96 protein-coding genes and 1 pseudogene (1 of these 97 only partly in view) are annotated in these 114,425 nt (G+C 68.8%); 58 read left to right on the top strand and 39 right to left on the bottom strand.

Annotated elements, in window-relative coordinates; genetic code table 11:
- The 3 genes from ACP59X_RS06140 to ACP59X_RS06130 all read right to left on the bottom strand — a co-directional run.
- Positions 1–1,042: the beginning of a [protein-PII] uridylyltransferase family protein gene (locus tag ACP59X_RS06140; RefSeq protein WP_428566343.1), read on the bottom strand. 1,619 nt of this gene lie to the left of the window's left edge; the window shows 1,042 of its 2,661 coding nt (coding positions 1–1,042); it begins with the start codon at positions 1,040–1,042; its stop codon lies off the left edge, out of view.
- A gap of 102 nt (positions 1,043–1,144) precedes the next feature.
- Entirely contained in the window at positions 1,145–1,483 is a 339-nt protein-coding gene (locus tag ACP59X_RS06135) for a P-II family nitrogen regulator (RefSeq protein ID WP_428566341.1), read from the bottom strand.
- A 22-nt stretch (positions 1,484–1,505) separates the two neighbouring features.
- Positions 1,506–2,720 carry an ammonium transporter gene (locus tag ACP59X_RS06130; protein ID WP_428566338.1) on the bottom strand — a complete coding sequence of 405 codons (1,215 nt, stop codon included), beginning with the start codon at positions 2,718–2,720 and terminating at the stop codon, positions 1,506–1,508.
- 273 nt (positions 2,721–2,993) lie between these two features.
- Between ACP59X_RS06130 and ACP59X_RS06125 the strand changes: the two genes are divergently transcribed.
- The gene (locus ACP59X_RS06125) at positions 2,994–4,511 is read left to right on the top strand and encodes an ATP-binding response regulator (protein ID WP_428566335.1); all 1,518 of its coding nucleotides are present in this window, start codon (positions 2,994–2,996) and stop codon (positions 4,509–4,511) included.
- A complete protein-coding gene (locus ACP59X_RS06120; RefSeq protein WP_428566331.1) occupies positions 4,508–5,221 on the top strand; it encodes an FkbM family methyltransferase in 714 nt (237 codons plus the stop codon). Before ACP59X_RS06125 ends, ACP59X_RS06120 begins: the two co-directional genes overlap by 4 nt.
- Before the next feature lie 105 nt (positions 5,222–5,326).
- Here the strand turns inward: ACP59X_RS06120 and ACP59X_RS06115 are convergent, their stop codons facing one another.
- The 6 genes from ACP59X_RS06115 to ACP59X_RS06090 form a co-directional block, all read right to left on the bottom strand.
- On the bottom strand, positions 5,327–6,478 hold the full coding sequence (locus ACP59X_RS06115) for a glycosyltransferase family protein (RefSeq protein WP_428566328.1): 1,152 nt from the start codon (positions 6,476–6,478) through the stop codon (positions 5,327–5,329).
- Entirely contained in the window at positions 6,475–7,089 is a 615-nt protein-coding gene (locus ACP59X_RS06110; protein WP_428566325.1) for a histidine phosphatase family protein, read from the bottom strand. Before ACP59X_RS06110 ends, ACP59X_RS06115 begins: the two co-directional genes overlap by 4 nt.
- A 37-nt stretch (positions 7,090–7,126) precedes the next feature.
- A complete protein-coding gene (locus ACP59X_RS06105) occupies positions 7,127–11,113 on the bottom strand; it encodes a PAS domain-containing protein (protein ID WP_428566320.1) in 3,987 nt (1,328 codons plus the stop codon).
- A gap of 127 nt (positions 11,114–11,240) precedes the next feature.
- Positions 11,241–12,356: a glycosyltransferase family 4 protein gene (locus tag ACP59X_RS06100; RefSeq protein WP_428566317.1), complete on the bottom strand. Its 1,116-nt coding sequence runs from the start codon at positions 12,354–12,356 to the stop codon at positions 11,241–11,243.
- Complete coding sequence (locus ACP59X_RS06095) at positions 12,353–13,639, bottom strand: glycosyltransferase family 4 protein (protein WP_428566314.1); 1,287 nt, start codon at positions 13,637–13,639, stop codon at positions 12,353–12,355. The genes ACP59X_RS06100 and ACP59X_RS06095 overlap by 4 nt, the downstream gene beginning before the upstream one ends.
- Before the next feature lie 99 nt (positions 13,640–13,738).
- Positions 13,739–15,196: a dihydrolipoyl dehydrogenase family protein gene (locus tag ACP59X_RS06090; RefSeq protein ID WP_428566311.1), complete on the bottom strand. Its 1,458-nt coding sequence runs from the start codon at positions 15,194–15,196 to the stop codon at positions 13,739–13,741.
- A 113-nt stretch (positions 15,197–15,309) separates the two neighbouring features.
- Here ACP59X_RS06090 and ACP59X_RS06085 point away from each other — a divergent pair, with 113 nt between their 5' ends.
- The 4 genes from ACP59X_RS06085 (at position 15,310) to ACP59X_RS06070 (ending at position 21,199) form a co-directional block, all read left to right on the top strand.
- Positions 15,310–16,644, top strand: a complete 1,335-nt coding sequence (locus ACP59X_RS06085; RefSeq protein ID WP_428566308.1) for a dihydrolipoyl dehydrogenase family protein — start codon at positions 15,310–15,312, stop codon at positions 16,642–16,644.
- Positions 16,645–16,831: 187 nt separating this feature from the next.
- On the top strand, positions 16,832–17,608 hold the full coding sequence (locus ACP59X_RS06080; RefSeq protein ID WP_428566305.1) for an RNA methyltransferase: 777 nt from the start codon (positions 16,832–16,834) through the stop codon (positions 17,606–17,608).
- 19 nt (positions 17,609–17,627) lie between these two features.
- Positions 17,628–20,072: a mechanosensitive ion channel family protein gene (locus ACP59X_RS06075; RefSeq protein WP_428566302.1), complete on the top strand. Its 2,445-nt coding sequence runs from the start codon at positions 17,628–17,630 to the stop codon at positions 20,070–20,072.
- A complete protein-coding gene (locus ACP59X_RS06070) occupies positions 20,069–21,199 on the top strand; it encodes a DUF362 domain-containing protein (protein ID WP_428566298.1) in 1,131 nt (376 codons plus the stop codon). The genes ACP59X_RS06075 and ACP59X_RS06070 overlap by 4 nt, the downstream gene beginning before the upstream one ends.
- 290 nt (positions 21,200–21,489) lie before the next feature.
- Here the strand turns inward: ACP59X_RS06070 and ACP59X_RS06065 are convergent, their stop codons facing one another.
- The 3 genes from ACP59X_RS06065 to ACP59X_RS06055 form a co-directional block, all read right to left on the bottom strand.
- Positions 21,490–21,825 (bottom strand): hypothetical protein, encoded by a 336-nt coding sequence (locus tag ACP59X_RS06065; RefSeq protein ID WP_428566295.1) that lies wholly within the window; start codon positions 21,823–21,825, stop codon positions 21,490–21,492.
- 141 nt (positions 21,826–21,966) lie between these two features.
- On the bottom strand, positions 21,967–24,612 hold the full coding sequence (locus ACP59X_RS06060; protein ID WP_428566293.1) for a cytochrome c: 2,646 nt from the start codon (positions 24,610–24,612) through the stop codon (positions 21,967–21,969).
- 3 nt (positions 24,613–24,615) lie between these two features.
- Positions 24,616–25,665, bottom strand: a complete 1,050-nt coding sequence (locus ACP59X_RS06055) for a hypothetical protein (RefSeq protein WP_428566288.1) — start codon at positions 25,663–25,665, stop codon at positions 24,616–24,618.
- A gap of 313 nt (positions 25,666–25,978) precedes the next feature.
- On the opposite strand from ACP59X_RS06055, the gene ACP59X_RS06050 reads away from it, so the two are divergent.
- On the top strand, positions 25,979–26,161 hold the full coding sequence (locus tag ACP59X_RS06050) for a hypothetical protein (RefSeq protein ID WP_428566286.1): 183 nt from the start codon (positions 25,979–25,981) through the stop codon (positions 26,159–26,161).
- Complete coding sequence (locus ACP59X_RS06045; protein WP_428566283.1) at positions 26,154–26,873, top strand: ubiquinone/menaquinone biosynthesis methyltransferase; 720 nt, start codon at positions 26,154–26,156, stop codon at positions 26,871–26,873. The genes ACP59X_RS06050 and ACP59X_RS06045 overlap by 8 nt, the downstream gene beginning before the upstream one ends.
- Before the next feature lie 114 nt (positions 26,874–26,987).
- On the opposite strand, the gene ACP59X_RS06040 is transcribed toward ACP59X_RS06045, so the two are convergent.
- Positions 26,988–27,191, bottom strand: a complete 204-nt coding sequence (locus tag ACP59X_RS06040) for a DUF2065 domain-containing protein (protein ID WP_428566280.1) — start codon at positions 27,189–27,191, stop codon at positions 26,988–26,990.
- Between the two features lie 115 nt (positions 27,192–27,306).
- Between ACP59X_RS06040 and ACP59X_RS06035 the strand changes: the two genes are divergently transcribed.
- The 12 genes from ACP59X_RS06035 (at position 27,307) to ACP59X_RS05980 (ending at position 42,055) form a co-directional block, all read left to right on the top strand.
- Positions 27,307–28,620 carry a nucleotide sugar dehydrogenase gene (locus ACP59X_RS06035; RefSeq protein WP_428566277.1) on the top strand — a complete coding sequence of 438 codons (1,314 nt, stop codon included), beginning with the start codon at positions 27,307–27,309 and terminating at the stop codon, positions 28,618–28,620.
- 17 nt (positions 28,621–28,637) lie between these two features.
- Complete coding sequence (gene mqnB, locus ACP59X_RS06030) at positions 28,638–29,426, top strand: futalosine hydrolase (RefSeq protein ID WP_428566274.1); 789 nt, start codon at positions 28,638–28,640, stop codon at positions 29,424–29,426.
- A gap of 3 nt (positions 29,427–29,429) precedes the next feature.
- A complete protein-coding gene (locus ACP59X_RS06025; protein WP_428566270.1) occupies positions 29,430–30,296 on the top strand; it encodes an MqnA/MqnD/SBP family protein in 867 nt (288 codons plus the stop codon).
- Between the two features lie 10 nt (positions 30,297–30,306).
- Positions 30,307–31,275 carry a polyprenyl synthetase family protein gene (locus tag ACP59X_RS06020; RefSeq protein ID WP_428566266.1) on the top strand — a complete coding sequence of 323 codons (969 nt, stop codon included), beginning with the start codon at positions 30,307–30,309 and terminating at the stop codon, positions 31,273–31,275.
- 54 nt (positions 31,276–31,329) lie between these two features.
- Complete coding sequence (locus ACP59X_RS06015) at positions 31,330–34,326, top strand: AIR synthase-related protein (RefSeq protein ID WP_428566263.1); 2,997 nt, start codon at positions 31,330–31,332, stop codon at positions 34,324–34,326.
- A gap of 305 nt (positions 34,327–34,631) precedes the next feature.
- Positions 34,632–35,129: a cytochrome c family protein gene (locus tag ACP59X_RS06010; protein ID WP_428566259.1), complete on the top strand. Its 498-nt coding sequence runs from the start codon at positions 34,632–34,634 to the stop codon at positions 35,127–35,129.
- A gap of 10 nt (positions 35,130–35,139) precedes the next feature.
- The gene (locus ACP59X_RS06005) at positions 35,140–37,152 is read left to right on the top strand and encodes a methyl-accepting chemotaxis protein (RefSeq protein ID WP_428566256.1); all 2,013 of its coding nucleotides are present in this window, start codon (positions 35,140–35,142) and stop codon (positions 37,150–37,152) included.
- Positions 37,153–37,407: 255 nt separating this feature from the next.
- Complete coding sequence (gene rd / locus ACP59X_RS06000; protein ID WP_323428312.1) at positions 37,408–37,566, top strand: rubredoxin; 159 nt, start codon at positions 37,408–37,410, stop codon at positions 37,564–37,566.
- A gap of 51 nt (positions 37,567–37,617) precedes the next feature.
- Positions 37,618–38,823 carry an FprA family A-type flavoprotein gene (locus ACP59X_RS05995; RefSeq protein ID WP_428566252.1) on the top strand — a complete coding sequence of 402 codons (1,206 nt, stop codon included), beginning with the start codon at positions 37,618–37,620 and terminating at the stop codon, positions 38,821–38,823.
- Between the two features lie 113 nt (positions 38,824–38,936).
- The gene (locus tag ACP59X_RS05990) at positions 38,937–39,389 is read left to right on the top strand and encodes a PPC domain-containing DNA-binding protein (RefSeq protein ID WP_428566247.1); all 453 of its coding nucleotides are present in this window, start codon (positions 38,937–38,939) and stop codon (positions 39,387–39,389) included.
- Positions 39,390–39,593: 204 nt separating this feature from the next.
- Positions 39,594–40,433: a hypothetical protein gene (locus ACP59X_RS05985; protein ID WP_428566242.1), complete on the top strand. Its 840-nt coding sequence runs from the start codon at positions 39,594–39,596 to the stop codon at positions 40,431–40,433.
- Between the two features lie 413 nt (positions 40,434–40,846).
- Positions 40,847–42,055, top strand: coding sequence for an IS256 family transposase (locus ACP59X_RS05980; protein WP_428558936.1), 1,209 nt, complete (start codon positions 40,847–40,849; stop codon positions 42,053–42,055).
- Here ACP59X_RS05980 and ACP59X_RS05975 read toward each other — a convergent pair.
- The 7 genes and pseudogenes from ACP59X_RS05975 to ACP59X_RS05945 all read right to left on the bottom strand — a co-directional run bounded on the left by ACP59X_RS05975 (position 41,971) and on the right by ACP59X_RS05945 (position 46,351).
- Complete coding sequence (locus ACP59X_RS05975) at positions 41,971–42,609, bottom strand: polymorphic toxin type 44 domain-containing protein (protein ID WP_428566235.1); 639 nt, start codon at positions 42,607–42,609, stop codon at positions 41,971–41,973. The two genes, ACP59X_RS05980 and ACP59X_RS05975, sit on opposite strands and share 85 nt — an antisense overlap.
- Positions 42,610–42,805: 196 nt before the next feature.
- Positions 42,806–43,053: pseudogene (locus ACP59X_RS05970) on the bottom strand (HU family DNA-binding protein).
- A 33-nt stretch (positions 43,054–43,086) separates the two neighbouring features.
- Positions 43,087–44,115 (bottom strand): tetratricopeptide repeat protein, encoded by a 1,029-nt coding sequence (locus tag ACP59X_RS05965; protein WP_428566231.1) that lies wholly within the window; start codon positions 44,113–44,115, stop codon positions 43,087–43,089.
- 265 nt (positions 44,116–44,380) lie between these two features.
- Positions 44,381–44,656, bottom strand: a complete 276-nt coding sequence (locus ACP59X_RS05960; protein ID WP_428566229.1) for an HU family DNA-binding protein — start codon at positions 44,654–44,656, stop codon at positions 44,381–44,383.
- A gap of 118 nt (positions 44,657–44,774) precedes the next feature.
- The gene (locus ACP59X_RS05955) at positions 44,775–45,173 is read right to left on the bottom strand and encodes a Ros/MucR family transcriptional regulator (RefSeq protein WP_428566227.1); all 399 of its coding nucleotides are present in this window, start codon (positions 45,171–45,173) and stop codon (positions 44,775–44,777) included.
- Between the two features lie 371 nt (positions 45,174–45,544).
- The gene (locus ACP59X_RS05950) at positions 45,545–45,913 is read right to left on the bottom strand and encodes an Hsp20/alpha crystallin family protein (protein WP_428566223.1); all 369 of its coding nucleotides are present in this window, start codon (positions 45,911–45,913) and stop codon (positions 45,545–45,547) included.
- Between the two features lie 24 nt (positions 45,914–45,937).
- The gene (locus ACP59X_RS05945; RefSeq protein ID WP_428566219.1) at positions 45,938–46,351 is read right to left on the bottom strand and encodes an Hsp20/alpha crystallin family protein; all 414 of its coding nucleotides are present in this window, start codon (positions 46,349–46,351) and stop codon (positions 45,938–45,940) included.
- A gap of 254 nt (positions 46,352–46,605) precedes the next feature.
- Here ACP59X_RS05945 and htpG point away from each other — a divergent pair, with 254 nt between their 5' ends.
- The 4 genes from htpG to ACP59X_RS05925 all read left to right on the top strand — a co-directional run bounded on the left by htpG (position 46,606) and on the right by ACP59X_RS05925 (position 51,943).
- Positions 46,606–48,498, top strand: a complete 1,893-nt coding sequence (gene htpG / locus ACP59X_RS05940; protein ID WP_428566216.1) for a molecular chaperone HtpG — start codon at positions 46,606–46,608, stop codon at positions 48,496–48,498.
- Between the two features lie 802 nt (positions 48,499–49,300).
- Positions 49,301–50,749, top strand: coding sequence for a DNA-3-methyladenine glycosylase 2 (gene alkA, locus ACP59X_RS05935; protein ID WP_428566213.1), 1,449 nt, complete (start codon positions 49,301–49,303; stop codon positions 50,747–50,749).
- A complete protein-coding gene (locus tag ACP59X_RS05930) occupies positions 50,746–51,240 on the top strand; it encodes a methylated-DNA--[protein]-cysteine S-methyltransferase (protein ID WP_428566210.1) in 495 nt (164 codons plus the stop codon). Before alkA ends, ACP59X_RS05930 begins: the two co-directional genes overlap by 4 nt.
- 49 nt (positions 51,241–51,289) lie before the next feature.
- Positions 51,290–51,943 carry a DedA family protein gene (locus ACP59X_RS05925; RefSeq protein WP_428566206.1) on the top strand — a complete coding sequence of 218 codons (654 nt, stop codon included), beginning with the start codon at positions 51,290–51,292 and terminating at the stop codon, positions 51,941–51,943.
- 76 nt (positions 51,944–52,019) lie between these two features.
- Here the strand turns inward: ACP59X_RS05925 and ACP59X_RS05920 are convergent, their stop codons facing one another.
- Positions 52,020–52,736 carry a glycosyltransferase family 2 protein gene (locus ACP59X_RS05920; RefSeq protein ID WP_428566203.1) on the bottom strand — a complete coding sequence of 239 codons (717 nt, stop codon included), beginning with the start codon at positions 52,734–52,736 and terminating at the stop codon, positions 52,020–52,022.
- A gap of 15 nt (positions 52,737–52,751) precedes the next feature.
- A complete protein-coding gene (locus ACP59X_RS05915) occupies positions 52,752–55,649 on the bottom strand; it encodes an aldehyde ferredoxin oxidoreductase C-terminal domain-containing protein (protein ID WP_428566199.1) in 2,898 nt (965 codons plus the stop codon).
- A 134-nt stretch (positions 55,650–55,783) separates the two neighbouring features.
- On the opposite strand from ACP59X_RS05915, the gene ACP59X_RS05910 reads away from it, so the two are divergent.
- Positions 55,784–56,596, top strand: coding sequence for a hypothetical protein (locus tag ACP59X_RS05910; protein ID WP_428566195.1), 813 nt, complete (start codon positions 55,784–55,786; stop codon positions 56,594–56,596).
- 157 nt (positions 56,597–56,753) lie between these two features.
- Here the strand turns inward: ACP59X_RS05910 and ACP59X_RS05905 are convergent, their stop codons facing one another.
- From ACP59X_RS05905 to ACP59X_RS05895, 3 genes are all read right to left on the bottom strand, one after another.
- On the bottom strand, positions 56,754–57,752 hold the full coding sequence (locus ACP59X_RS05905; protein ID WP_428566192.1) for a methyltransferase: 999 nt from the start codon (positions 57,750–57,752) through the stop codon (positions 56,754–56,756).
- A 61-nt stretch (positions 57,753–57,813) separates the two neighbouring features.
- The gene (locus ACP59X_RS05900; RefSeq protein WP_428566189.1) at positions 57,814–58,947 is read right to left on the bottom strand and encodes a hybrid sensor histidine kinase/response regulator; all 1,134 of its coding nucleotides are present in this window, start codon (positions 58,945–58,947) and stop codon (positions 57,814–57,816) included.
- Positions 58,944–60,047 (bottom strand): HD domain-containing phosphohydrolase, encoded by a 1,104-nt coding sequence (locus ACP59X_RS05895; protein WP_428566185.1) that lies wholly within the window; start codon positions 60,045–60,047, stop codon positions 58,944–58,946. The genes ACP59X_RS05900 and ACP59X_RS05895 overlap by 4 nt, the downstream gene beginning before the upstream one ends.
- A 162-nt stretch (positions 60,048–60,209) precedes the next feature.
- On the opposite strand from ACP59X_RS05895, the gene ACP59X_RS05890 reads away from it, so the two are divergent.
- The 3 genes from ACP59X_RS05890 (at position 60,210) to ACP59X_RS05880 (ending at position 69,192) form a co-directional block, all read left to right on the top strand.
- Entirely contained in the window at positions 60,210–62,870 is a 2,661-nt protein-coding gene (locus ACP59X_RS05890) for an HAD-IC family P-type ATPase (RefSeq protein WP_428566182.1), read from the top strand.
- 93 nt (positions 62,871–62,963) lie between these two features.
- Complete coding sequence (locus ACP59X_RS05885; RefSeq protein ID WP_428566179.1) at positions 62,964–64,772, top strand: autotransporter assembly complex protein TamA; 1,809 nt, start codon at positions 62,964–62,966, stop codon at positions 64,770–64,772.
- On the top strand, positions 64,735–69,192 hold the full coding sequence (locus ACP59X_RS05880; RefSeq protein ID WP_428566176.1) for a translocation/assembly module TamB domain-containing protein: 4,458 nt from the start codon (positions 64,735–64,737) through the stop codon (positions 69,190–69,192). Before ACP59X_RS05885 ends, ACP59X_RS05880 begins: the two co-directional genes overlap by 38 nt.
- Before the next feature lie 424 nt (positions 69,193–69,616).
- Here the strand turns inward: ACP59X_RS05880 and ACP59X_RS05875 are convergent, their stop codons facing one another.
- A complete protein-coding gene (locus ACP59X_RS05875; RefSeq protein ID WP_428566172.1) occupies positions 69,617–70,081 on the bottom strand; it encodes a hypothetical protein in 465 nt (154 codons plus the stop codon).
- Between the two features lie 164 nt (positions 70,082–70,245).
- On the opposite strand from ACP59X_RS05875, the gene ACP59X_RS05870 reads away from it, so the two are divergent.
- The 7 genes from ACP59X_RS05870 to ACP59X_RS05840 all read left to right on the top strand — a co-directional run bounded on the left by ACP59X_RS05870 (position 70,246) and on the right by ACP59X_RS05840 (position 77,201).
- Positions 70,246–70,878, top strand: coding sequence for a hypothetical protein (locus ACP59X_RS05870; RefSeq protein ID WP_428566169.1), 633 nt, complete (start codon positions 70,246–70,248; stop codon positions 70,876–70,878).
- Between the two features lie 9 nt (positions 70,879–70,887).
- Entirely contained in the window at positions 70,888–71,382 is a 495-nt protein-coding gene (locus ACP59X_RS05865; RefSeq protein WP_428566167.1) for a hypothetical protein, read from the top strand.
- A 227-nt stretch (positions 71,383–71,609) separates the two neighbouring features.
- On the top strand, positions 71,610–72,593 hold the full coding sequence (gene gap / locus ACP59X_RS05860; RefSeq protein WP_428566162.1) for a type I glyceraldehyde-3-phosphate dehydrogenase: 984 nt from the start codon (positions 71,610–71,612) through the stop codon (positions 72,591–72,593).
- Between the two features lie 176 nt (positions 72,594–72,769).
- Positions 72,770–73,939 (top strand): response regulator, encoded by a 1,170-nt coding sequence (locus ACP59X_RS05855; RefSeq protein ID WP_428566158.1) that lies wholly within the window; start codon positions 72,770–72,772, stop codon positions 73,937–73,939.
- An 87-nt stretch (positions 73,940–74,026) separates the two neighbouring features.
- Positions 74,027–74,293, top strand: coding sequence for a hypothetical protein (locus ACP59X_RS05850; RefSeq protein WP_428566156.1), 267 nt, complete (start codon positions 74,027–74,029; stop codon positions 74,291–74,293).
- A 49-nt stretch (positions 74,294–74,342) separates the two neighbouring features.
- Positions 74,343–74,666, top strand: a complete 324-nt coding sequence (locus ACP59X_RS05845; protein WP_428566153.1) for a hypothetical protein — start codon at positions 74,343–74,345, stop codon at positions 74,664–74,666.
- A 543-nt stretch (positions 74,667–75,209) separates the two neighbouring features.
- Positions 75,210–77,201: a cellulose binding domain-containing protein gene (locus ACP59X_RS05840; RefSeq protein ID WP_428566150.1), complete on the top strand. Its 1,992-nt coding sequence runs from the start codon at positions 75,210–75,212 to the stop codon at positions 77,199–77,201.
- A gap of 150 nt (positions 77,202–77,351) precedes the next feature.
- On the opposite strand, the gene secF is transcribed toward ACP59X_RS05840, so the two are convergent.
- The 3 genes from secF to hflK all read right to left on the bottom strand — a co-directional run bounded on the left by secF (position 77,352) and on the right by hflK (position 80,709).
- Positions 77,352–78,449, bottom strand: a complete 1,098-nt coding sequence (secF, locus tag ACP59X_RS05835) for a protein translocase subunit SecF (RefSeq protein ID WP_428566148.1) — start codon at positions 78,447–78,449, stop codon at positions 77,352–77,354.
- Positions 78,450–78,736: 287 nt separating this feature from the next.
- Positions 78,737–79,585 carry a protease modulator HflC gene (hflC, locus tag ACP59X_RS05830; protein WP_428566145.1) on the bottom strand — a complete coding sequence of 283 codons (849 nt, stop codon included), beginning with the start codon at positions 79,583–79,585 and terminating at the stop codon, positions 78,737–78,739.
- Positions 79,582–80,709, bottom strand: coding sequence for an FtsH protease activity modulator HflK (gene hflK, locus ACP59X_RS05825; RefSeq protein ID WP_428566142.1), 1,128 nt, complete (start codon positions 80,707–80,709; stop codon positions 79,582–79,584). The genes hflC and hflK overlap by 4 nt, the downstream gene beginning before the upstream one ends.
- 83 nt (positions 80,710–80,792) lie before the next feature.
- Here hflK and ACP59X_RS05820 point away from each other — a divergent pair, with 83 nt between their 5' ends.
- The 7 genes from ACP59X_RS05820 (at position 80,793) to ACP59X_RS05790 (ending at position 89,321) form a co-directional block, all read left to right on the top strand.
- Positions 80,793–82,160, top strand: a complete 1,368-nt coding sequence (locus ACP59X_RS05820; protein WP_428566138.1) for a phosphomannomutase/phosphoglucomutase — start codon at positions 80,793–80,795, stop codon at positions 82,158–82,160.
- Between the two features lie 95 nt (positions 82,161–82,255).
- The gene (locus ACP59X_RS05815; protein ID WP_428566134.1) at positions 82,256–82,741 is read left to right on the top strand and encodes a hypothetical protein; all 486 of its coding nucleotides are present in this window, start codon (positions 82,256–82,258) and stop codon (positions 82,739–82,741) included.
- Positions 82,742–82,985: 244 nt separating this feature from the next.
- Complete coding sequence (locus ACP59X_RS05810) at positions 82,986–84,197, top strand: RCC1 domain-containing protein (RefSeq protein WP_428566131.1); 1,212 nt, start codon at positions 82,986–82,988, stop codon at positions 84,195–84,197.
- A 122-nt stretch (positions 84,198–84,319) separates the two neighbouring features.
- Positions 84,320–85,585 (top strand): efflux RND transporter periplasmic adaptor subunit, encoded by a 1,266-nt coding sequence (locus ACP59X_RS05805; protein WP_428566129.1) that lies wholly within the window; start codon positions 84,320–84,322, stop codon positions 85,583–85,585.
- A complete protein-coding gene (locus ACP59X_RS05800) occupies positions 85,582–86,289 on the top strand; it encodes an ABC transporter ATP-binding protein (protein ID WP_428566127.1) in 708 nt (235 codons plus the stop codon). Before ACP59X_RS05805 ends, ACP59X_RS05800 begins: the two co-directional genes overlap by 4 nt.
- Positions 86,264–87,529 carry an ABC transporter permease gene (locus ACP59X_RS05795; RefSeq protein ID WP_428566122.1) on the top strand — a complete coding sequence of 422 codons (1,266 nt, stop codon included), beginning with the start codon at positions 86,264–86,266 and terminating at the stop codon, positions 87,527–87,529. The genes ACP59X_RS05800 and ACP59X_RS05795 overlap by 26 nt, the downstream gene beginning before the upstream one ends.
- Positions 87,530–87,761: 232 nt before the next feature.
- Positions 87,762–89,321: a glycosyl hydrolase family 28-related protein gene (locus ACP59X_RS05790; protein WP_428566119.1), complete on the top strand. Its 1,560-nt coding sequence runs from the start codon at positions 87,762–87,764 to the stop codon at positions 89,319–89,321.
- A 79-nt stretch (positions 89,322–89,400) separates the two neighbouring features.
- Here the strand turns inward: ACP59X_RS05790 and ACP59X_RS05785 are convergent, their stop codons facing one another.
- The 7 genes from ACP59X_RS05785 to ACP59X_RS05755 all read right to left on the bottom strand — a co-directional run bounded on the left by ACP59X_RS05785 (position 89,401) and on the right by ACP59X_RS05755 (position 99,572).
- A complete protein-coding gene (locus ACP59X_RS05785) occupies positions 89,401–92,682 on the bottom strand; it encodes a DUF7948 domain-containing protein (RefSeq protein ID WP_428566116.1) in 3,282 nt (1,093 codons plus the stop codon).
- 576 nt (positions 92,683–93,258) lie between these two features.
- Entirely contained in the window at positions 93,259–94,482 is a 1,224-nt protein-coding gene (locus ACP59X_RS05780; RefSeq protein WP_428566114.1) for an aldo/keto reductase, read from the bottom strand.
- A gap of 116 nt (positions 94,483–94,598) precedes the next feature.
- Complete coding sequence (locus ACP59X_RS05775; RefSeq protein ID WP_428566110.1) at positions 94,599–96,329, bottom strand: 4Fe-4S binding protein; 1,731 nt, start codon at positions 96,327–96,329, stop codon at positions 94,599–94,601.
- Positions 96,330–96,333: 4 nt separating this feature from the next.
- The gene (locus ACP59X_RS05770) at positions 96,334–97,374 is read right to left on the bottom strand and encodes a DUF362 domain-containing protein (RefSeq protein ID WP_428566106.1); all 1,041 of its coding nucleotides are present in this window, start codon (positions 97,372–97,374) and stop codon (positions 96,334–96,336) included.
- A complete protein-coding gene (locus tag ACP59X_RS05765; protein WP_428566102.1) occupies positions 97,371–98,393 on the bottom strand; it encodes a DUF6599 family protein in 1,023 nt (340 codons plus the stop codon). The genes ACP59X_RS05770 and ACP59X_RS05765 overlap by 4 nt, the downstream gene beginning before the upstream one ends.
- A 19-nt stretch (positions 98,394–98,412) precedes the next feature.
- The gene (locus tag ACP59X_RS05760) at positions 98,413–99,033 is read right to left on the bottom strand and encodes a hypothetical protein (protein WP_428566099.1); all 621 of its coding nucleotides are present in this window, start codon (positions 99,031–99,033) and stop codon (positions 98,413–98,415) included.
- A 185-nt stretch (positions 99,034–99,218) separates the two neighbouring features.
- Positions 99,219–99,572, bottom strand: a complete 354-nt coding sequence (locus ACP59X_RS05755) for a hypothetical protein (RefSeq protein WP_428566096.1) — start codon at positions 99,570–99,572, stop codon at positions 99,219–99,221.
- 268 nt (positions 99,573–99,840) lie between these two features.
- On the opposite strand from ACP59X_RS05755, the gene ACP59X_RS05750 reads away from it, so the two are divergent.
- From ACP59X_RS05750 to ACP59X_RS05730, 5 genes are all read left to right on the top strand, one after another.
- Positions 99,841–101,118 (top strand): double-cubane-cluster-containing anaerobic reductase, encoded by a 1,278-nt coding sequence (locus tag ACP59X_RS05750; protein ID WP_428566091.1) that lies wholly within the window; start codon positions 99,841–99,843, stop codon positions 101,116–101,118.
- An 85-nt stretch (positions 101,119–101,203) separates the two neighbouring features.
- Positions 101,204–101,638 (top strand): hypothetical protein, encoded by a 435-nt coding sequence (locus tag ACP59X_RS05745; protein WP_428566088.1) that lies wholly within the window; start codon positions 101,204–101,206, stop codon positions 101,636–101,638.
- Between the two features lie 75 nt (positions 101,639–101,713).
- On the top strand, positions 101,714–102,094 hold the full coding sequence (locus ACP59X_RS05740; protein WP_428566084.1) for a RidA family protein: 381 nt from the start codon (positions 101,714–101,716) through the stop codon (positions 102,092–102,094).
- 110 nt (positions 102,095–102,204) lie between these two features.
- Positions 102,205–103,281: a TOBE domain-containing protein gene (locus ACP59X_RS05735; RefSeq protein WP_428566081.1), complete on the top strand. Its 1,077-nt coding sequence runs from the start codon at positions 102,205–102,207 to the stop codon at positions 103,279–103,281.
- A 5-nt stretch (positions 103,282–103,286) separates the two neighbouring features.
- On the top strand, positions 103,287–103,706 hold the full coding sequence (locus tag ACP59X_RS05730) for a universal stress protein (protein ID WP_428566078.1): 420 nt from the start codon (positions 103,287–103,289) through the stop codon (positions 103,704–103,706).
- Between the two features lie 55 nt (positions 103,707–103,761).
- Here the strand turns inward: ACP59X_RS05730 and ACP59X_RS05725 are convergent, their stop codons facing one another.
- The 3 genes from ACP59X_RS05725 to ACP59X_RS05715 form a co-directional block, all read right to left on the bottom strand.
- Entirely contained in the window at positions 103,762–105,228 is a 1,467-nt protein-coding gene (locus tag ACP59X_RS05725) for an ammonia-forming cytochrome c nitrite reductase subunit c552 (protein WP_428566073.1), read from the bottom strand.
- Positions 105,229–105,261: 33 nt separating this feature from the next.
- The gene (gene nrfH / locus ACP59X_RS05720; protein WP_428566069.1) at positions 105,262–105,723 is read right to left on the bottom strand and encodes a cytochrome c nitrite reductase small subunit; all 462 of its coding nucleotides are present in this window, start codon (positions 105,721–105,723) and stop codon (positions 105,262–105,264) included.
- A 439-nt stretch (positions 105,724–106,162) separates the two neighbouring features.
- The gene (locus tag ACP59X_RS05715; RefSeq protein ID WP_428566066.1) at positions 106,163–106,543 is read right to left on the bottom strand and encodes a VanZ family protein; all 381 of its coding nucleotides are present in this window, start codon (positions 106,541–106,543) and stop codon (positions 106,163–106,165) included.
- Between the two features lie 360 nt (positions 106,544–106,903).
- Between ACP59X_RS05715 and ACP59X_RS05710 the strand changes: the two genes are divergently transcribed.
- The 11 genes from ACP59X_RS05710 to ACP59X_RS05660 all read left to right on the top strand — a co-directional run bounded on the left by ACP59X_RS05710 (position 106,904) and on the right by ACP59X_RS05660 (position 114,250).
- Positions 106,904–107,338 (top strand): hypothetical protein, encoded by a 435-nt coding sequence (locus ACP59X_RS05710; RefSeq protein WP_428566063.1) that lies wholly within the window; start codon positions 106,904–106,906, stop codon positions 107,336–107,338.
- Positions 107,335–108,180: a P-loop NTPase gene (locus tag ACP59X_RS05705; protein WP_428566060.1), complete on the top strand. Its 846-nt coding sequence runs from the start codon at positions 107,335–107,337 to the stop codon at positions 108,178–108,180. Before ACP59X_RS05710 ends, ACP59X_RS05705 begins: the two co-directional genes overlap by 4 nt.
- A gap of 3 nt (positions 108,181–108,183) precedes the next feature.
- Positions 108,184–108,645 (top strand): iron-sulfur cluster assembly scaffold protein, encoded by a 462-nt coding sequence (locus tag ACP59X_RS05700; RefSeq protein WP_428566056.1) that lies wholly within the window; start codon positions 108,184–108,186, stop codon positions 108,643–108,645.
- Positions 108,646–108,740: 95 nt separating this feature from the next.
- Positions 108,741–109,073 (top strand): NifB/NifX family molybdenum-iron cluster-binding protein, encoded by a 333-nt coding sequence (locus tag ACP59X_RS05695; protein WP_428566053.1) that lies wholly within the window; start codon positions 108,741–108,743, stop codon positions 109,071–109,073.
- A 4-nt stretch (positions 109,074–109,077) separates the two neighbouring features.
- Positions 109,078–109,968, top strand: coding sequence for a nucleotide-binding protein (locus ACP59X_RS05690; RefSeq protein WP_428566050.1), 891 nt, complete (start codon positions 109,078–109,080; stop codon positions 109,966–109,968).
- Positions 109,961–110,851, top strand: coding sequence for an ATP-binding protein (locus ACP59X_RS05685; protein ID WP_428566047.1), 891 nt, complete (start codon positions 109,961–109,963; stop codon positions 110,849–110,851). Before ACP59X_RS05690 ends, ACP59X_RS05685 begins: the two co-directional genes overlap by 8 nt.
- Positions 110,852–110,862: 11 nt before the next feature.
- Entirely contained in the window at positions 110,863–111,243 is a 381-nt protein-coding gene (locus ACP59X_RS05680; protein ID WP_428566040.1) for a NifB/NifX family molybdenum-iron cluster-binding protein, read from the top strand.
- Positions 111,244–111,331: 88 nt separating this feature from the next.
- The gene (locus ACP59X_RS05675; protein ID WP_428566034.1) at positions 111,332–111,577 is read left to right on the top strand and encodes an FmdB family zinc ribbon protein; all 246 of its coding nucleotides are present in this window, start codon (positions 111,332–111,334) and stop codon (positions 111,575–111,577) included.
- A gap of 12 nt (positions 111,578–111,589) precedes the next feature.
- Entirely contained in the window at positions 111,590–111,949 is a 360-nt protein-coding gene (locus ACP59X_RS05670) for a response regulator (protein WP_428566031.1), read from the top strand.
- A 13-nt stretch (positions 111,950–111,962) separates the two neighbouring features.
- The gene (locus tag ACP59X_RS05665; protein WP_428566028.1) at positions 111,963–112,790 is read left to right on the top strand and encodes an MBL fold metallo-hydrolase; all 828 of its coding nucleotides are present in this window, start codon (positions 111,963–111,965) and stop codon (positions 112,788–112,790) included.
- Between the two features lie 71 nt (positions 112,791–112,861).
- The gene (locus ACP59X_RS05660) at positions 112,862–114,250 is read left to right on the top strand and encodes an MBL fold metallo-hydrolase (RefSeq protein WP_428566025.1); all 1,389 of its coding nucleotides are present in this window, start codon (positions 112,862–112,864) and stop codon (positions 114,248–114,250) included.
- Positions 114,251–114,425: the final 175 nt, after the last annotated feature.

Below are 114,425 nucleotides of genomic sequence, written 5' to 3'. Positions count from 1 at the left end.
AAACGGCCTCCATGGCCGCCACGTCGGACAACCCGGGCGCGAAGCGCAGGCCCTCGGGCGCGCGTTCCACGCCGGCGGCCACGGGCACGGCCGGGGCGGCCAGGTCCAGGGCGCCCAGCGCCCCGGCCAAAAGCGGCCAAGCCGACAGGCGCAGGGCCTTGATGTCGGCCATGCGCCGCAGCAACTGCGCCAGGAAGCGTTCCACCCCGGCCCGGTCGCCCCGCTGGCCAAAGCCCATGGCCTCGGCCAGGCGCTCCTGAAACTCGAAATAGAGCTTGTCGTTTTTGCGGCCGCACAGGCGGTGCAGGTGGCAGCGGGCCAGCATCACGAAGGAGACGTCCCGGGCCAGGGCGTCGAGCTCCTCGGCCAGCGTCCTGGCGTCGCCGTCGCGGCCGGCGTCCAGGGCCAGCAGCCAGCGGACCTGGTGGGCGTCGCGCAGCCCGCCCAGGCCGTTTTTGAGGTTGGGTTCGAGCATGGCCCCGGCGTCGCCGTAGGTCGCCTTGCGGCCCTCGTTGGCCGACTCCAGCCAGCGGACGAAGGCGGCGGCCCGCTCCGGGTAGACCTCCCGGCCAAGGGCGGCGGCCAGGCCCTCGCACACGGCGGGGTCGCCGGCCAGGAAGCGCAGGTCGAGAAAGGAGGCCAACACCTGGTGGTCGCCCCGAGCCAGGTCCAGGCATTCCCGGATGGCCCGCACGCCGTGGCCCAGGTCCACGCCCAGGTCCCACAGGGGAAAAAAGAGGAACCTGGCCAGCTCCGGGGCGTCCTCGGGGGCCTCGCCGCCGTAGACGACCAGGACGTCGATGTCCGAGGCCGGGCACAGCTCGCGCCGGCCGTAGCCGCCCACGGCCACCAGGGCGAAGGTGGCGGCGATGGGCGCCCCGGCCCGGTATTCGGCCAGGCGGTCGCGGAAATAGCGGTCGTAGACGTCGGACAGGGCGGACACATAGGAGACGTCCACCTGCCCGGCGGCCAGGGCCGTGTCGAGCAGGGCCTTGCCCTCGACGAGCAGGGCGGCGCTTGGGGGCCTGTCGGTTGCGGCCATGCCTTTTCTCCGGTGCGGCACGTAAAAACCGGGGAGAAGCGTAGGCGCTCCCCCCCGGTCCGGTGCGGTTTTCGCTGCGCCGGGAACGCGTCCCGGGAGCGGCTAGACGGCCGCGTTGCCGGTTTCGCCGGTGCGGATGCGGATGACCTCGTCGATGGTGGACACGAAGATCTTGCCGTCGCCGACTTCGCCGGTCTGGGCGGCGGCCTGGATGGTCTTGATGACCTCGGCGGCCACGCTGTCCTCGACAATGAGCTCCATTTTGACCTTGGGCACGAAATCGACCTGGTACTCGGCCCCGCGATAGACCTCGGTATGGCCGCGCTGGCGGCCGAAGCCCTTGACCTCGGACACGGTCATGCCCTTGATGCCGATGCCCGTGAGCTTTTCCTTGATCTCGTCCAGCTTGTAAGGCCGGGTGATGACTTCGATCTTCTTCATGGCGCGCTCCTTATCCCCTCTTTTAGAGCTGGTAGCCGACTTCGCTGTGCTGGCTGACGTCGAGGCCCTTGGTCTCGTCCTCTTGGCTTACCCGAATACCAACCATCAAGTCCACGACTTTAAAGAGGATCAGCGACATGACGAAGCAGAAGGCCCAGGTGGCGACCACGGAGACGAACTGGATCCACAACTGGCCGGGGTTGCCGTAGAACAGGCCGTCGGCGCCCAGTTCATTGACGGCCTTGGTGGCGAACAGGCCGGTGGCCAGGGCGCCGAAGGTGCCGCCCAGGCCATGGATGCCGACCACGTCCAGGGAATCGTCGTACTTGAACACGCCCTTGAGCAGCACGCCGCCGTAGCACAGGGCGCCGGCGACCAGGCCCATGAGGATGGCCGGCATGGGCTCGACGAAGCCCGCGGCCGGGGTGATGGCGACCAGGCCGGCCACGGCGCCGGAAGCCATGCCCAGCGTGGTGGGCTTGCCGCGGTGCAGCCACTCGACCACGATCCAGCTGAAGGCGGCGGCGGCGGCGGCCAGGTGGGTGGTGACGAAGGCCGAGGCGGCCAGGCCGTTGGCGGCCAGGGCGCTGCCGGCGTTGAAACCGAACCAGCCGAACCACAGCAAGCCCGCGCCGAGGATGGTCAGGGGCAGGTTGTGCGGGATAAAGGCCTGCTTGCCGTAGCCGTGACGCCGGCCGAGGTAGAGCGCGGCGGCCAGGGCCGAGGCGCCCGAGCTCATGTGCACCACCGCGCCGCCGGCGAAGTCCAGGGCGCCCATCTTGGCCATCCAGCCGCCACCCCAGACCCAGTGGGCCATGGGACAGTAGACCAGGAGCAGCCACAGGCAGGTGAAGAGCAGGAAGCCGGAAAATTTGATGCGCTCGGCAAAGGCGCCGGTGATCAGCGCCGGGGTGATGACGGCGAACATGCACTGGAAGATCATGAAGGCCAGGTGCGGGATGTTGTCCACGCCTTCCTTGGCCGCCTGGCCCACGCCCTTGAGGAAGACGAAGTCCAGGTTACCGATGACCCCGCCGATGTCCCCGCCGAAGGCCAGGGAGTAGCCGACGATGGCCCACAGGATGCTGACCGTGCCGAGCAGGATGTTGGAGTGCATGAGCGTACCGAGGATGTTCTTGCCCCGGACCATGCCGCCGTAAAACAGAGCCAGGCCCGGGGTCATGAGCATGACCAGGGCCGCCGAAATGAGCACGAAAGCGGTATCCGCCGCGTTCATGGTTCCCCTCTCTCTTGTAACGTTTTTGTCGAACAAACCCCAGCCGGCGTCGCGTCTCCACCCGCCCGTTCGGCGTGCCCCGCCCCCTTGCCAGGAGCGGAGCCGTTTTTCGCGGAGCGGCGCGACAGAAATTTTCCTAAAGCGAAGTTGACACTTTTGCAACAACAAAATCACTCCCGCCGTCCCGGCCCCGTTCCGCGCCGTGCCCCTGGCGAGACCGGCCGTCTTGGGGTAGGCTTGGGCCGCAAGCAGTACTCCCCTCGGAGCCGGGCCATGACCGACAAAAAAGCAAAAATCCTTGTTGTCGAGGACGATGGCGACGTGCGCCGGGCCGTGAGCCTGTGGCTGGCCGGCTCGGGCTACGCCGTCGTCGAGGCCGCCGACGGCCGGGAAGGGCTCGATGTGGCCCGCCGGGAAAAACCCGACGCCGTGCTCCTGGACCTGCGCCTGCCGGTCCTCGACGGCTTCGAGGTGCTGGCCGCCCTGGCCCGCGAAGGCGGCGAGCCGCCGCCGGTGATCGTCATCTCGGGCCAGGACGAGATCGCCGGCGTGATCCAGGCCTTCCGCATGGGCGCGGCCGACTACCTGCAAAAACCCATCGTCAGCTTCGACCTGCTGGGCCATGCCCTGGGGGCGGTGCTGGAGCGGCGGATGCTGTCGCAGGCGGTGCGCCTGGCCGAGATGCGCTATTTCAACCTGGTCCAAAACCTGCCGCTGCTGGTCTTCGTCCTGGACGCCTCGGGCAACCTGGCCTTCATCAACAAGTTCTGCCGCACGCTGCTGGGCTATTCCCGGGGCGAGGCCCTCACCGAACAGGACTGGCTGCTGACCCGGGTGCACCCCGACGACCGGCAGCGGGTCGAGGCCTTGTTGCGCCGCGGGTTCTCGCCCCGGGAGCGGGCCCGCACCGAGGAATGCCGGCTGCTGCACAAAAACGGAGCCACCATCCACGCCCTGCTGCGGGCCATCCCCTCGACCCGGCCCGGCAGCGACGGCGCGACGGCGGCCATCGAGGGCATCGTCGTGGACATCACCGACCGGGTGGAACTGGAACGCTTCGTGGTCCAGGAGGAAAAGCTCAAGACCCTGGGCGCCATCTCGGCCGAAGTGGCCCACGAGATCCGCAATCCGCTTTTTTCCATCGCCGGCTTCGCCCACCGCCTCCAGGCCAGGCTGCCCGAAAACCGCGAGGCGGCCATCATCCTGTCCGAGGCCCGGCGCCTGGAGGACATCCTCGACCGCATCAGCACCTACCTGCACCCGGTGGACCTGCGGCCGCGCCAATGCGCCTTAAACGCCATCGTGTCGGCGGCCGTGGATTTCCTGGCCCCGGAATTTTCCGCCCGGGGCCTGTCCGTGGCCGCCCGCCTGGCCACCGGCCTGCCGGACCTGCAACTCGACCCGGACCTGCTGACGCAAGTGGTCACGAGCCTGCTGCGCTACGCCGCCGGCCATCTGCCCGAGGACGGCCAGGTGCTTCTGACCTCCTCGCGCCACGCCCGGTTCGTCCATCTCGACGTGGCCTTCGCCGCTGCCGCGCCCGTCCCCGAACCGGAACTGGTCTTCCTCCCCTTCCTCGAGGGCGAGGAGCGCAGCGGGCTGCCGCTTTCCCACCGCATTGTCAAGAACATGGGCGGCGCCCTGACCTTTTCCCAGATCACCGGCGAAGCCGTCTTCACGGTGCAGTTCCCGCTGGGGCCGCTGACCGAGCCCCTGCCCCCGGTCGAGGACGCGGATTGGGACGGCGACGAGGACGAGCCCGGCCCGGCTCCGGGCGAGGGTACGGCGTGAGCAGCGAACGCCGCGCGGCCTGTGCGCCCGGCGCAGCCTGCCCGCGGGCCATCCCTGCCGCAAAGGGCCGGGGCGCGGGCCGCGAGGCCTGGCTCGAGCGGCTTGCCGCCCTGCCCCTGCCCCAGGCGCCGGTCATCGTGGACGGCGGGGCCAACAAGGGCAACGTGACCGCCCGGCTGCTCACCACCTTTCCCGGGGCGCGCGTCGAGGCCTTCGAGCCCCAGCCGCGCCTGGCCCGAAAACTGGCCAAACGCTTTGCCGGCGACGCCCGGGTGCGCGTCCACGCCCTGGCGCTTGGCGAGGCGCCGGCGACGCTCACGCTTTCGGTCATGAACCGCCCGACGCTGTCGTCGCTGCTGCCGCCCACGGGCATCCGCGACAAATACGCCGGCCAGGCGCTTTCGATTGCGCAAACGATCGACGTGCCGGTGGCGCGTTTAGACGCGGTTTTAGACAGGGCGGACGTGATCAAGCTGGATTTGCAGGGCTACGAATTGCCGGCGCTTCGCGGCGCGACAGTGCTGCTGGGGGGTGTGTCCGCCATTGTGGCCGAGACCGCGCGTACCCCGCTGTATGCCGGACAGGCGCTGTTGCCGGAGCTGGAAGCCTTTCTGGGGGAATTCGGATTCACCCTGGACGGGGTCTACGAATGCTTCCGGGACGGGGACGGGCGGATCGTGTCCGGGGATGCGCTATTTCGCCGGGCCTAGGGCTCATTGCGATTCCACTTTGAAAGCAAAACAGGCATTACATATATGCTTTTGATATGATTATATCTTTTGAAAACATAACTTCGGTATGTTTTCAATTTGGTATCAGGCGCCGGCCAGGGCGGCCAGGGCCACGGCCGTAGCCCGCGCCCCATCCAGATCGACCGCCGCCCGGGGCGGCTTGGGAGCACCCAGGGCGGCCAGCATCCGGCCGGCCAGGCGGCCCGGGGCGAGGTCGGGCGGATCAAGGACCCCAAGCAGGCCGTGATCGGCCAGGCGTGACGCCCGCAGCCGCTGCTCCCGGTTCTGGTCGAAGGGGAAAACCAGCCCCCGCGCCCCGGCGGCAAGCAGGCCCATGACCGTGTTGTAGCCGGCCAGGCTCAACGACAGGTCGCAGGCGGCCAGGATGTCGGCGAAATCCGGGGCGAATCGGCGCACCCGGGCGTCGGGCAGACCGGCGGCCGCTGCCGAAAGGGCCGCATAGGCCGCGTCCGGGCAGTACGGGCCGGAAAACACCCGCACCGCCGCTTCCCGCAGCCGGGGATCGGCCCGGCAGGCGCCAAGTGTCGCCGCGAGCAGCTGCGAGCCCACCTTGCCGCCGCCGGCGCTGGCCACGACCAGCGCTTTCTCCTCCTCGACGCCAAGCTCCCGGCGCACCGCCGCCACCGCCCGCGAGGGCCGCGGCCCGACGGCCACGTAGCCGGTGTAATGGACAGGCACCGCGATCTCGCCAGCCCGGGAAAACGTCTCGGACAGCGGAAAAAGGGCCGGGTCGGCATGGACGCACACGGCATCGAAAAAGCGGCCCAGCCGGTCGAGCACCCGGGCCTCGTAGGCGGCCTGGTCCTTTTTCTCGACCAAAATGTCGCGCACGCCGCTCACCACGCGCCCGCCGCGCGCCCGCACCGCCTCGATGGCCGGCACGAGCTCGAATTCAAAGGCCTTGCGGCCGAAGGGATAGAGCTCCACGAAAAAGACGTCCGGGGCAAAGGCGCCCAGGGCGGCCAGCAGCCGCTGCCGCCGGTCGGCCTTGGCCGCCTCCAGGGCGGCGCCGGACAGGGTAAGCGCGGCAAAATCCGCATCCATGGCCAACGGCGGCAACCGGGCCACGGCCACTCCCTCGGGCGCGGCCACGGGCGCGGGCGGCCCGCCGAGCACGAGCAGCCGCTCGTGGCCGGCCAGGGCGGAAACAATGGCCAGGGTGCGAAACAGATGCCCCATGCCCAGCACATGCTGGCAGTAGACGGCGACCTTCACGCGGCGTCCGGGGGCGGGGGCAGGGCCACGTCCAGGCCGTCCACGGCGAGCTGCCCGTCCAGGCAGACCAGGCGCTGGAGCCGGTTGGGGTCGAAGGCCGGGGCCTCGTCGGGCAGGTAGGCCCGGCCGAGCAGATGGTAGCACACGGCCTTGATCACGCCCTGGTGGGTCACGACCAGGACGGTCTTGGCGGCGCTCGCCCGGGCGGCGTCGGTCAGGGCGTGGACGGCGCGCAGGCGCACCTCGGTGCGGGATTCGCCCTCGGGCGGGGTGAAGCCCCAGCCGGCGGCCTCGGCCGCGCGCCGGTCGGCCTCGGGCACGTCGCGCCAGTATTTGCCCGTCCACAAGCCGAAATGCTGCTCGCGCAGCCGCTTGTCCAGGGTCACCGGCAGGCGCAGGCGCAGGTTCAAGATGCCGACCGTGGCCCGGCACCGGCCCAGGTCGCTGGCCAGAATGCGGGAAAAGCCCTGGCCGGCCAGCCGGCTCGCCAGCTCGGCCGCCGCCGCCTGGCCGGCCGGCGACAACTCGCTGTCCCATTGGCCCTGGATGCGCTTTTGCTCGTTCCAAAGCGTGGCGGCGTGCCGCGTCAGATAAAATACCGTGCGTGCCATGGCATCCCCGATCCGCGGCCGGCGTTGGCCCGCGACCTCACAGGCCCGAGGCCTGGTCCTCCAACCGTCGCAAATACGCGTCCATGCCGGCCACCACTTCCCGGCAGGCCTGGCGCAGCCCCGGCACCTGGCCCCGCACCCGGGCCACGTCACCCGCCGCGGCCGCGACCTCCATCTCCGCCGCAAGCATGCGCATGACCTTTGCCCCGAACATGGCCGCGTTGCCCTTGAGCGTATGGGCCACCCGCTCGCACACCCGCATGTCGCCTTCGCCGGCGGCCAGCTCCAGGGCGTTGACCTGCTCCGGCACCGAGGCCACGAATTCCCGCCCCACCCGGACCAGCAACCCCGTCTTGTCGCGGTAGAGCCGGAACAGGGCCGGCGCGTCGAAGGCCTTCTCCTCGCGGGCCGCGCCGTCGCCTGCCGGCAACCGGCCCCGATGGGCCAAAACCTCGCGCACGGCCAGGAAAAACCCGTCCACGTCAATGGGCTTGGTGATGTAGTCGTCGAGCCCGGCGGCCAGGAAACGCTCCCGCTCCTGATCCATGGCATAGGCCGAAAGGCCGATGACCGGCAGGTTGGGGTCGATGTTCATATGTCCGGCCCGGATGGCCCGGGTGGCGGTCAGGCCGTCCATGACCGGCATCTGGATATCCATGAGCACCACGTCCACGCGCTCGGCAGCCAGAAATTCCAGGGCGGCCCGGCCGTTTTCGGCCACCACCACCTCGTGCCCCCGGCTTTCCAGGAGGTCGGCGGCAAACAGGCGGTTGACCCGGTTGTCCTCGACTAGCAGGATGCGCAGCCGCGACGGGCTGGCCGAGCAGGCCGGGAAAGGCGTTTCCCCGATCTGGCGCGGCGCGGCCGCCTCCACTTCGAAGGGGCAGTCGAGCCAGAAGGTGCTGCCCCGGCCCGGGGTGCTGCGCAGGTGGACCTCGCCGCCCATGAGCCCGGCCAGGCGGCGGCAAATGGCCAACCCGAGCCCGGTTCCGGCCTGGCGCTTGGTCAGGCCGGTATCCACCTGGGTGAAGCTGTCGAAAATGGTTTCCTGCTGTTGCGGCGCAATGCCGACCCCGGTGTCGGCCACGGACAGCCGCAGCGTCACCCGCCCGCCCCCGGGCTCGGCCGACGGCGCCTCGCCCAGGCGTTCGGCCCGCAGGGTCACGCCGCCCTGCTCGGTGTACTTGACGGCGTTGTTGACGAGGTTGCGCAGCACCTGGCGCAGGCGCAGCCCGTCGCCCCGGATGGTGCGCGGCACCTCCGGCCCGATGGCCAGGACCAGGGCGAGCCTTTTTTCGTGGGCCAGCACCTCCTGCTCCTTGAGCACCGCTTCCAGGCAGCGTTCGAGGTCGAAGGTCTCGGCCTTGAGTTCCATGCGGCCGGCCTCGATCTTGGAATAGTCGAGGATGTCGTTGATAATGGATAAAAGCGCCGCCGCCGATTCCTCGACCACGGCCAGGCGTTCGCGCTGGCGGGTTTCGAGCCGGTCGCCGCGCATGAGCTGGACGTAGCCGAGCACGGCATTGAGGGGTGTGCGGATCTCGTGGCTCATGTTGGCCAAAAAGGCGCCCTTGGCCTGGCTGGCCGCCTCGGCCCGCTCCAGGGCGGCGGCCAGTTCCGCCTCGAGTTTGCGTCCGGCCGTGACGTCGCGCACGATTTCCACCACGCCGCTGATCTCGCCCTCCTCGTCCAGGAGCGGATAACTGAAAAGCTCCACCCAGCCGACCTGCTTGCCGGACTCGTTTTTGGGCACCACGCTCATGGCCAGCTTGCGGGTGGCCAGGGCCCGGATCGACGGGCAATCCTGGCAGGGCATGCCCAGCCCGTGGAACACGTCGTGGCATTTGCGCCCGACCATTTCCCCGCGGTCGGGATACATGGCGCGCAGGGCCCGGTTGGCCGAAAGGATGACCATGTCCGGGGAGAGCACGCACACGCCGTCGGCCACGGCGAGCAGGACGATATTGAGGAACTGCTCCAGCCCGCGCCAGCGGATCTCGGCCTTCTCCCGGGCGGCACCGAGTTTCTCGCGCTCGGCGGCGACCCGGACCAGGTCGGCCTCCAGGGTTTCGCGCACCTTGGCGGCGGCCACTTCCACGCGCCGCCGTTCGGTCACGTCCATGGCCACGCCGGCGATGCCCACGGCCGCCCCGGTCTCGGCGTCCCGGATGACGGCCTTGCGGATGCGCAGGCGACGCGGCCCGGCGGCGGTGCGGAAGCCGGCTTCGTAGACCTGCCGCCCCCCCTTGTCCAACAGGCGCTTGTCCTGGGCCTCGTAGTCTTCCGGCTCCAGGGGCGGCATCAGTTCCTCGAGCCGCTTGCCGTAAAGCTGCTCCCGGGACATGCCGACCAGATCCTCGAAAGCCGGGTTGCTGGCCGTATAGAGCCCCCGGGCATCCTTGGCGAACACGGGCAGCGGCAGGGAATCGAGCAGGGCCGTGGCCTTGGCCAGCCGGTTGCGCAACATCTGCTGGGCGCGCCTTCGGGCCGTGACGTCGCGGCCCTGGCAGATGTAGCCGACCGCCTTGCCGGCCTCGTCGAAAAAGGCCCGGCAGGACCAGCGCTGCCAGCGTTCCCGGCCGTCCGGGCGCAGGACCCGGTGCTCGAAGCTCGTGGCGGGGCGCGCCGGGCAAAGCGACCCCAGCCGCGCCTCCCGCCGGGCGGCGTCCTCGGGGGCGATGTCCGGCACGAACGGCAGGCCCAGGCACGCCTGGGGCGTCAGGCCGAAACAACGGGCATAGGCGGTGTTGGCGAAAACCAGGCGGCGGTCGGCATCCAGGCGGCAGAGGTAATCGGACTGGCTCTCCACGATGGCCCGGCAGCCGTCCTCCGGGGACTGTGGGCCACCGGCCGCCTCGCAGTCGGGCATCTCGACGCAGGCCCCCTCCAGGTAGCGCGGCGAGCCCACGCTGTCGCGCACGGCCCGGGCCTGGCAGGCGATCCGCCTGGCCGTGCCGTCCTGGCGGTAGACCATGGCCTCGAAGGACACGGGGTCGGGTTGGGCCAGGGCGCGGACCAGCAGTTCGCGCCGTTCGGGCGTGTCCAGGCGCAAGGGGTGGGAGGGATGGCGGGCCTGGCGCAGCAGGTCGGCCACATCCCGGAAGCCCAGGAACCTGGCCATGGTCTTGTTGGCGGCCAGGGGACGGCCCGACGAATCCAGGCGGAACAGCCCCTGGGCGGCGTTGTCGTAGAGGTCGCGAAACAGTTCCGCCCGCTCGCGAAGGGCCCCGCCCTCGCCCTCGGACAGGACTTGGGACAGGGCCTGGGCCACGTCGGTCCAGGTCAAAAGCCCCACGAGGTAGCCGGCGGCATCGGTGACGGCCAGCCTGCCGGCCCCGGCGCCGTCCATGCCCCGGATGGCCTCGGTCAGCGGCAGCTGGGGCGAGACGGCCACCACCGGCGCGCGCATGACCGACGCCACGGAAAGCTTGGCGATGCCGCGGCGGCCGGCCACGATCCCCACGGCGTCGCGGGCCGTGAACATGCCCCGGGGCCGGTCCCCGGCGGCCACCACCACGCCGCCCACGCCCAGGCGCTGCATGCGGGCCAGGACCTCGGCCAAGGGTTCGTCGGGCGCGGCCATGACCACGGCCCGGGCCATGACGCTGGCCACGGTGCGGCCGGTCAGCTCGTCGCAGGCCGCGGCCAGGCGGGCCACGTGAAACGGCGCCAGCACGCCCAGGGCCTTGCCCGTGGCATCCACCACGGCCAGCCGACGCGACGGCGCGGCCAGCATGTGGCGCAGGGCGGCCGGCAGGCAGTCGCCCTCCGGGCTGACGGCCACGGGGTCCATGACGTCCCGGGCGGCCAAATGGGCGGCCCGGTTCTGGTCGCGCGCCAGCACCCGGGTCAGGCCCCGGGTGGTGACCACCCCCTGGGGGCGACCGCCGTCGAGGACGAGCCCCTCGCCGGCGCCGGCATCGAGGAGCATGCGGGCGGCCGTGGCGGCGGTGGTCCACAGGCCGAACAGCAATGGCGCGGCGGGGAGAAGATCGCGCAGCGGCGTTTCATGGAGATTGGCCATGGTCCCTGCTCCAGGTCCTCCCGTCAGGCCGAATCACCCGGCCGGGAAGGCCGCGACAAGCAAACCGATACTTCAAGCGAATCGATACAATATACGCTTAAAACACCCGGTTCGGCCAGTCCCAATTTCAGGCCCGCCCGGCCAGCCGGCGCAGGACGGCGGCCACCGCGCCATAGTTGCGGCCACTGTCGTGCTCGGCCCGGACGTAGAGGCTGGCCGCCTCGCCCATGTCGCGCCGCCGGGCCTTGTCCACGAGCAGGGCGCGCAGAGCCTGGCGGTAGGCGCCGGCGTCGCCGGGCGGGGTCAGCAGGCCGGTGATGCCGGGCTCCACCACCTCGGGCACGCCGCCGTCGGCCAGGGCGACCACGGGCAACCCGGCGGCCTGGGCCTCCAGGTAGACCATGCCCAGCGACTCCCGGATGCCCGGAAAGGCGAACAGGTCCCCGGCGCCGTAGACCGCGCCGAGCGCCTCGCGGGCCACGAGCCCCAGGAACAGGTGCCGACCCGGCAGTTCCCGGGCGGCCAGGGCAGCCAACGGTTCGCGCATCGGGCCGTCGCCGGCCACGGCCAGGAAAAAGGCCAGCCCCTCCCGGGCCAGCGCCCCCAGGCAGCGAAACAGGTAGGCCAGGCTTTCGGATTTGACGTCGTCGCGGAACATGGCCGCCGTGACCACCACCGGCGCCTCGCCCACGCCCCAGGCCTGGCGCAGTTCGCGCCGGGCGGCCGCGTCGAAGGCGAAAAGGGCCGGGTCGATGCCCGGGCGCACGGGAATGATCCGCTCGCACGGCAACAGCCGCCCCAGGTTGGCCGCGTCCAGGCGCCGGTTGGTAAAAACCGCCCGGGCGGCGAGCAAGGCCCGGCGGTTGAGCTCGAAGCCCAGGCGCGTGGCCAACCGGCGCCGCGGCTTGGTGGAGTAGATGCCCTGGAAGATCACGTAGGGTATGCCGAGGGTCCGGGCGACGTACGGGCCGACCACATCCGGGGACTTGTAGTAGGTGTGGTAGGTGAGGAAGGCCGCCACCCCTTCCCGCCGGGCCGCCCCCAGGGCCTCGCGCCGGGCGGCCAGGGCGGCGAGCCACGACAACGGCCGGGCCGAGAGCCAGCGGGAGCGGAACCGGGTCGGCACCACCACCTCGAGGCCCTGTTCGGCCAAGGCGGCGGCCAGTTCACGGCCGATGGTCCGGTCACCCGAGGGCGCGGGGTGGTCCAGGGGCTTGAAAGGCGCGTACAGGGCGACCTTCACGGCGCGCCTTGCCTGGCGGCGGCGAAGCTGCCGGCCGGGGCGCCGGCATCGCGCCGAAAGATGTCGGCCAGGGCCTGGGTGTTGGCGGCGTTGTCGAAATCGCGGGCCACGGCCGCTTTCCCCGCCCGTACCAGCCGCTCCCGCAGGGGCGCGTCCTCGGCCAGGCGCCGGATGGCCGTAGCCAGGGCGGCCGGGTCGTCGGGCGGGCAGGTCAGCGCCGTCTCGCCGTCCCTGGCCAGCTCCGGCAGGGCCGAGACATTGGTCGCGGCCACGGGCACGCCCATGGCCATGGCCTCGACCAGGACGTTGGGCACGCCGTCGCGGTCGCCGTTTGGCAGCACCCGGCAGCCCAGGGCGAAGACGTGGGCTTGGCGGTACAGGCCCAGCACGGCCTCGTGGGGCAGCGCCCCGTGGAAGGTCACCCGGTCGGCCAGGCCCAGGGCGCGGGCTTGGGCTAAAAGGGCCGGCCGGTCCTCGCCCTCGCCGACCAGGTCGTAGCGAAAATCGAAGCCCTGGCGGGCCAGTTCCCCAAGGGCGCAAAGCACGGTGTCCAGGCCCTTTTTGGCCGTGAGCCTGGCCACGGTCAGCACACGCCAGGGCGGGCCGGCCGGGGCGTCGGCGCGGTCGCCGTCGAAAAGGCGCAGGTCGATGCCGTGATAGACGGCGTAGACGGGCGTGCCGTTGGGCGCAAGCTGTCGCAGGTAGGCGGCGTTGGCCTTGGTGCAGGTGACGACGAAGGCCGCCTGGCCGATCTTGGCGGCGAGCTTTCGCGGCGGCTGAGTCCAGACGTCCTTGGCGTGGCCGGTGAAGCTCACGGGCAGGCCACGCATGAGGCCGGCATACAGCGCGACCGAGGTCGGCGAATGGGCGAAATGGGCGTGGAGGTGGACGGCCTCGTGCGGCCCGAGCGCCCGGCGGCACAAAAAGCCGGCCTGGAGCAGGTGCTTGAGCGTGGCCGAGCGGCGCGTGCGCACGAGCTGGCCGAGCATGCGCCACACGGCCCGGGCGTAGCCGGCCGGGGCGTCCGCCGCCGCCCGGAGGTTCTCGTAGAGCAGCTCGCCCAGGGCCGGCAGGATGCGGTCGGGCAGGTACACCACGTCGGCCTTGATGCGGTAGACCGAAGCGTGGCGGGCGGCCTCGCGGGGGTCGCGCATGGACACGATGCGCACCCGCAAGCCCAGGGATTCCAGCAACTCGATCTCGTTGGAAATAAACGTCTCGGACAGGCGGGGATAGCCCTTGAGGACCATGACCAGCACCGGGGCTTTTTGCCGCTGCGTCATGCCCGCGCCCGCCTTCCCGTCCCTGCCGCGCCCCGGCCGCCGCCAGCGGCGCGACACGGGGCCACACGCGATGCCATGAAAAATTGCAACACACGGTCCTCATGCGCCCGCCGGGCCGCGCCCCCGGTAGCCCAAGGCCACACGCAAGACGCGCCGCACCAGCGGGGAAAACAGTTTTCGCGAAAGCGGCTGCCCGGCCGCCCGTTTCCCGATTTCGGCCAGGGTCGGATAAGGCAGCACCGCCCCGGCCAAAGTGCCCAGGCCGAGCCCGCCGGCCAGGGCCACGGCAAAGGGCGCGGCCAGCTCCCCGGCCGCCGGGCCGACGATGCCCACGCCCAGAAGCTTCCCGCGCCGGCCGAGCACCAGCTTGCACAGCCCTTCGGCCGCCCCTTCGGCCCGAGCCCGGTCGTTGCCAGCAAAGGGCTCGACCACCACTGCGACAAGCTCGCCGGCCGCCCGGGCCTCGGCCTCGGTCATGCCGACCACGGCCAACTGCGGTTCGGTGTAGATGCAGCGGGGCAAATGGCGATAGTCGGCCTTGCGCGGCAACCGCAGCACCGCCCCGGCCACCACCACCCCGCCTTCGTAACCGGCGGCGTGGGTAAAAAGGTGGCTGCCCGTGACGTCGCCGGCCCCGAAAATGTGCTCCCGCGACGTCCGCAGCCGGGCGTCCAGAACAAGGCCCTTTTTTGTATGGACAACCCCGGCCGCGTCAAGGCCCAGGCCGTCCAGGTTGGCCAGGCGCCCCTGGGCGGCGAGAAGGTGCGTGCCGAGGACCGCCTCGCGCCGGCCGTCGCGTTCGAAGGCCACCTCCCTGGTCCCGCCCGGCCCCGGGGCGACCGCAACCAGCCGTGCCCCCAGGCGCAGGTCCACCCCTTCGGCGGCGAGCCGTGCCGCCACCACCGCCGCCAGGTCCGGGTCCTCGCGGGACAGCAGGCGCGGGCTGCGCTGCACGAGCGTCACCCGCGCGCCCAGCCGTGCGAAGGCCTGCCCCATCTCCACGGCCACGGCCCCGCCGCCCAGAATGACGAGATGTTCGGGCAGGGCCTCCAGGGAAAAAATCTCGCGGTTGGTCAGATAGCCTGTTTCGGCCAGGCCCGGCACATCGGGGGCGGCCGCCCGGGAGCCCGTGGCGATGACGATGCGGTCGGCGTCGATGCGCCGGCCGTCGAGCTCGACCTCGTGGTCACCCACGAACCGGGCTTCGCCGAAACGGACGTCCGCGCCCAGGCGTTGGAAGCGTTCGGGCGCGTCGTGTTCCTGGATGCCGGCGATGACCGCCTCGATACGGCGGCGCACGGCGGCGAAATCCACCGGCGGCGCGGCCACGGCCGGCAGGCCGAATTCCCCGGCCCGGGCCAGCAGATGCCGGGCATGGGCCGTGGCCAGCAGCGCCTTGCTCGGCACGCAGCCGTAGTGCAGGCAGTCGCCGCCCAGCCGTCCCTCGCGTTCGATCAAGAGCGTCCTGGCGCCCAGTTGCGCCGCCCCGGAGGCGACCGTCAGCCCGGCCGCCCCGCCACCCAAAACCAACACGTCGTACCCATACCGCTTGGCCATGCCCGCCTCCGAATTCCCGGCTTTGCGCCCCTGTCCACGACACCGAAACCATGCTATGCCAGAAGCGTGAAAAAAAGCCAAAGTCCGGGCCTGGCCCCGGCAAGGGATAGGGCATGAAGCAGGCATACGATCTGGTGGTGCTGGGCGGCGGCCCGGCCTGCGGCCCGGCGGCGAGGCTTTGCCGCGAAGCCGGCTGGTCCGTGGCCGTGGTCGAGGCGGGGCTTCTGGGCGGGGTCTGCCCGCATACGGGCTGCAACCCCAAAAAGGTGCTCATGGCCGCGCCCGAAGCCATGCACGCCGCCGCCCGCCTGGCCGGCAAGGGGCTCACGGGCGGCCCGAGCGTCGATTGGCCGGCACTGGCGGCCTTCAAGCGCACCTTCACCGCGCCCATCGAAGCGCGCATCGAGGCCTATTACAAGGAACTCGGCGTCGCCGTCCTGCGCGGCCGGGGCGTGTTCACCGGCCCCCGCACGGTCCGGGTGGGGGAAAGCGAACTGACGGCCGGCAAGGTCCTCATCGCCGTGGGCGCCACCCCGCAAAGATTCACCTTCCCCGGGGCCGAACACCTGGCCACAAGCGACGCGTTTTTGGACCTGGAGGCCCTGCCCGAACGGATCGCCTTCATCGGCGGCGGGTTCATCGCCTTCGAACTGGCCCACATCGCGGCCGTGTGCGGCGCCCGGGCGACGATCCTCACCCACGGCGACAGGGCCCTTCGCCGCTTCGACCAGGACGCCGTCTCCCGGCTGGTCACGGCCACCCGCGCCCTGGGTATCGACGTGCGCCTCGACGCCCCGGTCGGCCGCATCCGCCGGGAAGCCGGCGGCCTCGTCGTCGAGACCCTCCAGGGCGCGGTGGCGGCCGACCTGGCGGTCAACGCCGCCGGCCGGCCGCCGCACCTGGCCGGGCTGGGCCTGGAGGCGGCCGGCGTCGCGGCCAACGCGCGCGGCATCGTGGTCAACGAATACCTCCAATGCCCGGGCAACCCCGATGTCTACGCCGCCGGCGACTGCCTGGACGCGCCCTATGCGCTGACCCCTACGGCGGACCTGGAAAGCCGGCTGGCCGGCGAAAACATGGTGTCCGGCAACACGGCGACCATCGACCGCACCGGCACGCCAAGCGTCCTTTTCACCCTGCCGCCCCTGGCCATGGCCGGCCTGACCGAGGACGAATGCCTCAAGCGGGGCATCGCCTATCGCAAGAAGGAAACCGACCTGGCCGACTCCTTTCCCTGGAAACGCCTGGGCGAGGCCACCGGCTACGCCAAGACCCTGGTCTCCCCCGAGGACGACCGCATCCTCGGCGCCCACATCCTGGGCCACGCCGGCGAGGAGGTCATCAACGTCGTGGCCCTGGCCATGCGCCAGCACATCCCGGCCGAGGCCCTGCGCCAGGGCATCTGGGCCTATCCCACGGCCGGCTACTACCTGCGCTACCTGTTCTAGTGGCGCGTCCACGAAGAGGGTTCGCGCCTGTCACCGCATGCCCACCGGGAATCATTTTTCCTGAGGGGAGGCGACACGGGGCGCCCGACGGGGCGGCGGGCTTGAAGCGCCGCCCCGCAGCCGCTACAAGCCCGGCCGGGGGTCGCCACCCGTGGCCGCCCCACTCCGTTTCCCCCGGCGGCCCACCATGCGCAACGCCCTGACCATCGTCCTTTTCCGGCCGAAATTTTCCGAAAACGTCGGCGCCGCCGCCCGGGCCTGCGCCAACATGGGCGTGTCGCGCCTGGTGCTGGTCGATCCGCCGGCCTTCGACATCGACCGGGCCCGGCCCATGGCCACGAGCAAGGGCGGGCTTTTGCTCGACGCCCTGACCATCGTGCCGACGCTTAAGCAGGCCGTGGCCGAGGCCCGGCTGGTGCTCGGCACCACGGCGCGCCTGGGCGGCTGGCGCACGGCCATCCTGAGCCCCGAGCAGGCGGCGGTCACCGCCCGGGACAGCCTGGCCGACGGCGGCGGCGTGGCCGTGGTCTTCGGCCCGGAGGACGCGGGGCTCACAAACCAGGAAACCCAGCTGTGCGCCCACCTGGTCAACATCCCCACCGCCGGCGAGGCCACCTCGCTCAACCTGGCCCAGGCCGTGCTCATCATCTGCTACGAGATTTTCAAGGCGACCCAGGGGGCGGCCGGCCCCGCCCCGGCCGGGCCCAGGCCCTCCCGGGCCGTCGGCCACGCCGAGCGCGAGGCCCTGTTCACCGCCCTGCGCCGAATGCTTCTCACCATCGACTGCATCAAGCCCGACAACCCGGACTACTGGATGCTGCCGGTGCGCCGGCTCATCGAGCGGGTGGGGCTCAAGCGCAAGGAATTCAACCTGCTGATGGGCATCTGCCGCCAGGTCGACTGGGCCGTGGCCACGGGCGGCAAGAAGCCGGCCGCGGGCGGCCCCCTGGACAGCCGGCCGTGATGTCCGTATCGGACGTAGCATGACGCCCGGGCGCGCCATCCTCCTCCCTTTCGTGCTCCTGCTCGTCCTGTGGGCGGGTGCCGCCCCGCTTGGCGCCGCCGACGACACCGACTGGCAACTCGTCCTCGAGACCCTGCGCAAGCAGGACCAGCTCGTCCACGAACGCCTCGAGGCCTTTCGCGCCCGCCACGCCGCCGACGCGGCCGACGAGGCCCTGGAAATGGACCGGCTGCTCCACGTCCGGGCCCGCCTGGCCCTGTGGCAGGCCACGGCCTCGGACCCCTGGGAGATCCGCGACGTCCTGGCCGGCTTCGCCCGGCTGCACCAGGACGTGGACCGCCTGGCCCAGCGGCCCCAGCAGGCCTGGGCCAGCCTGGAGCAGAGCGTGGCCATCCTCGACACCTACAAGGAACGGCTCACGGAAATCAGCCGCCAGGCCATTCCCGACCGTTTCCTCAAGGACATCGAGAACTCGCGGGATTCCATGGCCGCCCTGGGCCAGGCCATCGCCACCATGCGCGACGCCATCGCCACCCAGACCACCCCCCTGCGCGACCTGGCCGGCCAGATCGCCGGCGCCGAGGCCGAACTGAGCGCCTCCCTGGCCCCGGCCTGGAAACGCTACTATGCCACGGTGTTTCCCACCCCGTTCTCGCCTGTTTTCCTCCATGCCCTTTCCCAGGACCTGGAGGACTGGGACCTCTGGAGGGACCTCGGCTGGGACCTGATACAGACGCCGCACAACACGCGGTTGCTGTCCCGCGGCGCCCTGGCCTCGGCCGAACTGGCCCTGGCGGTCATGGCCCTATGCCTGGGGCTGCTGTGGTACCTGGCCCGCAAAGGCCTGTCGCCGGCGGCCCGTACGATCCTGCGCCGGGCCGCCGGCTGCCTGTCGGTGGGCGTTTTTTTCCTGGCCTTTTCCCTGCGCGCCCCGTTTTTCCTGTTTACGAGCCTCAGTTCCGTGGGGGAAATCGCACTCACCGCCGCTTTGGTCCTGCTGACGCGGCTGCATACACCAACCGCCAAGGGCTTCCGCCCGCCGGTGTTGTGGCCCACCTGGCGCCTGTTCGCCCTGGGGCTGCTGCTCGAGACCCTGCGCGTGCCCGAGCCGCTCATGACGCCGGTCCTGTGCGTCTTCTTCCTCGTCTCCGCCCTGGCCTTCAACCGGCGCCACGCGGCCACGTCGGCCAAACAGCGCCTGGACCGGGCCGTCACCCGGGCCATGACCCTGCTTTTGCCGTTGCTCGCGCTTTTGTCCCTGTGCGGCCTGCCGCAGACGGCCATCCTCGGCGTCTCGTCGCTGTTCTACATCGCCCTGGCCCTGCGCTACGCCAGCCTCACCACCGCCTTTCTGGGCGAAAAAACCGTCGAGCACCGCCACGGCCGGCCGCCGGTGCTGCTCGGCATCGCCGCCGGCGCGGGCTACCCGTTTTTCTTCCTGTGCTTCCTGTTCGCCTTCCTGTGGCTGCTTTCGACCCAATACGGCGGCGAAAACGTCTTTCTGGAACTGCTCACCACCGAGGCCCACGTGGAATCCGTGGGTATCAGCCTCAAGAAGCTGGCCATGTTCCTGGTCGGCTTCTACGCGGCCCAGGCCATGATCGCCCTGTCGGCCAATTTCATCGTCGAGGTGACCAGCCGCCGCCAAGCCGTGGAGCGCGGGGCCAAGGCCTCGCTTTTGACCATCAACACCTACGCCTGGTGGGGGCTCTACGTCCTTTTCGTCATGTCGGTGCTGGGGCTGTCGCTGACCAGCGTGGCCGTGGTGGCCGGCGGCCTGTCCGTGGGCATCGGCTTCGGCCTGCAGACCATGGTCAACAACTTCATCAGCGGCCTGATCCTGCTTTTCGGCCGCTCGGTCCAGGCCGGGGACACCATCCAACTCGGCGACGTCTGGGGCGTGGTCAAGGAGGTCAACATCCGCAACACCGAGGTGCTCACCCTGGACAACGCCACGGTGTTCGTGCCCAATTCGGAACTGATTTCCGGCAAGATCGTCAACTGGAGCCACAAGGACCCGAGCGTGCGCCGCGATATCGCCGTGGGCGTGGCTTACGGCTCGGACATCGCCAAGGTGCGCGAGCTGCTCCTGGCCGCCGCCGAAACCTGCCCGGCCGTGCTCGGCAATCCCGCCCCCCAGGTGCTCCACTGGGACTTCGGGGCCAGCACCCTGGATTTGCGCCTGCGCCTGTGGCTGGCCGACGTGTCCAGCGCCGTGACCAACATGTGCGCCATCCGCGAGGCCATCGACAGGCTGTTTCGCCAGGCCGGCATCGAAATCGCCTTTCCCCAGGCCGATGTGCACCTGCGTTCGGCCCCGGCCCTGGAGGAACTGCTGCGCAATCGGCAACCGGATGGCCACGACCGCCTGGCGGAGTTCAGCGACCGGCTCGCGGCCCTGGAACGACGCCTCGGTCCGGCGGCGCCCGCCGCCGACCACGAAAAAAAGGACATACCTTCATGACGGATGATCCCAGCCAAGCGCCCGCCAAGGTCTATTTCGCCGACCTGCGCGCCCGCGCCGCCAACAAGAACCGCACGGCGAAAATCAAGAAGCTCTTCGAGGCGGCCGGCTTCGCCGACACCGTGGCCAAGGGCGACCTCACGGCCATCAAGGTCCATTTCGGCGAGCGCGGCTGCGACACCCACATAAGCCCCGGCCATGCCCGCACCGTGGCGGAACTGATCAGGGCCCGGGGCGGCAAGCCCTTCGTCACCGACACCAACACCCTCTACTCCGGCAGCCGCCACAACGCCGTGGACCACCTGGCCACGGCCGTGGAGCACGGCTTCGACTACGCCGTGCTCGGCGCGCCGGTGGTCATCGCCGACGGCCTGGACAGCAGCAACGTCATCGAGGTGGAAATCGCCGGCAAGCATTTTACGAAGGTCAAGATCGCCGGCGACATCGTGCGCGCCGACGGGCTCGTGGTCCTGTCGCACTTCAAGGGCCACGAACTGGCCGGCTTTGGCGGGGCGGTCAAAAACCTGGCCATGGGCTGCGCCCCCCGGGCCGGCAAGCAGGACCAGCACTGCGTGCGCTTCGCCGTGGACCTCAAAAAATGCATCGGCTGCGGGCAGTGCGTGGCCGTGTGCCCGGTGGGCGCGGCGGCCCTGCACGGCAAGAAGGCCATCATCGACAAGACCCTGTGCATCGGCTGCGGCGAGTGCCTGACGGTGTGCCCGAAAAAGGCCATGCACATCGACTGGCACACGGAAATCGTGCCGTTCATGGAGCGCCTGGTGGAATACGCCCTGGGCGCGGTGACGGGCAAGGCCGGCAAGACGGCCTTTTTCAACTTCCTGACCAACGTCACCCCGGACTGCGACTGCGTGCCCTGGTCCGACGCGCCCATCGTGCCGGACATCGGCTTCCTGGCCTCGACGGACCCGGTGGCCCTGGATAGGGCCTGCCTGGACCTGGTCAACGAACAGGCCGCCTGCCCGGACTGCAAGCTCGAACACGGCCTCGCCTCGGGCGAGGACAAGTTCACCGCCCTGTGGAAATGGACGCGCGGCGACGTGACCTTCGTCCACGGCCAGGCCGTGGGCCTGGGCACGCCGCACTACGAACTGGTGCGCATCGAATAGGGGAAAAGGAAATAAAAGAATCGGGGCGCTGCCCCGAGCCCCGCCGGAGGGCATGATGCCCCCCGGACCCCCTCGAAGGGGGGAAGGGGGCGCGTTCGCCGGACCGGGAAGTGGGCGGGGATTGACCCGTTGCGGTAACCGGCAAGGCCGGACAGCTTCAAGGCCCGGGTGCCCGGCTGCGGCGGCATGACGCGTTGGCCGGATGCCGCGTCACGGCGTTGGTGACCGGGTGCGGCATCATGGCGCGGGCAGCCGAGTGCCGCCCAGGGCACTGTCGGCGGGCGCCGCGTCTATGGCGCGGGTGGGCGCGTGTTGGCCTTGATGCAGGCGCCGGTGGCCGAGGCGACCTTGCGCTGCATGTCCGGGGGCATGGCCCCGTTTTTGAGGATGTAGTCCACGGTCTGGGAATTGATCAGCGCCCCGGTCTGCTGCATGGCGCACTTGCAGATGGCGGCGGTCTGGGCCTTGCTGTAGCCCTTGCGCGCGAATTCCGCCTCCCGGCCCAGGCACTGCTGGGTCAGTTTCTCCGTCAGGTCCTTGCGCATCTGCGGCGTGACCTGCACCCCGGCCGCGCCGGCCAAGCCCGGCAGGCACAACACCACCGCCATTACGATCGCGTACCACATAACGCACTCCGCTCCCCCCACTGTCTCGCACCGCCATACCCCACCCCCTTCGGGGAGGTCCAGGAGGGGATCATCCCCTCCTAGCCGCCGGAGGCATCTTCCCTCCCATCCCCTCCCCTCCTCTCCTCTCCTCTCGCCCCCCTACTCCCGTTCCATGTTCGGGTGGTGGACGTCGCCGCCCTGCATCTCCACGGTGTGGCAGACGTCGCAGCGCTTGGCCGAGCCAATGACGCCCGGGAAGCCCATGTACTGCATGGCCGGGATGTTGTTGCCGTCCAGGCCGTAGCCGTTGGCGGCAACGAACGTGGCGTGGGGGCTGCCGTGGCAGGCCGCGCAGGGGATGTTGCCCGTGTCTTCCTTGCGGTTGCGGAAAAGCCCGGCCGCGTCCTTGGTCCAGGTGTTAAATGCCGTGGCCTGCTTGCCCGGCCGGGTGAAGTCCTTGTGGCAGGTCAGGCAGTCGGGCTCCTGCGTCCAGGCCGCCCGGGGCCGCACGTCGGCCACGGCCGCCACGCTTCGCGGCGAAAGCGGCGCCATGAGCCGGGCGGCGGCCGGCTTGCCGGCGGCCTTTTCGAAGGCCAAAAGCGACAGGGCGTGGTCTTCCATGTAGCCGTGGCAGCGCGCGCAGCCGATGCCGGCGGCGGCATGGTTGTCGCGCTGGGCCTGCGTCACGCCGTCCGGGGAGGTCGGGTGACAGTTGGAGCAGGCCGTTGCGTCCCCGCCGGCGAGGTAGGAGGTGTGGAAGCCGTGGACGGCGGCGGACAGGCTCAAAAGGCCCGGCAGCCCCTTACCGTCTATCCCGGCGTTGGGGCTGGCGCTTGGGTGGCAGCCCTGGCAGGCCACGGGCGCGCCGGCCTTGGCCCGCCCGGCCAGGTCCGTGCCGTTTCGCTTGTCGTGGACAGCGAGAATCCCCTGGGCCGTGCCGGCGGACACGCCGGTCACGCCGTCCACGGCGAAGGTGCCGCCGTGGCAGGTGAAGCAGCGCATTTCCGTGGAGGTCGGGGCAAGAGCCTTGGTCACGGCCAGGGTCTGGCCGGTCTTGGCGTCCTTGGCCGTGAGCGTGAACACGGGATAGGGATCGACCCCGCCCTTGTCCGGATAGGGGGTCACGGGGATGCCGGCGGCGCGGTAGAGCTTGTCGCCGGCGGCCATGGCCCCGTCCGGGCCAAGCCCGGTGAACGACACGTCGGCCTCGAGTTTTTTGCCGATGAGTTCCTTGGAATACTTCCAGAAGTCCGAGCGGGCCGCCGGGTGCTTGAAGCCTTCGGGGGCTTCGTAGGCCACGGTGACGTCCTGCATCACGACTTCGGGCATGACGTCGCGCTTGAGAAGCACGGCCGCCAGCGTGTTGCCGGGCACGCCCAGGGAAAACGAGCCGTCGCAACCGGCCGTGGCCACCACGCCCAGGGAGTTGAAGCCGATGAGCAGATAGGGCGCGCTGGCCGCGTCGAAGGGCGGCAGGGTCAGCTCCGTCGGCGTCACGTCCACGGGCTTTTGCGTCACGGGCTTTTGGCCGTTGATGTCCTGGGACACGTAGGCGGCCAGGGCGGCCTTTTCCTCGGCGCTGCCGAGAAAGGGCGGCATGTGGGTGAAAAGCTTGCCCTGGCCGGTCAGGTAGGCTTCCACTCCCGGGGCGCCGATGCGGGCGGTGTAGGCCCGGATGTCCTTGAACGGGCCAGCCACGCTGTGGCAGGCCAGGCACTGCATGGCGTAGAGTTCGCGGCCGGCCTCGAGGCCATTTTGGGCCGTGACCTGCTTGACCTTGGCAAAGCGCGCCCGGGGCAGGAAGGGGGCGTCGTAGGGCGCGGCCTGGCCGGGGCGGATGTCCGTGGACCAGATCTGGCCGTGGACCAGCCAGGGCTTGCGGGCGGCCTCGCGGATGGTCTCGAAGGTGCCGACGAGCCCCAGGCCGAGGACGAGCAGGATGACGGTCAGTGCCCGGCGCAGGGGCAGCGGCAGTCCGGTGACCAGGGCCATGGCCCCGGCGGCCAGGGCCACGAGCAGGAAGGGGTAGCTCGTGCGCCAGGCCGCGATCTCGCCCGAGCGGCGCAGCACGAAGTCCCGCACCGCCTCGGGCAGCACGCCCACGTACCACCAGCCGGCAAGCAGCAGCACCGGGGCGCAGGCCACCACCCAGCGGCAGGCGCTACGCAGCATGGCCTCCCGGGCCCGGGCGTCCGGGATGCCCAGCGCCGTGGCGATGCCGAACAGCCCGGCCAGCAGCAGGGCCAGGGCGGAGCGCAGCACCAGGGACGGCCAGAAGGTGGGGTTGAACAAGCCGTCCCAGAAGTCATGCGTCACCGGCCAGTCGCCCGGGGTGAGCATGAAGCCGATGATGCCGTTGACCGTGAAAAGCGACAGGAAGGCGAAGAGGAAATAGAGCCAGCCCACGCGCAGGTGGGTCTTCGCGTCCAGGCGTTCGAAGCCGTAGTAGTAGACGAGCAGGGCCGCGATCTCGCCGGCGAAAAACGCCCACTCCGTGGCCCAGCCCCAGGCGAAGGTGCGCACCAGGGTCAGCGTGGCCTGGGGGGAGAGGACGGAAATGGTCAGCCAGATGCCCACGCCCGAAAGCCCGCCGAAGACCATGGTCAAAAGCAGGAAGAAGCGGGTGTGGCGGTGCAGGTAGTCAAGCAGGGGCTTGGAGCCGAGCTTACGGGCCTTGCGTTCGGTCAGGACCAGGAACAGGCCGCCGCCCACGGCGAAATGGGCCACGTAGACGTGGAGCACGGCAATGACGATGATCCAGAAGCCGCCGCCGAAGGCGGACAATTGCCAGACGGGGTATTCCATGGCTTACGGCCTCCCCGCCTGGCGGCGGTAGCTGCCAACCGCCCAGGCCACGGCCGCCCCGACCACGGCGCAAGCGGCCAGGAACATGAAAAACGGGCCATACTGGGGCACGACGGGCAGGGAGGCCGGGGAATAGTCCGGGGCCAGGCTGGCGAGCCTTGCCAGCTCGCGCACCGTGACCATGGCGCAGGCCGTGGCCACGGCGAAAACGGCCGCCCCGCCGACCGAACCCTTGAGCCCCTGGATGAGCGCCGCGCCGGCCAGGCACACGCCGATGGCCAGCACGGCCGTGGCCAGGGCGTCGCCGCCCAGGAAGGCCCAATGCACCGCACGCGGCTGGGCGAACAGATACCACGGCCCGAGCACGAACTGGGCCATGGTCGCCCGGGTGAACCAGGCCAGGCCCAGGCGGGCGCGGTCGCCGGCCGCGACGTCGCCGCGCCGGGCCGCCTTGCGGTTGAGGACCGCCAGGAAAAGCCCGGCCACGGCCAGGGAAGCGGCCACGAAATGGAGCCAGCGGGGCAGGAAGGTGGCGTCGCCGAGATTGAGGATCGTGCCGCCCGGGTTGTCGAAATAGCCCATCCAGGCCGCCGGCCGCACGGCCAGGGAGGAGACGTTGACCAGGATCAGGCTTGCCGCCGCAAGCAGCCCGGCGGCCAGGGCCAGGGCCGGCTTCGAGGCCGAAAGGGCCAGGCGCGGCTGGGCGTTGTAGAGCAGCGCGTAGGCGATCATGACCACCAGGAAAAGCGACAGCCACCAGGTGGCCGTCAGCACGGCGGCGGTGTAGAGCTGCCGGCCGTAGAGCACCGAGGCGAACAACAGCGGCGGGATGGCCAGGTTGACGCCCACGGCCACGGCCGTGGGCAGCTTGCCGCCGAGGGAGACGGCCGCGCCCCGGTCCCGGCCGGGGGTGAACAAGGCGATGAGCACGCCGCCGAGGACGACGTTGACGGCCAGCAGGTGGGCCGCGAACGTCGGCAATAAAAAGAGTTCGAACAATCCCCAGGGCGCGGGCAGGGCCAGCCCGGGGGGCACGGCAAGGGGCGGGTGCATGGCGGACGGTCTCCTTGTTGCGGGAAGGCCCGGCGGTGCCGCCCGGGCCGTTGCCCGGCGACAGGTCATGGTTTTGGGATCGCCTATACATGAACAACATGTCAGAAACAATATAGGGCCGCCATGCCCCACTTCCCTCCTGGGAATTGCCCCGGCCGCCCCCTCGACGCCGCCGTCCGGCCATGCTAGAGGCGGCGCAAAAAAGGGGAGTGCCTCCCCTGGTTTTTCCCTTTTCCCGCCCGGCCCTTGCCCTTGGACGGTCCAAGGCCATTTCCCCAACCGGGCGGGTTTTTCTTTTCCGGAGGTTTTCGCCATGGACAAGCGGGAGAACCTGGCCTTGCAGGTGACCAAGGAAATCGTGGTCAAATTCGTGGAAACCGGGCGCATCTCGCCGGGCAACTTCACCGAGCATTTCGGCCCCATCTACGAAGAGGTGCTGCGCGTGATCACACGTGGTGAAACCGGCCCGGGCAAGGCGGGGCAGGGCAATGGCTGAGCTGCCCGTCCCCGGCGACTCGGGCCGCGTGGCCGGCATGTTCGGCCGGGTGGCCGGCCATTACGACCTGCTCAACCACCTGCTGTCGGCCGGGCTGGACATCGCCTGGCGCCGGGCCATGGTCCGAGGCCTGCTCGCCCCCGGGCTGCCGTCCGGGCCGGTGCTGGACCTGGCCGCCGGCACCCTGGACGTGTCGCTGCTGCTGTCGCGCCAGGGCCGGCGCCCCATCGTGGCCGTGGACCCCTGCCTGCCCATGCTGGCCCGGGGCCGGGCCAAGATCCCGGCCGGGCCGGGCGCGGCCATCCAGCCGGTGCTCGGCGACGGGCTGGCCCTGCCGCTGCCCGACGCCGCGGTCGCCGGCGCCACCATCGCGTTTGGCATCCGCAACATCCGGCCCCGGCCGGCCGCCTTCGCGGAGCTCGCCCGGGTGGTCAAACCCGGCGGGCGGCTGATGGTGCTGGAATTCGGCACGGGCAAGCGCCGGCTGTGGGGCGGGGCCTACAATTTCTACCTGCGAAACGTCCTGCCCAAAATCGGCAAGCTCGTTTCCGGCGACGACGAGGCCTACCGCTACCTGGCCGAAACGATCCGGGAGTTCCCCGACGAAGGCACCCTGGCCACGGAGATGCGCCAGGCCGGCTTTCGCGACGTGACCTACCGGGCCCTGACCGGGGGCATCGTGTTCCTGCACGCCGGGGTCAAGGCCCCGTAAGCCCGGCGCGCTCCGGACCTTGTGCGCCGGCCCTTGGGGGGAACCGCCTGCCGTTTCGCGGGAAACAGACGAGACTCCGTTATTGAAATAACACTGCCGTGTTTTTTCCGCGCCTCAGCCCGTGGCGCGCAGAATGAAGATGAGCGCCAGGCCGGCCAGCATGGCCGTCAGGCCCAGGGCCCGCAATTCGCGTGGCCGGCGCTCGGACAGGGCGCGCAGGACCTCGGGCATTTTTTCGGCCGCCAGGAAATACGGCAGCCCTTCGAGAATGAATGCCAGGCCCAGGGCCGTGAGGAAGATCTTCCAATCAAAGTGCATCCGCCAAGGATACGGCCTGCGCCGAGACATGTAAATACGCCCGTCTTGCCGGCCGGCCCGCTTTGCGCTATCGCCCGATCAGGGATTTCCCCTTTCCCCAAAAGGAGCTTTTCCATTGATCCAATTCGAGGATATCCGCGCCAAACGCGCGCCCGTGGCCGTCATCGGCCTCGGCTATGTCGGTCTGCCCCTGGCCGTGGCCCTGGCCCGGCACTTCGACGTGGTGGGCTTCGACATCAAACTTGAACGCGTCGAGGAACTGCAAAGCGGCCGCGACAGCACCCTGGAAGTCGCCCCGGCCGACCTGGCCGCCGTCGCCGTCCATTACACAGCCGATGTGGCCGACCTCGACCGGTGCAAGCTCTTCATCGTGGCCGTGCCCACGCCCATAAACGCCAACCGCGTGCCGGACCTCGGCCCCCTGGTCGGGGCCTCGCGGATGCTGGCCTCCCATATCGGCCCCGGCTGCGTGGTGGTCTACGAATCCACGGTCTATCCCGGGCTCACCGAGGAGGTCTGCCAGCCCCTTCTGGAAAAGGGCTCGGGGCTGTGCGCGGGCAAGGACTTCTTCCTCGGCTACTCCCCGGAGCGCATCAATCCCGGCGACAAGGTCCACACCCTGGAAACCGTGGTCAAAATCGTCTCCGGCCAGACGCCCGAGGTCAGCGACCTGCTGGCCGACCTCTACGGCACGGTGGTTGCGGCCGGCATCCACAAGGCCCCGTCCATCAAGGTGGCCGAGGCGGCCAAGGTCATCGAGAACACCCAGCGCGACATCAACATCGCGCTCATGAACGAGTTGTCGCTTATCTGCGAACGCCTGGACATCGACACCCTGGAAGTGCTGCGGGCCGCCGAGACCAAATGGAACTTCCTGCCCTTCCGCCCGGGCCTGGTCGGCGGCCACTGCATCGGCGTGGACCCCTACTACCTGCTGTACAAGGCCCAGAGCCTCAACCTGCACCCGCAGGTCATCCCGGCCGGCCGGCGCATCAACGACTCCATCGGCAAGCACATCGCCGAGGCCACGGTCAAGATGCTCATCCGCTCGGAGTGCCGGGCCTCGTGCGCCCGGGTCGGCGTGCTCGGGCTCACGTTCAAGGAAAACGTGCCGGACCTGCGCAACACCAAGGTCGTGGATATCGTGCGCGAGCTGTGCGAGTTCCGCATCCGGGTGCTGGTCCACGACCCCCTGGCCGACCCCGAGGAGGCCCGCGAGGAATACGGCCTGACGCTCGCCCCGCGCGAGGAGCTGTGCGACCTCGACGCGCTGATCGTGGCCGTGTCCCACGACGCCTTCAAGACGCTCACCCTGGCCGAACTGGGCACCTGGTTCCGGCCCAGCGCCGAGCCCATCCTGGTGGACGTCAAGGGCATCTACCCCCGCCCGGCCGCCGAGGCCGCCGGCTTCCGCTACTGGCGGCTCTAGCCGTTGGACAAATGCATATGGACGAACCGGCCACCCCGGCTGCCAGCCCCCAGAACGGGAAGTCCAGGAGGGACAGTGTCCCTCCTGGCCGCCGCAGGCATATTCTCTTCACCCTCGCCACGGCCAAGGAATACGCCGCCGCCTTCGGCCCCCTGGGCGCACCGGCCGCCCCGCCGCCGGGGCAGGGCGTGGCCTGGGGCCGGGGGGGCCGCGACTGCCTGCTGTGCCTGACCGGTGTCGGGCCGGTGGCCGCCGCCCTCACCGTGGGCCGGCTGCTCGGCCGGTTCGAGGGCGAAATCGCCGGGGTGGTCAACACCGGGATCGCCGGCGGCTACGACCTGGCCGCCACGCCCCTGTGCTCCCTGGTGGCCGCAACCGAGGAAACCCTGCCCGAATACGGCATCCGCACCGGCGCCGGCACGGACTGTGCCGGCCTGACCTTTCCCCAACTCGCCCCGGCCGGCATTCCGGTCTTCGACCGCCTGCCCCTGGACCCGGCCGCCGCCGCCACGGCCATGGGCCTGGCGCTGCCGCCGGAGGCTGCCCCCGGCCCGGCCGTGACCGTGGCCGGCGTCTCGGGCGACCCCGACCGGGCGGCCATCCTGTGGCGCAAATACCGGGCCCAAAGCGAATCCATGGAAGGCTTCGCCGTGGCCCTGGCCGCCGCCGCCGAAGGCCTGCCCTTTTTGGGGCTGCGCACCATTTCCAACCGAGTCGGCTGCCGGCCGCCCGAGGCCTGGGACCTGCCCGGGGCGCTGGCCGCCCTGGGCCGGGCCGTGGCCGGCCTTTTCGCCAAACGAGGTTAAGCCGTGCCCGACGTGCTCACCGTGGCCATCTCCCCCTGCCCCAACGACGTGGTCATTTTCGGGGCCTGGATCCTCGGCCTGGTCGGCCTGCCCGACACCCGGGCCGCCTTTGCCTTCGAGGACGTGGAAACCCTCAACGAGGCGGCCCTTGCCGGCGCCTACGACGTGGTCAAGGTCTCGGCGGCCATGGCCGCGCCCCTGGCCGAAACCTACGACGTCCTGCCCGCCGGCGCGGCCTTCGGCTTCGGCGCCGGCCCCAAGCTGGTGGTGGCCAAGGATTTCGCCGGCAACCCTCGCACGGTCGCCGTGCCGGGGCTGCGCACCACGGCGGCCACGCTGCTGCGCGCCGCCCTGGCCGAGGGCCACGGCCGGGCCGACCTGCCCCCGCCCGACGCGGCCTTCCTCCCCGTGCGCTACGACGCCATCGTGGAAGCAGTCCACCGCGGCCAGGCCCAGGCGGGGCTTCTCATCCACGAAACGGCGCTGGCCGCCGCCGGCCACGGCCTGCGCCTCCTCCTCGACCTGGGGGCATGGTGGCAGGGCCGCCTGCCGGCCTCGCCCGTGCCCCTGGGGGTGATCCTGGCCAAAAAGAGCCTGGGGCCTGCCCGCATCGCCGCCCTGGGCGAGGTGCTGCGGGCAAGCCTCGCCGCCGCCCGGGAAAAGCCGGGCGAGGTGGCGCCCCTGGCCAAGCTGCTGGCCCGCGAAAAGGACCAGGCCGTCATCGAGGCCCATATCGCGGCCTATGTCGGGGACCTGAGCGTCGACATGGGCGAAACCGGGCGCCTGGCCCTGGCCCAACTGGAAAAGCTGGCCCGAGGCGGCCGTTTCCCGGCCGCTCCCCCCTTGCCAGCCCGGGACGTTAGCTGTTAAACGCCTGCGGATGAGCGATTTCGCGGACATTTTATCTCGGGAAGTCCCGGCCATCAACGACTACCTGGAGGACAAGGCAGCCACCCTTGCCCCCCTGGTCCAGCCGGTGGTGCGCCATGTGCTGTTGGCCGGCGGCAAACGCCTGCGTCCGCTGCTCACCATCCTGGTGGCCCGCGCCCTGGGCTACCGGGGCGACGACGTCTATCCCCTGGCCTGTTCCCTGGAATTCCTGCATTCCGCAACGCTGTTGCACGACGACATCGTCGACGGCGCCACCTTGCGCCGGGGCCGCGAATCCGCCCACGTCCGCTTCGGCTCCACCCACACCATCCTGGCCGGCGATGTCCTTTTGGCCCTGGCCAACCGCACCGTGGCCGAATACGACAATCCGGAGCTGACCCGCATCCTCTCCGAAGCCCTGCTGCAGACCGCCACCGGCGAGATCCTCGAAATCGCCCACCTGCGCGACGTGGACCTGCCGCTGGAGACGTATCTTTCCATCATCACCGGCAAGACCGCCTACCTGCTGCAGGCGGCCTGCCAGTGCGGCGCGGTCCTGGCCGGCGCGAACAAGACGCTGTGCCAGGCCGCCCAAAGCCTCGGCGTCAACTGCGGCATCGCCTTCCAGCTCGTGGACGACGCCCTGGACTACACCTCGCCGGCGGCCGTGTCCGGCAAGCCCACCGGCGGCGACCTCAAGGAAGGCAAGGTCACCCTGCCGCTGATCCTCTACCTGGCCGAGCTGCCCTTCGACGCCCGCCGCCGCCTGGCCGAGGACTTCCGCCAGGACCAGCTTTCCGCCGAGGACATCGAATACTTGCGCGACAACATCGTCGCCGGCGGGCACGCCGAGAAAACCCGGGAGATGGCCGCCGCCTACCTGGAGAAGGCGCAGGCCGCCCTGGCCCACTTTCCGCCCTCGCCCGAGGCGGCGCTCATCGGCCAGGTGCTGGCGCCCATGCTCGCCCGGGACAAATAGGCCGGCCGCCGGCCGGCCGGCGCGCCGCGGACCCCTACCAGGATAGGAATCGCCATGCTCACTCGCCTCGCCGTGGGCCTTCGCCCAAGCGTAACGGACGTTGTCGGCCAGCGCGTAGCCGCCAAGATCAAAAACGAACTTCACCTGCCCGTGCGCTTCGTGCGCATCGTCAAGATTTTCACCATCGAGGGGCTGTGCGAGGACGAGGTGCGCACCATTGCCGCCTCCGGCGTGCTCCACGACCCCGTGGTCCAGGAGGCCTCGCTGTCTCCCCTGTCCCCGGGCGGCGCCGAGACGGACTGGGTGGTCGAAATCGCCTTCCGGCCCGGCGTGACCGACAACGAGGGCCGCACCGCCCGCGACACCGTGGCCCTGGCCCTTGGCCTCGACGAGGCCCGCCGCCGGGAACTGGCCGTCTACACCGCCAGCCAGTACCACATCGCCGGGCTGCCCGACGCGGCCGCCGCCGAGCGCGTGGCCGTGGACCTCCTCGGCAACGACCTGCTCCAGCGCCACGAGATCGCCTCGGGCGAGTCCTGGCGGGCCGCGCCCGGCTTTGCGCCCAAGGCGGCCAAGGTCACCGGCCAGGCCAGCTCCACGGTCGAAACCCCGGACCTGTTCAACATGCTCGAGGACCAGATGCTGGCCCTTGGGCGCAGCCGCACCCTGGCCCTGTCCCTGCCCGAGTGGTGGGCCATCCGCGAGTATTTCGGCCGGCCGGGCTTCAAGATGCGCCGGGTGGTCTGGGGGCTCATCCACAACCCCACGGACGTGGAGCTCGAATGCATCGCCCAGACCTGGTCCGAGCACTGCAAGCACAAGATCTTCAACGCCGTCATCGACTACCGCGACGAGGAAGCCGGCACGGACGAGGTCATCGAGAGCCTCTACAAGACCTATATCCAGGGCTCGACCCGGGACATCCGCCAGGCCCTGGGCAAGGACGATTTCTGCCTGTCGGTTTTTTCCGACAACGCCGGCGTGGTGCGCTTCACCGAAGACATGCACCTGTGCATCAAGGTCGAAACCCACAACAGCCCCTCGGCCCTGGACCCCTACGGCGGGGCGCTGACGGGCATCGTCGGCGTCAACCGCGACCCCATGGGCACGGGCATGGGCGCCAACCTGCTGTGCAACACCGACGTGTTCTGCTTCGCCTCGCCGTTTTGGGAAGGCCAACTGCCGCCGCGCCTGCTCCACCCCCGCCGGGTGCTCGAGGGCGTGCGCGAGGGCGTGGAGCACGGCGGCAACAAGTCCGGCGTGCCGACGGTCAACGGCTCCCTCGTCTTCGACGAACGGTTCCTGGGCAAGCCGCTGGTTTTCTGCGGCACGGTGGGCATGCTGCCGGCGACCCTTTGCGGCAAGCCGAGCTACGTAAAAAAGGCCCTGCCCGGCGACTACATCGTCATGGTCGGCGGCCGGGTGGGCAAGGACGGCATCCACGGCGCGACCTTTTCCTCCGAGGAGCTCCACGAGGGCTCCCCGGCCACGGCCGTGCAGATCGGCGACCCCATCACCCAGCGCCGCATGTACGACTTCCTCATGCGCGCCCGGGACCAGGGGCTCTATCACGCCATCACCGACAACGGCGCCGGCGGGCTGTCGAGTTCCGTCGGCGAAATGGCCCGGGACAGCGGCGGCTGCGAGCTGCACCTGGACCGGGTGCCGCTCAAGTACGACGGCCTGGCCCCCTGGGAGATCCTGACCTCCGAGGCCCAGGAGCGCATGACCGTGGCCGTGCCGCCCGAGCACATCCCGGCTTTCATGAAGCTTTCACGGGAAATGGGCGTCGAGTCCACGGAACTGGGGCTTTTCACCAATTCGGGCTACCTGCGCGTGCATTACGGCAACCGCACGGTGGCCTACATCGACATGGACTTCCTGCACGACGGCACGCCGCGCATGCGCCTGGCCGCCACCTGGAAGCGCCCGGCCATCGCCCGCACCGAGCCGACCCTGCCGGCCGGCGGGCACGGGGAGCTGCTTACGCGCATGCTCGCGCGCCTCAATATCTGCAGCAAGGAATACGTGGTGCGCCAGTACGACCACGAGGTCAAGGGCGGCTCGGCGGTCAAGCCCCTGTGCGGCGTGCGCCGCGACGGCCCGTCCGACGGCGGCGTGCTGCGCCCGGACCTCTCCCGGCCCGAGGGCGTGGCGCTTTCCCACGGCATCTGCCCGCGCTATTCCGACATCGACACCTACTGGATGATGGCCGCGGCCATCGACGAGGCCGTGCGCGGCGCCGTGGCCGTGGGCGCCGATCCCGCCCGCCTGGCCGGGGTGGACAACTTCTGCTGGTGCGACCCGGTGGAATCCGAAAAGACGCCCGACGGCCGCTACAAGCTGGCCCAGCTCGTGCGGGCCAACAAGGCCCTGGCCCACTTCTGCCTGGCCTTGCGGGTGCCGTGCGTGTCGGGCAAGGATTCCATGAAAAACGACTATTCCGGCGGCGGGGCCAAGATCTCCATCCCGCCCACGGTGCTTTTTTCCGTCATGGGTTTCGTGCCCGACGTGGCCCGGGTCGTGACGTCCGATTTCAAGGCCCCGGGCGACCTGGTCTACCTGCTCGGCGTGACGCGGGCCGAACTGGGCGCCTCGGAACTAGCCGGCGAACTGGGCTTCACCTCGCCCGACGTGCCGCAAGTCGACGCCGTGTCGGCCCGGGAGCGCTACCGCGGCCTCCACGCCGCCATCCGCCAGGGGCTTGTCAGCGCCTGCCACGACTGCTCCGACGGCGGCCTGGCCGTGGCCCTGGCCGAGATGGCCCTGGCCGGGCGCGCCGGCGCCGACCTGGACCTGGCCGCCGCCCCGGCCGCGCCGGGCCTTACCGACCTGGAGCTTCTGTACAGCGAATCCCAAAGCCGGCTGGTGGTCACGGTGGCGCCGCAGCACCGGGCCGCCTTCGAGGCCCTGTTCGCCGGCCAGGCGGTCGGGCTCCTCGGGGCCGTGACCGACGGCGACGTGCTCATCCTGCGCCGGGGCGACGCCATCCTGTGCGCCGAAACACCCGACGCCCTGGCCCAGGCCTTCAAGTCCACCCTCGACTGGTAATCCGCGCCGGGAGGAGCAGGCCCCCTCCCGGCCTCTCTCCGTCGGCCGGCAGTCGCCACGCGCCGGGCCGGCCGGCGGACCCTTCCCCGTTTCGCCGCCACGCCCCGAACCGAGCATTGGTACGGCCTGCCCTCCTGTTCGCAAACCAGAACGGCAAACCTATGCCGGGCGCGTCGCCACGTCGGCGCCCTGCCGGCAACACGGCGCGACTTCTCGCTTCCACGGGCGATCCCACCTTGATCGAGCCCTCGAAATAGGGTATTGGGAACGCCATTTCCCCCACCCCCAGCAGAGGAGCCGTGATCATGTCGGTCCGTCGGCGCTTGCTTGTGGCACCCCTTTTGGCCGCGGGCCTTTTGGCCTGCCCCCTCGGTTCCGTCCTGGCCCAGCAAACGGGGGTCGGCGCGGCCCCGCCTGCCGCCTATGTCGGCTCGGCGGCCTGCAAGGACTGCCACGCCAAGGAGTACGAATCGTACTCGAAGTACTCGAAGAAGGCCCATTCCTCCCAGTCGGTCAAGATCATGGCCCCCAAGCTCACCGCCGAGGAACTGACGGGCTGCTACGCCTGCCATACCACGGGCTACGGCCAGCCCGGCGGGTTCGTGAGTTTCGAGAAGACACCGGAGCTGGCCAATGCCGGCTGCGAGGTCTGCCACGGCCCGGGCGCGGCCCATGTCGATTCCGGCGGCGATCCGGCCCTGATCAAGTCGAAACTGGCCATGTCCGAGTGCGAGCGCTGCCACAACGCCGAGCGCGTGCGTAATTTCAACTTCAAGCCCATGCTCTTCGCCGGGGCACACTAGGAGGCCGCGTATGGGTGTCATTTCCCGCTCCCTTGGCCTCAAGGTGCTCCTGCTCGTCTCGGGCCTGACCATCCTGGCGTTCGCCGGGCTTTTTTTGGCCAATGCCCACTGGCAGCGCCAGGGCTCGGTGGCCCAGATCGACCGCGCGGCCCGGCGGGCCAGCGACATGCTGCGCATGGCCATCGAGGAGCCCATGCGCCTGGGCAAGAACGCCGAGACCACGTCCCAGTTCGCCAAGGTGGCCGCCGCCCACAAGGAAATCAAGGTCTACCTCACCGACTTCAAGGGCAATGTGACCTATTCCACGGACACCGGCGCCGTGCGCCGCGATTTTTCCGCCATCACCACCGACACCGACATCGCGAGCCTCGTGCGCAAGACCCTTTCCGGCGAATTCCACGGCGGCGACATCCTGCCCTGGGAGGGCAAGCCGGCCTTCATCGCCGTCAATTCCGTGGTCAACGAACCCGAGTGCCACCACTGCCACGGCGCCGCCAAACCCATTCTCGGCGCCATGGTCGTGGTCCAGGACATCACCCCGGAACTGGCGCGCCTGTCGGCCGACCAGTACAAAAGCGCCGGGCTGTCCCTGGCCGGCATGGTCGCCCTGCTGGCCGCCCTGCTCCTTTTCATGAAGTACTCGGTGGTGGGCCGGGTCCGGAAGCTGGCCGCCGTGTCCGACGCCATCAGCCGCGGCTCCCTGGACATCACCTTCAACGTGCCGGGCCAAGACGAAATCGCCGTGCTGGCCCAAAACCTCTCGGCCATGGTCGGCAACATCAAGGACCAGCTCGAATACAACCGGGGTATTTTAAACGGCGTCATCATCCCCATTTTCGTGGCCGACAGGGAGCGCCGCTTCGAGTTCGTCAACACGCCCCTGCAAAACATCCTCGGCAAGTCCGACGCCGAAATGCTCGGCCGCCTGGTGTCCGAGAGCTTCATCCGCGAGGACGGCCGTTCGGGCTGCGCCGCGGTGCTCGCCTCCGGGGAGTGCGCCAGCGGCTTCACCCGCTTCACCCGGGCCGACGGCCGGGTCTTTCCCCTGCACTACGAGATCTCGCCACTTAAAAACGCCGGCGGCGACGTGGTGGGCGTCATCGGCGTGCTCATCGACCTGACCCAGGAGGAAAAGGACAAGGACCATATCCGGTCCCAGCGGGCCAAGCTCCTGACCGTGGCCGACGAGGTCACGACCGTGGCCAGGGAGCTCTCCGACGCCTCCGACGCCCTGACCGCCCGCATGGAGGAGCTCACCGGCGGCGTGGAGAATACCGCCCGGGAGACCGAACGCGTGGCCACGGCCATGGAGGAGATGAACGCCACGGTGCTGGAAGTGGCCCAGAATGCCGGCGACACGGCCCAGGCCTCGGAATCGGCCACCCAGGCGGCCGTGGAAGGCGGCACCGAGGTGGCCAGAACCGTCGAGGAAACGCGCCAGGTTTCGGCCAAGACCGCCGACCTGGCCAAGTCCCTGGCCACGCTGGAAAGCCGGGCCGTGGGCATCGGCCAGGTGCTGTCCGTCATCGGCGACATCGCCGACCAGACCAACCTGCTGGCCTTAAACGCCGCCATCGAGGCCGCCCGGGCCGGCGAGGCCGGGCGGGGGTTCGCCGTGGTGGCCGACGAGGTCCGAAAGCTCGCCGAAAAGACCATGACGGCCACCAGCGAAGTGGCCACGGCCGTGACCGACATCCAGTCCAGCACCCGCCAGGTCGTGGCCGGCATGAACGACACCAAGTCCAAGGTGGAGATGACCGCCGACATGGCCGAACGCTCGGGCACCGTGCTTACGCGCATCGTCGAGCAATCCAACCGCATCGCCGACATGGTGCGCAACATCGCCGCGGCCTCGGAACAGCAGTCGGCCACCAGCGAAGAGGTCAACAGCAGCGTGAGCCACATCAACGAGCTGTCCAAGGACCTCACGCGGCGGATCGCCGAAGCCAACGGCCGCATCGGCGAAGTGCGCGCCATGGCCCACCAACTGGCCCAGCTCGTGGAACAATTCCGGGAAGCCTAGGGGGCTCGTGCAAACCGTTGCCTTGACAATTCGGTCCAAACTAAAAGATAGACTTGGGCAGGCGTGATCGGTAGGTTCGGTAGCGCGCACCAATCGCGACGCGCAAGCCGCCGGCATAAACCGGCGACATTCCCGGCAAGATCTTCCGTTTTCCGGGAACCTTCCCTTGTTGCCGCTCAGGCAAGGGCGCTAGGCGGACCCGGCGCTGAGGGCAAATAAGGACCGCACCCGACGCAACCTCTAAAGGAGCCTCCCATGGACAAATACGAATGCAGCATCTGCGGCTACGTGTATGACCCCGCCGCCGGCGACCCCGACAACGGCGTGGCCCCCGGCACCAAGTTCGAGGACATCCCCGAAGAATGGGTCTGCCCGGTCTGCGGCGCGCCCAAAAGCGAATTCAACAAAGCCTAAACCCAATCCCCTTTCGGCCGCGCCCCAAGCGGCGGCCTGCCGAGGAATCCCATGCGACCCGTGGAAATCTGCCAGGACGTCTATTGGGTGGGAGCCGTGGACTGGGAGTGTCGCAACTTCCATGGCTACATGACCGCCCCCACCGGGACGACCTACAATGCCTTCCTGATCAAGGACGAGAAAATCGCCCTGTTCGACTCCGTCAAGGCCGGCCACGGCGACGAGATGCTGTGCCGCGTCGCCCATGTCACCCCCCTGGACAAGGTCGACTACCTCATCGTCAACCACGTGGAGATGGACCACTCCGGCTCGCTGCCGGAACTCGTGGCCCGCACCAAGCCCGAGAAGATCCTGACCTCGCCCATGGGCGAGCGGGCCATGCGCGCCCATTTCGACTGCGCCGACTGGCCCATCGAAGTGGTCAAGACCGGCTCGTCGCTGTCGCTTGGCAAGCGCACCCTCCAGTTCCTGGAGACGCGCATGCTGCACTGGCCGGACAACATGGCCACGTTCATCCCCGAGGACGGCGTGCTCATCTCCTCCGACGCCTTCGGCCAGAACTGGGCCACCAGCGAACGCTTCGTCGACGAGGTGGACCGCTCCCGGCTCCAGAAAGAGCTGGACCGCTACTTCGCCAACATCGTCCTGCCCTTTAGCCCCATCGCCCAGAAGACCATCGAGACCATCGAATCCATGGGCCTCGATGTCCGCTTCATCTGCCCGGACCACGGCCTGCTGTTTCGCACCAAGGACGACGTGGCCTGGGTGGTGTCGCGCTACAAGGAACTGGCGGCCCAGAAACAGAAGAAAAAAGCCGTGCTGGTGTACGACACCATGTGGCACTCCACCGAGCGCATGGCCCATGCCATCGCCACGGGCCTGTCCGAGCACGGGGTGACCTTCAAGCTCATGAACCTGCACGTCTTCGACCACTCCGACGTCATGGAGGAGGTCTGGGACGCGGCGGCGGTGTTCGTGGGTTCGCCCACCCACAACAACGGCATGCTGCCCAAGGTGGCGGACATGCTGACCTACATGAAGGGCCTCAAGCCCAAGGGCAAGATCGGCGGCGCGTTCGGCTCCTATGGCTGGAGCGGCGAGGCTGTCAAGGACATCACCGGCGCCCTGGAGGCCATGGGCATGGACCTGCCCGTGGACGGGGTGCGCATCCTGTACGTGCCCACCCACGAACAGCTCAAAGCCTGCGTGGAGATGGGCCGGACCATCGGCAAGGCCATCGCCGACAAGCTCGGCTAGCCGCCCGGTTGGCCCGACGGAAAACCTTGCGGGGGAATCGGCCATGGCCGGTTCCCCCGTTTTGTTCGCCGATACCGGGAGACCGTTTCCCGGCTTCGGCCAGGAGGAGCCCCATGATCGTTTCCGAAGGCCGTATCGGCCGCGTGTTCGTCCTGCGTCTGGGCGACGGCGACCGCGTCCCGGACGCCATCGAGGATTTCGCCGCCAGCCGGGAGGTGCGCTCGGCCGTTGTTCTGGCCCTGGGCGGCCTGCAAGACGGCAAGCTGGTGGTCGGCCCCGAGGACGGGGCGGTGCTGCCGCCCAACCCCATGCTTGCGGCCATAGCCGGCGTGCACGAGGCCGCGGCCGTGGGCACGCTGTTCCCCACGGCGCCCGAGGGCAAACCGGCCCTGCACCTGCACGGCGTGCTCGGGCGCGGCGAGACGACCCGGGCCGGCTGCCTGCGCCCCGGGCTCGACGTCTGGAAGATCTTCGAGGTGGTGGTGATCGAGATCCTGGGCACGGACCTGGCCCGTTCCCACGACCCGGAGACGGGGTTTACCCTGCTCGGGCTGGCGCCGCTGTAAGGCCGCCCCGGATACGGCCCTGGCAAACAGCTCGGCAGGCAGGTGCCGGCCCGGGCCGGCGCTGTTGTTCACGTCGTCTCGGGGAAGGTATTTCCAAGCCGCGTATTGGGCTTGTGCCTGCCGGGGCTGTCTCCGTACCGGGACCGCGCCGGGCCGCAACGCGCCGTGAGGAGGTTTCCGACGGCACCTGACGCAACGGAAAATATGCGCATCGTTCGCCCCCTCCCGCACCCGGCGCCGCCCGGGGACAAGGCCGCCAGCCGCGCCCGCCGCCGCTGGCTGGCCAGGCGTCGCTGCCTGCGGGCGCTGCGGTCCACCATCGCCTTCATGGTGCTGGTGACGCCGTTTCTTTTCTTCGGGTATGTCTTGTGCTGTCGTATGCCGTTCGGCATCGGCAGCGCCTTGCCCAGCTGTCTCCTTCTCTATGAATGCTGGATGTTTTCGCGCAATTGCTTCATCTTTTTCCGATATCTGCTCATAACGCCTCTTGTTGCCGTCCTGCCCTTGCTCCTGAATATTTATTTCATCCTCCTGTATCCACCAGGACACAGTGCATCCATCAACGAGAAACTCTATTTCGAACTCTTTAAACGTGAGCGACTGGAAGTTGTCGCGCTGATCGAAAATGGAAAGATACGTGACCCGAGCAGCCTGCTTGGAGCCATGCATGTGCCACAACCATATACGCACACAGCCATGAAAAACGGCAAAGTCATATACAAAGTTAAAGAGGGGAAGGCTGCCGTCGTTTTCTCGACAGCCTGGAATCTTCTCTCCTTCGACCAAGGATTCTGCTACATTCCCGACAATATTCCATCACACTGGCTATACATGAACCGACTTGTGGAATATAAAGAAGTAGAGAAACTGTGGTACATCATATTTCCACAAGTGACTTACCTCCAACACATCCTGGACCCACCTCCTTTGCCAAGCCCACCACCCAACGTTACTCCACCCGAAAAGTTCTTATCCCGTCCCTCAAACACCGACCGGGATCAAAAGAACGCATGGGCGCGATTCAAGGGCCATTTTCATCGTTGACGTAAACGTTTCATCTCCTATTGAAGGATTTCGGCAATTCGACTTGGTGATCGCAACAAACTCTCCAGTTCTTCCTGCATAACTTTACTGTATAAGCCACGCATTTCCTCAAATCCTTCTCTCAAGCTCTTCTTATTTTGTTTTTCTAAGTATATCTCACGATAATACCGAAATCCATGCTTTATCATTTCCTGATCTTTCGGATCATCGCCATATGGGGCGCCTCCTAAAAAATCGAGCCCATGTTCTGCAACATAATTATTTGGGTAGCGTCCACGGAGGTGGTGTAAATTCTGAAGTCGTCCAGGCCGGGGGAGAGCCTCCGGCCCGGACGGAATGGGCGAGGTGGCCATCGGGTCAATTGGCTGTAAGGTGAAGTTACGACGCCGCACCTGCAACCAAAGGAGACCACGATGGCCGAGGACAGCATGGCATTAATCGAGCTGATGCAAAAGGCCGACGGCGGCGATTTTCTCCGCTCCCTGGCGGAAGCCGTCCTGCAGCTTCTCATGGAAGCCGATGTGGACGGCCTCATCGGGGCCAGCCGCCACGAGCGAAGCCCCGAGCGAGTCAGCTACCGCAACGGCTACCGTGACCGCAGCCTTGATACCCGCATCGGCTCCTTGCAACTGCGCATCCCCAAGCTGCGCCAGGGCAGCTACTTTCCGCCCTTCCTGGAGCCACGCAAGACCAGCGAACGCGCCTTGGTGGCCGTCATCCAGGAAGCCTGGATCGGCGGCATCTCCACGCGGCGCGTGGATGATCTGGTCCAGGCCATGGGCCTTTCCGGCATCTCCAAGTCCCAGGTGTCCAAGCTGTGCAAGGACATTGATGAACGGGTCCATGCCTTTCTTTCTCGGCCGCTGACCGGCGAATGGCCCTATTTGTGGCTGGACGCAACCTACCTCAAGCAGCGCGAAGGCGGCCGGGTGGTCAGCGTCGCCGCCATAATCGCCGTGGCGGCGAACACCGAAGGCCGCAGAGAAATCGTGGGACTGCACATCGGCCCCAGCGAGGCCGAGCCGTTCTGGTCTTTTTTCCTCAAAAGCCTTCTTCGTCGGGGACTTGGCGGCGTGAGGCTTGTCGTCTCCGACGCCCATGAAGGCCTCAAGGCCGCCATGGCCAAGACGTTCGGGGCCACGTGGCAACGCTGCCGGGTCCACTGGATGCGAAACGCCTTGGCCCGGGTTCCCAAGTCCCAGCACGCCATGGTCTCGGCCGCCCTGCGCCAGGCCTTTTTACAGCCGGATGCGGCCAACGCCAGCCAGACCTGGCGGCATGTCGCCGATCAGCTTCGTGGAAAATGGCCACGGCTCGCCAGCTTCATGGACGAAACCGAGCACGACGTGCTGGCCTACATGACCTTCCCGGCGCAGCATCGGGTCAAGCTGCACAGCACCAATCCGCTGGAAAGGCTCAATAAAGAAGTGAAGCGGCGGGCGGACGTAGTCGGCATCTTCCCCAACGAACAGTCCATCATCCGGCTCATCGGGGCCATCTTACTGGAGCAAAACGACGAGTGGCAGCTGCAAAGCCGCTACATGCAGGTCGAGGCCATGGCCGAACTCAACACCCAACCAAACGAGGCGCAGCCAGCCCAAATTCCACCAAGAGCAGCCTGACCGAGGGCCACCTCAAGCACACCAGAATTTACACCACGTTGACGGACGTGACCATTATTTGCGCTCTCAATCCCTTCTTTACTAATTTTTCGATATGCATTTGCAAGGATTTGTATCACCCCAGCTCCGCGCAAGGACGCTTCAGTGGAAAGACCGAAGGCCAAAGAAACCGCACCATAATTAAAATTCCCGAAGTCTTCATATATTATATTTCCCTTACCGTGCTTATAATCCATCTCCCCTCCTGGAGTGAGCCGTTCGATAAACCAAATCGGGCTATAGCTTATCCTCGCGCGTCGTATGTTTGCGTCAATATCCGCCTGCGGTGGCGCCACCGGTTTGGCAATTGGTCCTTCCCAGGCCGGCTGATACGGCTTTCCTAACTGACTATTCGTATAATAGTATTCGAGTTGCGCTCGTACTCCCGCCTCGTCCGCACCCCGAGCCTTTTTCACGACGGCGTAAACAAGCGAATTCTCCAACTCGGTTTCGGCGCGAAACAGAAAATTCTCCAGTTGCATTCTCGTGCGGAATTCCTCGGGGTCGAACGGCATGTGGTTTCTCCCGGTTGCGGTTGCAGACTTGCGCCTGTCTCCGCAATCCTATTGGTCCATGGATGTCTGCCACTGTCAACCACCATTCCGTGCCCGTCCCGGCTCCGCTTCCCCGCCAGTCGCTTGCAAACCCGACACAACGCAAAAAGGCCGTGGTCTCCCACGGCCTTTCACGTCGCCGCAACTGCGGCGAAAACTACTTCACGGTGTCTTTTCGGGTCTTGCCCGGGGTGAAGGGGACAGCCTTGGAAGCCGGGATGTCGAGGGCTTTCCCGGGACGGGGATCGCGACCGGTGTGGCGGCCCGGCCGGGAACCTCGAACGTACCGAAACCGGCCAGGGTCAGGGCCTCGCCGACAACCAGCGACTCCTGGATCGATGCCAGGACGGCCTCGAAGGCCTTGCCCGCCTCGGCCTTGGCGGCAATGCCGGCCTTGGCCTGGATCCTGGCGATGCGGTCAGTGACCCGGGGACGGGTTTAGCCTTGCGAACCGGTCAGGGATTCCATGTTTTTCCGGGCCGGTTCATACATCGGATCCAAGTGGAGGGCCTTGTTGAAAAAATGGATCGCGGCTTGCGGCTGCCTGTTTTTGTACGAGAGGATGCCAAGGCAGTTGTATACTTCTTTCGTGCCCGAATAGTGCTCAAGAATATTGAGGCAGGTGGCCTCGGCCTCCTTGTACTGCTCGCGGGCAAGCAACTGGTAGGCGGAATCGGTGAAATACTTCAACTCGTATTCCCGTTGCCGTACATGTCCCTTTTCCACTTTCCACGGGGAGCGGATGGATCGAAAATGGTTACAGTACCTGCAGGCATCGAGGGGCCAGCGCATGCGCCAGTGCCAGAAGTCATCCCGGGATGTCTTCAAATCGTAGAACATGTCCTTCGAATTGCGAAATGGCTCGGGAATGTTCGGATGGAGATGGGCAAACGCGCCCGGACCGCAGCGCCCCATCCGCCCATCCGCCAGAAGGCAGGTGCATTCCGCGTTGAAGCAATGCTTGTCGACCTCCAACGGGGAATCGACAAAATCCATTCTCCGAAAAACATTTTCAATGGGGAGGGGACGAACGTTAAGATGCGGATGCTGCGCATGCAGTCTGTCCAGCAGGCGGTGGATTTTCTCCATGCCGCCCAAAGACTTCACGATATTTGGGTATAGCGTAATCTTGAGGTCATGAAGCATGCAAAACAGCGGCTGATATTTGACTATTTCTGAATCGGATAGCCAAAAACCGTTGGTGGTGATGATCGTTATTTTGTTGTATCTGTTTTTCAGCTCATAGACAAATTTTGTAATATTGCTATGCAGGAACGGCTCGCCACCCATAACGGACAGCGTGTGAAATACGATCTTCCTCTTGATGAGTTCATCAAGCCAAACGAAATAGTCCTTCGCCTCGTACTCCTTGGCCGCCGAGAAGACAGAGTGATTGTTACACCAACGGCAACAATTGTTGCAGTGATCGACTGCATGCACTTCTATCCATTCCAATTGCCAAACCATGGCGCCCCCCGTATCAGACCTCGACGACTCCAGCTAGCACCCACGGACCCAAAAAGCAATCCACCCCGTGAAGTAACGACTGTTGCACCGTGCAGGGCAAACGTCCGCGGCGCTCTCTGCCGCGAGGCTTTCTCCGTCATCCGGCAGCTCCCTGCACGCCCACACCGTCAGGCAGCCACGCGTCGCCGCCCCGGAACAAGCCGGCACCACGCAAAAAGGCCGTGGTCTCCCACGGCCTTTCACGTCGCCTCAACTGCGGCGAAAACTACTTCACGGCGTCTTTCAGGGTCTTGCCCGGGGTGAAGCGGACGGCCTTGGAAGCCGGGATGTCGATGGCTTTCCCGGTACGGGGATCGCGACCGGTACGGGCGGCCCGCTCGGAAACCTTGAACGTGCCGAAACCGGTCAGGGTCAGGGCCTCGCCGGCAACCAGCGACTCCTGGATCGATTCCAGGACGGCCTCGAGAACCTTGCCCGCCTCGGCCTTGGTGGCAATGCCGGCGTTGGCCTGGATCTTGGCGATGATGTCAGTTTTAGCCATATGCGTGCGATCTCCTTATCATGTGATTGCCGGGCCGTTTCGCGACCAGGGAAGGCCGGCGTCCGGGACGCGGCTCCCGCTCCCGAATTGCGCCCCACGTATAACGAAATCCCCCGCCTTAGGCCACCACTTTTCCCTTCTTCTCCCACAGCCGCATATCCTTCATCTTTTTGCGGCGGTCGCGCTGCAACGACTTGCAAACCAGCGGCATCGATTTCTTGTAGCCGTGTTTCGCCTTGTACGTCTCTGGCGTCAGTCCGTGGCTGGCCAGATGCTTTTTGGTGATCACCTTAAACGCCTTGCCGCACTCCAGACAGGTGACGGTTTTTTCCTTGACCGCTTTCTTGGGATCCATGTCCACGGCCTGCTCCGTCTCCCCGGCCAGCTCGTCACCGCTGATCTCGCGGATGCCGGCGGCCAGGCGCCGCACCATGGAGGTGATCTCCTCGTCGGTCATGGTGCGCACCGAGGCCTGGGCCTTGACGATCTCCAAAGCACTTTTCAGATAATCTTCCATACCGTCTCCTTCGAAATAGCGTAGCCATAGTGAAAGACGATTCACCGTGAAGATTACTCCTGGATTTGTCAATAGCCCAACCCCAAATCCTTCCGCTCTATAACGCTCCCGCTCTGCACACTTCCCGCCCGGACAAGCCCACGCCGCCTATCATTACATAACTGAAATACTACTTTTCATCCATACACCCCAACCAAGCGCTTCCCACGCGGCTCCACCAGCCACAGACCCGTTTCATGCCAGTCTGCTGGAGGGGCATAGCCCTCTTTCAAAAATTTTATGAAAAAAAGCCGGAGAGAGAAGAGGAAAAAACCTTCTCTCTCCGGCCGAAAACAGCCGATACCGTGCCGTGACGTGGCCAGGCCTACCCGTCAACCGGCCTGGATCTCGATCTTGCGGGGCTGCACCCTCTCGTGGCGCGGCAGATAGAGTTCCAGCACACCGTCCTTGAGCGTCGCCCGGATGCGCTCCTTGTCCACGATGTGCGACACCGTGAAGCTGCGAAAATACTCGCCGCCGCCGAACTCCACATGGCCGAGCTTGCGGCCCTCGGGCAGGTTGTACTCGGCCCGTCCCGAGACCTTCAGCTCGTCCTCGTTGAGGTCGATGATCAGGCCGTCCTTGCCCACGCCCGGCATATCGACGTATATATAGAATCCGTCCTCGCGTTCGATGATATCCGTGGCCGGCTTGACCCGGGGCAGCCGGCGCTCGTCGGTCTTTTGCGCATTGTCCGTCATGTCCGTCCTCCTGCTGGGCGCCGCCTAGACGGCATCGATGGTGATCTTCTTGGGCCTGCTCTCCTCGGACTTGGGCAGGACCACTTCCAGCACGCCGTCGCGCATGTTGGCCGTCACCCGGTCGCGGGCCAGGGGCGCCTGGATGTTGACCACGCGCTGGAAAAAGCCCGTGGGCCGCTCCTGGCGATAGTACTTGCCTTTGACCGTCTTGCGTTCGCCCTTGATGACCAGGCTCGAATCCGTAAGCGTCAGGTCGATGTCCGCAATGTCCATGCCGGGAATTTCGCAGCTCACGTAAATGTTCGCGTCATCCTCGCCGATGTTGAGGGGAGGATAGGCCATGCTGCGCTGGCTGATGGCCATGGACGGCAACAAGGACTCGAACAGCCGATCCAAAGGCGTCCCTGGGCCGTAAAACGGACTCAGATCAATGACCATATTTGCACCTCCGCAAAAGGTTGTTCTTCACAGCCGAAAATAAACAACCCCGTGGGCCTGTCAATGGCCTGCGCCCAATTTTCGCGGCCCTCCCCGCTTCCCCGATCGGCCTTGACAAGCCTCGGCCCCTGTTTATTTTTTTGCCCATATTGCGACAGGGGCCCGCCCCCCAAAGGCCCGAACCCGCCGGCGCGGGAGCGAGCCTTTTTTTGGGCCGCCAAATCCGCCCCAATCCACGGAAAAAGGAGCCGTCCATGCCCGTCACTTCAGGAGAAACCCACGAATTTCGCGCCGAAATCGTCAAGCTCCTCGATATCATCACCCATTCCATCTACACCAATAAGGAAATCTTTCTGCGGGAGCTCGTGTCCAACGCCTCCGACGCCCTGGACAAGCTGCGCTTCGAAACGAGCAAGGGAACGGCCGTGGCCGACCCCGATACCCCGCTCGAAATCCGCATCACCACCGACAAGGACGCGGGCAAGCTCACCATCGCCGACACCGGCTGCGGCATGACCCGCGAGGAACTCATCGACAACCTCGGCACCATCGCCAAGTCCGGCACCGAGGCCTTCATGCGCTCCGTGGCCGACGACAAGGACGCCGCCTCGAGCCTCATCGGCCGCTTCGGCGTCGGCTTCTACTCGGTCTTCATGGTGGCCAAGCAGGTCACCGTCACCTCGCGCGCGGCCGCCCCCGAGGCCGCCCCGGCCCGCTGGGTCTCCGACGGTTCGGGCAGCTTCGCCGTGGAGGAAGCGCCCGCCGACACGCCGCGCGGCACCACCATCGACATCGAACTGCGCGACGAGGCCAAGGAATACGCCGACCCGGCCCGCATCAAGGACGTGCTGCGCAAGCACTCCAATTTCATCGCCTTCCCCATCCTGGTCGACGGCGAAAAGGCCAACACCATCCCGGCCCTGTGGCGCGAATCCAAGTTCTCCGTCACCCCGGAACAATACAAGGAATTCTATCAGTTCCTGACCTACGACAACGAGGAGCCCCTGGCCACCATCCACGTGAGCGTGGACGCGCCGGTGCAGTTCACGGCCCTGCTGTTCGTCCCGTCCAAGGGCCTGGGCCCCATGGCCTTCCGCGACGCCCTGCACCACGGCCTGGACCTCTACGTGCGCCGGGTGCTCATTTCCAAGGAAGTCAAGGAGCTCATCCCCGAATACCTGGGCTTCGTGCGCGGCGTGGTGGACACCGAGGACCTGCCGCTCAACCTCTCGCGCGAAACGCTCCAGGAAAACCTGGTCCTGCGCAAGATCCAGACCGTGCTCGTCAAGCAGATCCTGGAAAAACTCAAAAACTTGGCCAAGGAAAACCCGGACGCCTACGCCACCTTCTTCAAGGAACACGGCCAGGCCTTGAAGCTCGGCTACGGCGACTTCGCCAACCGCGAATCCTTCGCCGAACTCATGCGCTTCGATTCCTCGGCCATCGAACCCGATGCCAACTTCACCTCCCTTGCCGCCTACGTCGAACGGGCCAAGGAAGGCCAGAAGTCCATCTACTACCTGTCCGGCCCGTCCCGCGCCGCCCTGGACTTAAATCCCCACCTGGAAATCTTCCGGGCCAAGGGCCTCGAAGTCCTCTACCTCCACGAGCCCGTGGACGAGTTCATCATGGACACCATCGGCACCTACAAGGAGTTCAAGCTCAAATCCGCCGAACTGGCCGACCACGCGGAACTCGACGCCTTCCCCGGCGAGGCGCCCAAAACCGATACCCCGGAACTGACCCAGGAAGAGGCCGGATCGATCGACGACTTCCTCAAGAAGATCAAGGAACTCCTCGGCGACCGCATCACCGACGCGCGCCTGTCCACGCGGCTGACCCAAAGCCCGTCCTGCCTGGTCTCGCCCGACGACCACATGACCTCCAGCATGCAGAAAATCATGCGCCTGGTCTCCAAGGACACCTCCATCCCCAAGAAAACCCTGGAGATCAACCGCGACCACGCGCTGATCCGCAACCTGCTGTCCATCTACCGCCGCGACACCACCGATCCGTTCCTGGCCAAGGCCGTGGAACAACTCTTCGACTCGGCCCTGCTGCTCGACGGCTACCTGTCCGACCCGCACCAGATGGTCGCGCGCATCAATGACCTGCTGGCCGATGCCAGCGCGCTGCACGCGAAATAGGCGAAAGCGAGGGGGAGGGGAGGCGAGGGACAAAAGACGATAGTCAAGTGATGAAAGACGAAGACTGGGGCGCTGCCCCAGGCCCCGCCGGGGGGGATGATCCCCCCCGGACCCCCTCGCCGGGGCGAGCGTCACGACGGAGACAACGTCGGGCGGCGGGGCGTCGGTCGTTGTGGTCGCGCAATGGTCCCTGGCGGTGCAGGCCGCAAAGCCGGCCAGCTCGCCAGGGACCATTGCGCGACCACGGGCGCCAGCGGCGAAGCGCCGCAAGTGAAGAAAAAAACCGGTGTGTCCGGGACGAGCGCTGTAACCGCCGCAGAACAAGCTCAAGAGCCTTTCCAGAGGCTTCCAAAACAGAAATTCCACCCCCCTCGGCCCGCAGGGCCGACGGCTGGGCGAGGCGGGAATGGCGCCTTTCGAGCCGGGAGCGCAGCGACGGCATCGAAAGGCGCCATTCCCGCCTCGCATCTTCGTACCGCGCACGCCGGCACTCCCGGTGACCGCAGCCTCTCCCGCCCGCCACAGCCGACGGGGGGGCCTGGGGGGCGTCACGCCCCCCGTGGGGTGGTCCAGGAGGGGCAACGCCCTTCCTGGTGGGGTCCAGGGGCAACGCCCCTGGCCGCCGGAGGCATCTCCCCCTCCCACCCTCCCACCCTTCCACCCTCACACCCTCCCACCCTTCCACCCTCACACCCTCACACCCTCCCACCTTTCCACCCTCACACCGCTCTCCCCTCGCCGTCCCCATACCCTTGGCCGAAAACGGCTAGCGACCGGGCACCACCCCTTGTAGCATGCCGCCATGCTGCTCGACACCCACAGTTGCTACAGGGCCTTCGCGGCCAGGGACGCCCGTTTCGACGGCCGCTTTTTCACGGGCGTGACTTCCACGGGCGTGTATTGCCGGCCGGTGTGCCCGGCGAAGGTGCCGAAACCGGAAAACTGCCGTTTTTTCCCGAGTGCTGCCGCGGCCGAGGCGGCCGGGTTTCGGCCGTGCCTGGTCTGTCGGCCGGAGTGCGCGCCCGGGGAGGCGCCGTCCGAGGCGGGCGGGCGTCTAGCCGACGCGGCGGCCGGGCTTATTGCCGAAGGTGGGCTGGACGAGGCGGGACTGGGAGCGATCTGCGTCCGGCTGGGGGTAAGCGAACGCCATTTGCGCCGGGTGTTTCGGGAGCGTTTCGGTGTCACCCCGGTGGCCTATGCCCAGACGAGGCGGTTGTTGCTGGCCAAGGCGCTTTTGGCGGACACGCGCCTGTCCGTGACGGACGTGGCTTTTGCCAGCGGGTTTTCCAGCCTGCGCCGGTTCAACGCCCTGTTTCGCAACCGCTACCGGCTTGCGCCTTCGCAGTTGCGGCGACCGGGCGCGGACAGCGCCCTTGCGGACGCGGTGCCGGTCGTGGAACTGGGCTATCGGCCGCCCTACGACTGGGACGGCCTGCGGGCGTTTCTGGCCGCCCGGGCCGTGGACGGCGTGGAAGAGGCCGGGGACGGGGCGTATCGTCGCACGCTGCGGCTTTGGCGCAACGGGGCGCCCCATGCCGGCTGGCTCGCCGTCTCCCCGGCGGCCGGGAAAAATGCCCTGCGTGTCGCGGTTGCACCGGCACTCTTACCGGTGTTGCCGGCGGTCTTGGCGCGGGTTTCCCACCTCTTCGACCTGTCCTGCGATCCCTGGGCCGTGGCCGCGGGGCTTTCGGGCCTGGCCGACGGGCAGGAGGGCGTGCGCCTGCCGGGGACGGCCGAGGGCTTCGAAACGACGGTGCGGGCGATCCTGGGCCAACAGGTGACGGTGGCCGGGGCGCGGACCCTGGCCGGGCGGTTCGCGGCGGCCTTCGGCGCCCCCCTTTCCACGCCCTTTGCCGGGTTGACGACGCTTTTTCCCGACCCCGCCACCGTGGCGGCGCTTTCCGTGGAGGCCATCGCCACCCTTGGCGTCATCGCCTCGCGCGCCCGGGCGATCCTGGCCCTGGCCGAGGCCGTGCGGGACGGCAGGCTCACCCTGGCGCCCACGGCCGACCTCGCGGCCAGCCTCGACACCTTGCGGGCGCTGCCCGGTGTTGGCGAATGGACGGCGCAGTACGTGGCCATGCGGGCGCTCGGCTGGCCCGACGCCTTTCCGCATGGCGACGGCGGCCTCAAAAAGGCCCTGGGCGAAACCGACCCCAAACGCATCCTGCGCACGGCCGAGGCCTGGCGGCCGTGGCGGGCCTATGCCGTCATGCACCTGTGGCGCACCTTGTCCGGAGCACCGAAATGATGACCCTGCTGTGGCACCCGACGTCCCTTGGCGACATGCTGCTGGCGGCTGCGGGCGAAACGCTCGTCGGCGCCTGGTTCAGGGGCCAGAAACATTTTCCGCAGTCGCTGCCCGCCTCCGAGGATGCCCCGGCGGCGGCGGTCCTGGCCGAGGCGTCCGGCCAGCTCGACGCCTATCTGGCCGGCCGGCGCACGGCCTTCGACCTGGCCCTGGCGCCGCGCGGCACGGCCTGGCAACACGCCGTCTGGGAAGCCTTGCGCGCCATCCCCTACGGGGAAACGCTTTCCTACGGGCAGTTGGCCACGCGCCTGGGCAAACCGGCCGCCGCCCGGGCCACGGGCGCGGCCGTGGGCCGAAACCCCCTTTCCATCCTCATCCCCTGCCACCGGGTCCTCGGCGCGACGGGGGGGCTTACGGGCTATGCCGGCGGGCTTGACAGGAAGCGGGCCTTGCTGGCCCTCGAACAGGCCGGCCCGGCCGACCGGCCGTAGACGCCGGGGCGCCCTTTACGCCGCCGCGCCAGCGCGATAGTTTGCCAGGATGGACGCTTTCGCCGATGCCTGGCAGATGCTGTTGCGCCTGGACCTCGTCCTGGAAGAGGCGACCGCGCACCTGGGGGCCTGGACGTATGCCATGATCTTCCTCACGGTATTTGTGGAGACGGGCTTCGTGGTGACGGGCATCCTGCCCAGCGGCACGCTGCTGTTTGCGGCGGCGGCCCTGGCGGCCCGGGGGAGCCTGACCTTGTGGCCACTTTTCGTCGGCGGCACGGCGGCGGCTTTTTGCGGCGACCAGCTCAATTTCGGCTGGGGCGTGCTGGCCCGAAAACGCCTGGCCGGGCGCGGCCTGCCGCGTGGGGTCAAGGCCGGGCAACTCGAGGCGGCGCGGCGCGCCTTCGCCAGGTACGGCCCCATGGCCATCGTCCTGGCCCGATTCGTGCCCATGCTGCGGTCGGTGGCGCCCCTGGCGGCGGGCCTGGCCGGCATGCCCGGGCGCACCTTCGCCGGCTACAACCTCTGCGGCAAGCTCCCCTGGACAGCCCTCCACGTCTGCGGCGGCTATTTCCTGGGCAGCATCCCCTGGTTCGCCAGGCATTTCGCGGCGGTCATCCTGGCGGCGGCACTCTTTCCCTTCGCCATCGCCGCCATCCGGGCCTTGGTGCTTCACTTCGCCGCGAAGCGATCGGCGCGCTAGTGTTGCGTCCCTGAAAAAATAGCTATTCTTGTCTGTTACGCTTCAACACGTATACGTCTTTTTCGAGGACGAGACACTAGCCACGATGGAAGAGGCCGAAACGGGCGATCCACCAGAAAGCGGCCAGGCCGTCGCGCCAGCCGATCTTCTTGCCTTCCTCGTAGGTGCGGCCGTGGTAGGACACGGGCACTTCGTAGATGCGGGCCCGAAGCCTCGCCACCTTGGCCGTCAGTTCCGGCTCCACGCCGAAGCGGTCGCTTTGGATGCGAATCTTGCGCAGGATATCGCGTCGAAAGACCTTGTAGCAGACTTCCATGTCCGAGAGGTTGATGTCGTTGAACATGTTGGACAGCAGCGTCAAGACCTTGTTGCCCACGGAATGCCAAAAATAGAGCACCCGGTGCGGCCCACCCAGAAACCGCGAGCCGAAGACCACATCGGCCTTGCCGGCGAAAATGGGCGCAAGCAGCACGGGATAGTCCTCGGGATCGTATTCCAGGTCCGCGTCCTGGATGAGCACCACCTCGCCGGCCGCCGCGGCGAAGCCCGTGCGCAGGGCCGCGCCCTTGCCCTGGTTTTGGGCGTGAAAAAGCACCCGGACGCGCCCCGTCCCGACAAGCCCTTCCAGATAGGCCCGGCTGCCGTCGGTGGAGGCGTCGTCCACGAGCACCACTTCCCAGGTCTCGGGGCGGGCCAGCACCTTGTCCAGGACCAGCGGCAGGGTCTTTATTTCGTTGTAGACGGGGATGACGACGCTGACGGTCGGGGCCGGGGCTTGCGGCGAGGTCTGCATGGGTGATGCTCCGTTTCAGGCGGGGTTGCGGCCAAGGGCCGAGAAATAGCGGGCGCGGCAGAGGTTTTCCACGGCGCACAACGCGGCCAGCGCTTCGTTGAAATCCGTTTGCCCCATGGTGAAGACGCCGTGGCCAAGGACGATGGCGCCGCTCCGGCCGGTCAGGGCCGGGGGCATGGTGTGGACGAGCCCGCGCGGGCCGCAGCCCACCTCCCCGGGCACGATGGGGATGTCGCCCACGAAACGTTCCCGGTCGCAGGCCACGTGACAGGCCTCGCGGTGCGGGCAGTCGCCCTGCTGCGCGCAGTCCATGGACAGGATCACGGCGAACTTGGGGTGGCCGTGGAGGATGGCCGGGCGGCCGTCCATTGCCGAAAGCGCCGCGTGGGCCGACAATTCGCTGGAGGCGGTCAGGCCGGCGCAGGACGAACCGTCCAGGGGGCACAGGTCGATGGCCCCGGCCAGGGCGTCCAGGGCGCTGCCGGTCTGGCTGATGGCCAGGGTCCCGCCCAGGCGGTAGGAGATGTTGCCGAAGACCGAGTCCACCAGGCCCAAGGCGACCGTGGCCCGGCCGGCCTCGGCCATGGCGGCCAGCGCCCTTTCCCGGTCGGCAAACGGCCCCCGGGCCAGGGGCGGGACGGTCGCCGGCGCCGGCGGCAGCCCGGCCACGGCGGCCTTAAAGGCGGCCCGGGAGGCGGCATCCAGGCGCCCGTCGCGGTGGGCGGCCAGGTGGTCGGCGAAAAATTTGACGAACCCGGCAAAGGCGATGGACGAGACGGTGATAAAGGCCTGCTCCGGCGAGAGCGCGCCGTGGGCCAGCATGCCCAGGCCCGGCAGGTAGGCGCCCTTGCGCCGGCCAAGCGCCGCCGCGGCCAGTGCCGGGTCGGGGCGCTCGACCACCGGAATGTCGTGGAAAAAGGTGCGTGTCTCGCAGTCCCGGGGCCGGATGGCCGGGGCTTCCCGGCCGGCCAGGAATTCGAGGATGGTCCGGTAGGGCTCGGCCGGGGGCACGAGCATGAGGCAGGCCACATCGAGGCGCCGGGCGGTTTCGGCCAAAAACGCGTTGTGCGAAAAATCGGCCCGGGAAAAGCTGGCCGCCTCGTCCACGCAGACGATGGCCGCCTGCCCCGGCGCGCACAAGCCGGCCCCGGCCAGCCGGGTGGCGAAATGGCCGGCCAAGGCGCCGACGCCCAGGCCGGCCGCTTCACCGCCCGAGGCGACGGGGTCGTCGGGAAGCTCGGCCCGGTGCGGCTTGGCCGCGCCGCGCAAAAGGAAGTATTTGTCCCGGGCGGCCAGAAAGGCCCGGCGGTTCAGGGGCGGCACGGCGATGCCGTCGCCGGCCGTGCCGGGTTCGGTGAAAAACCGGGCCGGCAGGTCGTCGGCGGCCCCGTCCAAGCCCAGGGCCGAGTTGGCCGCCCGCTCGCGGCCGACGACGCGCGCCCCAAGCGAGGCCAGCTCCCCGGCCGCGACGGGTGCGCCCGAAAAGGCGGCAAGCGCCAGCGCCCATTCCTCCAGGGTCACGGCCAGGGACAAATACGGACAGGCGCCCAGGCACTGGGCTCCGGCCAGGGCGTTTTCCCCCAGCACCACGGCCCGGGCCTTGCCCTCGAAAGTGAAACGGTCCGTGGCCACGGGCTTTCGCAGCAGTTCGTGGGCCAGGCAGCCGCCGCGCCAGGGATCGGGGCCGGACGCGCCGACGGCCAGGGACAGGGCCAGGCCATAGGCGCCACGCGGGTCGAAGGCCGGCAGGGCCACCCCCCTGACAGCCATGGCCAGGGCGGCTTCGATGGCCCGCCCCCGGGCGTTGCCGGCAGCCAGGGCGGCCAGGGCCTCGTCCACGAAACCGGGGGTTGGCCTCATGCCCTCGGCCTCGGCGAACCCGGCCACGGCCGCGGCCGCGCCGGCGGCGTCGAGGCCCTGTTCCAGGCAGAACCAATGGGCGGCCACGATGTATTCGGGATCGTCGAGGCCAAGCAGCGCCGAAAAATGGGACAGCGCGTCGGCATCGGGCAAAAGCCTGCCGGCCGCGTCGATGCGGCGGCAGGGGACCGGGCAGCCCGGGCAGGCCGTGCCCGTGCCGCCGAAACGCCGGCCGAGAACCGGGGCGTTGACCGCCGGGGCGGCCTCGAAAAAGGTCCGGCGAAAATTGTCGGTTGGCTGCATGCGCCGGCCGTGGGTCAGGTCGAGCAGGGCAGCCGTGCCGTGGCGGCCAAGGCCGCTCGGGCCGGCCAGGGCCGGGGCGGCGGCAATGAGCCGGTCCATGGCCGCCCGGGCTCGGGTGAGGCCGTCGGGATCGGCGGGGCTTGCGGCGCCGGTGCCGGAGACCGCCAGATAGACGCAATTTTTGCGGCCAAAGGCCAGGCCGGCCCCGGCGCCGCCCGCGTCGTGCCAGCGGTCGGCCAGGAGCGTGGCCAGGCCCGAACCGGCCCGGGCGGCCGGCCCGGCCACAACGGCCGCGTCCCAGGCGGCAAGGGCGGCAAACAGGGCCGCCGTCGGCAGGTGGGCCAGGTCCTCGGCCGGGACCAGGCAGGCTTCGCCGTCGCGGATAACCAGCCCCACCGGCCGCGCCGCCCGGCCGGTCACGACCACGGCGGCCAGCCCCGCCCGGGCCAAGGCCAGGCCCACGCCCCCGCCCAGGCTGGCCGTGGCCAGGCCGCCGGTGCGGGGGGAATGAAAGGCCAGGGACAGGTGGCCGCCGCCCGGCAGGCCGCAGCCGGCCAGGACGCCGGCGGCCAGGCACAGCGGCCCGTCGGGATCGCCCGGGCGCACAGCCCGTGGCGCCCGGCCAAGGGCCAGGGCCAGCCCCCGGCCGCCGCGCTCCCGGTCCAGCAGTGCCTGGGGCGCGGCGCGGCGGCGCGTGGTGGACGCGGTCAGATCGACAGTCAGGATGGCGCGCGGGGTCTGGGCGGACATGATCGTTCCTCTCGCCGGGGCTGCGTTGCGCAACTATCAGATGGCCCGCATCGAAGCAACGCGCCGCGCCTGGCTAAACTCTTGCGGCCGTTGGCCGATAAGTCCGTGGCAACCGACTGCGATGCGAGGCGCCCATGCAGATCACGAGCCTGTCCACCACCCTTGCCGGGGCAACCGGCCTGCCGGCGAATTCCCGGGCGGACGGCCACGGCCTCAAGCTCGGCCGCTATTCCGAGAAAAACGAGGGCGCAACCGGGGCGACCCTTGCCGGCAAGATCCCCACGAGCACCTCCGACGTCTTCGCCAGCGACATCCTCAGTAAGCTCCAGGCCGCCCAAACGGCCAGCAACGCCGGGGCCCTCGTCGGCAGCGGCGCGGCCGGCGACCTGCAAGGCTCCCTGGCCGACGTCATCGACTACGTGCGGGAAAAACACGGCAACGCGGCGGCCACGGCCGTCATGGGCATCGTGGAAAAGGGCGTGGGCGACGGCTCCGGCGGCGAGGATGCCCTGGGCGACTCCCTGGTTTCGGCGCTCAAATTCATCGACCGCAATTTCGGCATCGCCTCGGGCGACGCGGCCATCGCCACCTTCAACGGCGCCCTCAACGACGCCGTCAACGGCTATTTCCAAAACGGCAAAAGCGAGGTTTTCTACGCCGCAACAAGCACCACCAGCGGCGCGGGGCAGGTGCAGGGCGTGCTGTCCGAGGCCCTCGACGCCGTGGCCAAGCGTTTCGGCGAGCAAACGAGCCAAGCCGTTTCGGACCTCATGACCCAAAGCCTGGAAGAAACAGGCCCGACCCGCCAGGGGCTCGGCACGGCCCTTGCCGCCGCCGACGCCTACCTGGCCGACCAGTACGGCGAGGCCGCCAACCTGGGGCTCACCACCCTGACCGGCCAGACGCCGGCCCTGGCCAAGGGCTCGGTGCTGGACCTGGCCGTCTAGCCCGGGCCGCCCGGCTTTCCCGCCCTCGACCACCGGCAGCCGCTCGGACCGATGGGGCGTGGGCCTTCCATCGCCGGCAGGCCGGCAATATTCACGCCTTCCACCAGCGGTCGCCCGGGCCGACAGGGCGTGGGCCTGGCCGCCTGGCCTGGGCTGCCTATGGCTTCTCGCCCCAGACCACCCGCGAGCCGCTCGGGCCGGTGAAATCGAGGCGGGCGACCTGGCGCGCCCCGGCCTGGGCCAGCATCTCCCGGATCGCCCCCTCGGCGTAGGCCTGGCCGCGCGGCGTGCCAAGGAGCATGTTGAGCGAAAAAAGCGCCGCGAATTCCGGCCCGTCCAGGCTGTCGTCGAGCATGAACTCGTGGACGTAGATACGGCCGCCGGAATTGAGCGCGGCCATGGCCTTGGCGATGATCGTCCGGCAGCCGTCCGGGTCCTCGGCATGGAGGATCTGGGACAGCCAGGCCACGTCGTAGCCGCCGGGCAGCGGGTCGCGCAGGTAGTTGCCGGGGGCGAAATCCACCCGGTCGGCCACGCCCAGGCGGGCGGTCACGCCGGCGGCGAATTCCCGGCTGCCGGGCAGGTCGTAGACCGTGGCCGTCATGCCCGGGTTGGCCAGGCAGAAATGGGCGGCATAGGTTCCCGGCCCGCCGCCCACGTCCAGGAGCCGCTGCCGGCCGGCCATGTCGATCATGGCGGCCAGGCGCGGGGCGATGGCCGAGGCGATGCCGTACATGGCCAGCAGGAAATCCTCCCGGGCGGCCGGGTCGCCGTGGTCGGTCATGTGGTCGCCCAAGGGGCCGCCCGTGCGCACGGCCTCGGGGAGCCTGGCCCAGGTGGCCATGATGCGGTGGTTGTGGCGCACCACATGGGCCACGCTGCGCGGCGAATCGCGGGAGAGCAGTTCCCGCGACGCCGGGGTCAAGTCGTACTGGTCCCCGGACTTGACGAGCAGCCCCATGGCGGCCAGGGCGTTTAAGAGCATGGCCAGGGCCCGGGCGTCGCAGCCGAGGATCGTGGCCAGGCCGGCGGCATCGGAAGGAGCGCGGCCAAGGGGCGTGAACACGTCGAGCATGGCCCCGGCGTGCAGGGCGCAGGCCTTCCAATAGGCGCTGGAAAGGGCGAGCAGGGAGCCGGGATCGAGCGGAGCTTCCATGGCAAACCTCACTGGTTGGCGGCGCCCGTCGTGTGTGGCCGGCTGGGGCCGGGCAAGCGCCCTAGCCGGTGGCGGCCCGGCCCGCCTCGGACTGGGGCAGGGCCAGGGTGATGGTCGTCGTACCCGTTTCGTCGGAGGTCTCCATGCGGGCGAAGCCGCCATGGGCCTCGGCGATCAGGCGGGTTGAATAGGCGCCAAGGCCGGTGCCGCCCGCCTTGCCCGCCGTGGCGTACTTGGTGAAGAACCGGGAGCGGATCTCGGCCGGCACCACGCCCTCGTTGGCGATCACGACCAGAGCCGGGTCCCCCGGGCGCAGGTCGACGGTGACGGCTTTTTCGTCCGGCGAGGCCTCCAGGGCGTTTTTGAGGCAATTGGCCAGCATGGTATAAAAAAGCAGCCGTTCGGCCCAGACCGTCACCGACGCCGTGCCGTCGTCGGGCCGGCCGTCCAGGCGCAAGGCGAAGGTGTTTTTCTTGTATCCGGCCAGGCTGGCCAGCTCCACGAACAGCCGCCGCACCACCGCCGCCGCGTCCACGGGTTCGGGGCGTAGCGTATACGTCCCCCGCTCCATCTTGAACAGGTCCAGCGACAGGTTGATCATGGACAGCATCTTGAAGCCGTTTTCCTCGATGAGCTTAAGCAGCGTCACCTGGCCGTCGCTTAAGCCCCCCTCGTCGGCAATGATGGGCGGCAGGCCGATGATACCGGTCAGCGGCGCCTTGAGGTCGTGGCGCATGATGCGGTCCACGTCCTCGCGCAACTGGGCCGCCTCCTTGAGGGCCTCGTTCTGGCGGGCCAGCGATTCCCGGGCCGCGCGCAGTTCCAGGTGGTTTTTGACCCGGGCCCGGACCACGGCCCGGCTGGTCGGCTTGACGATGTAGTCCACCGCCCCCAGCGACAGGCCCAGGGCCTCGTCCTCGGGGGCGTGGCGGGCTGTGACGAAGATGACGGGAATCCCCCGGGTGGCCGGGTCGGCCTTGAGCCGGCGGCAGACCGCGTAGCCGTCCATGTCGGGCATGACCACATCGAGGAGGATGATGTCCGGGGCAAGGCGGGCCGCCAGCTCCAGGGCGGCGGTGGCGCTTGTGGCCACATGCAGCTCGTGGCCGTCGCGCAGGTAGTCGACCAACACCCGGATGTTGGCCGGCACGTCGTCGACGATGAGTACCGACGGCTGTTTGGGGGCCGCGTTCATAAAAGGCTGGCGAGGCCGTCCTGGTCGAGGAACTCCTTTTGGATGGCTTCGAAACTGGGGAAATCGCCCATGAAGACGTCGAGGAGCCGGGGGTCGAAATGGCTGCCCCGCCCGGCCCGCATGATCTCCAGGGACTTCTCGTTGGAAAAGGCTTCCTTGTAGGGCCGCTTGCTGGTCAGGGCGTCGAAGACGTCGGCGATGGCGCAGATGCGGCCGTAAAGCGGGATGTCGTCCCCATCCAGCCCCTTGGGATAGCCCGAGCCGTCCCATTTCTCGTGGTGGGCCAAGGCGATGATCTCGCCCACGCGCAGCAGTTCGAAATTGGATTCGCCCAGGATGCGCGCCCCGAAGATGGTGTGCTTTTTCATCACTTCCCATTCGTCGGGCGTGAGCTTGGCCGGCTTTAAAAGGATGCTGTCGGGGATGCCGATCTTGCCGATGTCGTGCATGGGGCTGGCCTGCAGCACCAGGTCCACCTCGGCGTCGGGCAGGCCGAGCTTGGCCGCCAAAAGCGCGCAGTAGCGGCTCATGCGCTGGATGTGGTCGGCCGTTTCCTCGTCCTTGAATTCCGCGGCCGAGGCCAGGCGGTGAATCGTCTCCAGGTGGGCCGAAAGGATGGTGCGCTGGGACTCCTTGACGTTTTCCAGGGCCATCTTGAGGGCCGAGGTGCGCACGGCCACCATCTCCTCGAGCTCGGCCTGATAGCGCTTCACCTCGTCCTGGGACTCCTTCATCTTCAAAAGCGAGCCCATGCGCACCCGCAGCTCCGTCAGGTCGATGGGCTTGGAAATGAAGTCGTTGGCCCCGGCCTCCACGGCCTTGAGCCGGTCCTGCTTGCTCGTCAGGGCCGTGACCATGATGATGGGCACATCGGCCACGCCCGACATCTCCCGAATCCGGCGGGCCACGGTGAAACCGTCGGTTTCGGGCATCATGACGTCGAGCAGGACGAGGTCTATGCTGGTATCGAGCAGGTCGCGCGCCTCGGTGAAGGATTCGGTCAATACCGGCTCGTGGCCGAGGTTGCGCAACAAGCCGCCGATGACCCGCAGATTGATGCGTTCGTCGTCTATGGCCAGGATGCGTTTGGGCCTGTCCAACTTCCACCAGCCTTGGCAACGGTTGTTTTGTTTGACGTGGGGCCTTGCGGCCTGCAATACCCGGCATAGTAGGGCATGGGTTCCCCGGGGGTCAAGTCGTCCGGGCCGTAACGCCCCCCCTGCCCACGGGCGGCCCCAGGCCCGCAACCGCCAAGGAACACCATGCACCGCGACCCTCCGCCGCCACCCCCCTTCCATGCCCTGGACGCCGCCGCCGTGGCGGCACACTTCGAGGTCGCGCCCGACCAAGGCCTGGACGCTGCCGCCGTCGCGGCCAGGCGGGCCGCCCACGGCAAAAACGCCCTGGCCCTGCCGTCCGGGCCGGGGCCGCTGCGGCGGCTGGCTGACCAGTTCCTCCAGCCCCTGGTGCTGATCCTGCTGGCGGCGGCCACGGCGTCGGCCTTCCTCGGCCATCTCCTCGACGCCGGGGTCATCTTCGCCGTGGTCGTGGTCAACGCCGTGCTGGGCTACATCCAGGAGGCCAAGGCCGTCTCCGCCCTGGCCGCCCTGTCCCGCTCCATGGTGGCCACGGCCGAGGTCCTGCGGGACGGCGCCTTCGGCACCATCGCGGCCGAGGAACTGGTGCCCGGCGACGTGGTACGGCTGCGGGCCGGCGACCGCGTGCCGGCCGATGCGCGCCTGGTGTCGGCCACGTCCCTGCGCATCGACGAATCGGCCTTGACCGGCGAATCCGCGCCCGTGGACAAGTCCCCCGAGCCCGTGGAGGAAGCGGCGCTGCTGGCCGACCGGACGTGCATGGCCTACGCCGCCACCGTGGCCACGGCCGGGGTGGGGCTGGGCCTTGTCACGGCCACCGGCGCCGCGGCCGAAATCGGGCGCATCGCCACGCTGACCGCCGAGGCCGACGCCCTGGCCACGCCGCTCACCCGGGCCATCGCCCGCTTTTCCAGCCGGCTGCTGGTGGCCATCCTGCTGCTGGCCGGCCTGTGCTTCGCCGTGGGCGTCGCCCGGGGCGAGGCGCCGGCGGCCATGTTCATGGCCGCCGTGGCCCTGGCCGTGGGCGCCATCCCCGAGGGCCTGCCCGCCGCCGTCACCGTCATCCTGGCCATGGGCGTGTCGCGCATGGCCGCCCGCAAGGCCATCATCCGCCACCTGCCGGCCGTGGAGACCCTGGGCTCGACCACGGTGGTGTGCTCGGACAAGACCGGCACCCTGACCCAAAACCGCATGACCGTGGTGGAACTGTTCGCAACCGGCCGGCACTGGCGCCTGGACGTCGGGGCATTCGTCCCCGAAAGCCCCGACGCGGCGGACAGCCAGGCCGGGCAGGCCCTGGCGGACCTGCTGCGCGGCGCGACCCTGTGCAACGATGCCGCCCCGGCCAGCGACGGCCAGGGGTTCGTCGGCGACCCGACCGAAACGGCCCTGCTGGCCGCCGCCCAGACCGCCGGCCTGGACGTGGCCGCCAGCCGGGCGAAGCGGCCCCGCCTGGCCGAGGCGCCCTTCGATTCGGCCACCATGTTCATGGCCACCCTCAACAGCGGCCCCCAGGCCGAGGCGCCGCCGACACTGCACCTCAAGGGCTCGGCCGAGGCCGTGCTGGCCCGCTGCGCCCTGCCCGGCCCCGACGGGGTCGCGGCCGTGCGCCGTGTCGCCGATGCCATGGGCCGGCGGGGGCTGCGCGTCCTGGCCGTGGCTGCCAAGGCCCTGGCGCCGCAAACGCAGCACATCCCCGAGGGCGGCCTCGACGCCGGCTTCACCTTTCTGGGGCTCGTGGCCATGATCGACCCGCCGCGCCCCGAGGCGATGGCCGCCGTGGCCGCCTGCCGCCGGGCCGGGGTCATGGTCAAGATGATCACCGGCGACCACGTGGCCACGGCGGCGGCCATCGCCGAAGCGCTCGGCCTGGCCGGCACGGGGCCGGTCGTGGCCATGTCCGGGGCCGACATCGAGGCCACGGGCGACGACGCCCTGCCCGCCCGGGCCGAGGGCACCCAGGTCTTCGCCCGGGTCTCGCCCCAGCAGAAGCTGCGCCTAGTCAAGGCCTTCCAGTCAAAGGGACACGTCACGGCCATGACCGGCGACGGCGTCAACGACGCCCCGGCCCTCAAGCAGGCCGACATCGGCCTGGCCATGGGCCGCGCCGGCACCGAGGCGGCCAAGGAAGCCGCCGACATGGTCCTGGCCGACGACAATTTCGCCACCATCGCCGCCGCCGTGGAGGAAGGCCGGGGGGTCTTCGACAACCTGGTCAAGTTCCTGGTCTGGACCCTGCCGACCAACCTGGGCGAGGGGCTGGTGGTGCTCGCGGCCGTCCTGGGCGGCCTGCCCCTGCCCATTGCGCCCATCCAGATCCTGTGGATCAACATGACCACGGCCGGCAGCCTCGGCCTCATGCTCGCTTTCGAGCCCTGGGAGCTCGGCGTCATGGACCGGCCTCCCCGCGATCCGCGCCGGCCCATCCTGGGGCCGAGGCTGGCCCGCCGGGTGGCGCTGATGGGCCTGCTGCTGCTCGGCGCCTCCTTCGGCCTCTACGAATGGGAACTGGCCGGCGGCGGCAGCGAAGTGCAAGCCCGCACCGTGGCGGTCAACGTCTTCGTGGCCATGGGCGCGACCTACCTCATAAGCTGCCGCACGCTTTCCCGGCCGGCCCTGTCGCTGCCCCTTTCGGGCAACCCGTATGTGTTGTGGGGCATCGGGGCGGCCCTGGCCCTGCAACTGGCCTTCACCTACGTCCCGCCCCTGGCCGGCGTGTTCGAGGCGGCGCCCCTTGGCGCCATGGCCTGGCTGCGGGTGGCCGGGGTGGCGGTGGCGGGCTTTATCGTCATGGAGGCCGAAAAGATGCTCGGCCGGCGCAACTGACCCAGCCCTCCCGGTTGCTTGGCCGCCATGCCTCGTGATACTGTCGTTTTCAGGGGGAGCCGCTTTCGCAGGGAAGCGCCGCATTCGTTTTCCATGGGCACCTTCATCCGCCTCGCCTGTGCCGTCGCCCTGGTCCTGACCCTTTGCGGACCGGGAATGTCCCTGGCGGCAACCAAGACCGCCCCGTCGCGGACGCCGGCGGGTCTGGCCTACGTGGTGCGCTACGACGGCGAGCTTGCATCGGAAACCCTCGACCTCCTCAAGCAGGTCTCCAAGGCCGAAAGCCTCATCCAAAGCCCGCCCGATTCCCTGCTGCTCCTGGAGCGCCGGGCCGAGGAAGACAAGGCCAACTTCGCCAAGGTCTTCCAGTCCGACGGCTATTTCGCCGCCACCATCGCCGCCAGCATCGACCAGGCCGCCACCCCGGCCGTGCTGACCTACGCCATAGTCCCCGGCCCGCGCTTTACCCTGCGCCGGGTGACCCTCGACCCGCCGGGCGCCGACCTGCCCGGCCCGGCCGCCCTCGGCCTGACCGTGCCGTCGCCCTTTGCGGCCAAGGCCGTGGTGGAAGCCGAGGCGAAGATCACCGAGATCCTGCACCGCCAGGGCCATCCCTACGCCAAGGTGGCCGAGCGGCGGGTCACGGCGGATTTCGCCGACCACGACGTGGCCGTGGCCTGGGTGATCGACGCCGGCCCCCGGGCGACCTTCGGCCCGGCCCGCTTTTCCGGGCTGACCTCGGTCAAGGAAACCTACCTGGCCGGGCTGGTGCCCTGGGCCGAAGGGCAGCCCTACGACGTCGACCTGGTGACCCGCCTGCGCAAAAAACTCGTCTCCCTCGACCTTTTCACCCTGGTGACGGCCGAACCGGCCCCCGAGCCCGAGCCCGACGGCCGGGTGCCCATCCTCGTCACCGTGGCCGAACGCAAGCACCGCACCATCAAGGGCGGCGTGGACTACAAGACCGACGAAGGCCCCGGGGCCAACCTCAGCTGGGAGCACCGCAACCTCTTCGGCGGCGGCGAGAAGCTCTCCGTGGCCGCCAGCGCCTCGGCCATCGAGCAGTTCGGCGAGGCCTCCTTCGAGAAGCCGGATTGCATCACGCCCAAGGAGCTGTTCAAGGCCAAGGTCCGGGTCGCCGACGAGAACAAGAAGGCCTACCAAGGCCAAAACGCCCAGGCCACCGGGACCATCCGCCGCCAGTTCACCGAGTCCTTCTCGGCCGCCGCCGGCCTGGGCTACCGGGCCTCGCGCATCGAAAAGGACCAGTCGCGGCCCTGGGAGGACGACAAGCGCTACGGCTTCGTGTTCGTGCCCGTGGAAGCGGGCTACGATACCCGAAACGACGTGCTCGACCCGCAAAAGGGGCTCCAGGCAACCGGCTCCCTCGCCCCCTACTGGGGCACCCTGGCCGGCGGCCCCAACTTCGTGCGGCCGGAATTCTCCCTGGCCAACTATTTCAAGCTGGCCGACAAGCCCGGCCTGGTCCTGGCCACCCGGGTCATCGGCGGGGCCAACATCGGCACCGACCGCGACAACGTCTCGCCGGACCTGCGCTACTATGCCGGCGGTTCGGGCTCCATCCGCGGCTACCCCTACCAGACCGTGGGGCCGCTTCGGGGCAACACCCCCGTGGGCGGCGGCTCGGTGCTCACCTTCTCCACGGAACTGCGCTTGCGGGTTACGGAACTCATCGGCATCGTCCCCTTCCTCGACGGCGGCACGGCCTTCGAAACCGCCCTGCCGCCCTACAACCAGCCCATCCTGCTCGGCGCGGGCCTGGGCGTGCGCGTCTACACCCCCGTCGGCCCCGTGCGCCTGGACGTGGCCACGCCCGTGACGCCGCGCAAGGACATCGACGACATTGCCCAATTCTACTTCAGCATCGGACAATCCTTCTAGCCGGACCCCGCCCGGCCGCCCGGCCCCGGGGAGGCGCCGGCGATACGGCCGCCTGCTCGCCCTCTGTTGTGGCGGCTGCGCCGGCCTGCTCGTACTCGTCTGGCTGGCGCTGCTCACGCCGGTTGGCCTTGGCGGCGCGGCCTTTGTCGCCGAAAAAGCCATCCAGGCCGCAACGGGCCTCACCGCCACCATCCGCGACGTCTCGGGCACCCTGCCCTTTTCCCTGCGCGTGGGCCGCTTCGCCCTGGCCGACGGCAAGGGGGCCTGGCTTATCGTGAGCGACGCCCACTTCGCCTGGTCGCCCCTGGCCCTGCTGCGCGGGCGGGTGGTCATAAACGACCTCTCGGCCGACATCGTGCGCCTGCGCCGCCCGCCGGACCTGCCGCCGGCCAAGGAGAGCCCGGCCAGCCTGGAATGGCCGCCGCGCTTTCCGCGCCTGCCGGCCATCCTCGTGGACCGGCTGGCCGTGGGCCGGATCATCCTCGACGCGCCTGTCGCCGGCCAGGACGCCGTCCTTTCCCTTGCGGGCCGACTGGCCGAATCCGGGTCCGGCGCCGTGGGCCTTGCGCTGGACGCCAGGCGCCTGGACGGCGACAAGCCCCTGACCCTGCGCCTGGGGGGGGCGCTCAATTACGCCGACTGGAAACTGGCGGTCAAAGCCGGCCTCCAGGACGCGCCCGGGGGCCTTCTCGCCGCGGCCCTGGCCGGACCGCAGGCCGGGGCCCTCGACGTGGCCCTGACCGGCGACGGTTCCCTTGCCTCCTGGAAGGGGACGCTTGCCGCCAAACTGGCCGACGCGCCCGTGCTGCGGGCCGACCTGGGCCTGGCCGTGCCCCTTGAAAAAAATGCCACGGCCGCCTTTTCCCTGGAGGCCGGCCTGACGCCACCGGCGGGGCTCTTGCCGGACGCCCTCGCCCGGCTCGTGGGCCAGGCGCCCACCTGCCGCCTGGCCGGCCGCTTCGGCATCGTATCCGGGGAATTCGACCTGGACCGGGCGGAACTGACCGCCGCCGCCGGAACCCTGGCCGCCACGGCCCACCTGCCGGCCGACGGCAAAACCCTGGCCGGCCAGGTCCGGGTCGCCGTGCCGGATGCCGCCGTGCTCGACCCGTCCCTGGCCGGAAGCCTGGCCGTGACGGGGACGGCCTCGGGCGCAATGGACAAGCCGAAACTGGTGACGGAACTGTCCGCCAAGGGCTTTGCCGCCGGCCCGGTCCGCCTGGCCACGGCCACGCTTGCCGCCACGGCCGAACCGGCCGGTTCCCTGGACGGGGCCTTCCCCGGGGCGGGGCTGCGCCTTTCCGGCGCCATCGAAGGCCTGGCCGGCCCCGAGGGCACAAGCCTGCTCGGCCAGCGCCTGGACCTGTCCCTGGAGGCGGCCGTGGACGGCAGCGGCGCCGTCACTTCCGGCTCCGGCCGCATCGTCGGCCCGGGCGGGGCCATTCGCCTGGCCAACCTGCGCTACGCCGGGGAAAGCCTTTCGGGCGACCTGGACCTGACCCTGGCCGACGTGGCCGGCGCGGCCTCCCTGGCCGGCCTGCGCCTGACGGGCGGGCTGACCCTGGCCGCCGCGGTCACGGCCGACGCCGCCGGACAGGGAAAAGCCCGAGCCCGGCTGGGTCTGACCGGACTTGCGAGCCCGACGGGCGGGCCGCGCGACCCCCTCGGCCAGGTGCTGGCCGCCCTGCTCGGCCCGGCGCCGACCCTGTCCCTGGACGCCGCCTTTTCCCCCAAGGGCGCCACGGTGGACGACCTCAAACTGACCGGCAAGGCCCTGTCCCTGGCCGGCTCGGCCCGCTTCGACGCCCCCGGCGAAACCCTGGCCGCCAAGCTGGCTCTGGCGGCCCCGGACCTGGCCGTGCTCGGCCCGGCCCTGGAGGCCAAGGCCGGCGGCACCTTTTCCTGCGACATCGAAGCCTCGGGCAAGGCCGCCTCGCCCAGGGTCGTGGTCAAGGCCACCGCCGACAAGCTCGTCTTCGACGACCTGGCCCTGGCCGGGGCGACCATCGAAGGCACGGTCGACGACCTGGCCGGCAACGCCTCCGGCAAGCTGGCCCTGGCCGCCCGGCGCGAGGGCGAAACGGCCCGGCTGGACACGGCCATCGCCCTGGCCGGCAACCGGCTGGCCATCAAGGACCTGCGCCTGGCCGCCCCGGAGGCCGCCTTTACCGGCGAGGCGACCATCGCCCTGGACAGCGGCCGGGTGAGCGGCAAGCTTTCCGGCAACGCCGCCAACCTGGCCGGCCTTGGCCGGTTCACGGGGCAACACCTGGCCGGCAGCCTCAAGCTGGCCCTGACCGCCGAGGCCGCCCGGGACGGCCAGCGCCTGACCTGCGACCTGACCGCCGCCAACCTGGCCGTGCCGGGGGTCAGCGCCACCCGGCTGACCGTGGCCGCCGACCTGGCGAATGCCACGGCCACCCCCCGGGGCAAGGCCACGGTGTCGGGCTCGGGCCTGGCCGTCGGCGGCCTGAACCTGGCCGGCCTGAACCTGACCGCCTCGGGCGACGGCAAGGCCCTGGCGGCCAGCCTCGAGGCCAAGGGCACCATTCCCGGGGAAAAGGCCCTGGAGGTCGCGGCCAAGCTGTCCCTGGCCACGGCCGGCAAGGCCCAAAAAATCACCGTGACGGCGCTTTCCGGCAGCCTCGACAAGCGCCGTTTCGCCCTGGCCGCCCCGGCCGTGGTCGGGCTCGAAGGCGACAACGTGAGCCTCGGCTCCCTGGCCCTGTCCTTCGACAAGGCCAAAATCGAGGCCTCGGGCAACCTTTCGGGGCGCGCCGTCGCGGCCAAGGCCACGGTGTCCGGGCTGCCGCTGCCCCTGCTGGCCAGCTTCGGCCTGGCCGGGGTGGGCGGCACGGCCACGGCCACGGCGACCGTTTCCGGCCCGCCCCAGCGCCCGGAGGTGGCCGTGGAGGCCCGGGTGGACGGGCTGGTGCTGGCGGCGGAAAAAAGCAAGGACCTGCCGTCCCTGGCCGTGCGGGCCAAGGCGGCCATCGGCGGCGGCAAGGCCTCGGTGACCGCTACAATCGCGCCCACGGGCAAGAAGGAGGCCGTGACCCTGGAGGCGGCCCTGCCGGTCCGTTTCGCCCTGTCGCCCTTTGCCTGGGACATGCCGGCCAGTGGCGCCCTGTCGGGCCGCATCACCGCCGACAGCGACTTGAGCCAAATGGCCGTGCTTCTGGCCCAGGCCAACACCCGCATCGACGGCCGGCTGTCGGCGGACATGCGCCTGGGTGGCACCCTGGCCGCGCCGTCGGTTTCGGGCAACCTGGCCCTGGCCGCCAAAAGTCTCGAAAACGCCGACGCCGGGCTGGTCCTGCGCAACGTCACCATGCGCGCCGAGGCGGCCGGTGGCGTGCTGACCGTCAGCCAGGCCGGCGGCCAGGACGGGCGCGGCGGGAGCTTCTCCCTTTCGGGCACGGTCGGCGTGGCGGATTTGAGCAACGGGCCGGTGGACCTGGCCCTGACCCTGACCCGGCTGCGGGTGGCCGGCCTGGACCTGGCCACGGTCACGGCCGACGGCAAGGTGACGGTGACCGGCACCCTGTCGCGCCTGCGGGCCGGCGGCACGATCACCCTGGGGCCGGCGGACATCAACCTGCCCACCTCCATGCCGCCCGAGGTGACGGTCATCCCGGTCACCTACGTCAATGACCCCAATGCCCCGAAAAAAAAGGGCAAGGCCGCCCCGCCGGCCGCGGCGCGCCATATCGACCTCGATGTGACCGTGGCCCTGGGCCAGGCCGTGTACGTGCGCGGCCTGGGGCTGGAATCGCGCTGGGGCGGCCAGGTCGCGGTTACGGGCACGGCCGCCGCGCCCAAGGTGGTGGGCAAGTTCTCCGTGGAAAAGGGCCGGGTGGAACTGTTCGGCAGCAACCTCGACATCGCCAAGGGCGAGATCGTTTTCCACGGCGAAAACCCGCCCGCGCCGGTCATCGACATCCTGGCCGAAAACACGACCAACGACGTCATGGCCGGGGTGGCCATCACCGGCGACGCCACCAACCCCTCCATCAACCTGGTCTCCCAGCCGACCCTGTCCCACGACGACATCCTCGCCCGCATCCTTTTCGGCCAAAGCGCGGCCAACCTCTCGCCCCTACAGGCGGCCCAGCTGGCCCAGGCCGCCGCCTCCCTCTACGCCGGCGGCACGCCGACGAGCCTGCTGGCCCGCACCCGCCGCATCCTGGGCCTCGACCAGCTGACCCTGGTCTCGGGCAAGGGCGGCATCTCCTCCACCGTGCTCAAGGCCGGCAAGGAGATCGTCAAGGGCGTGACCGTGGGCGTGGAGCAGGGCATGGGCGCCCAGACCGGGGCCGTGTCCGTGGAGGTGCAGGTCACCCCCAACATCACCATCGACAGCCGAGTGGGCGCCAACAACAAGCAGGGCGTGGGCGTCAACTGGAAGTGGGACTACTAGCCCGGCCCCGGGGCTCGGGCGTTGCCCGGGCGCGGGATGGTCGGGTCGGGGCTGCCGGGCGGGCGGTTACCGGACGCGGGTTGACCGACGGATGGTTCCCGGACGGAAATTTGTCGCGCACGGGGGAGCGAACGGGCAATCCCCGTGTGGGTGTTTCCTGGGCGCGCGACCACCGGCTGGGCACGTGCCGGACGGATGGCCGCCGGGCGCGGGGCCGCCTCGGGCAAGGGAATCCCTGGCGCGGGCGGGGGTGTCGGTCGTTGACGCGCAGGTTCGCCGGCATCCAGTGGGAATCCCTGGCGCGGGCGGGGGTGTCCGCGCCCCGGGCCGGCAGCGGGCGGGGGTGTCCGCGCCCCGGGCCGGCAGCGGGCGGGGGTGTCCGCGCCCCGGGCCGGCAGCGGGCGGGGCGCGGACGGAAAAGGCGCTATTGGCCCTTTTGCTGGTCGAGCTGCTTTTTGAGGCCTTCGCCGTACTTGCGGGACTGGAGGATGATCTCGTCCACCTTGTCGCCGCGCACCTGCATCATGGCGATGCGGTAGGCGCCGTCGATGGGGATCATGGCGTTTTTGGAATCCGCGTACAAGGCGTTCATGGCCGCGATGATCCGGTCGGGCTCCATGCCGGCGTAGGTGTTGAAGCAGTCGCGGAAATGGGTCTCGATGTCCTGGGGTTTGGCATCCTTCTGGAAGGTGCTCAGGTCCGAACAGATGGCCCGGGCGGCCGTGGCCAAGCCGAACAGGAAGGATTTCTTTTCCTTCTCCGAATAGCTGGTCCAGGCGTGGGCGAAGGTGGCCGCGCCGCCACCCGAGGAAGGCGAGGCGGCCTGGGCCGGAACGCGCAGGAGGACGAGGGCAAACACAACGGCAAGCAGCAAAGCCTTTTTGGACATGATGGGGCTCTCCTTGGGATGGAAACGGACGGGCGCAACCGCCCGGGAAATATGGGCGCGTTCTACGCCATGGCGGGCCGGCCGGCAACCCCGGGACCTTGACAATCGGGCCGGTGCCGGGCTTTGTGGGAGGCCGAGCCCATACGACCCCCAAGGAGCCGCCCATGCACCGCCGCCTGGCCCCCCTCGCCCTGACCGCCGTCCTGGCCCTGGCCGCCTTGACCGTCCGCCCCGCCCCGGCCGTGGCCGCGGCCAAGGCGCCCACCGAGATCGCCGGCCTCACCATCGGCGCCGACGCCGAAAGCCTGCGCGACCGCCTGGACCTGTCCCGGCTGGCCCCGCTGTGGGACCGGCCCTGGCTTATCCGGGCCAACCTCAAGCCCACCAAGGGCTTTGCCGCCGGTTACGTGATCCTCGGCGGCTGCGCCACCACCAACCGGGTGGAACGGGTACGGCTCAAATACAAGGACGGCTCCCTGGCCCTTTTCAACAAGCTGGCCAAGGAACTGACCGCCCGCTACGGCGTGCCCCTGCCGGTGACCGGCAAGAAAGACAGCAAGTACAAAGGACTGCGCTGGCTTTTCGGCACCAACAAGCCCACGGGCACCGACATCCTGCTCGAGCACTTCGAAACAGCAAACGACGAGGAAACCGCCGGCAACATCATCCGCATCACCGACAACGGGGCCATCGCCCAGGAACGCGCCTGCTACGACGGGCTGGTCCGCGGCACGCCCGAGCCCCAGCCGGCCTTTCCGCTTTTTGAAATCGACGATTCCTGGCTGTTGCCCAAGTAGGGGCCGGCCGTGGTCCTTGGCCATCTCGGGGCGGGCTCGCTTGGCGCACAGTGCCTGTTTCGCCGGGCGGGCCTGCCCTTTTGCCTGATCGCCGCCTTCGGCCCGGACTGGATCGACAAGCCCCTCAAGCTCCTTTTCGATCTGCCCGGCCACGGCATCGCCCACAGCCTGCTTGGCGGCCTGGCCTTCCTGGCGGCCTTCGCCTGGGCCTGCCGCCGCTTTTCCCTGCCGGGGAGCTGGCCGTACGTGGCCGCTTTTTTCTGGGGGCTGCACGGGCTGTGCGACCTGGTCAAGCCCGAGGCCCTGCTGTGGCCGTTTCTCGGGCCCTTTCCCACCTACGCCGCCACCACGGCCGAATCGGTGCGCAATTTCTACGCCGCGAGGCCCCTGTCGAGCCTGGCCGCCTGGGATCTGGGGCTGGCCCTGGCCGCCCTGGCGGCGCGGCTGCCCGGCCTTGTGCCGCGGCCGCGAAGGGGGCGCATGCTGTTCGAGGACAACACCTGAGAAGGCCCAATTTTCTCGAAGGCTACCGCTGTATTTTGAAGGGGGCGCCACACGGGCGGCCAGCCGGCGGCCCCCTGCGGCCAGGCGGCCCGAAAGCGGCGGGCAACCGGGTTCGCCGCGTCGTTATATTGACACAACACCTTGACCGGCCTATAATTTTGGACGCTTGCGGGCACAGCGTCCGCGTACGGCGGCATCGACACGAACCATCCCAGGAGGACACGCATATGGCGGTGACCATCGGCATCAACGGATTCGGCCGTATCGGCCGGTACCTGACGCGGCTTCTGGCCGACGACCCCGAGATCACCCTCGTGGCCATCAACGCCCGGGCCGACAACGCCCAGCTTGCCCACCTGCTCAAATACGATTCCGTGCACGGCCGGTTTTCCGGCACGGTCGAGCCCACCGACGCGGGGCTGGTGATCAACGGCAAGACCGTGCGGATCACCCGCCACGGCGGCGGCGAGTGGCGCTGGAGCGACTGCGGCTGCGACTACGTGGTGGAAACCACGGGCAAGTTCGTGGACCGCGAATCCTGCGAGAAACACATGGCCGCCGGCGCGAAAAAGGTCATCATCAGTGCGCCGGGCAAAAACGAGGACGTCACCATCGTCATGGGCGTCAACGACCACGAGCTTGCGGCCGAGCACAAGATCATCTCCAACGCTTCCTGCACCACCAACTGCCTGGCGCCCATCGCCAAGGCCCTAAACGACGCTTTCGGCATCAAGCACGGGCTGATGACCACCATCCACTCCTACACCATGAGCCAGCGCATCCTGGACGGCTCCCACAAGGACTGGCGCCGGGCCCGGGCCTGCGCCCTGTCCATGATCCCCACCACCACCGGCGCCGCCCGGGCCGTGACCAAGGTCATCCCGGCCCTGACCGGCCGCCTGGACGGCATGTCCATCCGGGTGCCCACGCCCAACGTCTCGGTGGTGGATTTCACCTGCGAGCTGGAAAAGGCCACGGACACGGCGGGCATGCTGGCCGTGCTCAAGGCCGCTTCCGGCGACAACCTGGGCTTTACCGACGAACCGCTGGTATCCGTCGATTTCGTGGGCGACACCCACGGCGGCGTGGTGGACGCCAAGGCCTCCCAGGTCCTGGACGGCACCATGGCCAAGGTGCTGGCCTGGTACGACAACGAGGCCGGCTTCACCAACCAGCTCGTGCGCCTCATCAAGATGGTGGCCGCCTTGTAGCCGGCTCCGCCTTGCCCTTTCCGACCCTTCGTCGCCCGCGGCCGGCCCTGGCCGCGGGCGACTTGTTTTGGCCGTTCGGCCAGGGATCATTTCGCCTCTAAAGCATCCGGGCCGATGGCCGATACGCTCAGTGCCGGGGGAAACGTCCCCGGAAACGACGCAGCGAGGATTCGGCCATGACCGCGCCCCATACGCCCCCGACGCTTTTCCGATCGCCCCTGATCGTCACCGCCAGCGACGGCCACGCCCGCATCGACCGGGAATTCTTCAAGCGCGCCCGCATCTTCGGCACGCACCACGCCGACTCGGGCGCCAGGGCCCTGGAAATGGCCCGCAAGGGCGAGGTCGACCTCATCGTGTGCGACGCGAGCCTGGCCGACATGGACGCCCGGTCCTTCGTCGCGGCGGTCAAGGCCGATCCGGCCCTGGCCCACATCCCGGTCATCCTGACCATGGTCGACGCCCGTCGGGCCGACGTCCTGTCCGCGGTCAAGCTCGGCGCGGCCGGCATCTGCCTGCGCCCCTACTCCGAGGACACCTTCCGCAAGCACCTGACCATGGCCGCCCACATGGCCCGCTTCGCCGCCGCCGAGAAGGCCGCCCTGGCCCGGGCCGCCGCCAAGGAGGCCGCCGGCGACCCCGAGGCCGCCAGGGACGCCTACGAGGCCGTGACCCGACTGCCCGACGACGCCCCGCGCTATTTCGAGGAAGGCATGGCCGCCCTGGCCGCCCGGGACATGGAACGCGCCATCCTGGCCTTCCACAAGGCTCTGGCCGTCAACACGCTGTTTGTCGAAGCCTACCTCGGCCTGGCCCGGGCCTGGAAGGCCAAGGGCAGCACCCGGCAGTACCGCCATTACATGAAGGAAGCGGCCTCGGCCTGCGCCCGGGCCAGCCGGTTCGTGGAACTGCGCGACCAGTTCCTCACCCTCCTTGGCGAGGACGAGGCCGGCTACAACCCCTTCCTGGCCCTGGGCAACGAACTGGTGCGCGAGCGCCACTACACCGCCGCCGTGATGCTCTATCGCCACGCCCTGGAACTGGCCCCGAAAAACGCCGACATCTACCTGGGCCTGTCAAGGGCCTACCATTTCCTGCGCCGCCCGGACCTGGCCCGGCGGGCCGCCGGCAAGAGCCTGGCCTTAAACAATCGTAATGAAGAAGCCCGGGCCCTCCAGCGCCGCCTGGCCGCCGGACGCCGCCCCGACGATATCGTGCCCATGGAGGAAGCGGCCGGCCAAGCGCCGCCTGCCCGCTATCCCTTGCTGCTGCGCGGCGTGCTCTACCTGGCCGGCCTGGCCGCCGAGACCCTGGTGCGCCCGAAAAAGGTCGCCCGCGCCGCCTGATCCGCCCCCCCGGGCCGACATTGCCTCGCCCGGGGAAATGGGGCATAGTCCCGCACAAGGACGGCTCACGTCCGAGGAGGATGCGCCATGCCCGACGCCGTCACCCCCGCCGGACATGTGGAAGCGAACCCCTCCGGCCACATCGAGGCCCTGCCCCCTGGCCGTTTCGAGGCCCTGCCCCCCGGTTTCGTGACCCCGTCACCGGCCGGTGCCGTGCAGACGACGCCGCCGACGGGATCGGTGGAAGTGCCTCCAGGCGGCCATGTGGACACCACCCCGGCCGGCAACACCCAACCCGTCGCCGCCGGCGTGGTGGAAGTCCCACTGGGAGGCATCGTCAACATCCGGCTGTAACGCCGACAAGTCTTTCCGCCGGCTTGCGCCGACCGACACGTGAACTGCCATGGCAAAATCCGTTTTTCTCCATCGTCTCGGGGCCGCCTGCGTGGGCGGCCTGCTCGTTTGCGCCTTGCTTTGGGGCTGTAGCGCCAAGATCACCCATGATCCCGGCTTCATGCTGGCCGAAAAGGTCAAATCCAGCCAGAACGCCTATTTGAGCTACGCCCAGGCCGAAGAGGACGCCCGACGCGAAGGCAACCTCGAAGCCCAGGAGCGCTACCACCAGGCCAAGGAACACGCGCTTTCCGACTACAAGCGCTACGACCAGGAACTGGCCCAGTACAAGGCCGGCCACCCGGGCAAGCTGCTCCCCGTCACCACCCCCTGATCCCGCTTCGCCCGGCGCTCGCCCAGACGCCCGTCAGCGCCGCTGGGCGCGCGAGACAGGGCGGCCCTGCCCGGCCGATGTCGCCGGTCGCGTCCTTGGGCGCATGGCCGGCGGGCGAGCCCGGCACGATCGAGGAGCCTGCCCACGGTGCGTCCGTGGCCGCGTACCGCTTCCGCTGCGATGCAATACGCCCGTTGCGTGAGTGGGGGCGCGGCCGACGGGCCGGCGAGAGTTGGACCGCAGCGCGTCGGTCCGTTGCGCCCCTTCCCGCCTGGCCGACGAGTACCGCCGATGTTGGTGGCGAATGCCGACGCCGTTGCGCCCCTCCACGCCTGGCCGACGGCCCCTGGCTGGCCGAGGCCGCCCTCCCCGCGAGGCCCGCTCCCGGTGGCCCGACCGGCCCACGATCCAGTCCCGGTGGAGTGCGGCGGCCGGCCCGGGGCCGGCCGGGCCGTTTCCTTTTTGGCTGGATATTTGCATGACAAATTTCCAGGCTTTGTTCGAGGCGGCCCCGCGCCTCCATCCAACCTCTGGGAGTTGCCCATGCGTATCCGCCCCGCCTGCTGGCCGGCCCTTGTGCTCCTGCTTCTTGCCGGCGGCCTGCCCCCCGCCGCCGCCCTGGCCCTGGACGGCGTCACCGCCAGCTTCGCCCTGACCCAGGACTGGGGCACGGGCTGCACGGCCGGCGTGACCATCACCAACACCGACTCCTCGCGCAGCCTCACCGACTGGCGGCTTTCCTTCAGCCTGGCCGGCACCGTGACCAGCAGCTGGGAGGCGACCCGCCTGGACGACCAGGACGGCAAGCTCGTCTTCGGCCCGGCGACCTGGAATGCCACCATCGCCCCGGGCGCCTCGGTGACCGTGGGCCTGTCCGTGACGCCCGGCGGCATCGCCGCCCCCGCCGCCCTGGAGGTGACCGGCTCCTGGTGCACGGACTGCACCACGACGACGACCACCACGACCACCACAGCCGACTCCCGCATCACGGCCGACCGGGACGGGACGACCTTCACCAGCGGCGGCAACACCCCGTTGCAGGTCCACGCCCGGGTCGGCCAGACGCGCACTTTCACCTTCGACAAGGCCGTCACGGCCGTCACGGCCCGCAATCCCGACGTGGCCCGGCTGAGCCTGGCCGACGGGGCGCTGGCGGTGACGGGGCGCGCCGCCGGCCGCACGGGCCTGCGCCTGACCTTCGCCGACGCCTCGGTCCTGTACGTCGGGCTTCGCATCGACACGGCCGCCGGCGCCCTGCCGGGCCTGCCGGGGCCGGTGGCCATCGGTTCGGTGTCCGAGGACACCGACGCCGACCTGTCCTTCTGGCGCGGCCACGAACCGGGCAAGGCCGGCACCCGGGCCGACATCCGCTACATCTACATCAACGGCGGCCCCATCAGCGGCTGGTCCTCCTGGGACCCGGACCGGGCCACCTCCTATGCCAAGGAAAGCCTCGTTTTGGGGCTCGTTCCCTTTTTCGTGTTCTACAACATCCCCGACGGCGGCGAGAGCTATTACACGGACCTGGCCCACGTCCAGGACGCCGACTACATGACGGCCTATTACGCCAATCTGGCCCTGTTCCTGTCCCAGGTCACGGCCGTCATGCAGGGCGAGCTCTACGGCGTGATCCTCGAACCGGACTTCCTCGGCTACATGCAGCAAAATTCCGGCCTGGCCCCGTCGGCCATCACCACCGCCGACGGCACACTCGTCGACACGGTCAAGCGCATCAACGCCCAGGTCCGGGCCGACGGCGGCAACGTGGTCTTCGGCTGGCAGCTCAACCTCTGGGCCTCGCCCACGGGCACGGGGGCGCGCGGTGTCATCCGCCGCACCGACGACAACGACCAGGGCTGGACGGTCGGCCGGCAGACCATCGTGAGCGTGGCCCAGGCGATCGCCGCCTATGCCCTGTCCGCCGGCATCCTGACCAGCGGCGCGGACTTCGTGTCCATCGACAAGTACGGCCTCGACGCCGGCATACAATCGCCCGACGATCCGGCCAATTCGACCTGGTTTTGGAACAGCGACCACTGGAACAATTATCTGCTGTTCGTCCAGACCCTGGGCCAGGCCACGGGCAAGCCCATGGTGCTGTGGCAGCTGCCCCTGGGCCGCGTAAACGCCACCTCCCGGGTCAGCGTGCGCACGGGCGAGCCCTTTCCGGACCTGGCCAACACCTCCCAGCACTACGAGGACAGTTGCGCCACCTATTTCCTGGGCGACACCGTACGCGAAGCGACAAGCCTGCGGGCCGATTACTTCGCCCAGAACAAGGCCGGCGACACGGCCCTCTCGGCTAGCGGCCTGACCGTGACCTGGGGCGAGCACATAAGCGCCCTGCCGGCGTACGGCGTTATCGCGGCCCTTTTCGGCGCCGGCGTCGGCGACAGCACCCACGGCACCGGCCAGCCGCCCACCGACAGCTGGTACTGGATCCAGTCGGTCCAGGAATACTACCTGGCCCACCCGGCCCCGGCCTCGGGCGGCCCGACCCTGCCGTTTTTGCCGCTGCTTCTGGGCGGGCAATGACCAGTCCGGCCCCAGGGCAAGGCAAACGGCCGCCGCATTTGACCTCGCCCCGGACGGCCGTGGCCCCGGCGACACGTCCGGCCCCGGAATAGGAGAAAGGCCGCCTCCTTGCGGAAGCGGCCTTTTTCGTGCCTGAAAGGGGCCGGCCTTCTAGGCCTTGGCCGGAGCCGGGCCGCCGGTCGGCGCTTCGGCGCCCTTGCGGGGGGTCAGCCCTTGGCCCAGGTCGAGCAGGATGGGGCTGGCCACGAAGACCGAGGAATAGGTGCCGGCCAGGATGCCGATGAGCATGGCCAGGGCGAAGTCGTGGATGACCGCGCCGCCCAGGAAGTACAGGCAGGTGACGGTGATCAGCGTCGTGCCGGCGGTCAGGATGGTGCGCGAGAGCGTCTCGTTGATGCTCTTGTTGATGACTTCCTCGAAGGGCACACTCTTGCCCACCGTGCGGTTTTTTTCCCGGATGCGGTCGTAGACGATGATGGTGTCGTTGAGGGAATAGCCGAGGATGGTGAGAAGCGCGGCCACGATGGTCAGGTCGAATTCCTTGTCCAGCAGCGAAAAGATGCCGACGGTGATGAGCACGTCGTGCAGGTCGGCCACCACCGCGCCCAGGGCGTATTTGAGGCGCATGACGAAGCACAGGGCCAGCGTGATGAGCATGGCGGCGACGATGAGCCAGACCGTGGAGGCGCCGGCGAGCTTGAGCAGGTAGATGCCGCCGGCCAGTCCGGCCGCCATCATGCCCGCCGCCATCCAGCGCTGCTCGAAGCGGCCGGAGATGTAGATGGCAATGAGCAGCACCGAATAGAAAATGGCTTCCAGGGCCTTGCCGCGCAGGTCCGCGCCGACCTTGGGCCCGACCATCTCCAGACGTTGGACCGAATAGCCCGAATCCGGCAGGTTCTTGGCCAGGGCCGCTTCCACCGAAGCCCGAACGGTCTCCTGGTTGACCTCGTTATCCGAGGCCCGGATGAGGAACTCGTTGGCCTCGTCCTGGCCGAAGCGCTGCACGACCACGTTTTGCAGCCCGACCCCGTCCACGGCCTTGGTGATGGCCTCGATATCGACGGCCTTGGCGAAACGGACCTGAATGGACAGGCCGCCGGCGAAGTCCACGCCGAAGCGGGGTCCGCCCTTGACGGCCAGGGAGACGAACCCGGCCACGATGATGGCCGCGGAGACCAGGTAGGCCAGCTTGCGGTACTTGAGAAAATTGATGTTGGTGCCGGGCCGGATCAGCTCGAGGACCATCGTTTCCCCCTCTGGGTTGCTGCGAAAATGGCAGGCGGGCACTGCCGCTACGGTTTTCCCGCCATACGGAAATGGGGTTGAACCTTCCGTCAAAGGCGCCGGCCTTGTCAAGCCCGGCCTTGCGGCGGGCGGGAAACCACGCCGGGCAATCGCCCGCGGCCGCTGCCAACCCTGGCCAGGCCGTTTGCCGGCGCGGCTGCGCACGCGCAAACCCATCCGGCTGCGGCCGTTGCCGGGCGGGCGTCATCGGGTCCGCCCGGTCGGCCAGGCCGGCCGGGCGGCGTCATTTATCGGAAGTATCTGAGGAAAGGGCTTTGCGGCGTCAGCACCAGGCGCGACTTGTGGGCAAACGCCTTCTGGTAGGCCTCGAGGCTTCGGGTGAAGGAAAAAAATTCCGGCGCCTTGGACACGGCCTCGGCCCAGACGGCGGCCGCCTCGGCGTCGCCGGCGCCCCGGAGCACCTCGGCCTGGCGTTCGGCCTCGGCCAGAAGCACCGCCCGGTCCTTGTCCGCCCCGGACTTGATCTTTTCCATCTCCTCCCAGCCCTCGGACCGGTAGAGCTTGGCTTGGCGTTCGCGCTCGGCCCGCATGCGGCCGTAGATGGCCTGGGCGTTTTCCGCCGGCAGGTCGGTGCGCTTGATGCGCACGTCCACCACCTGGATGCCGTAAGGCGCCAGCAATTCCGTGGATTTCTGCGTCACCTCGCCCATGATCGAGGCGCGTTTCTGCGAGACCACGTCGAGGAGCGTATAGCGGCCCAGGGCCACCCGCAGCTCCGCGTAGATGATGTCGTCGAGGCGCGCGTGGGCCCGGCCCACGGTGCGCAGGGTGCGGTAGAACAGCAAGGGGTCGACGATGCGCCAGCGGGCGTAATTGTCCACCACCAGGTTTTTCTTGTCGAGGGTGAGGACCTCGGCCGCCTTGGCGTCATATTCCAGCAGCCTGGCGTCGAAAAAGACCACGTTCTGGATAAACGGGATCTTGGCGTGCAGCCCCGGCCCCTTGGCATGGCCCGTGGGCTTGCCGAGCTGGAGCACGATGGCCGTTTCGGTCTGGTCCACGACATAGACGGTCTGGAAAGCGGCGATTAGGCCCAGGAAGGCCAGGGCGGCGCCGAGGATCAGGGAGGTTTTCACGGCCGGCCTCCCTTGGCCGCCTTGGCCGGGTCGGCCTTGGGCGCCTCGGTGCGGCCGGCGCCGTCACCGGGCGCGGCGGCCGGGGGCAGCTGGCCCAGCGGCAGATAGGGCACGGCCTGCCGCGCCGCCTCGTCGCTCAAGATGATTTTTTCCAGCTCCGGAGTGGACAGCAGGGATTCCATGCCTTCGATGTAGAGCCGCTCGCGGGTGACGTCCCGGGCCTTGTCGTATTCAGTGCGCAGGGCCGAAAACCGGTCCGCGCCGCCCTTGGCCCGGCGGATCGTCTGTTCGCGATAGGCGGTGGCCTCGTTTAAGATGGCGGCGGCCCGGCCCCGGGCCTTGGGCAGGATGTCGTTGAAGTAGGCGTCGGCCTCGTTGATGAAGCGGCTCTTGTCTTCCCGGGCGCTGGCCACGTCCTTGAAGGCCTCCACCACTTCCTTGGGCGGATGCACGTCCTGGAGCTGCACGGCCAGGATGTCGATGCCGCTGCCGTAGCGTTCGAGCATGGTCTGCAGGAGGACCTTGGTGTCGTTTTGGACCTTGAGCTTGCCCGAGGTGAGCACGGAATCGATCTGGGCGTCGCCCATCACCTCGCGCATGGCCGCCTCGGCCGCGCTTTTGACGGTCTCTTCGGGGTGGTCGATCCGGAACAGATAGTCCACGGCGTTGGCGATCTGGTACTGGACGCTGAACTGCACGTCCACAATGTTCTCGTCGCCGGTCAGCATGAGGGATTCCTCAGGCACCGAACGGTTTTGCAGGGACTCGCCCGAGCGGCCGTAGACCGAGCGGAAACCGATCTCCACCCGGCGCACCTGGGAAACCTTCGGGGTCTTTACGGTCTCGATGGGAAACGGTAAGTGGTAATGCGGTCCTGGTCCGGTGATCAGGACGTAGGCGCCGAAGCGCTGGACCACGCCGGCCTCGTCGGGCTCCACGATGTAGATGCCGCTGGCCGCCCATAAAAGGAGCACCACGAGCACCGCGATTTTCGGCCCACCCGGCAGCCGTGGCTTGAAGGTGGACAGTTTTTTCCCCAGATCCTCGCCGAAACGGCCGGGATCGGGCAGCGGCGATCCCTGGCGGCGTTTTTGCTCCGAGAGCTTTTCCCAATCCCAGTTCATTTCAGGCGGCATAGGGGACTTGCCGGGGAAGGTCAAGGGAAGCCGGCCTGGGGGCTTGCCGCCGTATTTCGCGAGGAGGATGCATGAAGCCAGTGTCGCCCGGGGTTTTCCGGGCCTATGATATCCGGGGGCTGGTCGACGTCGATTTCGATCCGGACTGGGTGGAGCTGCTCGGCCGGGCGGCCGGGACCTTCTTTTTGCGCCGGGGCTATTCCCAGGCCGTGGTCGGCCACGACTGCCGGCTGACCTCGCCGGCCTACCAGGCCAGCCTGGCCGCCGGACTGGCCTCGTGCGGCATCGACGTCACCTGCCTGCACATGGTGCCCACCCCGGCGTTCTACTACGGGGTCAAGGCCCTTGGCCGCAAAGCCGGCATCATGGTGACGGCCAGCCACAACCCGCCGGAATTCAACGGTTTCAAAATCTGGGCCGGCGAGACCACCATCCACACCGCGGCCCTGCGCGAACTCTACGACATCATGGCCGCGGGCGATTTCGCCGCCGGCGCGGGCGTGGTTTGCGAGCACGACATCAAGCCGTCCTACGTGGAGCATGTGGCCGAGCAGATGACCCTGGCCCGCCCGGTCAGGGTCGTGGTGGACGGCGGCAACGGGGCGGGGGGGCTTCTGTGCGCCGAGGTGCTGCGCCAGTGCGGCGCCGAGGTGGTGCCGCTTTTCTGCGAGCCCGACGGCCGCTTCCCCAACCACCATCCCGACCCGGTGGTGCTGGAAAACGTGGCCGACCTGGCGGCCCGGGTGGTGGAGGCCGGGGCCGATTTCGGCGTGGGCCTTGACGGCGACGCCGACCGCATCGGCGTGGTGGACGCCACGGGCCGGCTGCTCTACGGCGACCAGGTGCTGGCCATCTACGCCCGGTCGGTGCTGGCCGTGCATCCCGGGGCCACGGTCATCGGCGAGGTCAAGTGCAGCCATTTGCTGTACAAGGACATCGCCGCCCACGGCGGCAACCCGATCATGGCCGCCACCGGCCATTCGCTGATCAAGTCGCGCATGCGGGAAACCGGTGCGGTGCTGGCCGGCGAGATGAGCGGCCACATGTTTTTCGCCGACCGCTACTACGGCTTCGACGACGGCCTGTACGCCGCCGCCCGGCTGGCCGAGATCGTGGCCGGCACGACCGTGCCGCTGGGCGCCATGCTGGCCGACTGGCCGGCCACGGTCAACACGCCGGAAATCCGCCTGGACTGCCCCGACGCCATCAAGTTCGAGGTGGTGGCGCGAGCCCAGACCTTTTTTCGGGAACGCTTCGACGTCATCGACGTGGACGGGGTGCGGCTGACCTTCCCCGACGGCTGGGGACTGCTGCGCGCCTCCAACACCCAGCCCGTGCTGGTGCTGCGTTTCGAGGCCGAAACGCCCGAGCGGCTGGCGGAAATCCGCCGCATCATCGAGGAACCCGTGGCCGAATGGATCGCGGCATTGGCCGGCTGACGCTTTGGCCCGGCCTTGCCGCGGCATGGCCGGGCGCGGCACAGTTTCATCCGGCCTTGTCGCGGCATGGCCGGGCGCGGCATGGAGGTTTGTTTATGCGGATGGGGTCGCTCGTATTGTTGCTGCTTGTGGTTTGTTGTTGCCGTCCGGCCCTGGCCCAGACCTACCACCCCAACCCGGCGCTCGGCGAAATGCTGGCCAAGCTGCCCTACATCGCCCAGTCCAACAATGCCGGCGGCCGCAACATCCTGGACAACAGCTGCATCTTCAAGGACAGCTTCTCGTTGAGCCCCTCCAAGGAAGTGGCCAAGCAGTGCGACGCCGCCCGGGCCACGGCGGAATTCACGGCCAAGTACGGCCCGCCCGACGCCACCTCGCCGGCGCCGGGCGGCAAGACGCAGCTCGAGTATTTCCTGCTCTTCAATGAAAACAGCTACCACGTGAAGGTGTTCGTGGGCTGTGCCGACGGCAAGACCGAGACCTTCGCCATGGTCGAGTGCAAGGTCGAGAAAAACCGGGCCAAGCCCGGCCCCCCGCCCAAGGAGGCACGGGACTTCTGGAAAAAGCTGTCGCCGTTTTAGGCGCAATGCCCGCAATCGGAACAATATCAGGGGGCATGCTCGCCCTCTGCCGGATGCGGGGCATCCGGTGTCCCGCGCGGCCTGGCGGTTTTCAGCAGGCCTGTTGACAGGGATTGCCGCACTGTATAATCCTTGAACCCATCTTCCTTTGCTGTTGGATTCGTCGGTTCCAGGCCTTTCAGGATTGTGTTGTATCACGCCGAGTTACTCAGCCAAGCAATCCCCCCAACACGAGGGCCCAGCCATGTTTCCATCCCTTCACGTATCCGGCATTCGCATTGGTTTCGGCTTCATTGCTGCCGCAATGTTCTGGTGTTGCAGCCATCCCCTTCACGCCGCCCTGACGCCGAGCCTGGCTGGCGGGGCGAATTATGCCCTGTGCCTGTACGCCGACGGAACCGTCCACGCCTGGGGCAATAACGGGGCCGGGCAACTCGGGGACGGCGGGCAGTCCGACAGCTCGAATCCCGTGGCCGTGAAAAATCTGACCAACGTCAAGACCATTGCCGCCGGCATGGAGCATGCCTTGGCGATCCGAAATGATGGCGCGATGTTCGCCTGGGGCAATAACGGCCAGGGGCAACTCGGCAACGACAGCACGCAAAGCGTCAATGTCCCCGTCGCGACCAGCCAGCCACCGGGCCTGTCCGATCCCATCGCCGTCGCCGGCGGCTGCTACCACTCCCTGGCCCTGGCCAGCGATGGCACGGTCTGGGCATGGGGACGCAACACCGAAGGACAGCTCGGCAACAACACCACCGAGGCCAGCCTCACCCCCGTCCAGGTCCAAGGGCTTGCCTCCATCAAAGCCATCGCCGCCGGCTGCATCCACTCCCTGGCCCTGGCCAGCGACGGCACCGTCTGGGGCTGGGGAGGCAACGGCGCCGGCCAACTCGGCGACGGCTCCACCTCCAACCGCCTCACACCGGTGACGATGTCGCAAAACACCGGCCTGACCACCGCCAAAGCCATCGCCGCCGGCTGGCAACACACCTTGGTCCTGGCCGACAACGGCACGGTCTGGGGATGCGGTTTCAATGATGTCGGCCAGTTGGGCATCGGCGTGACGGGCAACCGCAACCAGCCCGTCATGGCCGTCAACCTCACCGGAGTGGCCGGCATCGACGCGGGCGATTACCACTCCCTTGCCGTGACGCAGGCAGGCTCGGTCTACACCTGGGGCTGGGGACATTACGGTCAACTCGGGAGCGGCACGACGAGCAATCGCCTCACCCCGGGGCTCGTCGACAACCTGTCCGGCGTGATCCAGGTCGTTGGCGGAAACGGCCATACCCAGGCCCTCAAGTCCCACGGGCATGTCTGGGCCTGGGGCGAAAATGCCAGCGGCCAGATCGGCGACGGCACCTTTGCCCAGCGCCTGCTGCCCGTCCAGGGTTTGAGCGATCCCTGGCCCCTGGTGCCCATCACGACGCCGACGTGGCTCCTGCTCCAATGAGGACTTCGCCGTAAGACGCTCCCTGTGAAAAAACGCGCCTCGCGCGCGGCGCCAGCCCCCGATTTGCCCCCCCGGCCGTTCCGGGATATACGACGGAAAAACCGCTCTCCCGGATACACCGCATGCGCATTGTCAAATGGCTCTTTTTCCTTGTCCTTCTCGCCGGTGGCGGACTTTTCGCCTGGACGCAGTTCCACAAGAAAGTCGAACCGCCCCGGGTCCTGGCCACGGCCGAAGCGCAAATCGGCGACGTGCGCAAGGTCCTGGAAGCAACCGGCATCATCAAGGCGCAAGTCGGCGCCATCGTCAAAATCGGCGCCCGGGCCACAGGCACCATCAAGGAAATGAACGTCAAGGTCGGCGACGAGGTCCACACCGGCCAGCTCATCGCCGTCATCGACGACCGCGAACTGCGCGCCCAACTCGACGAGGCGCAGGCGAAGCTCGCCCGGGCCACGGCCGAACTGGCCCAGGTCGAGGCCGTCTACCCCAAACGCATCGCCGAAGCCCAGGCCGAGGAACGCCTGTCCCAGGCCAAAAGCGAATACGCCGCCGCCAACCTCAAACGCCAGGAGGAACTCTACGGCAAGTCGCTCATTGCCCGCGACGTCCTCGACGCCGCCCGCCGCGACGCGCTCGTCGGCCAAAACGAGGTCCTGGCCCGCCAAGCCTCCCAGGTGCGCCTGGAAACGGAATTCGAAAAAGAGCGTTTCAAGGCCCAGAAAGCCAAGGAAGAAGCCGAAGCCGTCATCGAATCCGTCAAGACCAAGATTTCCTACACCCGCATCGTCAGCCCCATCGACGGCGTGGTCGCCCTGGTCACCTCCCAGGCCGGCGAAACCGTGGTGGCCGGCCTGCAAGTGGCCAACCTGATTACCGTGCTCGATCCGACCCGCCTGGAAATGTGGATCTACGTGGACGAGACCGACGTGGGCCAGGTCCACCCCGGCCTGCCCGTGGAATTTCGCGTCGACGCCCACCCCGGCACGACCTTTTCCGGCAGCGTGGACCAGATCTATCCCCAGCCCGAAATCCGCGACAACATCGTCTACTACCAGGCCCTGGTGCGCCTGGACCCCAAGGAATCGGCGCGCCTGCGCCCGGAGATGACCACCCAGTGCCAGATCGTGGTCCAGGAGAAAAAGGGCGTGCTGGTCATCCCCAACGCCGCCCTCAAATGGATCGGCAACCGCCAGGTGGTGTTCGCGGTGGGCGAGGGCGACGCCGTGCGCGAGGTCCAGCCCGGCCTTGGCCTCGAAGGCCTCAACGAAACCGAGGTGACGTCCGGGCTGACGCCTGGCGAGAAGGTGGCCACCCAGATCGTCCTGCCGGGGCTGGCCGCGCCGGTGGTCAACGCCCCCAAGCCCAACCGGCCGAGCACGCGATGACGCTGCCCCGCCAGAGCCGCTCCGCCGACGGGCCGCTGATCGAACTGGCCGACGTCACACGGACCTATGTCATGGGCGAGGCCCGGCACACCGTGCTGGACGGGGTCAGTCTGGCCATCGGCGCCGGTGAGTTCGTGGCCGTCATGGGCCCGTCGGGCTCGGGCAAATCCACCCTGCTCCACATCCTTGGCCTGCTCGACCGCCCCAGCGCCGGCAGCTACCGCCTGGGCGGGCGCGACACCGGGGCGCTGTCCGACGACGACCTGTCGCGGCTGCGCAACCAGGCCATCGGCTTCGTCTTCCAGAGCTTCTACCTCATCCCCTACGCCACGGCGCTCGACAACGTGCTCCTGCCGGGGCTCTACAGCGACACCCCGGGCGGCCGGCTGCGCCGCCGGGGCGAGGAGCTCCTGGCCAAGGTCGGGCTCACCCCCCAGGCCGGCCACAAGCCCTCCCAGCTCTCCGGCGGCCAGCAGCAACGCGTGGCCGTGGCCCGGGCGCTCATCAACGACCCGGACCTGATCCTGGCCGACGAACCCACCGGCCAGCTCGATTCGGCCACCAGCGCCGAAATCATGGAACTGCTCGCCTCCGTCAACCGCGAGGCCGGCAAGACCGTCATCGTCGTCACCCACGACACGGCCACGGCCGCCTACGCGCGCCGGCAAATCCACGTCCATGACGGCCGCGTGGACAACGAGTAGGCGCGCCGCCCGCGTCCTGTGGCGCATCCAGCGCATGGCCGCCCTGGCCCTGTGGGCCCACAAGGCCCGCAGCTGTTTCGTCATCGCCGCCGTGGCCATGGGCATCGCGGCCCTGACCGTCATTGTCGCCTCGGTGGACGGCGCCCGGCGCAAGGCCCTGGAGATCGTGGATTTCTTCGGGCCGGACGCGGTCATGGTCATCGGCGGCGACATCGAGAACCGGCCCGTGGGCCAGCGCTTCAACACCCTGACCTGGGCCGACGCCCGGGCCGTGGCGAGATCGCTTCCCGGGGCCTACGCCGTGCTGCCCATGCGCTCCGTGCGCCAGATCACGCTTAAATACGGCAACCGCAACCACGAAGCGCCGGTGGTGGTCGGGGCCACGGAAAACTACGCCAAGACCTGGAACTGGCCCCTGGCCGAGGGACGCGACCTGTCGGCCGAGGACGTGGCCCGGGGGGCCAAGGTGGCCCTTATCGGCGACGAGCCGGCCAGGCAGCTTTTTGGCGACGCCTCGCCGCTCGGCCAGACCATCCTGGTGAAAAACCTGCCCGTGCAGATCGTCGGCCGCCTGGCCTACCGGGGCTTTTCCGGCGGCGGCTCCGACGTCACCATCGACGACCGCATCATCATGCCCATTACGACCCTGACCCAGCGCTTCAACCTGAACCGGAACTACTTCCGCGGCCTTCGCATCAAATTCCACGACCCCGAACTCATCGACGTCCATCGCGACAACCTGCGCTCCCTGCTGCGCCACCTGCACAAGCTCGGCCCCACGGAAAACGACGACTTCACCATCATCTCGGCCAGCGAAATCCTGAAGTTCCTCACGGCCTTCACCGGCGGCCTGGTGGCCTTTCTGGGCCTGACAGCGGCCGTGGCCATCACGGTCGGCGGCTTCGTGTTGGCCAACCTGATGTTTTTAAGCGTCAGCGAGCGCAAGGTGGAAATCGGCCTGCGCAAGGCCGTGGGCGCCAGCGGCGCGGCCATCACCGCCCAGTTCCTCTCCGAGGCCCTCTACCTGACCATGGCCGGCGCGTTGTGCGGTGTGGGGCTGGGGGTGGCCCTGAGCGAATCCCTGTCGCGCCTGGGGCTGCTCGAACTGCGCCTGTCGCCCAAGATCTTCGTCCTGTCCCTGGCCGCCGCCCTGGCCATCGCCCTGGTCTTCGGCCTCAAGCCCGCCCGCAAGGCCGCCGCCATGGACCCTATCGAGGCGCTCAGGGGAGGTGGGGAATGAGGCGGTGGGAAGAGAAGAGAAGATGCCTCCGGCGGCCGGGGGGCATGATGCCCCCCGGACCCCCTCGACGGGGGAGGAAGGAAACTATTTTTCTTGGAGTGTTCCAGAAATTGTGGACGGGGAAGGAGAAGAGCTGGGGGAGAACTTCTGTAACATGCTAGAATAATAACAATTTCATTGGCTGCAGCCACTCGTTGCCCGCGGCATCGCCCGTGCAAGGTCGCGGGCAATCATGCGTGGCACTTCCCGATTCCCCCTCGTGCTATTCCTGCTGGCCGGCCTGTGCCTGGGCGCCTTGCGGCTTCCCGCCACCGCCGCGGCCTTTGCCGATACGGCCGCCGCCTGGGACCGGGCCGGGCTGCGCACCACGCCGCCCGATCCCGTCCAGACCCTGTCCGTGCGCGATTTCGGCGCTACCGGCGACGGCACAACCGACGACACCGCCGCCTTCGAAAGCGCCATGGCCGCCCTGGCCAGCCCGGGCGTCCTGTCCGTGCCGGCCGGAACCTACCGGATCACGCGCTCCCTTTCCCTCAAAAGCGGCCTGGTGCTTCGCGGCGCCGGGGCCGCCTCCAGCAAGCTCGTCTTCAACCTGGCCGGAGCATCCGATCCCTGCCTCGATTTCACCACCTACAATTCCCGCAGCTGGGTGGCGCTGTCCAGGGACGCCGCCACGGGCGACACGGCCATAACCCTCGCCGACGCCGCCTCCATGGCCGTGGGCGACTGGATCGAGGTCGAGCAGCAAAACGACGCGGCCGTCATGTACACCGACCCCGAGTGGAACCAGGACTGGGCGCAGAGCGTGGTCGGCCAGTTCGTCAGGGTCACGGCCGTTTCGGGCGATGCCGTCAGCCTCGACCGGCCCCTGCGCATCGGCTTCGCCACGGCCCGGTCGGCCCGGGCCCGGGTCTACCGCCTGGGCCAGCATGTCGGCATCGAGGACCTGGCCATCTCCCGCGAGGACCCCGGCACCGACGGCGGCGAGACCATCCATTTCAAGTACGCGGCCAACTGCTGGGTCCGCCGGGTGGAAAGCCGCTACACCGTGGCCGCCCACGTCTCCATCGAGTCGTCGGCCGCCATCGAGGTGACGGACAGTTCCTTCCAGTATTCCCATGACTACGGCGACGGCGGCCGAGGCTACGGCGTGACCCTCGGCCGCCACACCTCGGACTGCCTGGTGCAAAACAACGTCTTTTCCACCCTGCGCCACGCCATGGTCGTCAGCCAGGGGGCCAACGGCAACGTCTTCGGCTACAACTTCTCGACCATCCGCAAATGCGAGTCCACGGCCTGGACGCCCTGCGACCTCTCGGTCCACGGCCACTATCCCTTCCGCAACCTCTTCGAGGGCAACATGGTCGAAGAGGTGGACGACACCGACTATTGGGGGCCGGCCGGCCCGGGCAATGTGTTTTTGCGCAACGTGGTGGCCAAGGAAGGCCTGGAAATCATGGACGGCTCCAATGGCCAGGCGGCCCTCGGCAACCTGCTGCTGGCCGGCGGCCCTCTTTCCATGGCCGAGGGCATCACGGATACGGTCCTTTCCGGCAACGTCGTGACCGATGCGGCCAGCGCCGTGGTCACCATCCCGGAATCCGACGCGCCGGCCAGCCTCTACCTCACAGCCACGCCATCCTTTTTCGCCACAGCCACCTGGCCCATGCTGTCCGGCGGGACGGAGGCCAATCCGGCCGGCCGGCGCTACCAGGCCGCAACCACCGTTTCCACGGCCACAGCGGCCAACCAGGCCATGATCCACATCGTTTCCACGCTCCTCGCCCGCTGATCAACCGCCCCAAATGCCGCCGCCCCGGCCGGGGCAACCCGGCCGGGGCGGCGGTGAATCCATTGACCGCAGGGTTGCCTTACGGGTCCATCAACAGTTGCAGCGCCGGCCCCAGGCCGTTTTGCAGGGGATAGCTGCCCGAGGCCACGGCGATATCCTGGGCGTCTGGCGTGGCGGCCGAGGCCGATATGCCGAGGCTGCCGCGCGGGCCGTTTGCCCCCGAGGCCGGAACCAGGGCGATACGGGCGACCTCGCCGTCGGCCATGGTCCGCCGGTCCTCCAGGCTGAACACGACCAGGCGCAGTGTTCCGGGCGCGACCACGGAGCCGGACACGGATTTCCCGGCCGCCGCCGCCGACGGTCCGGCCGCGACCGTGGCTCCGGTGAACCGGCTGGCGTCGTAGGCCACGTCGGCGATCATGGTGGAGATGGTTCCCCCGCTGCCGGCCAGCACGAGGGGGATCTTCAAGGCGTTGTCGACGACCTGCGCCGTACCGGGCCGCAGCCTGGCCGAGGCCTCTCCGGCGGCGGGACACAACCCGGCCGCCGCAACGCCACGCCCCGCCGTGCGGAACAGGTGGTTGTTGGCGATCAGTTGCAAGTCGGCGGCGGTAATGCTGGTGTAGTTCGAGGCGAAGCACATGTTGCTCGAACCGGCCAGGACAGCGATAATGGACTGCTGGACCTCCCACAGCTGCACAGTGCCGCTGCAATCGCAATCCCCGAGCTGTCCGCAGCGCTGGGTGAGCTGCACCACGCCCGGGAAGCCGCTTATGGGCGTGTCCAGGCCCGAGGTATTGGTGGCCGAGGGCGTGTTCGTCACCCGGCTCACCGTCGAGCCGTCCGTATATTTCACGCGGAAGGTCACCGTGGCCACGACGCCGGCCGTCAGGGCCGTCGGCGAGGCATCGTCGACATACATGAGGAAGCGCAACTTGCCGTTGCCGTCGTCCTGCCAGGTCCGGGAGTAGGCACTGTAGGCCGCGGCCGAACTCTTTTCCGCCGCCGCGACTTCCAGCACCGCCGGATCGTAGCCGATGGTCGTGGAGAAGGCGCTGATGTTGGAGGCCGTGCCCGCATCCGCATAGGTCATATTCACGTTGACGGTCGTTCCGGCCAGCGGCACGGCGCTGGGAAAGCTCAGGCTCAGGGTCGGCACGTCGGTGGGATACAGGCTGGATTCGGTCATCTTGGCCACGAACGCGTCGGCCTGCCCCGCGGGATCGGTGGCCAGCACGCCGGCCGTGGTGGGGAAGCGGGTGGTTGCGGGATCGCCGGAGGTGCTGGCCGGCGTGCTTTGGCCGGCAACGAAGACGAGGCGGGTGCCGCTGGCCGGCGTGGCCAGGGCATTGACCGCGTCCAGCCCCGGTCCGCCGAGGTAGCTCGCATTGACGACCCGGGCGCCATGGGGCTCGAACTTGGCCACGAAGCCGTCGCCGGCGCCACGGTAGCCGTAGCCGTTCTGGGTTACGGAAGCGGCCGTCGCGGCGGACCAGGCGTTGTAGGCCGGCAGGTTGGCCGAGGTGGTCGAGCCGCCGACATAGAGGTAGGACAGCCCGCCATCGCTGCCCTTGTCCACGGCCACGGCCGTGGCCACATCCTCGCCGGCGCCGCCGAAATAGGTCGCGAAACGCAGGTACCGGCCGGAAACGTCGACCAGGGCCAAAAACGCGTCCGTGCCGCCGGCCAGGCTGGAGGTGATGGCGTTTTTCACGGGGAAATTGGTCGACTTGGTCGACCCGGCCAGCACCGGATTGCCCGAGGCGTCGAGGGCGATGGCGTTGACCTCGTCCACGCCGTTGCCGCCAAGGTAGGAGCAGTACACCAGTTCCGTACAGGTCGGGTTGATGCGGGCGAAAAATCCGTCGCCCGTGGTCGAACCGATGGTGCTCTGGATGGCGTGTTTCACGGGCAGCTTGGTGGACAGGGTCAATCCGCCGACGATGGCGTCGCCTGCGCTGGAAATGGCCAGGGCGTTTATTTCGTCGTCTTTTTCCCCACCGAAGTAGGTGGCGTAGGCCACCACGCTGCCGGCGGCGTTGAGCTTGAGGACAAAGCCGTCCTTGCCGCCGCTGTTGGACGCGTACAGGGCGTTTTTGACGGGCAGGTCCGTGGAGGCGGAGGTGCCGGCCACATAGACATTGCCCGAGGAATCGAGCGCGATGGCGTTGCCGAAATCCGAGCCTGTTCCGCCGAAATAGGTGGAAAACTGCAGGGTCTTGCCCGTGGCCGTGTCCACGGCCAGGACGAAGGCATCTTCCTTGGTGCCCGAAAGCGCCGGCCACAGGGCGGTGCTCGTGGGGAAATCCGTGGATTTGGTATAGCCGGTCACATACACGCCGCTGGCGTTGACCGCCACGGCCCGGGCCTCGTCGATGTCCTTGCCGCCGAGGGTATTGGAAAAGGCGAGGCTGTCGGCGGCCAGGGACAGGCCGCTGATGAAGATGTCGCCCTTGGTGGTGGTTTTGGTCGGGGTCTGGGGAAAGTCGCTGGAGTAGGTCGTGCCGACCACCACGGCCAGGGCGGCCGCCCCCGTACCGGTGGTGGTGACGCCGTAGGCGTAGTCGTTGAGGCTTCCGCCAAGCAGGGTGGAATAGGTTAGGGTCGGGTCGATGACCAGCGGCCGCGTCCGGTCATAGGCGGCCACGCGGAAGCCGAAGGCCTGTTCCTCGCCGGCCTGCTCCAGGACGAACGCCCCGGCAACCGGCTCCCGGACACCGTCGCGTTCCTGGTAGAGCACGGGCGCGGCCTGGCGCAGTTCCCGGCCGCCGGGCAGGGTCACGATCATGGCCCCGTCCGGGTCGAGGCGCACGGCCGCCGCGCCGGCAAGGCCCATGCGGATGCGCGCCGGGTCGGCCCCGGGCGCGACCACGAAGTCGTATTCCAGCAGCCGGTTGTCGCCGTGGTAGCGCAGGTCGATCCCCGGATAGACGGCGTCGTAGACCACGGCGTCATAGGCGGCCACGTCGGTGCGCCATTTGGCCGGGTCATTGCCCTGGTAGAAGTGCATTTTCGCCCCGGTGGCCGCGCCCGCCCGGGGCTTGGCCTGCGGCCGCGCCCCCAGGGGGCGCAGGAAAAGGGCCCGGGCACTGGCGCGGTCCTCGGGCACGGTCAGCGCGACATGGTCGTCGGCGACAAACAGTTCGCCGCTGGCGGTGCGGGCCTTGAACCGGACCCGGGCGTCCCACTGGCCGGCGTTTTCGGTGAAATACAGGGGCAGCCGGGCCAGGGCGACCCGCGCCGCAAGCGCGTCGGCGCCCTCCGGACCGGTCGCGCCGACAGCCATGGAAACGCCGCCGCCAAGGATGGCCAGGCACAGGATCAGGACAACTCGTGCAAGGATGCCAGCACTTCGCATCATGCCTCCTTCGCGGCCCCTCGGGCCACAACAACACCTTTGGCACCAACGACAACAGGATAACGGCCTCCGAAATTCCCGGTGACGGCGGCCTGCGAAGCCTTTTCGGCCGGACGGGCGATAACTTAATGGATACTGTGTAAACGGCCCGCACGATTCCCGCCGCACCCGGCCAGGCGCAGCCCGGCCACAGGCGGAAAATGCACCGCGCCCCGCCGCTGGCCGGCCCTCGTGGACAGGCGGGAAAGGCGCTCGGGCAGGCCTGCCCGCTTCCGGCAGGCTGTCCGCTACCGTGCGCACGGGAAAGACCAGGCAAATGCCAGACGGGCAAGACCGGGGCGGGCAAACGACAGGCAGGGCGTCACCGCCAGCGGCAACCAAGATGCCTACAGTATCCGGGCGGCCGCAACACAAGGCCGCAGCCCAAGGCCGCAGCCCAAGGCCGCAGCCCAAGGCCGAAGCGGACGGCGGCCACACAAGGCCCCCGCGGCCGCCCCGGGCCGGCTGTGCGCCACTGCCGCGATGCGGGGGGAAAATTCCGCCGTGGGGCGTGGCCTGGCCGCGCCCCACGGCCGGTGGTCAGGCCAGCAGCCTGGCGGCCTCGCCGACGATGGCGGCGATGGACAAGCCGCGCGGGCAGGCGGCCTCGGCCCGGGCGAAATCGAGGGAGCCCGGGTCGCGGCGCAGGGCTTCGGGCAGGCTGGCGTAGAGTTCGCGGGCCAGGGCGATCTCGCCGTAGTCGCGGGCGTACATCATGGCCCGCATGACCTCGGCCACGGGCGCGCCGCCGCCCAGGGCCGTGGCGCACACCTCGGCGCAACCGGCGCAGTAGTCGCCGTGGGTGGCCTGGGCAAAGGTGGCCAGGGCCTCGAAATCGGCCCGGGCCAGGGCCGTGGCCTCGCGGGCGGCGGCCACGTTGGCCGAAAGGATCGTCAGGTTGGGCATCTGGGAGCAGGCCGAGGCGATGTCCGGGTTTTGCCACACGGCCATGAGCTTGGCCTGCTTGTCGGTCAGGCCCTTGTCCAGGAACCGGCCGGCCATGTCCAGTTCGGCCTGGCTGTCGGTCTTGACCGGGCCGCCGCCCTGGGTCTTCATGGCCACGACCCCGATGCCGGCCTTGGCGCAGGCGGCCATGGCCCGGCGCATCTTCTCCTCGTGCATGAGCCGGAAGTTGTAGGAGAGCATCACCGCGTCGATCCAGTCGAGCCCGGCCGCGCCGAGCAGGCAGTCCTCCATGTTGGAGTGGGTGCTGAAGCCGAAAAACTTGATCTTGCCGGCTTTTTTCTTGGCCGCCGCCCAGTCGCGCATCTGGCCGTCCATTTCGGCGATGCCCGAGATGCCGTGGACATAGAAGATATCCACCGTATCGGTCTTGAGCCTGGAAAGGGCCGCGTCCAGGCGCTCATCGAACTTGCCGCCCTTGGGCACGAGCTTGGTGGTGAGGATGACCTGCTTGCGGGCCTCGGGGTTGCGGGCGAAAAACCGGCCGTAGCCCTCCTCGGACATGCCGTTGCCGTAGGCCTCGGCCGTGTCCCAGAAATTCACGCCCCAGGCCAGGGCCTGCTTGAGCAGGAGCTGGTTGTTGATGGTGTCGAACATGCCGCCGAGGTTGAGGATGGAGACCTCGAGCCCGGTGGTGCCGAGTTTGCGTTTGGGCATGGGCCCGGGGGCGGCCTTTTCCGGTTCGCCGGCGGCCCGGGCCTGGCCGGCGCCAAGGCCCAGCCCGGCCACGGCCAGCCCGCCCAGGCCCACGGTCCTTATGAGGTCACGCCGGGTGAGCCCGGCCTTTTTTTCCGCCGTCATCGCCGTCCTCCTTGGGCGCCGGGGTTCCGGCGCGGTCGAAGCCTCCGCCTTTGCGCCGCGGACAACACATCCCGCTTCCACCCCCGCCAGGCCTGCGGCGTCGCGGGGAAAATACCTCAGGCCAGCATCCGGCCCGGGCCCGAACGCGACTCGTTCTCGCTGGTCACGCGGATGGCCCGCAGCCCGGACACCGGGCATTCGTGCTCGCACATGCCGCAGCCGACGCAGCGCGCCGGATCGATGTGGGGCTGTTGCAGGCGCACCACGACCTCGGCCTTTCGCCCCTGGCCCAGGTCCGGCAAGGGCTTTTCCAGGGTAAGCACCGCCCCGGCCAGGGAGACGATCCGCACGGCGGCCGTGTCGGGCAGCCCGAGCGGACGCAGGAAATAGTCGCCGCTGCCCAGGTTGCGGCCGGTTGCCGGTGCACCGGCCAGGGTCAACGCCGCCCCCCGGGCATCGGTGACGGATACGGCGCCGCCGGCCACCGGCTCGAAGACCGTGCCCACGCCGATGGCCTTGGGGCTGACCGGGCAGACCTCCTGGCAGACGATGCAGGGCCGGCCCATGGCCCAGGGCAGGCAGCGGGTGCGATCGACGAAGGCCGTGCCCAGGCGCAGGGGGCCGACGGCGGCGAAATCGCCGCGCCCGAGCTTTTCCTCCAGGGAAAAGGGCCGGATGGCCGCCGTGGGGCAGACCTGGCCGCAGGCGATGCAGTTTTGCAGGCAGCCGGCCCGGCCCAGGCGGTAATTGAGGGTCGGCGTCCACAGCCCGGCCGCGCCGGCGACGGTCACGGCCGGCTGGATGACCGCCGACGGGCACACCCGCATGCACTGGCCGCAACGGATGCAGCGGGAAAGAAACCGCGCCTCGTCCAGCGAGCCCGGCGGCCGGATGAGCGCCGGGTCGCGCCCCAGGGCGCTGGCCCCGCTCACCCGCCACAGCGGCGCGGCCACCGCCCCGGCGGCCAGGGCAAAGACGGCCCCGCGCCGGGAAAAGTCCGGCAAGGCCCGCTCGCCACAGGCCGAAGGCCGGGTGGCGAAGCCGATGCGGCCCGTGGGGCAGACGTCCAGGCAGTTGAGGCACAGCACGCACTCGCCAACCGTCAGTTCCCCGGACGGCCGGCAGCCGCCCTCGCAGTAGGCCTCGCAGCGCCGGCAGGTGCCGCAGGCTTTCGCGTCGGCCTTGCCGATGCGCCAGGGCACCAGCCGGCTCGACAGGCCCATCAGCGCCCCGGCCGGGCACAGGAAACGGCAGAAAAACCGGGGCCGCCAGAGGTTGCCGGCCAGGATGGCCAGGAAAATAAGCCCCAGCACCCAGGCGCCGTCATAAAAGCGGCCTTCGCCGTGGATGCCGAAGCGGCCCGGGTCGACCAGGGGCAGCACGGCCAGGTTGACGCTGCGAAATACCAGCGGCAGCGGGTCGAGCAGCCCGGTTTGCAGGCTGCCCAGGGCGGCGGCGGCCAGGAAAAAGGCCAGCAGCACGTATTTGATCCCCTGGAAGCGGCTGGGGGCGTTGCCCGCCACCCGGGCTTCGGTCGTGACCCGGCGCCGGGAGAGATACCCCGTCAACTGGTTGAGCGTTCCCAACGGGCAGACGAAGCCGCAGAAAAACCGGCCGATGAAAAAGGTCAGGACGAGTACGGCCAGGCCCCAGCCAAGCGCCGCGTAGAGCGTGCCCGTGGATAAAAACGTCGCCACGGCCGTCAGGGGGTCCAGGGAGAGGAGCCAGTTGATGGGCCAGCCGCGCAGCTGCCACAAGGCGTCGCCCACCGTGGCCACGACGCAAAACCAGAGGAAAACCAGCAGGAAGAAGGCCTGGCTCAGGCGCCTGGCTGTGACGATGCGCATACCCCTACCCCGCCGCCGGTTCGGTGTGGACGGTGACGGGATAAAGGCTTGCCACGTCGGCCGTGCCGACGCCGGCGGCCGCGGCCAGGCCCAGGTAGGGCAGGTCGGCCGGGCTGCGGCCAAGCAGCACCGCCCCGAGCACGTCCGTGGCCACCGGGTCCCCCGAGAGGTACATGACCCCGGCGGCGCGCAGGTCGGACAGCGAGCCGCCGGTCGGGCCGTTGGTCATCATGACCTGCGTGCCGTCGAGCACGCACAGGGTCGGGCGCAGCAGTCCCCCCAGTTCGGCGATGATGCCGTTTATATCCTGGTGGAAGATGTTGCGCCGCCCGCCGAGCAGCCCATAGAAGTTCTTGAGCGTCATGGACGCCCCGGCCCGGGCGTGGTCCTTGACCACGGCCAGGGAAATGACCTTGGTCACGCCCTCGAAGGCCCCGGCCAGCACGGGCCAGTCGCGAATGAGCCGCCCGCCCGGCAGGGTCAGCGGCGTGAAAAGGGCTGGGCGCGGCACGATGATTTTGGCTGCGGCCGCCTTGGCGGCGTCGGCCAGGCCCGTGACCTCGAAGCAGCTCTCCGGGTTGTTGATGGGGTTGTCCGTGACCAGCACCCGGGCCGCCCCGGCCTGGCGGCAGGCGGCAGCCACGGCGGCCAGCAGTTCGGGGTTGGTCGTGGCGCCGAGGATGGCCGGCGAGGCGATGACGGCATTGACCTTGACGAGCACCGTGTCGCCCTTGGCGACAAAGGCCGCCATGCCGCCGAGGGCCGCAACACCGGCGGCGAACATGGCCGCCCGGTCCGTGCCGTGGACCGCGGCCAGGCGCGGTTTGCCGGCCTGGGGCGCGGGCGCGGCGAAATCGCCCAGCGTGGAAAGGATCCGGGTCTGTTCCACGGCCGCCGGCCCGGCCGGGTCGCGAAACGACAGCCCGAGGCCGGTCACGGCCACGGCGGCCGCGCCGGCCCCGGCCAGGCGCCGCAAAAAATCCCGGCGCGAAAGCGGCCCGGCGCCCTGGGCCGTCCGGGCGGCCCTGTCCGCGCGCTCTTTCATGGCGTCACGTCCTTGAGGTGGGCCTCGAGTGTCCCGGCCAGTTCCAGGGCGGCCTCGCGGCTGGTGGCGTCGTGGACGCCGACCAGCAGCCCGCCCCGGGTCCAGATGATTTCGAAGGAACCGGGGGCGCCGAGGAAGACGGCGCCCTGGGGCAGGCCGTCGGCCGCCTCGCGGGCATAGCCGTTTTGAACCAGGAAATCGGCGAACGCCCCGGCCTCGGCCGCCGCCGCCCGGGGCGTGTCGCGCGCGGCCAGAAAGGCCGTGGCCGCGCCGGCGGCCAGGGCGTAATCGGCCGTGTAGACGTTGGAAAACCCGGCCATGCCCATGGCGTCGGCAGCGGCCAGGCGCAGGCTCTGGCTGTCCAGGCCCTCGGCCGGGAAAAGCGTCCTGGGATCGGGCGGCGCGTTTGCGCCCGGTTTGTCCCCGGCCGGGAGCCGGTCGTACAGCGCCTGGCCCGCCGCGGCCAGGGCCTGGCGCGTGGCCGGGTCGGCCCGGTCGGCGGAAAGCTCGACGTAGTACGGGCCCTTGGTGAAGTAGAGGGCGTTTTGGGTGGCGTAGGCGTCCGGGGACAGGGCATTCGGCTCGGCGCCGGGGCGGCGCTGGGAGCTGAGGACGGCGTAGGCGTCCCGGGGCGCGGCCTGGGCGTAGACGGAGGCGTCCAGGCGGGCGCCGTCCGGCAGGCTGAAGGGGCGCACGGACATTTCCTTGAAATTGGCCGCCAGGTACAGCTCGGCCTTGCCGTCGATGCGGTCCGAGAGGGTCTCGGGGTCGTAGCTCTCCACCGGGCCGGCGGGCGTGGCCCCGGCCAGTGCGTCCAGGAAGGCGGCCGTGGCGAAGGCCCGGCCCGAGGCGGCGCCGACGGCAGCCGGCGGCGGCGGGGGACTGAGGGCCACGAGCACGGCCGGCGACAGTTGCGACTGGCGCAGGCCCAGCCACACGGCCGCGGCGGCCAAAAGCAACACCACGGCCGTGGCAACCGCCTGCTCGGCGCGCCCGGGACCCGTACGACGCAAGGCCATGACCACACCGTCCGTTGGATTAGGGAAGCGCCTTGCCGGCGTCGCAGTCGTAGCGCGGCGGGCAGGCCAGGGCCGTGGGCAGGACGGCCTGGGGCGAGGCCGCCTCGAGGTTGCCGTCGCGCAGCACGAAGCGCAGTTCCCCGGAAACCGGGAAACCGTCGGCCACGGCCTTGCCCAGGCGCGCCACGGCGTCGGCGTATTCCGGCTCGGCCTTGTTTTTGTGGAACTGCCGCCGCCACTCGAGCCATTGCTTGGGGTTCATGGCGCTTTGGTCCACGAAGACATAGTGGGTGACCCCGGTCGGGCAGTCTTCCTCCAGGGCCAGGGTGTATTCGAACAGGGGATTGGCCGCATCGCGGTTCGTGAGGCGCGAGCGTTCGCCCTCCTCCACCAGCCAGGTGACGGGGCAGCCCCGTTTGGCCACGAAGTCGGCCACCGGGCCGAAGAGAAAGGCGGGCTTGGCCTCGTCGGCGATGAAAAAGCCGTCGAGGAAGGCGGCGGGCGGCGTATAGGGCACGTAACCCATCTCCTGGCGCAGGGCCATGGCCTGTTGCGACTGGGCCCAGGCCGGCGCGGCCAGGGGCAGGGGCAGGCACAGCCCGGCGGCAAGGACCGAAGCGAGCAGCGAAGGGCGCGGCATGGTGCCTCCTCCCGGGCGTGGCCCGGACGGCGAGGATTCTACCGCGAGGAAGTAGCAAAACGGAACCGTCGTTGGCAAGACGGATGAAGAAAGTGCCTAACGCACTCCCGGGATTCCGCCCCCGCCGTGGCCCTGGATTGGCCGGCGGCCGGAAGGTTCCCTTCCGGCCGCCGCTTGGGCTTTGGTCACGGCGAGGACGAGCTGCCCCGGTACTTGGGGGACTTCTCGATGAGGTCGGTCAGCAGCAGGACCATGGACAGGTCGCGCTTGTTGGTCGGCGTGACGGCCGAGACCACGTAGTCCTTGAGCGACGCCCCGGTCCCCGACAGCCCTTTGCCGTCGCCTTGCCCGGTGTTGTGCACCGCCTCCAGAAAGGAGAGCAGCAGGTACGGCCACACGTCGTCGTAGTAGAGGTGATAGTCGAGTATCTCCTTGATTTTCATTATGGCGTAGACGATGTTATCGATTTCTCCATAATCCCTGGTCCACAAGTCTCGATCGCTTAAGCGCGGGCGTCGCGGCGAAAGGTTTGTCGCCATCCCCCGCCCAGGCTCCCGCAAGCGTCGATGCTCGTCGAGATGCACTATCTGGGCCATGCGCCTCCCTCCCTGGCGGCTTTGCGCGGCGGCTTCCGGCCACCCGCAACGTACTCGCTGCCCTTTTCGGACGCTCCCGGATTTCCTTTAGCGTGCGGCTCGATAGTTTATTACAATATTATCACGCTTAAATCATTGAAATAAACGATTTCACGCCGCGCCGCGCCCCGGGTATGGACGATGATCCAACCTTTTTGCCCCGGAGGAAGCCATGACGGACGCGGCCCATACGGCCATGTGGGAACGCCTCGACCTCGACCTCGAGGCCCACGACGCCTTGCTCGCGGTGTTGGGGAAATTCTACGGCGACATCTACCTGTCCCAGCAGGGACGGCTCAAGGGCGCGGAGTACCTGGACTTCGTGCTGTCCGAGGTCCATGGGCTGCGCATCAAGGAAATCCAGGAGGCCAAGGCGGCCGGGAAAAAGGTCGTGGGCACGTTTTGCGTGTTCGTGCCCGAGGAGCTGACCCTGGCCGCCGGCGCCGTCCAGGTGGGGCTTTGCGCCGGGGCCAAGGCCGGCACGGACAAGGCCGAACTGCTCGTGCCCCGCAACACCTGCGACCTGATCAAGTCGTTTATCGGCTTCAAGCTGGCCAGGCTGTGCCCCTACACCGAGTCCTGCGACCTGGTGGTGGGCGAGACCACCTGCGACGGCAAGAAAAAAGCCTACGAAGCCTTCGGTGAGCACGTGCCCATGCACGTCATGGAAGTGCCCCAGTGCAAGGCGCCCTGCGACGTTGCGCTGTTTCGGTCCGAACTCGTCCGCTACAAGGAGGCTCTGGAGGCGCTCACCGGCCAGGCCATCACCGCCGACACCCTGGCCGCGGCGACCAAACGCGTCAATGCCAAGCGCCGGGCCTTGCAGCGCCTGGCCAGGCTTCGCGCCGCCGACCCGGCCCCCATCTCCGGCCGCGACGCCCTGCTCGTCAACCAGATCAGCTTCTACGACGACCCGGACCGCTTCACGGCCAAGGTCAACGAGCTGTGCGACGAGATGGAAGCCCGCATCGCCAGGGGGGAAGGCGTGGCTCCCAAGGGCACGCCCCGGCTGCTGCTGGCCGGCTGCCCCATGGCCGTGCCCAACTGGAAGCTGCCCTACCTCATCGAGAGCTCGGGCGCGGTCATCGTGGGCGAGGAATCCTGCATCGGCGAACGCAACACCCGCGACTTGACCGACGAGGCCCCGGCCGACCTCGAGGCCATGCTCGACGCCCTGGCCTCCCGCTACATGAAGATCGACTGCGCCTGCTTCACCCCCAACACCGAGCGCCTGGAGCACATCGCCGCCCTGGCCAAGGAGCTTAAGGCCGACGGCGTGATCCACTACGGCCTGCTTTTCTGCCAGCCCTACGCCCACGAGGCCATCAAGGTGGGCAAGGCCATGGAGGCGGCCGGGGTGCCCTACCTGGCCCTCGAGACGGATTACGGCATGGAGGACGCCGGCCAGCTCAAGACGCGGGTGGAGGCCTTCGTGGAGACCCTGGCCTGAGGCCGGCCGCCGGTTAGGGCGATGGTTGCGGGCTACTGGAAGAACAGCCAGCCCCCCCTCCTTCTGGGCCGGCGGCGCGTTTGAAGTGTCCGCCCTCGACCCGGTCAAGTTCCACGCCGACGTGTCGCTCGTCGAGAAACAGACCAACCGCCTGGCCTTCGTGCACGTGCGAGGCAACAACAGTCCCCGCGCCCTGCGCGACTCGCAACTCTTTTTGAACGCCGCCTGCATGACCATGGGCCATGACCGGACCAGCGACGAGTACGTCATGGGCCTCAACCCCAACACCAGGCACATGCGCCACGAGAACCTGGCCGCGGTCATGGAGACCGGCTGGGCCCACGGCCAGTTCCAGCAACACGTTCGGGGCCATCGCCTGGTCAGACAAGCCGAGGACAACGGCAACAACGCCCGGAAGGTCGCCTTCGGCCTGACCTACACGTTCTACGCGCGGTACCGCCGACCACGACGCACCAGGGGGGGCTGCGGCCCCCCTTTTTTCGTGCCGGCCGCCGATTGACGCCGGACCCGCGAAAGCGCACCTTGTCGGGCCGATACCCCACAACCGTCCGCCCGGACGCCAAGGAGCCGCACCATGGCCAAATCCGTCGTCGCCGCCAACGCCTCCGCCGCCATCGGCCCGTATTCCCTGGGCGTGTGGGCCGGGGACCTGCTGTTCGTCTCCGGCCAGACCCCCATCGACCCGGCCACGGGAACCGTGGTTCCCGGCGGCGTGGCCGAGCAGGCCCGCCAGAGCATCAAAAACGTGGCCGCCATCCTGGCCGCCGCCGGCCTGACCCTGGACGACGTGGTCAAATCCACGCTGTTCATCAAGGACATGGAGGCCTTTGCCACCATTAACGCCGTGTACGCGGAATTTTTCCACGAGCCGTACCCGGCCCGGTCCTGCGTCGAGGTGGCCCGGCTGCCCCGGGACGTGCTGGTGGAGCTGGAAGTGGTGGCCAAAAAACCCTGACCCGGCCGCGGCCGGTCACGCCCTGGCGGCGCGTGATTATGACGCGCCAGGCTTGACTTTCCTCGCCCTGGTTGGAAACTTGCCGCATGTCCAAACCACGGGGAGTTCCCATGCCTGATGCGAAAAACACCGGCCCCGATGCCGGTGGTGGGCGGTTTAGGGCCGCCCGGATTTTTTCCGTTCCCGACGACGTGAAGTTCCTGGACACCCTGGAGCTCACGCGCCTGTCCGAAGCCTTTTCCGCCTGGACCGACCGGGCCGGCCGGCCCGACGTGGCCGTCTCCCGCAACCGCGTGCGCCTGATCTACCTGATGCTGCGCCACACCGGCGCCCGCCTGGGCGAGGTCCTGGGCCTCGACGACCGCCGCGACATCAACCTCGACACCCTGGCCGTCACCTACGCCCACGGCGAGGGCGAGGGCCGCGAGGTGCAGATCCCGGCCGAACTGGGCGAGGCCCTGGCCGAGGTCTTCGCCAACCCGGCCTACGCCTCCTTGCGCGGCCTGCTCTTTCGCCTGGACCAGGGCCATGTGCGCCGCAAGTTCTACGAACGGGCCGAGGAATGCGGCTTCACCAAGGAACTCGTCAACCCGAGCACCATCCGCCGCTCCCGGGCCGTGGAACTGCTGCGCGACGACGTGCCCCTGCCCGTGGTCCAGCGCATCCTGGGCCATTCCACGGCCGATTTGACCGCCGCCTTCCTGCACCTGCCCGAGGAACAGCGCCGCAAGGTCGAACGCCAAGTCCTGGCCCGGGAAACCCGCCGCACCAGCGCCCGAAACGCCTTCTTCGGCCGGGTGGCCCAGGTGCGCAAGGGCGACATCCAGACGCAGGTCGTGGTGGAGAGCCTGGGCGGCCACGCCGTGTCCTCGGTGATCACCAACGAGAGCTTAAAAAACCTGGGCGTGACCGAAGGCAGCTTCGTCACGGCCGAGATCAAGGCGCCCTGGGTCGTGCTCGAAGCCTGCGAGGAGCTGCCCAAGGCCACCACCACCAACCGGTTTCTGGGCACGGTGGAACTGACCCGCATCGGCGAACTGACCTCGGAGGTCATCGTGGTGCTGTCCGACGGCACCCGGCTGTGCGCGCTGATTACCACCCAGAGCGCCCGGGAACTGGAACTGGCCGAGGGGCGCCAGGTCTGGGCCATGTTCAACGCTTTCGCCGTGGTCCTGCACGTGGAGTGACGGACATGAAAACGCTCATCGTGTGTCTGGACGGTTCCCCGCTGTCGCTGCGCGCCCTGGACCGGGCCATCGAGGCCTCCCATTGCCAGCCGGCGGACATCCTGGCCGTGACCGTGGTGGAGGCCCTGTCCTTTTTCGACTGCCAGGCCACGGACTGCGAGACGGCCTTCAGCCACATCCTGCGCGAACCCAAGCGCGTCCTGGCCGAGGCCCAGGCCTACGCCGCCGAGCGCGGCGCGACCTTGCGCACCCTGGCCGAACCGGGCCGGCCGGCCGAGACCGTGGCCCGCATCGCCCGCCAAGAGGACGCCGACACCATCTACATCGGCAGCCGGGGCAAGGATGACGTGGAACAGCTCCTGCTCGGCAGCGTCTCCACCAGGCTGGTCCAGATCGCGCCCTGCACGGTGGTGGTGGTGCGCTAGCCGCGCCCCTCCCGCATCGGGGAAGGGCGCGGCCAGGCTTTGTCGTCAGGCCGTACTAAAAGCGGTCCTGCACCCCCATGGGGTCCTTGAATTCCAGTTCCGGCCGACCGGGCAATTTTTTTGTGCCCCGGCCTTCCAGGTACTTGGCCAGTTCCAGGTCAACGGTGAGCGGCACATCCACCCCGGCCCTGGTCAGGGCCTGGCGCAAATACCCCTCGGCCTTGGCGGCAAAGGCGACGGAGTCGCCGAGGACGCGCATGGCCTCGGTGGGGTTGTGGAAGCCCACGGAGTTTTCCGCGCCGATGTAGAGCGAGCGGTAGAAGGCCTCTTCGTAGAAGTCCTTGGCCTTGTCGTAGAGGGCCTTGTCGATGACCTTGCCGTCGGCTTGGGCCTTGTGGGCGGCCTCGAAGAGCTTGGCCGTGGCCGCCGTGGCGTAGCCGGCCCGAAGCTGCAGGGAAACCGTGCGGTCCTGGATGGTGATGACCTGCTCCTTGAGCCATTCGGGGCTCTCGCTGTGGCACTGGAGGCAGGCCTTCATGTCGTTTTTGAGCGGACTGGTCACCCGGTGGTCGGAGACCTTGTGCACGCCCACCTTGGTGTAGGGCATGTGGCAGTCGGCGCAAGCGGCGCCGGCCTTCCAGTGCACGCTGTTGTTGGAGAAAAACTCGAATTCCGGATGGCGGATAAACGCCAGCTTGAACCCGGTGACCGTCTGCTTCCATTCCTTGAAGGAATCGTCGGAGCGCAGCTTCTTGACGATGTTCTCGATGGTGATGTCGCCCCACTTGCTGCCCTGCCAAGGGAAAAACAGGCCCACCGACTGCATGTCGGCGTTTTTCGGAATGGAATAGGTCACGTGGCACTGGGCGCAGACCACGGAACGCATCTGCTGGCGGGTGAGCTTGTGCCAGTCGATGCCCATGCCTTCCAGGGCCGGCACCAGGCTGAAACCGCGCGAGACGTTGAGCGCCATGTCCTTGTTGTTGTGGCAGTCGATGCAGGCCACACCGAGGGTCCGGAATTTTTCCGGAATCTTGTCGAGCACTTCCTTAAAGGGCAGCTTGTAGTAGTCGACCCCCAGCTCCTTGACGAGCATGGGGGCGTAGGGCGTCTTGCAACTCAGGCACACGCCACCGGCCTTGAGGCGCGAGGCGTCGACCTCCAACTGGTCGCGCAGCATGTAGGCGTGGCCACGCGGCTCGTTGTATTCGACACCGAAGCCCCAGCCGTTGAACAGCAGCGCCATGTAGGGATATTCGGCCAGCTTGTCGTAGGTGATGCGGTCGGTGGTGAACCCCCGTTTGTACTTGCTCTTGCCCGGCGCCGAGGGTTCCTCGGTCTGCTTCCAGGACTCGTATTCCTCGGGGTAGGCCTTGCCCCACACGGCCGGGTCGATCTCGCCGTCCGGGATGGTCACGGTCTTGACCGGTTCGGGCTTGGGCGGCGAACAGGCGTAGGGGACGCAGATAAAAGCGGCAACGATGGCGGCCAGGGCCGCATGGCGTATGGTTTTGCCCCGCATTGCTCTTCCTCTCTCGGTTATGCCGGTTTCGTATCAGCGGGTCAGCGGCACGCCCACATGCTTGTGCATGACGCGGCGATGGCAGTCCCAGCAGAAGCGCCCCTGATCGATCATCTCCACGGCCGAGGCATGGCAGCGGATGCAGTTGGCCTGAACGACCTCCTTGCCGTGCTGCGAAATGCGGATGTCGTCGGGAACCCGGCCGGAATGGAAGACGAAGACGTCCTTCATGCCGTCGATGGATTTCCAGACGTAATGCCCGGCCAGGTTGTCGTTGGGCAGGTGGCAGTCCACGCACCGTATGCGCTTGTGGGCGCCGTGGTGGAACCAGGCCTCGTACTCGGCCTCCATGACGTGGCAGGAGGCGCAGAAATCGGGCGTTTCGGATTTGGCCAGAAGCCCGGGCGGCCCCAGGGCCAGGAAAAGCCCCAGCCCTACCGCGACCAGGCCGACGACGGCGACGATCCGAACGCCCCGTTTGCCGGCATGCCCCATGGTCCCCTCTCCTGAATTAAAGGTTTGGGGATCACCGTACGATAGCCGGGGCGTCATGACAACGCGGCAAGCGAAAAAAAAGAATTATTCGTGAATCTAATGAAAACTATTCGAAAGGGGAACGTCCGTTGCCCAGCGGTGAGGCCATGGCGGACGGGCGGCCGCCGCCATAGTGACATGGCTCGAGGGAGGCGCCGGTTGTGGCCACGACGACCAGGCCCACGGTGGGCGGCCGGCTGTAGTCACGGCGCCAAGTCTGGCGGTGGGCGGCCGGTCGTGGCCACGACGCCGAGGCTGGCGGTGCAGGGGCCGGCCCGCCGTGCGAAGGGCGACAAAGCCCCGGGGCAAGCGCGGCCGGACAAGCCAAGCCAGCCAGTCGCCGGCCGGTCACACCGGCCTTGCCGGCATTATAAAAGCGGCGAGGCCCGGCCGGCCCGGATTATTGGTCCAGCCCCCGGCAACCCCGGCAGCGGGCCATGATCGCTTCCGAAAGCCAGATGCCGACGAAAACGCCCAGGGCGTTGGCCACGGCGTCGCCCATGCTGGCCGAGCGGCCCGGCACGAACGACTGGCCCCACTCCAACAGGCCGCCCAGGATGATCATCAGGTAGGCGGCCGCCCGAGCCCGGTCACCCCGGGCAAAGGCCCACAACGGCAAGGCCCCGAGCCAGGCGTAGGTCAGGCCGTGGTAGAGCTTGTCGGCGTTCCAGAAGTCCAGCGGCAACTCCAGGCGCGGGGTCAGGGACAGCCAGACCGTGGCGGCCACGGACACGATCCAGACGGCCAGCATGACCCGGCGAAAAAACGACGTTTCGATCACGGCTCCTCCCACCCCGAAGCCTCGCGGACCAGGGCATGCGCCCTCGGGCGGCGCGGCGTACCCTAGCCCGGCCACCGGAAAATGACCAGGGCCTGCCTCCCGGACGGCCTGGGTTGGGCGAAAAATGCGCCCACCCCGTCCCGGGCTCACCGCATGCCTCCTGCCGCCCTGTCCCTACCGACGGCCCATCCTCCCGGCCAAACGGACAAAAGCGGCGACAAAATCGTCCACTCTGGCAGATTGGGCGAATAATACGTCCAACAGCTTTCGCCAGACAAAACACCGAACAGCCAACCTACCGACATAAAAGAAAAATTATTTTCGGCACGCAATCTGCTTAGAGGCAGGCGAGGTTTCGCCATGCCGCCCTGGAAATGCCCCCGCCACACCAACCGCCCCGTGCCGCGCGTCTGCCTGGCCTGCCACGGCCAACGCCTGGCCAGCCTGCTCGAGACGGCCACCAGCCTGCGGCTTTTCCGCGTGAGCGGGGACGATTGCGTCCAGGAGGCCGACTGGGCCATGCCGGAAGGCGGGCTGGCCGTATTGGCCGCCCTGCTCGCCCGCTGCGGCGTGGCCCTGCTCGTCTGCGGCGGCGCCACCTGCTGTTGCCTCAACCACTTCACCCGCCGGGGCCTGGCCGTGGCCCCGTGGATCGCCGGCGACGTGCCGACGGTCCTGGCCGCCCTGCGGGCCAACCGACTGGAAACCCTGCTGGCGCCGGGCGCCAGGCCGCCAAGCGGCCTGCGCCGGCAGGCCGGGTTTTACGCCATACCCCCGGAGCACGAATCATCATGAACGAGAACGGACTGCGTGACTTAAACGACGAGATCAAAAAGAAACCCGTCACCGGCCTGGACAAGGTCAAGGCCGTGGTGGTGGTCCTGTCCGGCAAGGGCGGCGTGGGCAAATCCACGGTCGCGGCCAACCTGGCCGCCGGGTTGGCCATGGAGGGCCGGCGTGTGGGCCTGCTCGACGTGGACGTCCACGGCCCGAGCATCCCGCGCCTACTCAAGCTCGCGGGCAACCGGCCGGACATGGCGGAGAACATGCTGGTCCCCGTGGACTGGCACTGGAACCTGGGCGTCATGTCCATCGGCTTTTTGCTGCCCGGGGCCGAGGACGCCGTCATCTGGCGCGGCCCGGCCAAGGCCGGCGTCATCCAGCAGCTGGCCGAGCAGGTCGCCTGGGGCGAGCGCGACGTCCTGGTCGTGGACTGCCCCCCGGGCACCGGCGACGAACCCCTGTCCGTGCTGCAGATCTTCGGCGGCAAGGCCACGGCCGTCATCGTCACCTCGCCCCAGGACGTGGCCGTGGACGACGTGCGCCGCTCCATCACCTTCTGCCGCCAGCTTGACACCCCCATCTGCGGCATCGTCGAGAACCTAAGCGGCTTCGCCTGCCCGAGCTGCGGCGCGGTCCACGACATCTTCAGCACCGGCGGCGGCGAAAAGCTGGCCGCCGAAGCCGGCGTGCCCTTCCTCGGCCGCATTCCCATCGACCCCGAAGTGGCCCGCTCCGGCGACGACGGCGACGTGTTCCTGGCCGTGGCCGGCAAAAGCCCCTCGGCCCAGGCCTTCAAGGGTGTCATCGCCCACGTGCTGGCCGCCCTCGACAAGCCGTCGGCCGCGAAGGGGTAAGCCGTGGCCGACCAGACCAACGCCGATCCCCTGGACATGATCCTCGACGTCTTCGAGCAGGAACAGGCCGCCGACCTTATCGCCCAGTTCGGCGAAAAGGGCCTGGCCATCTGGCGCGAGGCCCCCAACCGGCCGCGCCTGGCCGAGCCCACCGCCGTGGGCACGGTCAAGGGCTCCTGCGGCGACACCATCGCCATCGCCATCGAGGTCGCCGGCGAAACCATCGCCCGCACGGACTTCGATACCGACGGCTGCGCCGCCAGCCAGATCGCCGCGGCCACGGCCGCCGCCCTGGCCCGGGGCAAAAACCTGGACGAGGCCGTGGACATCGACGAGGCGGCCATCGTCGCGGCCGTGGGCCGTTTCCCCGACGACCACCGCCACTGTGCCTACCTGGCCGCCGCCGCCGTGCGCGAGGCCGTGCACCGCTGGATGATCGCCGGCGGGGCGCTGGGGAAGATGTAGCGGGGAAACGCGGGGGGAAGGCCTCCGGCGGCCGGGGGGCATGATGCCCCCCGGACCCCCTCACCGGGGAAAAGCAATTGTCATTGGAGGGACATATGAGCGAAGTGGTTGCTGTCAGTAGCGAAGGGCCTACGCTTAACGACGCCGTGGATGCGCGGTTTGGCCGGGCGGCCGGGTTCGTGCTGATCGATGCGGCGGGCGCGACCCGCTACCTCGACAACGGCGCCTCCCAGGCCATGGCCCACGGCGCGGGCATCGAAACCGCCCGGCGCATCGCCGCGGCCGGCGCGACCGTGCTTTTAACCGGCGTGGTCGGCCCCAAGGCCGCCGCCGCCCTCAAATCCGTGGGCCTGGCCGTGGTCGAGGGCATGGAGGGCCGCACCGTCGGCGAGGCCCTGGCCGCCTACCGCCAAGGCAAGGGGGCCTAGGCCCGTGCGCATCGCCATCGCCAGCGGCAAGGGCGGCACCGGCAAGACCACCGTGTCCGCCGCCCTGGCCTCGGTCTGGGCCGAGGCCGTCTCCCGGCCCGTCCTGGCCGTGGACCTCGACGTGGAGGAACCCAACCTCCACCTCTTCCTGCGCCCGGTCATCGCCGAAGCCCACGTGGCCAACCTGGAGATCCCGGTCATCGATACCGCGGCCTGCACCCGTTGCGGCGCCTGCCGGGAAATCTGCCAGTTCGGCGCCGTGACCATCCTCGGCGACACGCCGCTGGTTTTCGACGAGATGTGCCACGGCTGCGGCGCCTGCCTGGCCCTGTGCCCGGTTGAGGCCATGTCCCCGGGAGCCCGGGAGGTGGGCAGGGTGGAGGAAGGCGCGGCCGGGGCCATCGCCTTCATAAACGGCCGGCTGCGGGTGGGCGAGGCCATGAGCCCGGTGCTGATCCGGGCCGTCACCGCCCGGGTGGACGCCCTGCTCGCCGCCTTGCCGGAAGAAAACCGGCCCGACGTGCTCCTCGACGCGCCCCCGGGCGTGAGCTGCCCGGCCCAAAACGCCGTGGCCACGGCCGACGTCATCGTGCTCGTGGTCGAACCCACGCCGTTTGGCATCCACGATTTCGCCCTTGCCGTGGAGGCGTTTTCGCCGCTCGGCAAACCCCTGACCGTGGTCGTCAACAAGGCCGGCGAGGCCAGCCCGGAACTGGAGGCGCTGTGCCGGCGGGAAAACCTGCCGGTGCTGGCCGCCATTCCCGACGACCGGGCCATTGCCGAGGGCTATGCCCGGGGGAGGCTCCTGCCGGAGATGTCCCCGGCCTGCCGGGCCCTGTGCCTCGATCTGGCCCGTCAACTGGCCGCCCTGCGCCCGGAGGCCCGCCATGCGTGAGATCGTGGTTCTAAGCGGCAAGGGTGGGGCCGGGAAAACGTCGGTTACCGCCGCCTTCGCCGCCCTGGCCCGAAACGCCGTCGTCTGCGATCTCGACGTGGACGCTCCGGACCTGCACATCCTGCTCGATCCCCGGGATACGGCGGCCGAGGAATTCGTCTCCGGCAACCTGGCCCAGGTCGAGCCCAGCGACTGCGACGGCTGCGGCATCTGCCGGGACGTCTGCCGCTTCGCCGCCGTGGCCATGGGTGACGACGGCAAGGCGGTCATCGAGCCCCGCCGCTGCGAGGGCTGCAAGGCCTGCGTGGCCCTGTGCCCGCGCCGGGCCATCGCCTTCCCGCCGCGCGTGTGCGGCTATTTCGCCGTATCGGGAAGCCGTTTCGGCCCGTTCATTCACGCCAGGCTCGATCCCGGCGCGGAGAATTCCGGCCGGCTGGTGGCGCTTTTGAAGCGCAAGGCCCGGGACCTGGCCGAGCGGAAAGGCCATGAGCTCATCCTCTGCGACGGCGCGCCCGGCATCGCCTGCCCGGTCATAAGCGCCCTGTCCGGGGCGACCCTGGCCGTGCTGGTGGTCGAGCCCACGCCGTCGGGCATCCACGACTTTTCACGCGTGGCCACGCTGTGCGACCATTTCCGGCTGCCCGCCGGCGTGATCGTCAACAAGGCCGACCTCAACCCCGAGGAAACGACCCGCCTGGAAGCCACCTGCCGCCAGGCCGGCCGGCCGGTCCTGGGCCGCCTGCCCTACTCCCCGGACGTCACCCGGGCCATGAAGGCCAAACTGACCCTGCCCGAATACGGCGGTCCCCTGGCCGGCGATATCGCCCGCCTGTGGGAGGCCGCAAACGCCTTGGCCGACAGTTGCGCCAAGGCCAAGAAATGAGGAATACCACCATGGAAACCGTTCGCATCGCCATTCCCTCCACCCAGCCCGGCGGCATGGACTGCGCCGTGGGCGCCCACTTCGGCCACTGCGACTGCTACACCGTCGTGGACGTGGCCGACGGGCAGATCACCGAGGTCGCCACCCTGGAAAACGTCCCCCATGTCCAGGGCGGCTGCATGGCCCCGGTCAACCACCTGTCCCAACACGGCGTCACCGTGCTGCTGGCCGGCGGCATGGGCATGCGCCCGCTCATGGGCTTCGAGCAGGTCGGCATCGCCGTCTACCACGGCGGCGAGGCGGCCAGCGTCGGCGAGGCCGTGGCCGCCTTCCTGTCCGGCTCCCTGCCGCGTTTCTCCCGCAGCAACACCTGCGGCGGCGGGCTGGGATAAGGGGAGAGGGAAAGAGAAGAGAAGATGCCTCCGGCGGCCGGGGGGGATAATCCCCCCCGGACCCCCTTGAAGGGGGAGGAGAAAAGGAATGCCTATTTATGATATCGAGTGCCCAGGATGCGGGTTTGCGGGGGAGGTCATCCGGCCCGGGGCCGAGGATGCGCCGGCCTGTCCGCGCTGCGGCGCGCCGGCCGTGAAACTGTTGTCCCCGACAAGTTCGCTCACCGGTAAAGCGGCCAGCGGCTTGCCCGGCCCCTCGGACCACGGCTGCTGCGGCTCGCGCCCCGGCCAGGCCGGCTGTGCCGGCCCGGGCTCGTGCTGTGGCAAGGCCTGAGGAAGGAGCAGCATGGATATCCTGATCGCGACGCCGCGACCCGAGGCCCTGGCAGGCTTTGGCCAAGGCCTGGCCGACGCGGGGAACACCGTCCTGGTCGTGGGCAGCGGGCAAGAGGCCGCCGCCCGGGTGGCCACCGCCCCACCCAAGCTCTGTGTGGTCGACGCCGGGCTGCCGGACACCGACGCCTTCAGCCTGGTCGCCCGGCTCATGGCCCTAAACGCCCTGGTGGATACGGCCGTGGTGTCCGAACTGTCCGCCGAGGGCTTTCACGAAGCCGGCGAAGGGCTGGGCATCCTTATGCGCCTGCCCTCTCCCCCGGGGCCGGTCCAGGCCGGGGAACTGCTGGACGCCCTGGGCCGCATCGCCTGAGCCGGGAGCCGCCATGACCGTTTCCCAGATCGTGATCCTGTCCGACAACCGCAGCCTCGACGACCGGCTGGCCTTCGAGCACGGCTGGTCGGCCTGGCTCGACGGCGGCCCGGACGGCGGCCTGGTCTGGGATACGGGACAAACGGGGGTCTTCCTGGAAAACGCCCGCGCCCTTGGCCTCGATCCGGCCACGGCCCGGGCGGTGGCCCTCAGCCACGGCCACCACGACCATGCCGGCGGCCTGCCCGGGCTGCTCGCCGCCGGCTATGCCGGCCCGGTCTACGGGCATCCTGACGTGCTGCTGCGCCGCTACAGCCGCCGCGACGGCACCACCTTCCGCTCCATCGGCATGGGCGACGGCCGCCTGGCCGGCGGCATCCCGGGATTTGTTGCCGTGGACGGCAGCCGGGAAATCGCCCCGGGCGTGACCATGCTCGCCGCCATCCCGCGCCTGCCCGGCAACCACGAGGCCACGGAAAACCTGTTTCGGGACGCAACCGGCCGTGTCGGGGACAGCGTGCCCGACGACGCCTTCCTGGTCCTCGAGGGGACCGACGGCCCCTTCGTGCTGCTGGGCTGCTGCCATGCCGGGCTGGCCAACAGCCTGGCCCAGGTCAAGGCCCGCCTGGGGCACACGCGCATCGGCGCCGTGGCCGGCGGCCTGCACCTCGGCGGGGCCAGCCCCCAAGCCCTGGAACAGGCCGTGAGCACCCTGGAAACGTTCGGCGTCCAGCGCCTCTATCCCGGCCACTGCACCGGCCAGGCCGCCATCGACTTCCTGCGCCGCCGGTTCCCCGGCGAGGTGACGGAAACGGGCTGCGGCCTGCGCATCCGGCCCTGACTTGACCGAGGGCGGGCGCGGGGCGAGAGGAGGAAGGGAAAACCCTTTTGCGGCACAGCCAAGGAGACGGCATGTACTTCAAACAGATACAGACACCGGGGCTCGGCTGCTTTTCCTACGTCCTGGGCTGCCCGGCGGCCCGCGTGTGCGCCGTGGTCGACCCCAAGCGCGACATCGACTGCTACCTGGAGATCGCCCGCGACGAGGGCATGGCCATCGCGGCGGTCATCGAAACCCACCTGCACGCCGACCACATAAGCGGCGGCCAGGAACTGCGCGCGGCAACCGGCGCCACCATCCACATCCACCCCGGGGCGGGCGTGGCCTACCCCCACGAGCCCCTGGCCGAGGGGCAGGTGCTGGAGTTCGGGGCGGCCCGGTTGCAGGTCCTGTACACGCCCGGGCACACCCCCAATTCCGTGTCGCTGCTCGTCAGCGACCTGGCCCGTTCGCCCGGGCCGCAGATGGTGCTCACCGGCGACGTGCTTTTCGTCGGCGACATCGGCCGGCCGGACCTGCCCGGGGCGGAGATCCTCGACGAGCAGGTGCGAAACCTCCACGACAGCCTCTACGTCAAACTCGGCGCCCTGCCACCGGAACTGGAGGTCTACCCGGCCCACGGCCAGGGCTCGCTGTGCGGCCGGGGCATGAGCGCCAAGGGTTCCTCCACGCTCGGCTACGAGCGCCGGGCCAACCCCATGCTCGGCTACGCCGACTTCGCCGCCTTCAAGCAGGCCATCCTGGCCCGCCTGCCCGCCCGGCCCAAGAGCTTTTCCCACATCATCGAAACAAACCGCGCCGGCGCCCCCCTGGGCGAGGCCTGCCCCAGCGAGCGCGAACTGTCCCTCGAACGCTTCGCCGCGCTGCGGGCGGAGCCGGGCACGGTGGTCATCGACAGCCGCGACGCCGCGGCCTACGGTGGCGCCCACATCCCCGGCAGCCTGAATATCGGCTTCGACAAGCAACTGGCCAACTGGGTGGGCATGTCCGTGGCCCCGGGAGCCAGGATCCTCATCGTCGCCGCCGACCGGGAACGGGCCGCGGCCATGCGCCTGGAGCTTTTCCGCATCGGCTACGACGCCATCCTGGGCCACCTGGCCGGCGGCATGGCCGCCTGGACCTTGAGCGGCCGGCCCGTGGCCTCGCTGCCCCAGATGTCCGTGCGCGACCTGGCGATGGCCCTTTCCGGCGACAGGCCGCCGCTCACCCTGGACGTGCGCACCGAGGCCGAATGGGAAGCCGGCCATATCGCCCAGGCCCTGCACCGGCCCTTTGCCGACATCCTGGAGCGGGGCGTGGATTTTTGCCTGGACGGCCCGGTGGCCGTCGTCTGCGGCTCGGGCTACCGCTCCAACATCATCGGCAGCGCCCTGGCCGCCAAGGGCTGCGCCGACGTGCGCTCGGTTGCCGGCGGCATGATCGCCTGGGGCCGGGCCGGGCTGCCCACGGTCGCGCCCTGACGGCGCGGGCGCGCGGGCAACGGCCCGGCAAGCCCGCCCGGCCCACCAACGCCTCCTGACCCTGAAAACGCAGGGGCCGGGCCGCCCCATGGGATCGGCCCGGCCCCCGAAAGGGGTGGTCCAGGAGGGGCCCCCGGCCCCTCCTGGCCGCCGGAGGCTTCCTTCCCGACCTTAC

Origin of the sequence: Solidesulfovibrio sp. DCME, assembly GCF_049995385.1 — a bacterium.
In the GTDB taxonomy this organism is placed as follows: Bacteria; Desulfobacterota; Desulfovibrionia; order Desulfovibrionales; family Desulfovibrionaceae; genus Solidesulfovibrio.
The sequence above is the reverse complement of the archived record's forward strand: the minus strand, read 5'-3'. Positions and strand labels throughout refer to the sequence as shown.

Bases quoted from the DNA above. Each gene is read 5' to 3' on its own strand.
- ACP59X_RS06135 (WP_428566341.1), bottom strand. From the start codon at position 1,483: ATGAAGAAGATCGAAGTCATCACCCGGCCTTACAAGCTGGACGAGATC.
- ACP59X_RS06130 (WP_428566338.1), bottom strand. From the start codon at position 2,720: ATGAACGCGGCGGATACCGCTTTCGTGCTCATTTCGGCGGCCCTGGTC.
- ACP59X_RS06125 (WP_428566335.1), top strand. From the start codon at position 2,994: ATGACCGACAAAAAAGCAAAAATCCTTGTTGTCGAGGACGATGGCGAC.
- ACP59X_RS06110 (WP_428566325.1), bottom strand. From the start codon at position 7,089: ATGGCACGCACGGTATTTTATCTGACGCGGCACGCCGCCACGCTTTGG.
- ACP59X_RS06105 (WP_428566320.1), bottom strand. From the start codon at position 11,113: ATGGCCAATCTCCATGAAACGCCGCTGCGCGATCTTCTCCCCGCCGCG.
- ACP59X_RS06095 (WP_428566314.1), bottom strand. From the start codon at position 13,639: ATGACGCAGCGGCAAAAAGCCCCGGTGCTGGTCATGGTCCTCAAGGGC.
- ACP59X_RS06090 (WP_428566311.1), bottom strand. From the start codon at position 15,196: ATGGCCAAGCGGTATGGGTACGACGTGTTGGTTTTGGGTGGCGGGGCG.
- ACP59X_RS06085 (WP_428566308.1), top strand. From the start codon at position 15,310: ATGAAGCAGGCATACGATCTGGTGGTGCTGGGCGGCGGCCCGGCCTGC.
- ACP59X_RS06080 (WP_428566305.1), top strand. From the start codon at position 16,832: ATGCGCAACGCCCTGACCATCGTCCTTTTCCGGCCGAAATTTTCCGAA.
- ACP59X_RS06075 (WP_428566302.1), top strand. From the start codon at position 17,628: ATGACGCCCGGGCGCGCCATCCTCCTCCCTTTCGTGCTCCTGCTCGTC.
- ACP59X_RS06070 (WP_428566298.1), top strand. From the start codon at position 20,069: ATGACGGATGATCCCAGCCAAGCGCCCGCCAAGGTCTATTTCGCCGAC.
- ACP59X_RS06065 (WP_428566295.1), bottom strand. From the start codon at position 21,825: ATGTGGTACGCGATCGTAATGGCGGTGGTGTTGTGCCTGCCGGGCTTG.
- ACP59X_RS06060 (WP_428566293.1), bottom strand. From the start codon at position 24,612: ATGGAATACCCCGTCTGGCAATTGTCCGCCTTCGGCGGCGGCTTCTGG.
- ACP59X_RS06055 (WP_428566288.1), bottom strand. From the start codon at position 25,665: ATGCACCCGCCCCTTGCCGTGCCCCCCGGGCTGGCCCTGCCCGCGCCC.
- ACP59X_RS06050 (WP_428566286.1), top strand. From the start codon at position 25,979: ATGGACAAGCGGGAGAACCTGGCCTTGCAGGTGACCAAGGAAATCGTG.
- ACP59X_RS06045 (WP_428566283.1), top strand. From the start codon at position 26,154: ATGGCTGAGCTGCCCGTCCCCGGCGACTCGGGCCGCGTGGCCGGCATG.
- ACP59X_RS06040 (WP_428566280.1), bottom strand. From the start codon at position 27,191: ATGCACTTTGATTGGAAGATCTTCCTCACGGCCCTGGGCCTGGCATTC.
- mqnB (WP_428566274.1), top strand. From the start codon at position 28,638: ATGGACGAACCGGCCACCCCGGCTGCCAGCCCCCAGAACGGGAAGTCC.
- ACP59X_RS06020 (WP_428566266.1), top strand. From the start codon at position 30,307: ATGAGCGATTTCGCGGACATTTTATCTCGGGAAGTCCCGGCCATCAAC.
- ACP59X_RS06015 (WP_428566263.1), top strand. From the start codon at position 31,330: ATGCTCACTCGCCTCGCCGTGGGCCTTCGCCCAAGCGTAACGGACGTT.
- ACP59X_RS06010 (WP_428566259.1), top strand. From the start codon at position 34,632: ATGTCGGTCCGTCGGCGCTTGCTTGTGGCACCCCTTTTGGCCGCGGGC.
- ACP59X_RS06005 (WP_428566256.1), top strand. From the start codon at position 35,140: ATGGGTGTCATTTCCCGCTCCCTTGGCCTCAAGGTGCTCCTGCTCGTC.
- rd (WP_323428312.1), top strand. From the start codon at position 37,408: ATGGACAAATACGAATGCAGCATCTGCGGCTACGTGTATGACCCCGCC.
- ACP59X_RS05995 (WP_428566252.1), top strand. From the start codon at position 37,618: ATGCGACCCGTGGAAATCTGCCAGGACGTCTATTGGGTGGGAGCCGTG.
- ACP59X_RS05990 (WP_428566247.1), top strand. From the start codon at position 38,937: ATGATCGTTTCCGAAGGCCGTATCGGCCGCGTGTTCGTCCTGCGTCTG.
- ACP59X_RS05985 (WP_428566242.1), top strand. From the start codon at position 39,594: ATGCGCATCGTTCGCCCCCTCCCGCACCCGGCGCCGCCCGGGGACAAG.
- ACP59X_RS05980 (WP_428558936.1), top strand. From the start codon at position 40,847: ATGGCCGAGGACAGCATGGCATTAATCGAGCTGATGCAAAAGGCCGAC.
- ACP59X_RS05975 (WP_428566235.1), bottom strand. From the start codon at position 42,609: ATGCCGTTCGACCCCGAGGAATTCCGCACGAGAATGCAACTGGAGAAT.
- ACP59X_RS05965 (WP_428566231.1), bottom strand. From the start codon at position 44,115: ATGGTTTGGCAATTGGAATGGATAGAAGTGCATGCAGTCGATCACTGC.
- ACP59X_RS05960 (WP_428566229.1), bottom strand. From the start codon at position 44,656: ATGGCTAAAACTGACATCATCGCCAAGATCCAGGCCAACGCCGGCATT.
- ACP59X_RS05955 (WP_428566227.1), bottom strand. From the start codon at position 45,173: ATGGAAGATTATCTGAAAAGTGCTTTGGAGATCGTCAAGGCCCAGGCC.
- ACP59X_RS05950 (WP_428566223.1), bottom strand. From the start codon at position 45,913: ATGACGGACAATGCGCAAAAGACCGACGAGCGCCGGCTGCCCCGGGTC.
- ACP59X_RS05945 (WP_428566219.1), bottom strand. From the start codon at position 46,351: ATGGTCATTGATCTGAGTCCGTTTTACGGCCCAGGGACGCCTTTGGAT.
- htpG (WP_428566216.1), top strand. From the start codon at position 46,606: ATGCCCGTCACTTCAGGAGAAACCCACGAATTTCGCGCCGAAATCGTC.
- alkA (WP_428566213.1), top strand. From the start codon at position 49,301: ATGCTGCTCGACACCCACAGTTGCTACAGGGCCTTCGCGGCCAGGGAC.
- ACP59X_RS05930 (WP_428566210.1), top strand. From the start codon at position 50,746: ATGATGACCCTGCTGTGGCACCCGACGTCCCTTGGCGACATGCTGCTG.
- ACP59X_RS05925 (WP_428566206.1), top strand. From the start codon at position 51,290: ATGGACGCTTTCGCCGATGCCTGGCAGATGCTGTTGCGCCTGGACCTC.
- ACP59X_RS05920 (WP_428566203.1), bottom strand. From the start codon at position 52,736: ATGCAGACCTCGCCGCAAGCCCCGGCCCCGACCGTCAGCGTCGTCATC.
- ACP59X_RS05915 (WP_428566199.1), bottom strand. From the start codon at position 55,649: ATGTCCGCCCAGACCCCGCGCGCCATCCTGACTGTCGATCTGACCGCG.
- ACP59X_RS05910 (WP_428566195.1), top strand. From the start codon at position 55,784: ATGCAGATCACGAGCCTGTCCACCACCCTTGCCGGGGCAACCGGCCTG.
- ACP59X_RS05905 (WP_428566192.1), bottom strand. From the start codon at position 57,752: ATGGAAGCTCCGCTCGATCCCGGCTCCCTGCTCGCCCTTTCCAGCGCC.
- ACP59X_RS05900 (WP_428566189.1), bottom strand. From the start codon at position 58,947: ATGAACGCGGCCCCCAAACAGCCGTCGGTACTCATCGTCGACGACGTG.
- ACP59X_RS05890 (WP_428566182.1), top strand. From the start codon at position 60,210: ATGCACCGCGACCCTCCGCCGCCACCCCCCTTCCATGCCCTGGACGCC.
- ACP59X_RS05885 (WP_428566179.1), top strand. From the start codon at position 62,964: ATGGGCACCTTCATCCGCCTCGCCTGTGCCGTCGCCCTGGTCCTGACC.
- ACP59X_RS05875 (WP_428566172.1), bottom strand. From the start codon at position 70,081: ATGTCCAAAAAGGCTTTGCTGCTTGCCGTTGTGTTTGCCCTCGTCCTC.
- ACP59X_RS05870 (WP_428566169.1), top strand. From the start codon at position 70,246: ATGCACCGCCGCCTGGCCCCCCTCGCCCTGACCGCCGTCCTGGCCCTG.
- gap (WP_428566162.1), top strand. From the start codon at position 71,610: ATGGCGGTGACCATCGGCATCAACGGATTCGGCCGTATCGGCCGGTAC.
- ACP59X_RS05855 (WP_428566158.1), top strand. From the start codon at position 72,770: ATGACCGCGCCCCATACGCCCCCGACGCTTTTCCGATCGCCCCTGATC.
- ACP59X_RS05850 (WP_428566156.1), top strand. From the start codon at position 74,027: ATGCCCGACGCCGTCACCCCCGCCGGACATGTGGAAGCGAACCCCTCC.
- ACP59X_RS05845 (WP_428566153.1), top strand. From the start codon at position 74,343: ATGGCAAAATCCGTTTTTCTCCATCGTCTCGGGGCCGCCTGCGTGGGC.
- ACP59X_RS05840 (WP_428566150.1), top strand. From the start codon at position 75,210: ATGCGTATCCGCCCCGCCTGCTGGCCGGCCCTTGTGCTCCTGCTTCTT.
- secF (WP_428566148.1), bottom strand. From the start codon at position 78,449: ATGGTCCTCGAGCTGATCCGGCCCGGCACCAACATCAATTTTCTCAAG.
- hflK (WP_428566142.1), bottom strand. From the start codon at position 80,709: ATGAACTGGGATTGGGAAAAGCTCTCGGAGCAAAAACGCCGCCAGGGA.
- ACP59X_RS05820 (WP_428566138.1), top strand. From the start codon at position 80,793: ATGAAGCCAGTGTCGCCCGGGGTTTTCCGGGCCTATGATATCCGGGGG.
- ACP59X_RS05815 (WP_428566134.1), top strand. From the start codon at position 82,256: ATGCGGATGGGGTCGCTCGTATTGTTGCTGCTTGTGGTTTGTTGTTGC.
- ACP59X_RS05810 (WP_428566131.1), top strand. From the start codon at position 82,986: ATGTTTCCATCCCTTCACGTATCCGGCATTCGCATTGGTTTCGGCTTC.
- ACP59X_RS05805 (WP_428566129.1), top strand. From the start codon at position 84,320: ATGCGCATTGTCAAATGGCTCTTTTTCCTTGTCCTTCTCGCCGGTGGC.
- ACP59X_RS05800 (WP_428566127.1), top strand. From the start codon at position 85,582: ATGACGCTGCCCCGCCAGAGCCGCTCCGCCGACGGGCCGCTGATCGAA.
- ACP59X_RS05795 (WP_428566122.1), top strand. From the start codon at position 86,264: ATGACGGCCGCGTGGACAACGAGTAGGCGCGCCGCCCGCGTCCTGTGG.
- ACP59X_RS05790 (WP_428566119.1), top strand. From the start codon at position 87,762: ATGCGTGGCACTTCCCGATTCCCCCTCGTGCTATTCCTGCTGGCCGGC.
- ACP59X_RS05785 (WP_428566116.1), bottom strand. From the start codon at position 92,682: ATGATGCGAAGTGCTGGCATCCTTGCACGAGTTGTCCTGATCCTGTGC.
- ACP59X_RS05780 (WP_428566114.1), bottom strand. From the start codon at position 94,482: ATGACGGCGGAAAAAAAGGCCGGGCTCACCCGGCGTGACCTCATAAGG.
- ACP59X_RS05775 (WP_428566110.1), bottom strand. From the start codon at position 96,329: ATGCGCATCGTCACAGCCAGGCGCCTGAGCCAGGCCTTCTTCCTGCTG.
- ACP59X_RS05770 (WP_428566106.1), bottom strand. From the start codon at position 97,374: ATGAAAGAGCGCGCGGACAGGGCCGCCCGGACGGCCCAGGGCGCCGGG.
- ACP59X_RS05765 (WP_428566102.1), bottom strand. From the start codon at position 98,393: ATGGCCTTGCGTCGTACGGGTCCCGGGCGCGCCGAGCAGGCGGTTGCC.
- ACP59X_RS05760 (WP_428566099.1), bottom strand. From the start codon at position 99,033: ATGCCGCGCCCTTCGCTGCTCGCTTCGGTCCTTGCCGCCGGGCTGTGC.
- ACP59X_RS05755 (WP_428566096.1), bottom strand. From the start codon at position 99,572: ATGGCGACAAACCTTTCGCCGCGACGCCCGCGCTTAAGCGATCGAGAC.
- ACP59X_RS05750 (WP_428566091.1), top strand. From the start codon at position 99,841: ATGACGGACGCGGCCCATACGGCCATGTGGGAACGCCTCGACCTCGAC.
- ACP59X_RS05740 (WP_428566084.1), top strand. From the start codon at position 101,714: ATGGCCAAATCCGTCGTCGCCGCCAACGCCTCCGCCGCCATCGGCCCG.
- ACP59X_RS05735 (WP_428566081.1), top strand. From the start codon at position 102,205: ATGCCTGATGCGAAAAACACCGGCCCCGATGCCGGTGGTGGGCGGTTT.
- ACP59X_RS05730 (WP_428566078.1), top strand. From the start codon at position 103,287: ATGAAAACGCTCATCGTGTGTCTGGACGGTTCCCCGCTGTCGCTGCGC.
- ACP59X_RS05725 (WP_428566073.1), bottom strand. From the start codon at position 105,228: ATGCGGGGCAAAACCATACGCCATGCGGCCCTGGCCGCCATCGTTGCC.
- nrfH (WP_428566069.1), bottom strand. From the start codon at position 105,723: ATGGGGCATGCCGGCAAACGGGGCGTTCGGATCGTCGCCGTCGTCGGC.
- ACP59X_RS05710 (WP_428566063.1), top strand. From the start codon at position 106,904: ATGCCGCCCTGGAAATGCCCCCGCCACACCAACCGCCCCGTGCCGCGC.
- ACP59X_RS05705 (WP_428566060.1), top strand. From the start codon at position 107,335: ATGAACGAGAACGGACTGCGTGACTTAAACGACGAGATCAAAAAGAAA.
- ACP59X_RS05695 (WP_428566053.1), top strand. From the start codon at position 108,741: ATGAGCGAAGTGGTTGCTGTCAGTAGCGAAGGGCCTACGCTTAACGAC.
- ACP59X_RS05685 (WP_428566047.1), top strand. From the start codon at position 109,961: ATGCGTGAGATCGTGGTTCTAAGCGGCAAGGGTGGGGCCGGGAAAACG.
- ACP59X_RS05680 (WP_428566040.1), top strand. From the start codon at position 110,863: ATGGAAACCGTTCGCATCGCCATTCCCTCCACCCAGCCCGGCGGCATG.
- ACP59X_RS05675 (WP_428566034.1), top strand. From the start codon at position 111,332: ATGCCTATTTATGATATCGAGTGCCCAGGATGCGGGTTTGCGGGGGAG.
- ACP59X_RS05670 (WP_428566031.1), top strand. From the start codon at position 111,590: ATGGATATCCTGATCGCGACGCCGCGACCCGAGGCCCTGGCAGGCTTT.
- ACP59X_RS05665 (WP_428566028.1), top strand. From the start codon at position 111,963: ATGACCGTTTCCCAGATCGTGATCCTGTCCGACAACCGCAGCCTCGAC.
- ACP59X_RS05660 (WP_428566025.1), top strand. From the start codon at position 112,862: ATGTACTTCAAACAGATACAGACACCGGGGCTCGGCTGCTTTTCCTAC.